We start from the raw sequence: 115,343 nt of genomic DNA on the forward strand, positions 1-115,343 counted from the left end.
TTCTCGTCGAAGCGCACCTGGTACGCGCTCGCGAAGCGGCCGAGGTTGCCGAAGCCCCACTCGCGGGCGACCGCGGCGACAGTGGTCGAGCAGGGGTCGCCGGCGACCAGGTCGGAGTGGGCGCGGTCCAGGCGCACGTCGCGCAGGTAGACCGACGGCGACACCCCGAGGTGCCGCTTCGTCGCCTGCTGCAGTGTGCGGGTGTGCAGACCGGCCGCGCGGGCGGCGTCTGCCGGGGTGATCGGCTCGTGGGCGTGGTGCTGGAGGAAGTCGAGCGCCACCCGGGTGCGGGAGGCGGACGGGCGCCGCAGCACGGCCGGCACGTCCCACGCGCGCCACGGGAACAGCAGGAGCAGCACGCGGGCGAGGTCGAGCTCGGCGGTGAAGCGCACGAGCGGAGTGATCGCGGCCGTCGCGAGCGCGGCGCTCGCCTCCGTCACCGCGGCGCGCCAGCGGGCGAGGACGCCGGGGTCGGCGTCCGCCCCGTGGTCGAAGGAGACGGGCTGGCGGGGGCCGGCGTGCGTCTCGGTCGCGACGTCCTCGAGGAACCCGGGGGCGAAGTGGATGAGGTTCTGCCGGTGCGGCTCGAACTCGAGCCCGAACTGGCGCTCCGCGGGGAACAGGAACGGGGCCGAGAGCGCGCCGGTCCGGGTGAACGGCGGCAGGTTCAGGCGTCCGCCTCCGGCGCGGAACCAGCCGACGACGTACTCCTTCAGGTGGGGGACCTGGCCGGTGAGGGCGCCGGAGCAGTCGGAGGTGCGCAGGGTCACCCGGTCGCTGCCGCGGACGGCGTAGCGGTAGGAGAAGCCGCGCTGCGACGGAGCGACGCGGAACTCGCCTCCGCCGTACGCCTCGGAGTAGACGGCGGACGCGGCGGACGGATCGTCGCCGGAGGCTTCGTAGCGCCGGTCGGCCCGCTCGTCGCCCGCGAACGGGCTGCCGAGGGTGAAGGTCGACTCGCTCATGACGTCCGCCCGGGGCGGCGGCGGAGGGAGCAGTGCATGGGGGACTTCTTCCGGGTTCGGGGTCCGTGCGCTCGGGGGGATGCACGAGGGGTACGGAATCAAGACGTGTCGAGGAGCCGGAATGTCACGAATCCCGTCTCGAGACGTCCCCCATCGGCGGCACTCGCAATCCGGCCAGCGGATTCGGCGACCCGTTGTCAAGGCTGGTAGTCATGCCGGACGGCGCCCCACACTGAGGGCATCGGCGCGCGGGGGCACCGCGCGCGGGACCGCGGAGGAGGCGCTCATCGACGACGACCCCCTCCTGAACGCGTCCGACGCGACCCTCGCCGCGCGCGCCGTCGACGGCGACGTGCAGGCGTTCGAGCAGCTCGCCCGCCGCCATGGCGCCCTCATGCGCGTCTACGCCGCGAAGCTCCTCGGCTCCGAGGCGGAGTCCGAGGACGTGGTGCAGGAGGCGTTCCTCACCGGCTGGCGGCGTCTGGCCGATCTCGACAGCCCGGCGCACATCCGCAACTGGCTGATGCGCATCGTCACCCACAAGGCGATCGACCGGATCCGCGTCCGCCGCCGCCACGACGACATCGACGACTGGGATCCGCCCGCGCCGCCCGAGCACTCCCCCGAGCGCATCGTCGAGGCGCGACTCCAGCTGGACGCGGTCTGGGAAGCGCTGGACCGATTGCCTGCTGATCAGCGACGCTGTTGGCTACTCCGCGAGACCGCCGGCTACAGCTACCAGGAGATCGCCGACGCTCTCGAACTCCCCGTCTCGACGGTCCGCGGCATCCTCGCCCGGGCCCGTCGATTCCTGCTCCACGAATTGGAGGCATGGCGATGACCGACGACGCCGCTGTGCCCGAGGACGACCTCGACGGCCACACGCTCGAGGAGCTGGGCGAGTACCTCGACCGCGGCCGCGAGCCGCGCGACCCCTCGATCGAGAACTCCGCCGCGTGCCGGCTCGCACTCGCGAACCTCACCCGCCTCACCGAGCTCTCGGCGCGGGCGCTGCGGCAGGAGGCCGACCGCGAGCCCGACCGCGACGAGGTCTGGATCGCAGGCCTGCTCGACGCGATCCGCTCCGAGGTGCGCTCCGGCCGCGACATCCCCGTCCGCCACCCCGACCCGACCCTCCGCCTGGCGCTCACCGAGGCGGCCGTGCGCGGGATGATCCGCCGCGCCGGCGACACGATGGGCGGCGTCATCATGGGCCGCTGCACCCTCGACGGCGACGTCTCGGCTCCCGGCGCCGTGGTTCGAATCGACGTGACCTGCGCCCTCGAGTTCGGCCTGCCGGTCGCCGTGGCCGCCGACCGCCTGCGCGAGCGCATCCGCTACGCCCTCGAGCGCCACACCGAGCTGACCGTCGGCGCGATCGACGTGACCGTCGACGACGTGTACCCCCACCGGGAGGAGCGGGAATGACCGACGACACCGAGCTCTCGCAGCGGCTGACCGCCGAGATCCGCGACATCGAGGGCGTCGCGGGGGTCTATCCCGCCCAGCCGATCGTCGAGGCCGCGGCCGACGCGCTCGCCGTGAAACTGGACCTGCGTCAGCCCGACGTGCTGGTCGACATCGACCGGTCGGAGGGGTTCACCACGGTGAGCGCGCACATCGCCGCGTCCGCCGCACTGCCGGCCCCCGAGACGCTCCGGCTGGTGGGCGAGCGGATGCACGCGCTGCTCGCCGCCGACCCGTCGGTCTCGGGGCCGCTCGCCGTGAACGTGAAGGTGCGCCTCATCGAGGATTCGGGGCGCGCCGAGCACTGAGCGGGGCCGCCGCCGTCCCCTCCCGCGGGAAGCCGCTCGGGTACGCCTCGTGCGGCGTGCCGAGTACCGAGGTGGCGTCCCGCGGAAGGGATCAGGGGCAGCCCGACCGGGTCAGCAGGAGACGAGGCGGTCGAAGCGGGACGCGACGCCCGAGCTGTCGCTGAACTTGCGGTTGATGACGCTCATCTTGTTGCAGCCGCTGTCCGGGCCGTTCCTCCAGATGACCTTGACGTTGCTCGCCTGGTCGCAGTGCCACCACACCGTGACCTGCGCGCGACCCAGGGAGTCGCGCTGCGAGCGGACCTCGTAGCAGTTGCCCGGGCCGCCGTTCTGGTAGACGAGCTGCCCGGCGGAGGCGGGGGTCGCGACGGCGACGGCCCCTCCGAGGGCGAGGGCGATCGCGGCGAGCGTGGCCGTGAGACGACGGTGCATGGTGTTCTCCTTCGAACGGGCGATCGGAGGCTACGGCGGCCGCCCCTCTGCCAGCACCCTGGACCCGGCCCGGCCGAGCCCGGTCGTGAGCTTTCGTGCCGGAGATCACCCCGCCCAGAGGGTGGGGGGAGAGCGAGTACTCCTCACTAGCGTCGAGGCGCGTGCAGCTGCGCGCCCCTTCGACGCAGAGGACTCGCCATGCCTTCACGACTCCTCGACCGGCCGCGACTCGCCCTCGCCCTCGCGGCCCTATGCCTCGGAGTGCTCGCGGCGACACCCCCGCAGGCGGTCGCCGCCCTCGCACCGGCGTCCGCGACTCCGACCGCCTCGTCCGCCGGCCAGGCCGTCACGGCGGCGCCCGCCGACGCCCCGGGCTGGACCACGCTCCTGCGCGACGACTTCACCGGGCCGGCGGGGGCGCCGGTCGGGAGTCAGTGGGAGCACGAGGTCGGCACCTGGGGCACCGGGGCGGTCGACCGGACGACCGCGTCGACGGCGAACGTCTTCCTCACGGGCGGCGGCGCTCTGGGCATCCGCGCCCTCCGCGACTCCGCCGGAGCCTGGACGTCCGGGCGGATCGTCACCGCCGACAAGTCGTTCTCGGCGCCGGCGGGCGGCCGACTGCTGATGACCGCCTCGATCCAGCTGCCGGACGTCGCGCAGGCCACCGGCTACTGGCCCGCCTTCTGGGCTCTCGGGCGGGACGCGAACGCCGTCATCGACTGGCCGGCGACCGGCGAGTTCGACATGCTCGAGGCCGTCAACGGCACCGCCCAGGTGATCCAGACGCTGCACTGCGGAGCGCCGGACGGCGGCCCCTGCGACGAGCCCGCCGGCCGGACGAGCGGGATGCTGGACTGCGCGTCCTGCGTGACCGGGTTCCACCGCTACTCCGCCCTGCTCGACCGGACCGTGCCCGGCGACGAGCGCGTGGAGTTCCTCGTCGACGGCGTCACCCGGCACGTGGTGCGGGAGTCGGAGGTGGGGACGGCCGCGTGGCAGGCCGCGGTCCCGAACGACGTGCTGCTGATCCTGAACCTCGCCATCGGGGGCGGGCTGCCGAACGGGGTGTGCGGGTGCGACAGTGCAGCCGCTCCGAAGAGCTCCGGCGGGACGATGCTCGTCGACCACGTCGCGGTCTACCGGTCCGACGCTGCGCCGGCTCCGGTCGTCGTCGGGACCGCCGCGGTGGGCGCGACCCTGTCCTCCTCCGCCGGCCGGACGGAACCGCTCGTGCACCGCTGGGCGGCGGGAGGCGTCGACATCGCGGGAGTGACGGGTCCGGATCTCGTGGTCCCCTCCTCCGCGGTCGGCAAGCGGGTGACCGTGACAGTGAGCGCCGCCGACGGCTCCGGCCCGACGACCTCGCAGCCGACCGCACCGGTCGCCGCCGGCACCCTCGGCGCCGCGACGCCGACCGTCACGGGCACGGCCCGGGTCGGAGCGGTGCTCACGGCAGCCCCGGGTCCGTGGACGCCGACCCCCGTCAACCTCACCTACCGGTGGAAGGCGGACGGCGCGGCCATCGCGGGAGCGACGTCGCCGCGGTTCACGCTCACGAAGGCTCAGGCGGGGAAGCGGATCACGCTGACCGTCACCGGGACGAAGACCGGGTACACCACCGCGAGCCGGACCTCCGCGGCGACGGCGGTCGTGGGACGGTGACGGGCGCGGGCTGTCCCCCGCCCGCCACCGTGTCTCAGACCTCGCGCTTGCGGCGAGGAGCGATGCGCAGGACGGCGGTCCCCGCAGCGATGAGGGCGAAGGCCGCGAGTGCCAGCCAGACCGAGTCGAACCCGGTCATGGCGAGCGTTCCGGCACCGACTCCGGCTCCGGCGGCTGTTCCGATGTGGTTGTACATGTCTCTCTCTCTGTTTCACCAGTCGCGCCGACGGCGTGTCAGCGCATCCAGGTAGGCCTTGGTGTGGACGACCTGCAGGAACAGGTCGACGACGAGCTCGTACATCGACGCGGCGGCGAGCATGTACCGCCAGCCGCGGTCGCGGACCGTCACGATCCGCTCGACGACGAAGATCGCGGTGACGGCCAGCCAGAACGGCTGGAGGCTCAGCTCGCCCCAGCCGACGGCGTAGACGATCGTGGCCAGGTAGACGTAGGTGATGATGCAGCCGAGCATCGTGAGCAGCTGGCGCCCCCAGTAGGGAGCCGTGACCCGCGTGAAGCCGTACTGCACGCAGTTCTCGACCGCTCCGCGCTTCCAGCGCAGGCGCTGACGCCAGAGGTCTCCCCAGGTCGGCATGACCTCGGTGACGAGGGTGCAGCCGGCGGGGCTCAGCACGTCGTAGCCGAGGTGGCGGATCGCGAACGTGAGCTCGTTGTCCTCGGTGAGGACGGTGGTGTCGTAGATGCCGCCGATGCCGTCTCCGGAGGGGAGGGAGCCGGCCAGGCGGGCCGCGCTGATGCGGCGCATCACGGCGACCTGGAGCACGGCCGCGGTGCCCGTGACGACGAGGCACTTCCCGTTCAGCCGGCGCACGTCGCGGGCGTAGCGCGCGTACTCATTGCGCTGGAGGTGGCCGACGAAGCCGCCGCCCTCGCCGCCGCGGAACACTCCTCCGACCGCGCCGATGCCGCCGTGCAGCCTGCCGCGGGCGATCTCGAGGAACCCGGGGTCGAGCGCGGAGTCGGCGTCCTGCACGAGCACCAGGTCGTCGTCCTGCAACCCCGGGAGGACCTCGGCGAGGAACTGGTTCAGGCCGCCCGCCTTCTTGTGGCTGTTCCCGACGGTGACGAACACCTCGGCGCCGTGCGCGAGAGCGATCTCGACCGTGGCGTCGGTGCAGTTGTCGGCGATGACGACGATCCGGTCCGGCGGCCAGGTCTGCCGGCGCAGGCCCTCAATCGCCGCGGCGATCCCGGCCTCCTCGTTGTGGGCGGGGAGGGCGGCGACCAGGTCGCCGATGCGCGACGAGGCGCGGCGGCCGCTGCGGGGGCGCGTGCCGCGGATCGGAGTGGATGCCGGAGGGAGCCGGTCGGCGTCGACGGCGGGGAGCACGGTGCGCTCGAGGACCGCGGCGGGGGCCGGCGGACGCTCGAGCAGCGCGGTCGGCGCAGCCGGACGCTCCAGGAGCGCGGTCGCGGCGGACGGACGCTCCAGGAGCGCGGTCACGGCGGACGGACGCTCGACCACGGCGGTCGGCGCGGCCGGACCCTCGACCATCGCGGCCCGACGCTCCAGGACAACGGTCGCGCCGGCCGGTCGCTCGACCACTGCGGGCGGGGCGGCCGGACGCTCCAGCACCGCGGTCGGGGCGGCGGGGACCGTCACCGCTCCGGCAGGCGTCGCGGACGCGAGGCGGCGCGGAGCGGAGACCCGCTCGCGCCCGGGGCGGGCGGCACGGCGTCCCGAGAGCGGGCGCGAGGCCGTCTCGTCGTGCGCCTCCCAGGTCGCCCGGCGACGGGGAGCCGTCGGCTCGTCCGCGCCGTGGCCGGGCTGTGTGCTCATGACTGTTCCTCTCCGCGGCCGGGGGCCGATGTGCGCTGATGAGCGCCCGCGCGGAACGGAGGTCGTCGCCGGGGTGGGCGCGACCCGAGTGAGGAACGGCGTCCGACGGGGGGATCGGAGCAGGGCCTGACAGAGGACAGCATCGGGGGGTGCTGCGATCAACCTAGGGGCACGGAGATGATGGAAGCAAGCAAAATTTGTCACCCTAAAGGGGCTGTACAAGGGCCTTGCGGCTTCTTTGTCTTCGTCGTAGTTGATCCCTCGCCTCGCTGAGCCTCCTCCACACCCGGCGCACCCCTCTCCGCTCGGCCCCGCGGCGGGCCGTTCGGGGGTCGGCGGCGCTCTTGTGCGCCGAGCCGCCGGGGTCCACCATCGAGCGACGGCCCCCGCCCGGGGCGGCCGCACCCGACGGGTCAGGGGCGCCATGCGGTCGCGAGGTCTGCTCTTCTGCCTGATCCCGCCGATCCTCTGGGGCGGCATGCTGCCGGTCGCGGACAGCATCGCGGCGACGGTCGACTCCTTCTTCATGACTCTCATCCGCTACACCGCCGCCGCGGTCGTCCTCGCCCTGCTGCTCGCCCGGGCGGAGGGGCTCCGCGCCTTCCGGCTCGACGGCCGCGGGTGGCGGCTGGCGCTGCTCGGCGCCTCCGGATTCGCCGGCTTCGGACTGCTCGCCTTCACGGCTCTGCGGTTCACCTCGGCCCCGAACGTCAGCCTGATGATGGGGATGATGCCCGCGATCGGCGCGGTGCTCGCGAGCATCGGCGCGCGTCGCCTGCCGCCGGCCGCCACCGTCGGCTGCATCCTGCTCGCGCTCGCCGGAGTCGCGCTCGTCGTCACCCGCGGCGACGTCGCCCTCCTCCTCGACGGCGAGCTGGGGTTCGGCGAGCTGCTCGCCCTGCTCGGCGCGATCTGCTGGGTCGTCTACACGCGCGGAGCCGCGGCCTTCCCCGGCTGGTCGGCGCTGCGGTACTCGACGCTCACCACCGCGCTCGGCTGCCCCTCGATCGCCGTCGCGGTCGCCGTGGCGACAGCCACCGGCTCCGCGCGCCCGCCGACCGGTGCCGAGGTGCTCGCGGCCTGGCCGCAGCTGGCCTACCTGATCCTCCTGGCCGGCGTCGTCGCCGTGCTGCTGTGGAACACGGGCATCAAGCTGCTCGGCGCCCTCAACGGCACGCTCTTCCAGAACCTCGTCCCGGTGACGACCTTCGCGATCAGCATGGCGGGCGGCTACCGGCCGGGGCCCGTCGCCCTGCTCGGCGCGGCCATCGTCGTGACGGCGCTGCTGCTCAACAATTGGGCGACGCGGCGCGCGGCCGCGGTCGCCGCGCGTCCCGCGGCGGTGCCGGCTCCGGTGCGCTGAGCGCACCGCGGGAGCCTCCCGCTCGGGGCGGTCACTGGTCGGAGTTGCCGGCCCAGCGGACGGAGCCCTGCGCCTCCTCCTTGCTGATCGGGGACACGGTGCCGCAGTGCGAGCACTCGAGCAGGTAGCGGGTCGAGACGGTCAGGACGGGGACGAAGAAGAGCGAGAGGCGCGTCCGGCGGCGGAGGATCCGCTGCTCGTCGCGCTGCCCGCAGACGCGGCAGACGAAGACGAGCGTGCGGAGGAGGTCCTCGACGGCTCGGGTCCCGAAGATGAGGAGCATGCGTCCGAGCGTAGGGAGCAGGGCGCGCTCGGCGGAGGGGGTTGCCGGGGCGCCGTCGCCGCGAAGCGCCGGGCGCAGACGACCACGGCGAGCGCCGTCTCGAGCAGGTCGCCGCCGTAGAACAGCAGGAGCGCCGCCTGGCGTCCGGTCTCGTCCGGAGCCTCCGCGTAGAGCACGGTCGCGAGCAGCCCGTGCGCGGCGATGCCCGCTCCGAGCACCCCCAGGCGCAGGCCGAACGGGGCGCGGTGCGGGTTCGGATCGACTCCGGCGAGCGCCGCCGTCATCAGGCAGCCGCTGAGGAGGAAGTGCACGCTGAGCGCGAGGTGCAGCAGCGGATCGGCGTGCGCGGCGGCGAGCAGTCCGGTCGCGTGCACGAGCCAGAGGGAGCCCGTCGAGAGCAGGAGCGCCGTCACGGGGTGGGCGAGGAGACGGGCCGGGCGGCTCCGGAGCAGCCGCGAGAGCCGCCGGGCAGCCGTGACGTCGAGCGCCCGCAGGGCCAGGGTGACGGGGGCCGAGAGCACCAGGAGGAGCGGCGCGAGCATCCCGAGGACCAGGTGCGTCAGCATCGCCCCGCGCGGGTCCGCCTGCGACCACTCCGCGAGCGGACCCGCGAAGCAGAGCGCCGCGGTCGCGAGCCCGCCGAGGAGCAGGGCGGTGCGGTGCAGCGGCCACGGCCGTCCGCGCCGCCGCTCGAGTGCCGCCGCACCCCCTCCGAGCGCCGCCGCCGCGGCCAGCGGGACCAGGAGCAGCAGGCCCGGGTCGAGCAGGGAGTGGTCGGCGTGCGGGGTCACGCCGTCGCGCGCCGTCGCCGCGGCAGGAGGAGCAGCCCCGCCGCGAGCAGCACCGCTCCCGAGGCGATCCAGGCGGAGTCGTAGAGGAGCAGGTCGACGTCGTAGCGGACCTGGTGCACGCGGAGCAGCTTGTGGTCGACGACTCCGTCCCACAGCTGGAACAGTCCCGCCCCCGTGAGCCCCGCGGCCCACGCCGTGCGCGGACGCAGAGCGGATCGGCGCCGGGCGTCGGCGAGCAGGAAGCCGCCGCCGACGAGCGCGAGGAGCTCGGCCGCGTGCAGCAGCCCGTCCGAGAGCAGGCCGATCGCCGGGGTGGAGCGGTCGTAGAAGTGGTGCCAGGCGAGGATCTGGTGGAAGACGATCTCGTCGACGGCCGCCATGAGGCCGACTCCGATCAGGAAGGCGCCCTGGAACGCCCGGTCGCCGCGGAGTCCCCGGCCGCTCCGCCGCATCCGGTCCCCTCCCGATCGAGTGCCGGGGCCCCGGGATCCCGAGACCCCCGCGCCTCCTCCCGAGGCCCCGCCTTCAGGGAAGCGGACGCGCGGATCGCGGCCTAGAGGGTTGACTCCTCGCGCCCGCGCCGGTCGTGCTGCCCCTCCGCTACGGGCTGGGCCGACGAGGCGCAACCCCGCGCGAGGGGCGCTCCCGTTCGGGAGAGTGGAGGCATGCAGCAGCTGACCTACGCCTCCAAGAGCTTCGTGACGACCGACGCCGTGACCGAGGCCCTCCTCGACCTGGTGACCGCGATCGACCGCCAGGAGCACTCCGAAGCGGTCACGGTCCCGGCGTTCACCGAGGACGGCGAGCTCATCGAGGCGAAGATGACGCTCGATGCGAGCAGCGAGCTCGTCGCCGTCCCCGTCGAGGTCTCCATCAAGGACGAGGAGTCGACCACCGGCGCCGTCGAGGCCGCCGTCGAGGACATCCGCTCCCGCATCAAGAGCAACCGCGCCACGATCGCTCGCCCCGTGATCGACGAGGACCCGGAGCCCTACAACTACGAGGAGTTCTGAGGCGCGCCTGCGGGCCTCAGCACCTCCGCACTGAGGTGCCCGGATCTGCTCACGACACGCCGGACCTGCCAGCCGATGCGGGCAGCTCAGCGGCGGTCCTGGCCCTGCGCCTCTTGACCGCCGGCGCAGCAGGGAGTCGGATGAGGGCATGCGCGCGCTGGTCCCCGTCTCCGATCCGTGGTCCGTCGACGGGAGCGGGCGGACAGACGACGGGCCCGTCGACGACCTCTCGGTCCGCGCCGAGCGGGACGGCGGCTCGTACTCGGTCCGGACGCTGCGGCTGACCGGTGTCCGCCTCGGGCCGCGCGGCTCGGTGCACGGAGTGGTCACCGACCCGGTCGCGACGGCCACGCTCGCGATCGGCTCGCTCCTCCTCTCGGTGATCCCCGCCGGCCTGCCCGGGGACCGGACGCGAGCGGCGATGGTGGCGGCGGAGGCGCGGGCCCAGGAGCTGGCCGCCGACCGGCCCGCGTGGGACGTGAGCCCCCTCCCCCTCGACGGGATCGACTACGCGCTCTTCACCCGGACTGTGCCCGAGGGCGCCGTCGCCCACGCCGACCTCGGCTGGGCCGTCGTCGCGCTGTGGAGCACAGGCCCGCTCCCCCGGGGTCCCTTCCACCTGCTCGACGTCCCCGACGAGCCCGTCCCGCGCTGAGTCGCCCGGATCGGCTCGCGACACGCCGCAGCGGGGAGCCGATCCGGGCGACTCAGCGAACGGGTCAGCGCACTCAGCGCGGGGTCACGCGCCCGCGACCGTGGAGCCGCGCACCAGCAGCTCGGTCGGCAGCAACGTCACGCGCTGCACCTCCTCGCCGGCCAGGAGGCGCACCAGCACGTCCGCCATCGCCTCGCCGAGGCCCGTGGAGGGCTGGCGCACCGTGGTGAGGCGCGGCTCGCTCGCCTCGGCGAAGTAGTCGCCGTCGAATCCCGCGAGCGCGATGTCGCCCGGCACCGTGAGGCCGCGCTCGCGCAGCGCCGTCAGGGCGCCCGCCGCCATCTGGTCGTTGGAGGCGAAGACCGCGTCGATCGGCCGGCCGGAGTCGAGCAGGCGGCGCATCGCGGTCGCGCCGTCCTCGGGCGAGTAGTCGCCGTACTCGACGAGCGAGTCGTCGAGGCCCGCGGCGGTGACGGCCGAGCGCCAGCCGGCCAGGCGGTCGATCGCGGCGGGCATGTCCTGGCGGCTCGCGATCATCGCGGGGGCCGTGCGGCCGAGGCCCAGGAGGTGCTCGGTGACCGTGCGCGCCGCTCCGGTGTTGTCGACGTCGACGAAGTAGCTGCCGCCCTCCTCCGTCAGCGGCCGCCCGCCGAAGACCACGGGGAGCGAGGCGCCGAGCTGCGCGTAGGAGTGGTCGCCGCTGTGGTGCGAGACGACGAGCGCGCCGTCGACGTTGCCGCCGAGCAGGTAGCGCCGCGTCTTCTCGGGCGCTGCCTCGGACGCGATCACGATGGTGAGCGTGTACTCGGTGCCGGCGAAGGCCATCGCGGCGCCCTGCACGACCGAGGCGAGGAACGGATCCGCGAACACCTTCGCCGCCGACTCCGGCACCACGAGCGCGACGGTCTGCGTGCGGCGGCTGGCGAGGGAGCGCGCGGCGCGGTTGGGCACGTAGCCGAGCTGCTCGATCGCGGCGAGCACGGCCGTCCGGGCGCCGTCCTTCACGCGCGGGGAGTCGTTGACGACCCGGCTGACCGTCGCGCGGGAGACTCCGGCCAGCGCGGCGACGGCTTCGAGGGTCGGGGCGGCCGAGGCGGTGTCGTGGGTCATGCGGGCCTTCCTCGCGGGTGCCTCCGAGGCTAGCCGAGCGCCGGAGGAGTGGGCTCGTGCGGGGCGTCCGCGGCGTGAAGGGGCGCGGATCGCGGCCATTCGGGGGTGATGCGGGGCGGCGGAGCGGGCCGGCGGAGTGAGTCCGCGGCCTGCGAGGGCGCGGATCGAGGCCGTTCGGGGTGGCGCGAAGCGGTCGGGGGCGCTGCCTCGGCGATCACCGGCGCGACCGGCGCGCGGCGATCGATCGCACACTGGCGGAGGCCGGGAGCCTCGCGCCCGTCAGCGCCCGCGGCGGAAGCGCGCGAGGAAGCCCCGGAAGCGCTCGGCCTGCCGGTCGGTGAAGTCGTTCGACAGCCGGAACGCCTCGCTCATCGGATCCGCCCCATTCGCGACGTCGCGGATGGCGCGCAGCGCCTGCTCCGACGGCGTCGGCCCGTCCCCCGGACGCGGCTGCGCCGGCCCGCTCAAGGGGTCCTCGTCGCGCCCGTCCTTCGGCTCCATGTCGCCTCCTCCGCGCCAGCCTAGGCGGCGGGAGGTCGGGCCAGGAGGGCCGGACGGGGCGTGATCGAGGGGATCCTGCGCGGCAGCGGTCGGGATGCTCCGAGCACGACGACCGGCCGGGTCGCGAACCCACCGGCCGCCCAGTGCACTGCCCGATCCCTCACCGCAGCCCCCGACCCCCGGACCCGGAGCACCACGCCCCGGGCCCGAGGCCCCCGTCCCGCGGTCCGATGTCCCCCGACCCGGTCCCGCGGGAGTCTCCGGGCCTCAGCCCTTCACCGCTCCGCTCATGATGCCCGCGATGAGCTGGCGTCCGGCGAGGAGGAACAGCACCAGCAGCGGGATCACCGAGAGCACGGCGCCGGCCAGCACGATCGAGTAGTCGACGTAGTAGCCCGACTGCAGCTGCGCGAGCGCCGTCTGCAGGGTCGGGTTCGTGGGGCTGAGGACGATCAGCGGCCAGAGGAAGTCGGTCCACGCCATCATGAACGTGAAGAGCCCGAGGATCGCCATCGCCGGTCGTGCCGCCGGGACGGCGACGGTGAGGAACGTCCGGAACTGGTTCGCTCCGTCCACGCGCGCCGCCTCGATCAGCTCGTCCGGGATCACGTCGACCAGGTACTGCCGCATGAAGAACACGCCGAACGCGGTGACCAGCGTCGGCACGATCACGGCGCCGAGCGAGCCCGTCCAGCCGAGCTGCCGCATCAGGATGAACAGCGGGATGATGCCCAGCTGCGTCGGGATCGCCATGGTCGCGACCACTCCGATCATCAGGCCGTCGCGCCCGCGGAACCGCAGCTTCGCGAAGGCGTAGCCGGCGAGCGTCGAGAACGACACGACCGAGAGCGTGATGATCCCCGAGACGATGACGCTGTTCAGCAGCGCCGTCCAGAACGGGATCGCCGTCAGCACCTGCGACGCGTTGGCGAGGAAGTTGCCGCCCGGGACGAGCGGCAGGGTCTCGCTGCGGGTCGCGTTCGAGCCGCTCGCCACGACGAACGACCACCACAGCGGGTAGGTCGAGCCGAGGATGAAGGCGCTCAGCAGTCCGTAGGTGAGGAAGCCGGGGCGGTCGACGCGGCCGGCGCGGGAGGCGCGGACGCGGCGCACCGGGAAGGCGGCGGAGGTGGCGGGGGCGGTCATCGCTCGCTCTCGTTCTGGCCGAGGCCGGTGGTGGTGAGCAGGGGGTCCGCGGCGGCGATCTCGTCGGCGGTCGCGGGGCGGGCGGAGCGCCGCTTCGAGCGCTGCGAGATCCGGTTCTCGACGGAGGCGATCCGCCGCGAGATCGCGAAGTTCAGCAGGCCGATCAGCACGATCAGGAGGAACAGCAGCCACGCGATCGCGGCCGCCTCGCCGAAGTTCTGGCGGAAGAACGCCATCTCCCAGAGGTAGAGGACGGTGGTCTGGAACTGCCGGTCCGAGCCGCCGATGCCGCCCGCGTTCGACACGTCGAACAGGCGCGGCTCCGCGAAGATCTGCAGGCCGCCGATGGTGGCGGTGATGATCACGAAGATCAGGGTCGGCCGGATGCTGGGGATCGTGATCGAGCGGAAGCGGCGGAACGCGTTCGCCCCGTCGATCGCGGCCGACTCGTGCAGCTCGCGCGGCACGGCCTGCATGGCGGCGAGGAGGATGAGGGCGTTGTAGCCGGTCCAGCGCCAGTTGACCATCGTCGCGATCGCGACGTGGCTTGCGAGGCGGTCGTTCGTCCACTCGATCGGGCTGATGCCCACGAGGCCGATCAGATTGTTGATCAGGCCCTCCTGGTCGCTGAAGACGCTCGAGAAGATCAGCGCGACCGCGACCGGCGAGACGATGTACGGCAGCAGGACGCTCATCCGCCAGAAGGTGCTGGCCCGCAGCGCCTGGTCGAGGGCGGCCGCGAGCAGCAGCGCGACGGCGAGCTGCGGGATCGTGGAGAGCAGGAAGATGCTCAGCGTGTTGACGATCGAGTTCCAGAAGAAGCGGTCGCCGAGCACGGCCGCGAAGTTGGCGAACCCGACGAAGTCGCCCTGGCCCTGCAGCAGCTGCCAGTCGTAGAGCGACACGACGAGCGTGTAGACCAGCGGGAACGCTCCGGTGAGCGCGAAGAGCAGGAAGAACGGCGAGATGTAGAGGTAGGGCGAGGCCTTCACGTCGAAGCGGCTCGCGCGCTGGCGGAAGGTCAGCGGGAGTCGGGGCGCCGGGCGCCGCTTCCCCGCGGGGGGCGTCGCCGTGGCCGGCGGGGTGAGTGTGCTCGTCATGGCGCTCTCTTCGAGGTCGAGTCGGAGTCGGAGGGGATGCGGCGGGGCCGGAGAGGTCTCGGTCCGGCCGGCGGCAACGGTTCTCCCGTGCGGCGGGGCCGGCCGGAGATGCGGGCGGCCCGGCCGCACGGGGACCGGGAGGTCCGGTGGCGGCCGGACCTCCCGTGTCAGGTGGGCGTCGTCCCGGAGGCGTCAGCCCCCGGGCGTCGGCCCGACCGGATCAGTCGACGAGTTCGCCGAGGAGCTGGAGCGCCTCGTTCCAGCCCTCCTTGCCGTCGATCTCGCCGCGGTCGACCTTCTGCAGGACCGGTCCGAAGACGTTCTCCTGGATCAGCGAGTCGTCCGGGCCCTTGTACTGGGCGACGACGCCCTCGGCGCGCTGCGCGAGGATCGCGCCGGTCGGGGAGTCGTTCATGCCGGGGTCGGGAGCGGCCGCCGAGGCGAGCTCCTTCTGCGCGTCGAGGGTGCTCGGGAACGGTCCGGCCGCCTCGAACGCCTTCAGCTGCTGCTCCGGCTCACTGAGCCACGACGCCAGCGCGGCGGCCTCAGCGGGGTGCTTCGACTGGGTCGGGACCGAGAGGAACGAGCCGCCCCAGTTGGCGGGGCCGCCGGGGAAGACGTCGGCGAAGTCCCAGCCGGTGGCCTCGGCGTTCCCGCCGCCGGCCTCGACGTTGCTCTTCAGCGTGCCGAACATCCAGCCCGGGCAGACGAAGGTGGCGAAGGTCTGGTCGGTGAACGACTTGCCCTTGTTCCAGTCCCACGCCTTCTGCGCGGCCGACAGCCCGGAGGCGGTGGCGTCGGTCAGCTGGCCCCAGCGCTCCTCGAGCTCCGAGTTGCCCTCGACGTTCAGCTCGCCGTCGGAGGTGTAGTACCCCTCGGGCAGCTGGTTGACCATGGCGTTCCAGACGAATCCGGAGTGGTCGAACCAGGCCTTGCCGGTGGCGTCGTGGTACTTCTGGCCGGCGGCGAAGTAGTCGTCCCAGGTCGCGTCCGGTCCGCCGAGCATCTCGGCGACGGCGGCGCGGTCGGTGGGCATGCCGGCGGCCTCGAAGGCGGCCGTGTTGTAGCAGAGGCCCTCGGGTCCGATGTCGGTGCCGTAGCCGATGACGCGTCCATCGGGGTCGGTCGCCTGCTCGTACTTCCAGTCGACCCAGTCGGCCTTGCGGTCCTCGATGCCGTGGTCGCGCAGGTCGACGAACTGGTCCGAGACCTCCATGACGGAGCCGAGCCAGCCCTCCTCGATGGCGACGACGTCGGCGAGTCCGGAGCCGGCGGCGAGCTTCGTGAACGCGTCGGTCCGCGCGTTGCCGCCGGTGTCGATGTTGTTCGGGACGATGGTGATCCCCGGGTTGGCGTCCTCGTACTCGCCGTAGAGCTCGTCGAAGCCCATGGCGTTGAACGTGGTGACGGTCAGCTCGATCTCGCCGCCCTCGGAGGCGTCGGATCCCGACGAGCATCCGGTGACGATCAGGGCGAGGGCCGAGGCGCCGGCGATCGCCGCGGCGATCCTGGTGCGTCGTGAATAGGGCACGGTCACTCCTTCGTGATGGTGGTGGGGCACCCCTGGGAGCGCTCTCACGCGTGCTGTTCCGCGAATGTGAGAGCGCTCTCACGAGGTGTGCGGCGAGCTTACGCACGCCCCCGCGGAGAGGTCAAGCGTTTTCGAGAGAGCGCTCTCATCGATTTGATGGTCCGCGCCCAGCCGCGCGCCTCCCCGCCGCCCTCGCCCCCGCGAGAACGCAAAAGTCGCGGTACTCGAACGCGAGTACCGCGACTTCCGTGGACTCACCGCCCCCTGCCGATCGAGTAGCGGCTACTCGACCAGCAGGGCCGACCTCAGCCCACCAGCACCGCGAAGCCCTGCGCGGGCAGCTGCACGGACACGGCTCCGGACGGCGCCGTCTCGCTCACGAGCGCGCCGTCCTGCGAGTAGACGCGCAGGGTGCCGGAGCCGCCCGAGACGCCGATCGCCGTGGTGCGCACCCCGTCGGTGGAGTTGCGGATCAGCTCGGTGCGGCCGCCCTCTCCTCCGACCACGAGGCGCGTGACCAGAGGTCGCACCAGCATGGCGTCGAGGCGGGTCGACGACGCTGAGCACCAGCACGCGGCCGCGCTCGGCGAGCACCCGCTCGACCCCCGAGATGAAGGAGGGGAAGAACGGGTCGGCCGCGATGACCGCCGGGTCGCGCGCCACGACGAGGCCCACCGCGAAGGAGACGCTGGTGGAGAGGGAGCGGGCCGTGAGGCTGGGCCGATAGCCGAGCTCGGCGGCGACGCGGAGGATCCGCTCGCGGGAGTCGGGCGAGACGCCCGGCCGGTCGTTGAGCGCGAACGAGACGAACGCCTTGCTCACGCCGGCCTCGCGCGCGACGTCGAGGATCGTCGGTCTGCCCGCCATGGGAGCTCCTTCGCTCGTCGCCGCATCTGAACCGGTTTTGTAAACCGGTTCCGAGCGCCGTAGCAGGGAGGCGGGCGGAGGAGAAGAGGGAGGTGGGTGAGGCGGTGCACGTGCCACCTGGAGCCTGTTTCCCGCCTGTCCCCGGTGCTGGGACGTGCACGCGTCGGCCGGTCGCTACGGTGTCGGACGCCTGTGCATGGGCGCCCGGGATGGCCGCCGAGCGAGTGGCTCCAGGCCGCTCACGGAACGGTCGAGCGACGGAGTCTGAGAGCCCTCCGCGTCCCGGCTCCGGCACGGCTGGCTGGTGCTGGAGTGTCCCGGTGCCCGGTGACCCCGCAGGCACTCCCCCGACCCGAGAGAGAGAACGATCATGGCCCGCCCCCACTCCGCCAGCCGCACCACGAGCGAGCAGCGCACCGAGCACGCCGAGCAGTACTCGGCCGGAGCGCGCTACGCGTCGGAGGCGTTCGGCACGTTCCTCCTGGTCGCCGGCGGCGTCGGCACCGCGGTCTTCGCCTCCGCCTTCCCCGACTCCGGCAACGCGCTCGGAGTCGGCTTCCTCGGCGTCGCCCTCGCCTTCGGCCTCACCGTGATGGCCGGCATCTACGCCGTCGGCCACATCTCCGGCGGCCACTTCAACCCCGCCGTCAGCATCGGTCTCGCCATCGCCGGCCGTACCGAGTGGAAGCACATCCCCGGCTACATCGTCAGCCAGATCCTCGGCGGACTCGTCGGAGCCGCAGTGGTCTTCCTCGTCGCCGCCGACGGCCCCGCCGGCTACCTCGCCGCCGCCCGCGATTCCGGCTTCGCCTCCAACGGCTACGGCGCCGCCTCCCCCGGCGGCTTCGGCCTCGGTGCAGTCCTGCTGACCGAGATCGTCCTGACCGCCGTCTTCGTCGCGGTCATCCTCTCCGTCACCGCCAAGAGCGAGTACAAGGCCGTCGCGCCGCTCGCCATCGGCTTCACGCTGACGCTCGTGCACCTGATCAGCATCCCGGTGAGCAACACGTCGGTGAACCCGGCGCGGTCGATCGCTGCCGCGGTCTTCGCGGGGCCGGATGCGCTCGGGCAGGTGTGGGTGTTCCTGGTGGCGCCGATCGTGGGCGCGGCGATCGCGGGGGTGGGGACGAAGGTGCTGAACCGGCGGAAGTAGGGGTGGGAGCGTGCTCGGCACTGATGGGCAAGGAGAGCCCGACAGAAGCACAATGCCATGAGCGACCCCCTCTCAAAGCAGACGAGAGCAGCGAATCGCACACGAAGAGCTAACGCGCCGCTCGGCAAAGGGCGACTGATGGCTGCGAAGCCTCGCACAGCAGCCAGTGTGCAGCGCATCATCGTAAGCAGCCCGACCGCGAACGCACTGGCAGCACCACCGGACAACGTTTCCGAGATCACGACTGGATACGAACAGCCGATCGGGCCTTGATCGATTCGACTCACTCGTTCCGCAACGGGAACCCGCCTACAGACGCAGGCCGAGACGTCCTGAAACGAGTCGCGATCCGGAACGAGTGCGCGCCTGGACTACTGCGGGTCGTGGGCTTGGGCGTGCCTGGCGACAACGCGTCCAACAACCGAAGGTTCTCTACAACCCGCCCGACATGTCCCCGGACCCGGCTCCCTACGAGAGATCACCTCGGCCGCCGCTCTCCGAGTCGGACAGGTGTTGCTAGTCGCGGTCAACTCAACACATCACCGAACTCGCCTTCAGTCCACCCCCGGCTGTGGAGCAGGCATCTCTACTCTTGAATGGCGGTCTCGACCGCGGCGGTCGAGTGCGTTCGACTCGCGAGTCGAAGGGTGATGGGACCTCGAGCTCTTTCGTGCAGCCACGACGCATTGTGGCGTAGGCCGTCGATGCTGGCCAGCGCTGGCGGCGCTGGCGGCGCTCGCGGGAGTACACACCAAGACCTAGATCCGGTAGCGTCGCGAGCATGAAGGTATTCATTAGCTGGTCCGGGTCCGCAGAGCAGCGCGTAGCCGAGGCGCTGCGAGATGCGTTGGGAAGTGTGTGCGCGGGCGAAGTTGAACCGTTCGTATCGAGTCAGGACATCCCGCTTGGCGAGCGCGGCATCCCGATGATCGAGGCCAAGCTCTCCTCCACGGACTACGGCATCGTGGTGCTGTCCTCCGGGAACAAGGGTCGCCCATGGATCAACTACGAGGGCGGCGCGCTCGCTACGCTACTCAACCGGCGAGTCGCTGTCGTGCTGATGGACCTCAGCCGCGCGGACGTCGACACGCCGCTGGCGCCCTTCCAGTCTGCTCGCTTCCATGATCGCGACGAGATGTTGCGCCTGTTCACCGAGATTGCGCAACATGCTCGAGCGTCGTTCCCAACCGGTACCGTCGCCACGCTTTTCGACGCGGCGTGGAGCTCAATTCAGCAGTCGTGGATTCCGAATCAGGATGCCACGCCGAAGCGGTCTCGTTCGTCGCAAGACATGTTGGAGGAACTGGTCGAGCGGGTCCGGTCGATCGAAACAAGTCAGGCTCGGTCCTTCAAGCAGCTCCGCGCCGAAGACGAACCTTCGCGGGGACTAAAAATTGTACGGGAGTGGGCGGCCGAGAACGGCTACGATATTTCTTCCCGTGGCCCCGTCTCTGCGCAAATACTTGAGGCGTATGACGCCGCGCACTAGTGCGGCACTACCGTCGACCATCGGACGTCGAGGTATCCCCGGGTCACAGGCCGTAAGCGGAACCACATGAATTGGTGCCCCTGAGGAATTCTCCACTTATGCCATTTTGCAGTTTCTGCAACTCGGATGGACCAGCACGCACATGTTCGGCTCTCGAAAATGGTGAGATAACTATCGTCGAGCTGATACTGAGTTTTGTATTGGCGGCGTCGATTCAGAGGAGCTTGTCGCCTTACGTGTTATGGTGCGCGTCGGCACGGAGCGGCGGAAAACGCTGGTCCACTGACTTCCGAACGATTGTGTATTTGAATAAGTGAAGGAATTTCAGTCCTCGCTGCGGGAAACACGTCGTTCAAGGTATTGCTGAACCCCGCGACGCGCGTGGCACCCTTACTCCCGACGTCCCGATCGGTAAGGGAGTCGACGTAATGACGCTTGGGCATCTGCTCTCGAGGAAGAACGGGATTGTCCCCTCCTGATCTGAGGGCGACCCGTGGGCCGCACGTCGACCTCACACAATCTATGCTCACGGGAACGTCCTCGAGCACGACGTCGCCCTCCACCTCGGCGCGGCGGGCGATAGATGTGCCTCGACCACGAGGTCGTTAAGGACGGTACGCCTGTGATAGGCGCGCCGCTGTAGAGCATTCCGAGGGCGGGGCGACGCGCCCGGGCGTGTCGCCCCGCTAAAACAGGCCATTCCCGTCTATAACAGTGGATGACTCTTCTCGATTCACGTCTCTTCACAGGTTCGCGAGCTTCAGCCTGTGAATAAATGAGGGAAGAATAGATGAGTATCTACGCAAATGTAACTACTAGATCTGTTGACTGACCTTAAGCCTGCGCCCACATGTAGGGCTGATCACGAGCGAGGCGGGTCCACCCGCCTAATGCATTGAATCCCGCCGGGAACCGTCGGCGGTACCAATGAGCACGGCGGGGCGGAAGCGCAACAGGCGACGAAAGCTGACGGCGTTTTCGGGCCGAGCGCCTTTGTCATTCCCGCCGTACTGCAACCGCAAAGCGGCCGATCCTACGCCGGCACTTCAAGAGGCTGGTACGGCGATGCAATACGCTGCACAAGAATTGCTTCATCGACAAAAGTAGGGGAAGACCTGGCATTGGATTGCAGCAGGCCCGAACGTAAAGAGCCGTCGTCCCCACCGCTTCTCGAAAGCTAGTTTCCAACGACGTGGTAGCGGTGCCGACCTGAGAACCACAGCCCGGTCTTGAACGACCGACGGTAAGTTCCGACGAATCCGATCGGCTTGACGAATACGTCGACCTTCCAAGAGAGGCCGTCGACCACCGGCAAGACATCCCCGCGGTTCTTCAGGTCTAAGTACCAGGAATCCGCCGCAGAGGTGACGAATACCGCTTGCCTTCCGCTCGGCCCTCTCGGAAGCAGGTAGGCGTTCGAATCCACCTCGCCTTGTTGCCCAAGGTGACCCGAGAGGTGCAGCGAGTCCCCCTCCAGAAAGTTAATCCACTCGTAGCTCCGCGCGTTTGGCGACGCCAGGTACTCCTGCAGCCACCGGTGCCAGCGGTCAGGCAGAGGTTTCCCCGACTCGGACGACGGAGCGCAAGGCTCTCCAGGACGACCGACCGGGAACACGGCACGGCGCCGAAGCAGCCACGCGAGGATCACGTCGAGGTTGCCGTCCGCATCCCACACCTCCGCGACCAACCGGAGCGTGGGGTCCTCCGTCGGCTTGCCCGCGTCGTACCACCACATCAGCCCGCGATCCGGGCGGGTCCAGCCGAGGCGGTACAGCAACAGTTGCTGCAGCGCTGACCAGTAGCCCAGCGACTGAGGGTGCGGGTCCCCTCGCAACGGTGCGGCTGGGATCCGTCCATACGAACTGTCGAAGCTCACTGCGCGCAGCACATCGGGTACCCCCCAGAACCACTCGAACTGGCCCCCGAGGTCAGCGTCACGAGGAGTCGCCCTTGCGGCGTCGCTCGAGAAGCGCGTTCGCTCGATCAGCTGATTCGTATCCACCACCATTGCCCCCATGCTCGCTCGGAAGACCGGCGCATCAACACTAAGTAGACGAACACCTTCGTGGCCGACGTGCGCCTCTATCAGTTCATTACGTCACCAACTCGAACAGAACCTGCCTGCACTGGCAAGACCATACTGAGCTCTAGAGCCTGCAAACCACGCCGCGCCGGACCCCAGCAACGACGGAGACCCGTCAGCTCGATCGCGACGGCACCTCCCTTGCGCCCTTCTTGCCCGCTAGCTGGGAGGCGTGGAGGTGGCGGTGGCGAAGTCGAAGCAACAGGCATCCAAGCTCTGGGCAGACCGACAACACATCGATCCCTCACCATGGACGCGCAGGGCGTCTCCCCGTGCGTGCGGGAAGGATCCTCTGCGTGATTCGCAGGCCGCACGGAAGTGCGACTAGTTGCGAAACCCCCGAACCCGCGAGGACACCAACCATAGAGGCTCTGCCACACCCACCGACGAGACGTCCCACCTCCAGACAAATGCGCCTGCAGTCAAACCGAGCCTGTTCCCCGACGCCGCATCGGCAGGGGGATCCATGTCAACCTGACATTTACTCCGCTTCTCGCCACTGAGCGAGTGGTGACCCTCTTGGCTCCGAGAGACCTCGCGGTGAAGCGCTGAGCGGGTGTCTCCGCCCGCTCCTGAAGACGCTGGTGAACGCACCGATCAGGGTGATCGACGTCGACGGCTGCGTCGACCCTCGTGACGGCGCGACCGTCGCGCTGCCGGCTGTTCACGAGCGGTTGCAGCGACTCGCAGACACAGCGGCGAGATGTCGATCGCGGGTCTCTGTACCCGCTCGTCTCTGCCTGGCTACGGCAAGGTCGTACCTGAGCTATAGATTGAAGATCTTGTGATTCTTGAAGGCTGGTGACGATGCGAGCGGACTCACCATTGTGGCGGGTGATGGGCGACCCCGCGCAGGCTGTAGAAGCCGCAGCGCTCGCGCGCGTGTGCCAGCTCCTCCCGGACGACGGCATCGCACGAGCGTGGGCGAACGTCAGCTTCACCGACAGCGACGGCAAGCTCAACGAGGTCGACGTTCTGATCCTCACCCGGGCGGGTCTGCTCCTCGTCGAGCTGAAAGGCTGGCACGGAGACGTTTCAGGCGACCAGCACAGCTGGACGCACGCGGGCCGGCGAGAGCCGAATCCGCGCAAGCTGGCCAATCTCAAGGCGAAGCGACTCGCCAGCGTTCTGAAGGATCTCGCGCGTGCCAACGGTGCTCCAGCCAACACGGTGCCCTTCGTCGTCGAAGCCGTCGTCCTGCACGGTCAAGACTCACGGGTGAACCTCGATCGATACGGGTCAGAGGCGGTGTTCGCGCTCGACGGATACAAGGTGAAGAGCGCCGGAGAGCCCCTCCGATTGTTCTCGGAGTTGATCGCGGCGCCACCGACGCACTCCCTCATCGATCGCCCCGCAGCGAAGACCATCGATGCGCTCATGAACGCCGCCGGCCTGATGCCACGCGCCAAGCAGCGGATGATCGGTCAGTTCGCTCTCGACTCGAGCGAACCACTCGGCGAGGGTCCCGGCTGGCAGGACTTCCTGGTCACCCACCCTCGAGCCAAGACGAAGCATCGCATTCGTCTCTTCCCGTACCCCAAAGGCTCGAGCAAGGACGCTCGCGCAGAGATCGGTCATCGTGCTCAGCGAGAGTTTCGACTGACCTACGGCGTCATCCATCCGGGCATCATCGGACCGACGGAGCTGCTCGACTCCGAGGAGGGTCCGGCCCTCGTCTTCGCCCACGATCCGGGTGAGGCGAGCCTCGGGGAGTACCTCGCTGAGCATGCCAACGACCTCGACTTCGCGGATCGCGAGCGTCTCGTGCAGCAGCTCGCCGAGCTGGTGCGATTCGCCCACGGGCAGCGGCTCACCCACCGCGCCCTGTCGCCGGTCAGCGTTCGAGTCACATCGAGCGCAGACGAGACGACCCTCCGCATCCGCGACTGGGATCTCGCGCGGCGACCGGAAGCCGGAACGACGACCGCCACGCTGCTGTCCCGCGGGATCACCGACATCTTCGGGCTCGTGGAACAAGACGCAATGCTGTATCTCGCTCCCGAAACGCTGCGCGGTTCGGCGCCGGATTCGGCACAGACGTTGGACGTCTACGGGCTCGGCGCGCTCGCCTTCCTCCTTCTCACTCAGCAGCCGCCCGCCGCGAACCTGCCTGCACTCGAAGCACTCATCGCGTCTAGCGCAGTGGGCCTCGACCCGCGAGCCGTGACGCCGGAGGTCTCGGACGCCCACGCAGCGGTCATCCTCGAAGCGACCGCCTTCCGTGAAGAACTCCGCCTTCTCGATGTCGGGGAGTTCCAGACCTCGTTCGAACAAGCGAGACGAGCGATGCGATCCGAAGAACAACCGGTGCCCGCTCCAGGCGACCCGCTCGATGCCGCGATCGGTGACATCGTCGGGGAGCGGTTCGAGATCGAGCAGCGTCGCGGCTCCGGCTCAACCGGTGTGGCGCTCCAGGTGACCGATTACGACAGCGACCACGATCACGTCATCCTGAAGCTTGCGAAGGACGATGCCGCCGCCACGCGGCTCGCCATCGAAGCAGAGGTCCTCGACCGACTGGACAGCCCCCGCGTCGTGAAACGACTCGACGGGCCGCTCGCAGTCGGCACTCGCCAGGGGCTCCTGATGACGGACGCGGGGCGCGAGACGCTTGCCGACCGTATCCGCCTCGAGGGGAAGGCGACGATCGAGCAACTGGAACGATGGGCGGACGATCTCTTCGAAGCGGCTCAGCACATGGGAGAGCGCGGCGTCTTCCACCGGGACATCAAGCCGTCGAATCTCGCGGTGAAGCCCGATCCAGGGAATCGGAAGCCACGGCTCATGCTGTTCGACTTCTCCCTGGCGGAGGAGCCCCTCGAGAACGTCAAGGCAGGCTCGCGCCCCTATCTCGACCCTTACCTCGGATCGGGCGGACGGTCGCAGTACGACAGCGCTGCCGAACGCTTCGCCATCGCAACGACACTGTTCGAACTGTCGACGAGTTACCAGGTCTGGTGGCCCTCGGGCGACGCGCCGACCACTGCGATGGAAGCACCTGTCGTCGAGGCCTCGTCTTTCGATCCGAGCGTCGCCAAGGGCCTCAGCGCGTTCTTCCAGGCGGCGCTGGCACCGAAGGTGTCGGACCGGCACCCGTCGCTCGACGAGATGCGGAAGGCCTGGAGTACCGCACTCGCCGGCGCACGAAGCGACGAGCAGGACACGGAGGCGAATGACACGAAGGCAGCCTCCGCGACGCTCGATACTCCGCTATCGGATGCCGGGCTGAGCGCCCGAGCTCTCTCGGCACTCAGCAGGGTCAAAGCGAAGACCGTCGGCCAGCTGCTGGGAATCCCGCCGATGACGATCAATGGAGTCCGTGGCCTCGGTGAACAGGTGCGGCGCGAGATTCAGTCACGGATTCGCGAGTGGCGTCAGCGACTGACGACGACGGTCGTGGTGGCGGAGCCACCCGCTGTAGCAGGACGCCGCTCCGTCGAATCCCTCTTCGGTACGGTCTCGCAGAAATCAGGCGAATCCGTGGAAGACCAGTACAGGCGACTGCGCAAGAACAGCACGCTGAAGGCCCCTACTGCAGACACCGCTCGCTGGGTGCAAGAGCTCGGAGGAATAGCGACCCTCGACGAGGTCTCGACGAAGTTGCTCCGCGAGTACGGGTCGACGCTCGATGAGGGAAAGCGGAGACAGCCTGCGAACGAAGTCGTCCGCACGATCCTCGAGCTCGACACGCGCTCGAGTGCGCCGCGCTTCGTCTTCCAGACCCTTCGGCAACGATCAGGCACCGCCGTCGCGTTCGCTCCGGACGATGGCAGCGGCTTCTCGTTCGACGACGCGGAGCTTCACCTCGAGGTACTGCTCCGGCACGCACAGCTGGTCGACCGACTCCTCGTCGACGACGACGTCGTCCCGGCGACGCGCCTTCGTGAAACTCTGCTCGCCGAGGACGGACCAGCTCTTCGACTCTCGAGCTCTCGGGTCGCCCAACTCGCTGTCGGGCTGTCGGCAACGGGGCGGCTCTCGTCGGTTGGGGAGGCGTTTCGAGCTGATCTCGACCCTGCGCGGGCTGTCGAGTTGGCGCTTCGCGGTGCTGCGACACAGGACCTCGCAGTCGTCACGATCGAGCAGCGCGTCCGTGCGCGATTCCCTGCGATCCATACCATTCCGAGCCGGCCCGCTCTCGACACGGCCGTTATGACGGCGATGCCGTATCTCGAGTGGCGTGATGACGAGGGAAGGTACAGGCTGCGCGATTCCGACCTGCAGTCATCGAGTCGCACGGGCACCTCGACGGTGTGGGGGCGGCCTGCCGATGATCCGGTGATCACGAGTCGGCTGACCGGCTCCCTGCGAGACAAGGGCGCCCTTGTTCTCGTCACCTCGCGTCAACGGGGGCTCGCTCTCACGGCGACTCGCCTGGCACGCGAGCACGGCCTGCGGGTCGTCGACCTGGCCGATCTCGCCCTCGACGCTCTGAAAGCGACGGCGACAGCGAAACAGGTCAAGTGGCCTGTCGTGATTCGTGCTGATGGCCAGCCACCGGGTTCACAAGATCGACGCCACCTTTTCACTCTCGCTCGTCTGGCCATCACTCCTGCCTGGCAGAACCTTCTGGCCGAGCCCGAGCCGATGATCTTCCTGAACGCGGCCGTGCTCGCTCGCCTCGACCTCGTCGATCTGCTCGCAGAGGTGACCGACCTCGGCACGGCGCGTGCCGCAGCGCGCTGGTTCCTCCTGCCGAGGCCGCTCTCCAGCGGCACCCCTGACCTCGACGGGTCGCCCTTCCCCTTCGGCGCGGACGGATGGCTCGAGTTGTCACTCGGGGCACTCGATTCCACCGGCTCCGAACTACCCGCCTCAACGACGCACCGAAAGATCGGCACCCCGTGATCGACTCAGCCCTCCTCCTCGCCGATCTGAAGCTCCAGCTCAAGCTGCTCGAGGCGGACCTCCGCACACGCGCCGACGACGTCGAGAACTCGTGGGGAGCGCGCCTCCGCGAGGAGCACGGCCTTGCGACGCGGCGCGAGCGCACAGGCCTTTCCTGGATCGCCTGGCGCGATGGGGAAGTGGCCCAAGCCGCCGTCTCCTGGATTCTCGCAAGTGTGTTCATCCGCTTCGCCGAAGACAACGGTCTGCTCGCCGGCGCCCAGCGGAACCACCGTCTGATTGCTCTGCCGTGGTTCGCCGCGCCTGGCGAGGGTCTCGACAGGGCTGTGGAGAACGAAGCTGCGTTCTACGCAGCCTCCCCGACCATGACCAGCCGCGACTGGATGCAGGACGCCTTCCGCGCTCTCGCCGATCTGCCCGCCGGACGGACTCTCGTCGACCCGCAGCACTCGGCTGTCTGGCATGCACCGATCTCGGCGGACGCGTCCGACAGGTTGCTCGCCTTCTTCCGCCGAACCACTCCGAGTGGCGAGCTGGTGCACGACTTCGGCGACGCCGACCTGGGCACTCGCTTCCTCGGCGACCTGTACCAGGATCTGTCGGACTACGCGAAGAAGACCTACGCGCTGCTGCAGACGCCGGACTTCGTCGAGGAATTCATCCTCGATCAGACGCTGACTCCCGCGATCGCCGAGTTCGGGCTGACCGGGCTGAAGCTCATCGATCCTGCTTGTGGATCCGGGCACTTCCTGCTCGGCGCCTTCGAGCGGCTCACTACCGAGTGGGCCGCGGTCGCACCCGGTCTCGACAAGGGCGAGCGCGTGCAGCGCGCTCTCGATTCCGTGCACGGCGTGGACCTGAACCCCTTCGCGGCGGCCATCGCTCGCTTCCGCCTAACCGTGGCGGCTATCAAGGCGGCCGGCATACCAACGCTGACCGCGGCGCCGGCCTTCCACTACCACCTCGCGATTGGGGACTCGCTGCTAGGTAGCGTGAACCAGTCATCCACGCTCGACCTTGGAGATGGCGAGTACTTCGAGTACGACACGGAAGATCTTCGCGCTTACTCCGGCATCCTTTCGCCCGGCCAGTACCACGTCGTTGTCGCCAATCCTCCTTACATCACAGTCAAGGACGCGACGCTGAACCAACGCTACAGAGGCCTATACTCCACTTGTTCTGGAACGTACGCGCTCTCCGTACCGTTCATGGAACTGCTCTTCCGTCTTGCAAAAACCCCCGTTGGCGGCGGCGCCGGGTATGTCGGACAGATTACATCGAATTCGTTTATGAAGCGAGAGTTTGGCAAGAAACTTATTGAGCGGTTCTTGTCCGGCCGTTTTACAGGCATATCCCCCGACTACGTCGACTTGACTCAAGTTATTGATACCTCCGGCGCGTATATCCCTGGGCACGGTACGCCGACTGTCATCTTGATTGGTCGACCCGAAAAGCCGAAATCCGATCTCGTGCACTCCGTACTGAGCATTCGGGGTGAGCCTGGACAACCCGCGGATCCTGCCCTCGGACTCGTCTGGCAGGAGATTGTCGGAGGAATAGACGAGACCTCATTTGATGGGCAATTTGTCACCGTCGTCGACGTGCCTCGCGAAAATTTCGCCAGCTTCCCTTGGTCGCTTTCCGGCGGAGGAGCCAGTAACCTTACCGCAGCAATTGAAGCAACAACCGGGCGATTGGGGACAGAAATTGCCGTAGTTGGGAGAACCACTCACACAGGTCTCGACGAGGCCTTCTATAGGCCCATCGGTTACTCCGCGCGCCGCCATCTGGAGAACGCTGTACCAGTAGTGCTTGGCGACGGAGTTCGCGATTTTACGATTCGTCCAGAGCTGGATACGCTATTTCCTTACGACGAGAACGGCCAGCCCATCGAGCCCACGAAGCATTTCGAGCGGGACGTCTGGCGATTCCGCGCAAGTCTGAAGAACCGAGTTGACTTCGGTCAAACCCCTGAAGAACGCGGTCTGCGATGGTTCGACCACAGCATGTTCTTTCCGAAAAGATTTGCGGAACCCCTGTCAATATCATTTGCGTTTGTGGCGACGCATAACCACTTTGTGCTCGATCGTGGAGGCAAAGTTTTCAAGCAGTCGGCGCCGGTAATCAAGTTGCCGGAGGGGGCGACGGAGGACGACCACTATGACCTGCTCGGCGTCCTCAACTCCTCCACCGCCTGCTTCTGGCTTAAGCAGGTCAGTTATCCGAAGAGCGGCGATCCGGAAAGCTGGAGTAATCGATACGAATTCACTAGTACGAAATTAGAGGATTTTCCGCTTCCCGCCGTCCGGATACGTGATCTGTCCCGGGCTCTCGACGAGGTGGCGCGAGCACGCGCCGAAGTTTCGCCGCGGCACATGGTTGCCACTTCCGGGCCTTCCTTTCTGCCTGAAGCACGCGCCGAATGGCTAAGACTCGGCCGTACTCTTGTGGCGTTGCAGGAAGAGCTCGATTGGCGAACTTATGTCGCCTACGGCTTGGCCGATAGGGAGCTGGCAACCGAGTTGCCGAATTTCGTGGAAATCGGTCCGAACGAGAGACCTTTTGAGGTTCGGCTTGCTCGCGAACTGGCCGCTGGCGCCGTCCAGACATCGTGGTTCACGAGGCATGAGCGCGAGCCGTTCTCTACCCTCCGCTCCAGTCTGCCCGCCTGGTATCGCGACTTGGTGGAGCGGCGGCTGAGTGCGATCGAGACGAATCCGTTCCTCAAATTGCTAGAGCAGCCTGAGTACAAGCGCCGTTGGGCAGGTTCGAGTTGGGAGGAGCTGCTTGCAGAGGCCGCACAGGAAGCGCTCCTCGGCCATCTCGGCCGTGCGGACCTCTGGCGGGACGCTTCAGGTCGCCCGCTCGTGCGCTCCGCTGCTCAGGTGGCAGATGAGCTTCGTCGGGACGAACAGTTTCGCGAGTTGCTCGTGATCCACGCCGGATCCCAGGACTTCGACCTCAGCGTTGAGGTGGGCAAACTACTCGCTCTCGAGGCAGTCCCCGCGCTTGCGGCACTCCGCTACAAAACGACCGGTCTCGAGAAGTTCCATGAGTGGGAGCGCGTCTGGGAGCTCCAGCGTGCGGAGGATCGCGGCGAGCTCGTCAAGGTGCCGGTTCCACCGAAGTACAAACCAGTCGATTTCCTCAAGACCAGCTACTGGTCGGCCCGCGGGAAGCTCGACGTGCCCAAGGAGCGGTTCCTCTCGTTCCCCGGCAGCACGCTTCCAGACGATTCGTCGGCTCTCTTCGGCTGGGCCGGCTGGGACCACGCGGAGCGCGGGCAGGCGATCGCCCGTCTGACGAACGAGCTGTCCCGCGCGGGCGCACCGGACGAGCAGGTCATTCCTCTCGTCGGCGCCTTGATCGAGCTCGAGCCCTGGCTGAAGCAATGGCACGATGAACTCGACGCCCGTAGCGGCGTCAGCCCTGCCGTCGCGATCTCCGGACTCATCACCACGCTGCTCGACCGCCTGGGTCTCGGCAGAGACGACATCGCCGCCTGGCGACCGCCCGCGCCGACGCGCGGAAGAAGGAGCGCTTCGTGACCGACTACTCCCTGAACTCTCCCCTGCGAGACCTGATCCGGCTCCCAGAGCGGGTCGAGGCGGCCGACTTCGTCATCAAGCTCGATGAGGGTGTCGCCCGGCATGAGCAGACCATCAAGGACTACGTGGTCACCGAGGCGATCGCCGGCGCGCTCGCGGCCGGACTCGATCTCGTCACGAGCGCCCTGCGCAGTCAATCGTCGCGCGGCTCGTTCCTCGACGGGTCCTTCGGCTCCGGAAAATCCCACTACATGGCGGTGCTCCACCTCCTCCTGTCGGGCAGCATCGCGGCCAGGCAGATTTCCGGGCTCGCACCCGTCATCGCCACCCGCCAGGAGACCCTCGAGCGCAAGCTGCTCGTCCTCGACTTCAACCTGCTCGGAGCACGCTCCTTCGAGGATGCGATCTTCGGCGGCTACCTCGATACGGTGGCGACCAAGCATCCCGACGCGCCGGCACCTGTGCTGCACGCGAGCGACTCCCTCCTCGCCGACGCTCGAGGGCTTCGGACCCGCTTGGGTGACGACGCCTTCTTCGCTGGGCTCGGCGGTGGCGATGCCGCCTGGGGCGACTTCGGCGCATCGTGGGATGCGCGGAGCTTCGACGCAGCCGCCGAGCAAGCACCGGGCTCTGCCGATCGAGACCGCCTCGTCGGAGACCTGGTCTCCGCCTATTTCGCGGGGTACGCGCGGTCGGGCGAATGGTTGCCCATGAAGGACGGGCTGCGGGCCCTCTCCGCACACGCGAAGTCGCTCGGCTATCAGGGCCTCGTCTTCCTGATCGATGAGATCGTGCTCTGGCTCGGCCAGCACCTCGCCGATCAGGCGTGGGTGCAGGGCGAGATCGAGAAGGTCGTGCAGCTCGCCGAGAACGCCGCCGCGAATCTCCCTGTCCCCATTGCGTCCTTCCTCGCTCGGCAGCGCGACCTCCGCGACTTCCTGGGATCGCACATCGCGGGTGCCGAGCGGGCAGCGCAAGGGCAGCTCTTCCAGTACTGGGAGGACCGGTTCTCGAAGATCAAGCTGCAGGCCGCCGATCTACCCAGGATCGTCAAGCAGCGCCTCCTCCAGCCGATCTCGCCCGATGCCGCGACCACTCTCGGCCGCGCCCTGACCGAGGTGAAGCGCGACTACGCATCCTGGGGCTACCTGCTCAGCGACGACGCGAACTCCGACGAGCGCGCCTTCGCCGACGTCTACCCGTTCAGTCCGGCGCTCGTCGACACGATGGTCGCTCTGTCGAGTCTCATGCAGCGAGAGCGAACCGCGCTCAAACTCATGGCCGAGCTGCTCAGCGACGGGCGCGACGTGTTGCTGGTGCGCGATGTGATCCCGGTCGGCGATCTGTACGCGCCGGTGGTACTCGGTGGATCGCAGCCCCTTTCCGAGGAGATGAAGCAGCACTTCGCGATCTCGCGGCGCTTCTACGAGTCGAAGATGAAGCCCTACCTGCTGCGCAAGCATGGGCTCACGGAGAGTGCCGTCGCAGGACTGCCTCGCGGACATGCGTTCGTCACCGAGGACCGTCTCGCGAAGACCGTGCTCATCGCTTCTCTCGCACCGGAGGCCACGTCGCTCGCGAACCTCACCGCCGCAAAGCTCGCCGCGTTGAACTGGGGAACGATCGACGCCTTCATTCCCGGCACGGAGGCCGAGCAGGTGCTCTCCCTCGTCCGTGGTTGGTCGAGCGAGTTCGGCGAGATCAGCGTCGGCGACGGCCCGGACCCGATCATCACTGCGACTCTCAGCGGCGTCGACTACGACTCGATCCTCGACCGGGTGCGGACCGAGGACAACCTGCACACCCGACGCGAGATCGTCCGCAAGTTGATCGCGGCCGAGCTGCAGCTTCCGCCGGACGACACGCTCGTCGGGAAGCGTCTGACGCACGTCTGGCGGGGTCACAAGCGAGTCGTCACCGTGAAGTTCGGCAACGTCCGAGACGACACAGACGTGCTCGACAGCGATCTCCTGCACAGCGACCCCGAGTGGCGGGCGGTCATCGACTTCCCCTACGACAGCGGAACGCACTCTCCTGCCGACGACGTAGCGCGGCTGCGGAAGCTCCGCGAGGGCACGCGGGGGTCGAACACCATCGCGTGGATCCCCAACTTCCTGTCGGACGCACGCCAGGCCGATCTCGGCAAGCTCGTCCTGCTCGAGTACCTCTTGACGGGGAGCCGCTTCGACCAGAACGCCGACCATCTCGCGCAGGCCGACCGCGGACCCGCTCGTCAGACACTCGAGTCGCAGCGGCGGACCCTCCGCGACGTCCTCACGACCGCGCTACGGCAGGCGTACGGGGTGAACGCTCCGGACGAGACGAACGTCGGCAGCGATCTCGCCGGCAACGAGATCTTCTCGGCGCTCGCGCCCGGTGTGCCGATCACTCCGCCTCCGACCGGCACCCTTCTCGCTGGTCTGCGACACGCTCTCGAGACCGTCTGGCGGGACGAGTTCCCGGATCACCCGGATCTCGGGGCTGAGGAGGTCACCGATCGGCGACTTGCGGAGTCGCTCGGCCTCATCACCTCCACGGTCGAGCTGGGCGGGCGCCGCCAGGGGCTCGTCGCCGCCGAGCAGCGCCTCGCGCGGGACATCATCGCTCCCTTGGGGCTCGGTGCGCAGAACGAGAACGTGCTGGTCATCGACGCCACGAACTTCGTCTGGGGCCCGCGCTTCGCACGCTGGGAGGGCGAGCTCGCTCCTGCGATAACCGTCGGCGCTCTCCGCGGGAAGCTCGCGTCGTGGGGAATGACGCGAGGTATGGAGGACGCGGTCCTCATCACCTGGGCGCTGCTCGGCAATTGGGAGTTCGGCGGCGGCGTTCCGGCGATCGGCTCCCTGCCTGACGGAGCGAGTCCTCGGAAGGCGAATCTGCCGAGCCAGGAGGACTGGGATCTCGTGCAGCAGAGAGCCGGGTCGATCTTCGGGACAGTCCCGGAGGTGAATCTGACTCCGCGCGCGGTCGGCCGATTCGCTACTGCTCTTCGGGCCGCTGTCGTCAGCAGCCGGGCCTCGACGCTCAGCGCGGCGCTCGAGCTGCACGCGGAGGTGCTCGGCATCGATGCCGCCGCCGCAACGGGTCGCTTGGCCACAGCGCGGCGAACGGCGGAGTTGACCGAGTCGCTGTCCGCCACGATCGGAGACAAGGCGTTGATCGAGACGCTCGCGACGTTCGACCTGCCGACAGAACTCAGCTCCTTCGGCAGCGCTCACGGCTCGGCCGAGCGGCTCGCCCGTGAACTCGACGGCCTCGACTGGGACATGATCGCTGCTGCACAGGCCAAGCACGACTCCGCGTTCACCGAATCGCTCGCGCAGCTGCGGGAGGCCGCGGCGGTCGACGAGTCCGTCGCGTCACTGGAACCACGCTTGAAAGACGCTGCCGCGAAAGCTCGGAAACTCGTCATCACCGTGGACCCTCCTGTGATCCGTCCTCCCCTCCCTCCGATTGACTCGCCGTCGCAGGCCATTCACCGACGCCGAACCACTGTCACCGACCTCGATAAGGCGTTCGACACACTCCGCGCCGAGATCGAGCAGGAGGCTGGCACCGACGGCAGCGTCACGATCACCTGGCAGGTCGACTGAGCATGCCCGCACCGACCGTGACCGAGCCTGCCCTTCGTCAGCACCTCGCTGCCTGGCTCTCGAGCGAGCGCCGACGCGCGAGGACGATCCTCGTCCGTGCACAGCCGACGTGGTCGGGAGCAGAGACGCTCACCTTCGGCGACGCCACCGTGCGCGTGGTCGAGGGCGTCTCGGGGCTCGCCGCGCTCGACGCGATGCGCTCCGCGGGCGAGGACGAGTTCATCGCCGTGCTCACCTCGCTGACCGAATCCGAGCTGGGTACGGCGGTCGTGCTCGATGCGGAGAGGCAGAAGGTCACGGATCTGGACGAGTGGAACATCGTGCCGGCGCTGTTCGGCGCGCGCGAGTATCCCGCCCAGCCCGTTCGCGCGCTCGGGTCCTGGGTGCCGCGACTCCTCGTCTCCCTCCGCCGAGAACGCGGGTTCACGCCGGCTCCGGGTGGACTGCTCTCTGCTCAGCACGTCGTCCAGTCGATGCTCGTGGCGATGCTCGGCGTCGACCGCATCGACGCTCTCGCTGCATCGACCGCGCTCGCGACTCTCGATGACCCCGGAGTGAAGTCCCGTCTTGCGGACCTGGATCAGGAGTCACGCGCTGGTCTGATCAGGGCGACCGCCATCCATGTCGAGCAGCACCTGGCAATGGCGCTGCGCGCCGCGTCCGCCCCTGGTGGTGTCTCCTCCGTCGCGGTGGGACTCGTCGTCGGTGAGCTGTGGGCATCCGGACCCGTTGCACCGGACACCGCAGTCGCCGCCGCTCGCGTGAGGATCGAGAAGTACGTGGGGACGGCGCCGAGCGCATCGGCTGCGCAGCGCTACGGCGCCTCCGCGAAGCTCATCGCCCAGCGATGGCTCGCCGACGACAACGAGCACGCTCATTCCGTCCTCGACCAGGCTGAGGCGCTCTGCGGAGACCTCGGCTGGGCCGAGGGCGCGGCGGCGTCCAGTTTCCTCCCCGCCGGCCTTCGCGCCCGCGTCTCGGTCTTCGCGGAAGCGGTTGAAGCCGCGGCAGCCGTCCCGAGCGCCCGTGCATCTCTCACTGTCGACGACGCGCTCTCGCGGATCGAATCGCACGGCGCGCGCTCCTCCTTCGAGCGGTCCCGTCCCACCGCCCTCATGGCGGCGCGCCTCGTCCGGTGGCTGAGTGGCTCTCGCGCCTCCTCCGTGGGCCTGAGCTCCGCGATTCTCGCCTACGCGGCGAACGGCTCCTGGGCGGAGCGGGCCCTCGGAGACCTCTGGGACGGTGACACCGATCGAAGTCTCGCCGGCGCGTACCGCGCGCTCGCCTACGCGGTGCAGACCCAGCGTCGTATCGAGGACGCCACCGCTGCACGGGCACTCACCGGCGATCTGTCGACAGATGACTCCGTGCTCCCCGTGGAGAGCCTGCTCTCACGCCTCGTCGTACCGCTCAGTACGCACGGCCCGGTCCTCCTCATCGTTCTGGACGGCATGAGCGTGCCCTCAGCGGTGGAGCTGGCGACCGACCTTCCCTCTCGGGGCTGGACGGAGGTCGTCCGGAAGACGTCTCTGCGACGCGGTACCGCCCTCGCAGCTCTGCCGACCGTGACGGAGTACTCCCGCACCTCGCTCTTCTCCGGAGCGTTGCGCAAGGGAACTCAGCAGCTCGAGAAGGCGCAGTTCGCCACAGCGGTCGATGGAGTGGTGTTCCACAAAGACGATCTGCGTTCAGAGCCCGGACACGCGCTACCGCCGGCCGTCAGCGACGCGATCGCCGACTCCGGCCGAAGGATCGTCGGCCTCGTGCTGAACACGATCGATGATGCATTGGCGAGCGCCGACGTCGATTCACTCCGCTGGAGTCTGCGCTCGATAGCGCACCTCGAAGCGGTTCTCGACGCCGCGCTCGAAGCCCGACGGACCGTCATCCTCACGTCCGACCACGGGCACGTCGTCGAGCGCGGCAGTGAGCTCCGGAGCGTCCCGCAGTCGCCGGCGCGGTGGCGCGAGGTCAGCACGGGGCCCGCACGGGCCGACGAGGTCCTCGTCAGCGGCCCACGCGTCCTCGCCCCTGGCGGCAGCGCTGTGCTCGCCGTTTCCGACGGCCTCCGCTACGCCTCGAAGAAGGCGGGCTACCACGGAGGCGCAGCCCTCGCCGAGCTGACCATTCCGATCCTCGTCGCCAAGCCCCGGGGCGCTGGTGATCCGGCTGGATGGGCTGAGGCTCCGCCCCAGGAGCCGTTGTGGTGGAACGAAACCCTCAGGGCGCCGACGGCGCCGCCCCCTGCATCGCCCAAGCGCAAGGCGACGAAAACGAAGGAGCCTGCGGCGACCGTCGGCTCGACGCTGTTCGAGATCGAGCCGACCGCGGAGGAGGCGGCCACATCCCGTCGGAGCACCGCCGAGCAGCTTGTCGCGAGCGACATCTATCGAGCACGCCGCAAGATGGCCGGTCGTCACCCGATCGAGGACAGCGTCGCGAGCGCGATCGTCGCCGCGCTCCAGGCAGGCGGCGGCCGCGCCCATCGCGACACCCTGGCCGTCCGGGCGGCCGTTCCCGGTGCGAAGATGCCCGGTCTCCTTGCGGCCTTCCGCCGGGTCCTCAACCGGGACGGATACCTGGTCATCGACACGGATTCAGACGGGGTCACTGTGGTTCTCGACCTCGCGCTTCTCAACGAGCAGTTCGAGTTGGGTACTGGATCGTGACGGCCGTCAGCCCGCGTCGGCGCCGCGAGATCATCGATGCCCTGCGCCGCGGCACGGTCCCTCAGCGCGGACTGGATGTGATGGCCGTCGGTCTCGACCGTTTCGAGGCCTCGGTGATCGACGAGCTGGACAGCGTCTCGGACGGCGGTGCGGTCTTCAAGGCCGTTCGCGGCGAATACGGAGCGGGTAAGACCTTCTTCGCGCGGTGGCTGACCGAGACCGCGAAGCAACGAGGATTCGCGACGGCCGAGGTGCAGATCTCGGAGACGGAGACACCGTTGCACCGTCTTGAGACGATCTACCGCAGAGTGACCGAGAACCTCTCGACCGAGGCGACCCCGCCGAGCGCCTTCCGCGAGGTCGTGGACGGGTGGCTTCGGGTCCTCGAGGAGGATGCGATCGCCGCGGGTGCCGCCTCCGCCGATCGCAGCGAGGTCACGCGACTCACCGAGTCGTTGCTGGAACGTCGCCTCGCTGCGGTGTCCAGCACAGCTCCCGCTTTCGCTGCCGCCCTTCGTGGGTACCATGTCGCGACCGTCGCGGGAGACATCGAGACTGCCGACGGACTCGCGGCATGGCTCGCTGGGCAGCCTCATGTCGCCGCGTCCGTCCGACGCGTCGCGGGTGTGCGCGGTGACCTCGACCATTTCGGTGCGTTCGGATTCCTTCAAGGTCTGCTCGCCGTTCTCCGCGACTCCGACTACCGCGGCCTCGTACTGGTTCTGGATGAGGTCGAGACCCTGCAGCGGGTGCGCAGCGATGTGCGCGAGAAGTCCCTCAACGCACTTCGACAGCTCCTCGATGAGATCGACGCGGGGCGCTTCCCCGGCCTCTACGTGCTCATCACCGGCACACCGGCCTTCTTCGATGGGACTCAGGGGGTGCAACGCCTCCCTCCACTCGCCGCTCGGATCGGAGTCGACTTCAGCGGGGACCCCCGATGGGACAACCCCCGAGCGCCGCAGGTGCGGCTCCTCGGCTTCCAACGCGGAAGTCTCCAGGAGCTGGGCACGCGGGTCCGTGGTATCTACACCTCGGGCAGTGCCGAGGCTGGTCGGATCACGGCGCTCATCACCGATGACTACCTCGAGGCGCTTGCGGAGACTGTCGCCGGTCGGCTCGGGGGCAAGGTCGGGATCGCCCCACGGCTCTATCTCCGGAAGCTCGTCGACATTCTCGACAAGGTCGAGCAGTTCCCCGATTACGTGCCGACGGAGGCTTCGTCCGTCACCGTGTCCACCGCCGAGCTGAACGAGGACGAGCGCGCAGCGATCGGCGGCCTCGACGCGATCCAGCTCGATGTCTGACGGCGCCGAACTGGCGGGCGCGCTCGAGTACCACGTCGCGAACACGCTCGGCTGGGACGACCTGCGGCCGCTTCAGCGTGCGGCGATCGAGCCCGTGCGCTCCGGCGCCGACTGCCTTCTCATCGCCCCGACCGCCGGAGGGAAGACAGAGGCGGCGATGTTCCCCCTTCTGTCCCGGATGGTGGACGAAGGATGGAGAGGATTCAGCGTCGTCTACGTCGCTCCTCTCAAGGCTCTATTGAACAACCTCCTCCCTCGGCTCGAGCAGTACACCGCGTGGCTCGGTCGGCGAGTAGCGCTCTGGCACGGAGACATCGGAGACGGCCCCCGTCGGGCGATCCTCAGCGAACCACCGGACATCCTTCTCACGACCCCGGAGTCGCTCGAAGCGCTGCTCGTCTCGCGACGAGTGGACCACCGGCTGCTGTTCCGCGGACTCCGAGTCGTCGTCGCGGATGAGATCCACTCCTTCGCGGCCGGTGACCGCGGATGGCACCTGCTCGCGGTCCTGGAGCGGATCCAGCGCCTCGCGGAGCACCGCATCCAGCGCATCGGACTGTCTGCGACGCTGGGGAATCCGAGCGACGTCCTCGCCTGGTTCCAGGGATCGAATCTCAGTGCGGGCATCGAGAGCCGGGTGGTGACTTCCGGCGATCCACCGATGCCTCCGGATGTCACGCTCGATTACGTCGGCTCGGCTGAGAACGCGGCTGTTGTCATCGCCTCTCTTCACCCCGGTGAGAAGCGGCTCGCCTTCTGCGAATCCAGGAAACAGGCGGAGGAGCTCGCCTACGAACTGCGAGATCGCGGCGTCACCACCTTCATCTCGCATTCCTCCCTCTCCCTGGACGAACGCCGGCGTAGCGAGCAGGCGTTCGCCGAGAGCCGCGACTGCGTCATCGTCTCGACGTCGACCCTCGAGCTCGGTATCGATATCGGCGACCTCGACCGCATGATTCAGCTCGATTCACCGCGATCGGTCGGGTCGTTCCTGCAGCGACTCGGTCGGACCGGACGGCGGGCCGGCGCGGCGAGGAACGCGCTGTTCCTCGCCACCGAGCACGAGACCTTCCTGCGTGCAGCGGGGCTGCTCCACCTGTGGGGGACGGGCTTCGTGGAGCCGATCACTCCGCCGCCCTCCCCTCGGCACCTCGCGGCGCAGCAGTTCCTGGCACTCGCTCTCCAGGAAGGCCGATTCGCTCGGGACTCCTGGCATGAGTGGTGGGCGGGAAGCCTGGTGATGGCCGACGGCGAGGAGGTGCTCGACTACCTCGTCGAGGAAGGCTTCCTCGCCAGTGACGGTGGCTGGGTCTTCATCGGACCGACAGCCGAGAAGAAGTTCGGAGGTAAGAACTTCCTCGAGCTCCTGAGCACCTTCGTGGCAGATCTCGAACTGACGGTCGTCCATGGGCGGAAGGAGATCGGTGGAGTGGCGCCAATCTCTCTGAGTGCCACGATCATCCGCGGTGAGAAGCCGTTGCTGCTGGCCGGGAACGCGTGGAGGGTGGTCTCCGTCGACTGGAGTCGGCACCGCATCGACGTCGAGCCGGAGATCAGCCGCGGCAATGTGCGATGGTCGTCGGGCGCGCTGCCCGAGTCGTTCGACATGGTCCGCGCCCGCAGAGAGGTCCTCCTCGGCGCCGAGCCACCCGTCCAGCTGTCGGAACGCGCCCAGAGGGCGCTGTCCATGGGTCGAGAGAGCTGGTCGAGCCGTGTGGACGCTGCGGGACTTGTCCTGACTCGCGACTCCTCCCACGTCGAGCTCTGGAGCCTGGCCGGCCTCAAGGCGCACGAGACGCTTGCTGCGGCATTGCCACCAGCGTTCGAGGCGCGATCGACGAACGAGTCGATGCGTTTCGCTTCTGCGTTCGACGTCTCGGTTCTCCGCGAGGCCGTCCTGGATAGCGCACTGCCTTACATCTCGCCGGACGCCGTCTCCGGATTGAAGTTCTCGGCGGCGCTGCCACCGGACTTCGCGCGGGCGACTCTGGCCGAGCGGTTCGTCGACCGCGTCCATGCAGCGACGGTAGCTCGTGAACCCATCGTGTCGAGGGCTGCGACCGAGGATTAGGTCTTCACCAGGTCGCTCGTTCTGGCGAAAGAGGAGGCCATATCTAGGGCCGTGGTCCCGACCTCACCAAGGGCGAACCACTCAGGGTGCGTCAGAACTCGAACACCGTGTCCGGATCATCCCATGCGGCCCGGAGCTCCGCGAGGTTCCCTAGGTCGGCGAGAGGGGAGGTACGGGCCACCTCGACGATGCCACCCACAACGACGCGGAGCACCTCCACGTCCCCTGACTGCAGGGCGACGTCGAGGCCTGCGAAAAGCCTCTGGTGCGTCTCACGTCGCTCCGCGAAGATCTGGTCGAAGTATGTCTTCAGTACCCGCTCCGAGGCCTCGATGCGCGCCACTTCAGTCTCGCGATAGGTTCGAAGCTTCTCGCGCTTCGTGCTCTCCGTCTCGTGGATATGAACGGCTTCACGGCTGGCGTCGATAAGTTGGGTCAGCGCACCGAGTGCGTCAGCGGCAGTGAACTTGCCGGCAGCGGCGGAGACTGCTCTGCTCGTCCTCGACGGCACGGGAGTCGTCTTCTTCGCCTCATCGGTCATTGCGAATCACCTCGTCCTCCTCGCGATACTTGAGCACCAGTTCACTTGTCCTTTCATCAAGATCGACGTCTTCGTCGATAATCGGCGCCGTAGCGACGTCCCGAACAGCCTTCACAAGCACGACCGCCTTCTGGAATCGCTCCGCATGACGCTCGACCTCGAACGGTTCGGATTCGAGCAGATCGATCGCGGCCGCAGACTCTGAAATGAGCCTAGCCAGAATCGAGTCGACCTCGCCCACTCTCTCCTGGACCGCGAGTAGAAGCCCATTGCGGGTGTCCAGCTGAGCGATTCCGATCTCGATCTGGGTCTGATACGCAGCCGCGGCACTTTTCTCTCTGGTTCCACGGTTCTTGACCGTCAAGCCCGCGATCAGCGCCGTCGGTCCAATCACTGCGACGTTGAGCATCGTCGCACCTAGCGCCATCCCGCCGCCCCCGGCCGCTAGCGAACCTCCTCCCAGCCAGGCCAGCGTCGCGCTTGTCGCAGCCGCTCCACCCAGTCCGGAGATCGCCGTTCCCGTGCCTGCCGCCGCGAAAGAAGCAACGCCGGTGCGCATCACGATCGGAGCAGCAACCCCGGCGATGGTCGAACCGACGACTCCCCGCACCCATCCCGCGACGTCCGCGTCGAGCTTGGCGAGCCCCAAAACCTGCTGATCTGCTCCGTCTATCCCATCGAGAATCAGATGCTCGCTCGCGCGTACCTGCTTGTTGTGCCGAACAAGAAAAGCCTTCATCCGGAGAATGACCTCCCGGTGCGCGCGTTCCTGGGTACTTCCCAGAGCCCGAAGGCACTGATTCGTCTCCTCTACTGCTGCGACGTGAATTTCGTGTCGTGCCTCGTAAGCGGCTTGGTGCGCTTTTCTGTCGGCTCTCGCTTTCTTGATCTGAGCTCCACCCCAGATGCCCGCCGCGCCGCCCCCCGCGCCGGAGACGGTAGTTGCAACGACGATCGCGAGTGGGATCAGAGGTAGAACCACAGTGATGTCTCCAAGCGTTGGACCGCTGCTTCGCAGCGATCGGTCACCCGTGGCGAATGCGGTTCAAGCCTAGGTCCTAGCGCACCAGGTCGAGCTCCGGAACTCAACGAACCGGGCTACCCGTACTTCGTGACCAGCTCGAGCGGGAACGACCACCGGACCGGCATGTCGACGGCGAGTTACCCGCGGCTCCCCGACGACGGCTTGAACCCGTGCGACGCGCTCGTCTGGCGCACTAGCTGACGATTCGCGTCCCTCGGGCTTCTGACTCCAGGGAGGCGCGACGCACGTGCAGGTCCATAGCCCTTCGGACCGCCCCGTCCTCGTCGGGAGATCGCCCGTACCCTGAGTGCACCGCCCACCCCAAGAACAGGACCAACCGCTCATGGACGTGCAAGAGACCCGACTCCAGCAGGTCCTCGAGGGTGCCAAGCAGTACCGCGTGCCGCTGTACCAGCGCCCGTACTCCTGGACCGCGAAGCAGCTCGATCGGCTCTGGTCGGACGTCGTCGACCTCGCCGAGCAGCGCGTCGACACTCCGGGCGCCACTCACTTCACCGGCTCCCTCGTCCTCTCGCTGGGCGAGATCGGGCCGGCAGGGTCGCAGTTCCTCGTGGTCGATGGGCAGCAGCGCCTCACCACGCTCAGCCTGTTCATCTGCGCCCTGCGCGACCACTACGCGGAGACCGAGCCGAAGTATCCCGAGAAGGTGCAGCGGCTCGAAGAGACGTACCTGTTCGACCGGTTCAAGCGCGGCGATGATCGGTTGAAGGTCCTGCCCACGCAAGCCGACAGGCAGGCGTTCCGGGCGATCGTCGACGGGAATATCGATCAGTCCGTGGCGTCCGGCGTGCTCGACGCCTACCGGTTCTTCCGCACGAAGCTGCACGGCGCCGATGATCCCGACGACGCCTACGACATGGATCGCATCGAATCGGTAGTTCTGAACGGTCTGGTCTTCGTCTCCATCACGGCGCACGCTCACGACAACGTGTACCGGATCTTCGAGTCGCTCAACAACACGGGTCTCAAGCTGACCCAGGGCGATCTGCTGCGCAACTACATCTTCATGCGGCTCGGGTCGCGCAGCGAGGAGATCTACGACAGCTGGTGGCTGCCTCTGCAGAAGGCTCTCTCGCCGGCAGATCTCGAAGCGCTCTTCTGGATCGACCTGATCTGGTCCACACCCGATGCGAAGCAGGGAGACATCTACTCGCTGCAGGTCGATCGGATGCGATCGCTCACTGAGGATCAGATCGTCGCCGAAGTCCGCCGGTACAGCGGACTCGCCCAGTTGCTGGCGGTGATCCGGAACCCCGAGAACGAGCCGGACCCGGACGTCCGTGCCGCGCTGCAGCGCAATGTGCAGTGGGGGCTCTCGGCGACCGACGCGCTCGTCCTCCACCTGCTCCGGCTGCGCGACGCGGGCTCGGTCAGCTCCTCCGAGGTCGCCGAGTCGTTGCGACTGCTCGAGTCGTTCATGGTGCGCCGAGTCATCATCGGCGCGAGCAGTGCGGCTCTGTCACGGATCCTCTATCGCGCACCTCTCGAGGTCGGGGAGTCGGACGTCGCGGCGACCCTCCACCGCTATTTCTCCGTCGGGCGGAAGTTCTTCGCGACCGACGCGCAGATCCGCGAAGCCGTCCTCTCGAAGCCCTTCTACTACCAGGGCCGACCAGCACAACGGAAGATGATCCTCGCCTGGCTCGAGGACGTGACTCCCATCGAGTGGCGGAACAGAGACGTCTCCGCGAAAGAGCACACGGATCCCAGCGCGGCCACCATCGAGCACGTCATGCCGCAGACGCTCAGTCAGACCTGGCGCGAAGCGCTTGCCGACGACCTCGAAACTTTCGACACCGTCGACGAGATGCACGAGTCCTATGTGCACACGCTCGCGAACCTGACTCTGACCTCGTACAACTCCGAGCTCAGCAATCGCCCGTTCTCCGAGAAGCGGCAGCTCCTCGATGCGTCGAGCTTCCGTCTCAATCGCGAGATCGCCGGCCAGACAGCCTGGACTCGCCGTCAGATCGTCGAGCGCGGCTCCGTCATCGCGGACAGGATCATCTCGACCTGGGCCGCCCCTCTCGCTGACACGGATTCAGGGGGGTCCCGAATTTCCTGGAAGCTCGTCCTCGACCTCGTCGCTGCGATTCCTCCGGGGCGGTGGGCCAGCTATGGCGACATCGCGACTGTCGCCGGGACCCACCCCGTCCCTCTCGGGCAGTTCCTCATTCATGCTCCGGCGCCGAACGCGTATCGCGTCCTCAAGCAGTCGGGTCAGATCTCGCCGGGGTTCGTCTGGGGCGCCGACAGCCCGCACGCTGACGTCGCCCCTGAGGAGCTGCTGGCGTCGGAAGGCGTGGCCTTCGATTCCGCCGGCCGTGCAGATCTCCGACACAAGCTGACGGTTCCGGAGCTCGCCGAGCTCGTAGGGCTCTCGATCCACTCCGACATCGACTTCGTCCCGGACGAGGGGAACAGCGAGCGAGCAGAGTTCCTCGCTGGTCTCGCCGATCGGCAGGCCCCGTCGACCGTCCACGGTGTCGTCGAGCTCCTCGACGAGTGGGAACGTCTCGGAGGCATCCTGGACTTCGGTGCCGCGGAAGAGAAGTCGTGCTTCCTCGTCGCACGCGGCTCCGCTCCGGCATCGAAGAGCATCTGGCCGCTGACGCTCTACCCGAGCGGCAGCGTCGAGGTCGTCTTCCAGCACATGCGGAGCCGCCCGCCGTTCGACTCGCTCCCTCTGCGACAAGCGCTGCTCAGTCGCCTCAATACCGTGAGCGGCGTCGACCTGCCCGCCGACCGGTTGGAGAAGCGACCTTCCTTCGACCTCGAAGTCCTCGCCCATCGGTCTGCTCGACGGCAACTCGTCGAGGTGCTCGAGTGGTTTGTGGGCGAGCTGACGGCGCACGACAACTCGCTTGTCAGCAGGAGCGGATGATCTGGGAGCAGATCATCGCGCGGGCTCGAAGAGCGGATCCGTTCTGGTGTCTCAGAACTCGTTTCCAGTGATCCCACTGGCCGCATACACGAGTTCGCGCCGCCGCTTCCTTACCGCCCCGCGGTGCTGACCTCAGGCTCCGACGCGAAAAGAGAAGCGATCGTGAGCGCCTCGGGCCGCCCGGCTTGACCTCGCACCCACGGCCCAGCGGCAGCCGGCCGGCTCCGGCCCCGAAACTCGCCAGCGGACACGAGGCCTCGGGCACGGAGGACGAGAATCACCACATTCCACCGCTCACTCAGCGAGCGACTTCCACAGTGAGGCGTTGGTCTCCGTCATCGCCCAGCCGTCGCCGGGCCAGAAGATCGGCCAGCGGGTGTCGCCGCCCATGCGGTTCTTCATCCACACCGTTGCCCGGCCGAACGCGCGCTGCATGGTCAGCGGCTCGACGCCGGTCACCTTCGCCACGTCCTCGAGGGCGACCGCCGACGGCGACGCTGCGGCGAGGATGTCGAGGACCTGGCAGAAGAGCTTGATGGACTTCGCTTCGCCGGACCGGAGGACCTCGAACTCCTCGAGGGTCCACTCTCGCGAGTCTTCGATCGTCTCGTCATCGTTGTCCGAGACTCTTGCAGCTTCCAGGTTGCTCACGCTCGCAGCGCTGGAATTCTGCGCTGCGATGAAACGCATCACAGGAATGACGAGGTCTTCGGGCACGGGCACGTTCACGTAGGCGGTCATTGTTCTTTCCTTTTCTCTAAGATGAAGTCGAACAAGAAGACAGTAACGCCTCTTGCATGACTCTTGCAAGAGTCGCCTCTGCTGAGCCAGCGGGCAAGCGCGCGATGCCCGTGCGCACGAGGCGAGTAAGAAGACCGCCGCCGCCGCCCGGCGTCTCGAATGGGAGGCTCGGGCCACTGCCGTAGCCGAGAGGTCCGGATCCTCCCGCCTGCGCACATCGTCAAGCTGCCGAACAGGGCGCACCGATTACCTCTGCGCAGAGGCTCACGATCTCCTACAGGAGTCCCCTCCGCCCCGTTCGGTACCGTCTTCCCCATGCCCGACCCCACTCCCGACACCCCCGAGGTCGCCGCCGAGCACCTCCGCGCCGAGCTGCAGCTGCGGCGCTTCGGTCGGCTCCGCCTCACCATCGACATGGCGCTGGGGAGCGGCTTTCTCGCGCCTTACGACCTCGTCGTCGTCCGCCTCGACACCGGGGCCGAGATCATCCGCGTGAAGGCCGACCTCACCGATCCCCACTACCTGCTCGGTCAGGTCGAGCTCGACCTCGAGACGAAGACGGTCGCCGAGTTCCTCGAGGAGTGGCGCCCCGCCTGACCGGGTCGGCACAGGTGCGATCCCGGGGAGAGCACGCCGCTGAGGCGACCGGAGCAGGACGGCGGAGATCCGCACCCCCTCGCCTCACAGCTCCGCAGGAACCCTGTCGCGCTCCTCGTCGGCGGCCACCACCGGCACCCACGCTCCGCGCGCCGGCCGCCCCGCCCACCACACGTACACCCCGGCGGCGACCACAGCGCCTCCGGCCGCGACCGCCCACCACGGGAACCCGGCGACGTCGGGCGACTCCCCCGCCGCGTCCACGTCCGACTGAGGGGTCGGGATCACCCGTTCGCCGGTGACAAGGATGCGGTGGGTGTTGATCCCGAGCGGGGTGCAGGTGACGAGGGTCAGGAGGTCCTGGCCGGGCTGCACGAGGAGGCTCTGCGTGTCCTCCGGCTCGACGACCAGCGTCTCGCGCACGCGGTACGTGACCACCTCGCCGTAGACCTCGATGGTGAAGGTGTCGCCGACGTCGACGCGGTCGAGGTGGGTGAAGAGCTCGGCCGAGGCGAGGCCGCGGTGGCCGGTGAGCACCGAGTGGGTGGAGGGGCCGCCGACCGGCAGGGCGGTGCCCTCGAGATGGCCGACGCCGCGCTCGAGGACGGCGTCGCTCGTGCCGTGGAAGATCGGCAGGTCCACGTCGATGGCGGGGATCCGGATCCGGGCCATCAGTCCCTCGGCGTCGCCGCGCAGGAGGGAGGAGTAGCGCTCGCGGTCGGCGACCTGCTCGTCGTCGGCGAGGGGGAGGCGCTCGTTCGCGGCGACGGCCGCGCCGCCACCGCTCAGGCTCTGGTTGTAGGCGCGGGCCTCGACGAGGTTCTGCCGGAGGGTCTCGGCGCCGAGGTCGGTGATGTCCTGCGTGAGGGAGTCGATCTCGCGCGCCTGCTCGACGGCGCTGAGCCAGCTGGCGGCGACGGGGTACAGCAGCAGCGCCACTCCCGAGAGGCTGATGAGCGCGATGACCAGCGGGGCGATCGGCAGCCGCCACCGCGGCCGGCGGTGGAGCCGCCTCCGCGGAGGAAAAGGGCTGGAGACAGAGGAATGCGGGGCACCCGACGGGTGCCCCGCATTCGACTTCGTCATGGTGTGACGTTACTCCGCGGTCTGAGCAGCCAGCGCGGTGCGGCGGCGCGAGGCGATCAGGCCCGAACCGATCGCGAGGGCGAGGAGCGCGCCTCCACCGAGGGTGAACCACTGCGCGCCGCCACCGGTGAGGGGCAGGGCGAACGCCGGCACCTGGGTGTGGAGGAACTCGACGTAGTTCTGGATCGGCGCGGTGGCCGAGCTCGGTCCGGCGACGACCTGCGTCAGCACCTGGGCCGGGGTGGGCAGACGGAATCCGGCGGGCGGGGTCAGCTCGCGGACGTAGTAGTTGCCCGGCGTGATGATCGGGATCTCGACGATGCCGTTCGCTCCGGTGGTCCAGTTCTGGTTGCCGTTGATGAACACCGGGTTCTGGCCGAGGTTGGCGTCGTTCTCGGTGAGGAACACCTGGTAGACCGCACCCGCGAGCGGCACGCGGTTGGCGCCGTTGTTCTGGTAGGCGTACACGGTCAGCTGACCGATCGGGGTGCTGCCGGTGACCGTCTCCGTGGCCCCGTTCACGACGCTGGTCGCCGAGTTGGTGATGATGCCGTTGGCCGGGATGGCGGTGGCGCGGGTGAGCACCGTGAGGGTGACGACGCCGCCCTGAAGACCCTGGAGCTTGGTGAGGCCGGACTGCAAGAAGTTCAGCGTCACGTTCCGGGTCGCGGCGTCGTAGCCGAGCGTGTAGTCCGTGTTCGCGATGAACGCCGGTGCGGGCGCGGTGCCCGCGGCGCTGGTCACCGTGATGCCGGTGGGCGCGACGCCGGCCGGGCCGGTCGGCAGGTAGGTCAGCTCGGCGGGGAGCGTGTCGGTGAGGGTGAACGTGTCGAGCGTGTCACCGGCGGCGAGCACCGGGACGTCCGAGGCGATGGCCCAGCGGATGAGGTCGGGGTTGCGCGCCTCGACCGAGTTCGCCGCCGCGGGGACGCGCGTCTTGGTGAGCTCCGTGACCGCGTTCTTGGGGTAGACGTGGACGTCGTAGATCCACTGGTTCGCCGGCGCACCGGTCGGGCCCGTCGGGAACGGCAGGGTCACGAGGAACGGCGTCGCGCCGTTGGTCGCTCCGGCGGGGAGCTGGGTCTCGGTCACGAGGTAGAGGCCGAGCGGCATGCTCGCGCCGTTGTTGAACACGGCCTCGCCGTCCGTGCCGCTGGTGGCGGTGAAGGTGTCGGCGGCGGTGACACGGGTCGCGGCGGTGCCCGGGGTCAGGTTCGCGACCTGGTTCCAGCCGTCGGGCGTGGTGAGGTCGACGCCCTGGACGCGCGCGGCGGTGAACACGGCGCCGGGCAGCGCATCGCCGGGGACCGTGATCTCCTGGCCGGTGCCGATCGCCTGGCCGTTGTTGGAGCCCAGCGCGAGCTTGTGCACGGTGAGGGTGCGGCTGATGGTCGGGTCGATGTTGCCGGGCAGCGTGACCGCTGACGCCGGCGCGACGGCGGTGAAGACCGCCGCAGCGCTCAGCGCGAGGACGCCGGCTGCGGCGGCGAGCCGCCTGGTGAGTGAGCGGGACATGTGATCTCTCCTACTGAGGTCGTGAGTGCTGATGTCGTGGAGTCGAAGGTGTGCGGGAAGGGGTCTGCGGGAGAGCGCCCGGGCTCTCGGTCGGGGCGTCACCGGGAGGGGCCTCGCAGCCTCCGGCGCCGCTCCCAGAGGAGGAGGCCGAGTGCGAGAGTGAGCACCGACCCCCCGCCCAGGAGGAACGCGTCGGTGCTGGCGCCACCGGTCAGCGGCAGGCGTGTGGGGTCCACGGGGGCGTTGACGAAGCGGTAGACCGCCGTCTGACCGGCCGTGGGGGCCGTGATCGTCCGCGAGGCGACCGGGAACCACGTCGTCCCGGTCAGGCGCTCGAGACGCAGTTCCTGGTAGGCGAGGCGGCGGGTCGGATCCGTCGCCGCCTCGGACAGCGTGTAGCCGTGGCCCGGTCGCACCTCGAAGGTGCTCGCCGGGTTGCCCGCGGCGGCGTACTCCGCGCCGGCCCGGGTCTCCGTCGGGAGCGTCGCTCCGGCCAGTGCGGCGGGCGTCGCGGTGACGCGCCAGTCGGCCGCCTGGAAGCCGGTCTGGGGGCGCAGGACCTGCTTGACCAGGGTGATCGTCGCGCTGGCGTTGTCCACGGTGCAGGTGACGGCGGCACCGTTCGTCGGGGTCACGTCTCCGGCCGCGCTCACGGTGAGGGCGGCGCCGGTGTCGGTGCGGCACTGCCAGGGCCCGGTCTGCACGGAGGTGGCGGGGCCCCCGGTCTCGGCGAGCCGGTAGGCGGCACCCGGGGTGACGGGGATCGCCGACACGCCCGCGGAGCCCGCGCGGCCGGTCGGGCCGGGCAGGGCGCCGGTCGGGCCGGTGGCGCTGAGCGTGAAGTCACTGGGCAGCGCGCTGCCGGAGCTCACCGTCTTCACGAGCGTGAGGGACGCCGTGGGCCGGTTCACGATCGAGCACTCGACGACCGCCGCGGAGGCGATGCCGGTGAGGCTCGCGCTGATGACGGTCCCGGACTGCGAGAACGTGGTCGCCCGGGCGGTGCCGTTGACCGTGCAGGCGCCGCTGACGAACGCGAAGCCCGTCTGCTGCACCTCCGAGACGGTGAGCGTCGCCCGCGACGCCTCCGTGCCGAACAGGACGGTCCAGGCGGCCTGGCCTGCGGTGTCCGTCTGCTGGCGGGGCGACTGCTCCGGCAGCAGGGCGACGGTGCCGGCGGTGGCCGTCGCGGTCGTGCCCACGGTCCAGTCCACGCCGGGGCGGGTGGTGCCGGAGGCGTCCCGGATCGTCTTGGTGATCCGCACGGTGGAGGCGGGGCGCGGGGAGTTGAAGAAGGTGCAGGTGACGTTGACGCCGAGCCGGTTCGGGAGGGTGACCGTCCCGGTCGGGTTCGAGCCCGTGCTCACCCGCACGCCGTCCGCGTAGCACTCGTAGATGCTCGTGTAGGCGGTGATCGGGGAGGCGGAGCCCGCGGCCATCGCCTCCGAGACCGTCACCGTGCTGTTGATCGGAGTGGGGAAGGGGCCGATCTGCGCGGTCTGGCGGCCGGTGGTGGCGCCGGTGGTGGTGGCCGTGGCGAAGGGCGACGCCGGAGAGCCGGCGGCCGCCGTGAGCTGGAACTGGTCCGCCGCGGCCAGGCGCCCGACCACGCTCTTCTGCACGGTGATCGTGGCCGGTGAGGAGCAGCCGGAGAGGTCGACGGCGTTGACGCTCACGCGCGGCGTGCCGCTGACGCGGGTCCAGGTGGTGGCGTCGAACTCGTAGGCGCTGCCGGGGATGGCGGGGACACCGTTCGCGGCGGCGACGTCGCCGTTGGCGAGGTAGACGGTTCCGCGCGGCGAGAAGGCGATGCCGTTGATGTTGGCGAAGGCGGCGTCGGTCCCCGTCACGGCCTTCGCGATCGAGGTGTTCACCGGGAGGGTGCCGCCGGTCGCCGCAGCCAGGGCGTCGGCCGGCACGGTGAAGATCGCGGCGCTGCTGGCGTTGTTGACCGAGCCCGCGCCGACGACGTAGAGGTTGCCGCGAGCGTCGAACGCCATGTCGCCGTTGCCGTTGGGGGTTCCGGAGGTGGGGAAGGAGCCGACGAGGGCGAACCGGGTGGCGACGGGGTTGGCCTCGGTGAAGCTCCAGATGTAGAACTGGCCGCTCGCGAAGCTGCCGAACAGGTACCGGCCCGTCCGGAGGTCGACCGCGCCGGCGACGATGCTGCCGGCCACCTGCGCTCCGCCGGCCACGGTCGTGTACGCGCTGTTCGCGATCCTCTGGAAGCCGGCGTCCGGCGTCCACTTGAGGACGGCGTCGACGTCCGTCGCGTCGGACGAGCGGTCCAGCGCGTAGGCGAAGGCGCCGTTCGCGCCGACGCCGAGCGCGTTCGCCTCGGCGGTCCCCGACCAGCTGCCGATCGAGGTCAGGGATCCCGTGACGATGTCGGCCTGCTGCAGGGCGCCGGCCGCCGTGAGGGAGTAGAAGCGGCCGGTGTCGCAGAACAGGCGCGGCGTCTGCACCGTGTTCGTGAAGGTGCAGAGCACCTCCGCTCCCGCCTCGCTGGGGATCGTGATCGACCCGGCGGCGGTGGCTCCGGAGGCGATGACCGTGCCGCCGCGCGAGCACTCGTAGCTGTTGGAGTACCCCAGGCCTGCGCCCGCGGTCTGCGCCTCGGCGATCGTGTACGTCGCTCCGGACTGCACGGTGAGGCGGCTGATCTGCGCGGCCTGGATCCCGGTGGCGGTGCCCGTGGTGGTCGCCGACGCGAGGACCGTCGTGCCGCTGCGCACCGAGAGCGTGAACTGGTCGCCCGTGGCGCTGCGCACCGGCAGGTTCTTCCGGACGGTGAGGGTCGTCGCGGCCTGGATCGTCACCGAGGTGGGGGCGGAGGCGATGAGGCCGGTGGGAGTCGTGGTCCCGGTGCTGTACGTCCCGGCGGCGGCGGCCACCACGTCCACGGAGATCGTGCACGAGGTCGCACCCGCGGCGAGATCGCCGCCGAGCGTCGAGACGGTGGAGGATCCGGCGGCCGCGGTCACGGCGAACGCCGTTCCGGTGACGTCGGTGCAGGACCCGCCGACAGCCGGCGTCGGGGCCACGACGAGGCCGGCCGGGAGAGCGGTCGAGAAGCGCCAGTCCGCCTTCGCGAGGAGGTCGCTGGTGTTGGTGACCGTGTAGGTCAGCGTGGTCGGCACCGTCGCGGTCGGCACGGCCTGCGTGAAGGCCGCATCGAGAGCGGGGGTGACGTCGAGCACGCGGAGGTCGTCGACGGCGAAGGCGCTTCCCGTGCCGGTGACCGTGTTCACGAGCTGCACCTGGGCCGCGGCGATCTGCGCCGGAGTGAGGAGCGCGGTGCTCGTGCCGGTGTAGGCGGCGGCGCGAGCGGAGGCGGGGAGCGCGGGATCGACGAGCGAGCCGAGCCCGCCGACCAGCGGGAGGGTCGGGGACGTGTAGAACACGCTGCCGGTCGCGGCGCAGGGCACGACCGGTGCGGCGAATCCGGTGAGGACGGTGGACCCGCCCGAGACCAGGTTGAGGGAGAGGGACGCGTTGTTCGTCCCGCACTGCCCGCCGGCGGCGTTCATGCCGACGGCGTAGTAGCGGGCGGCGGGAGCGGAGACGCCGATCCCCGCGGCGCTCTGGGCGACGGTCGTGCCGCCGGTGACGGCGGCGTACGGGTACTCGACCAGGGCGTGGTTCGCCTGCGTGCCGGTGTTCGAGCCGTTGGCCGGTGCGGTGCTGGAGGTGGACCCCGGCACTCCGGCCGCCACCTGGCCGAGGACGTCCGCCATGCGGCGGGTCTCGCGTGCGGCCGACGATCCCGTGCCGACGGTGAGGAGGGGCCGGGTCGGGCAGAAGGCGGAGTTGGGGTAGGGCGCCGTGTAGTTGACCAGGACGCCGGTGCAGTTCGTGGCGGTCGACCAGCCGGTGGCGGCCGTGTAGCGGCCGTTCGCGTAGGCGGTGAGCGCGCTCGGGGTGGCGGTCAGACCCTGCTCGAAGGTCTCCGTCCACACCTGTCGCGGGGCCTCGGCGACGCCGGCCGCGAGCGTGGAGAAGCCTCCCGCTGCTCGCGCCGTCGCGGGCGGGCCGCGGTCCGACTCCTGATCGTCGTCCGAGGCCGCCGTGGGAGCGGGCGCCGATCCGGCGGGCGCCGTCTCGACGGGCTGCTCCGTCTCTGCGGCGCCGCGGGGTGCTGCGGGATCGGGCTCGTCCTGAGCGGGCTCCTCCGCCGTGGCACTCGGCGACTCCGCGGCCTCGGCGGGTGCCGACGGGGCGGACGTCGACGGGGCGGACGCTGACGGAGTGGGTGCCGAGGTGGCAGATGCGGAGGGGGCGGGTGCCGGATCGGCCTCGGGGGCTGCCGGCGGTGTCGGTGCGACGGGCGTCGGGAGAGGAGCGGGGGCGTCGCCGGCGACCGGATCCGCCTGGTTCGCGGCCTGAGCGGGAGACGAGGCGGAGACGTCGCCGAGCCCCCACGAGCCGACGAGGAGAGCGCCGATCGTCGCGAAGACGACGGCCCGCTTTCCGAGGCGCGACGGCGCTCGGTGCAGTGAGTGGCGGCGCCGCCGGGTCGTGAAAGCCATGGTTCTGCTTCTCAGTCGTGTTGTCGATCGTGGAGATGAGCGAAACGTCGACACGACGAACGACACGGATGTCGCAGCGAGTGCGGAGGCCCCAGACTCCGGAGGGGAGCACGCATTCCCCGCGGGCTTCCGAAGATGAACGTATAGGTCGGCCTCCCTCTCGCCATAGAGAAGTGAGCCCCCCTTGTCGGGGCCATAACCGATGAGAAAAAGACCGGGGTGAAGCCGAATATGGCGCCTTTTGACGGGTCCTCGCGAAGGAGTTCTAAGAAGTGAGCGCGCGCGACCGGCTCGGCTCACTCCTCCCGTCAGGTCCCGTGCAACGCTCGGGCCCCACCCGGCCACGTACTCGGTAGACGCCCGACCGACGAAGGATGGACCCGATGACGCGACGCACACTCGACGACCTGCTCTCCCGCAGCGACCCCGCGACCGACGACCGGGCGCCCGGTGTCCGCACCGCCCTGCACAGCGTGATCGCCGAGACCCGCGAACGCGCGCCCCGCCGTCCCGCGCGGTCGAGGGCGTGGTGGCTGGCGGCTCCCGTCCTCCTCGTCCCGGGTCTCGTGCTGGCGACCAGCGCCGGCACCGACGTTCGCTCGGTCCCCGACTTCACGATCCCGATCAGCTACACCACCGACTCCGGCGCAGCGGTGTCGTGCTCGATCGACTACTTCAACGGCGAGATCGACTACCGCGAGGTCACCACCTCCGCGACCGACTACCTGCGTGCGCAGGACTGGAACGGCATCGGCCAGCGGATCCACGACGACGCGCTCGCCTACACGACCGACCCCGCCTGGCTGGCCTCGGACATGAACAGCGACGGCCCCGGCCTCTCGGAGGAGACGATCCGCTGGCGCGCCTGGATCACCGCGGCGGACGACCACATCCTCGACACGATCCCCGAGGGCGTGATCGTCGAGGGCGACGGCGGCCTGGGCGGCAGCACCGACTGCACGGGAGAGCTGTGATGAGCGCCGGCGAGGCGGCGCCGTCCATGGCGCGCAGCGTCGTCCGCTCCCCCGCGCGCGACCGGGAGGCCGAGATCACGGCCCTGGTCGAGCGGGAGGCGCCGGACCTGCTCCGCTACTTCGCGCGGCGGACGGCGAGCCCCGAGGACGCCGCGGACCTCCTCAGCGACACCCTCCTGATCCTCTGGCGGAAGGAGCGGTCGATCCCCGAGGACGAGACGCGCGCGCGGATGTGGGCGTTCGGCGTCGCGCGGCGGGTGCTCTCGGGCCAGCGCCGCACCGCGACCCGGAGGAGCGCGCTCGTCGAGCGGCTGGCGGAGGAGCTCCGCATCACTCCGCCCGCGCCGGCCGACGACGCGGCCGAGGACGTCCGCGCCGCGATCGCGCAGCTGAAGCCCGTCGACCAGGAGATCATCACCCTCGTCTACTGGGACGGCTTCTCCCTCGCCGAGGCGGCCGAGATCCTGTCCCTCCGCGCCGCGACCGTGCGGAGCCGGCACGCGCGGGCGCGGGCGACGCTGCGGGACGCGCTGGGAGCAGCGATGTGAGGAGGGTGCGGGGCACGGTCGCACCCCTTCACCCGGCACCCCCGCCTGAGTAGCATCCCCCGCATGAGCAGGCTCGTCGTCTCCGTCCTCACCTCGCTCGACGGCCGCTTCGAGGGGCCCGGGCACGACCTCTCGGCGCTGCCGTTCGAGGACGCGTTCAACGACCACAACCTCGAGCTGCTGCGCCGCGCGGGCACGCTCGTCTACGGCGGCGGCTGGTTCCGCGACAACTGGGACAGCTGGAGCGCCGTCGCCGCGGACGGGACGGCGGGCGAGCGGGAGCACGAGACCGCGCGGCTGGTCACGTCGCTCGACGCGCTGGTGATCAGCGACTCCCTCGCTCCCGACCCGGAGGCGCCGTGGGCCGCCACCACCCGGATCGTGCCGCGGAAGCAGGGTCCGGCCGAGATCGAGCTGCTCAAGCAGGGCGACCGGGGTGACCTGCTGATGTTCGGCAGCGGCACGACCTGGAATCCGCTCCTCGAGCAGGGCCTGGTGGACGAGCTGATCGTCCTCGTCGGCGCAGGCCTCGCGGGCGGCGGGACGCCGCTCTACTCCGGAGCGCCGCAGCACGGGCTGCGCCTCCTCGACGCGACGGTTCTGCCGGACTCTGAGCTGGTGCGGCTCCGCTACGACGCGAGCGGGGCCGGCGAGCGGCCGCACAACCTCCGCTGAGACAGGGCGGCCTCCCTCAGGAGCCCACGCCCCTCCTCTCAGCTGACGTCGTACGCGCCCGAGGCCGGGGCAGCTGGTGAGAGCGAGCCTCCAGCGGACTCCTCCGGCCGGCGGAGTGCCCGAGCGCACAGCCGGACCCCCAGAAGCGCAGTCGCCGCGCCTCCCGCCAGCATCCCGGCCCCCACCACCGTCCACGTCGTCAGGCTGGAGCTCGGCGCGCCGAGCAGACCGTAGAAGAGCCCGACCCCGCTGCCGACCAGAGCGGCCGCGACCAGCGGGATCGCCAACGCCGATCCCTTCTCCGACCGCGTCCACGCCGAGCTGCAGAGAACGGCGACGGCGCCGATCAGCCAGCCGACGCCGGGGATCAGCAGCCAGCCGAAGGCGAAGACCAGGGAGGCCACGACCGCGAACCACCGACGGTGGAGGACCGTCCGGTCGTCACCGCGATGGACTCCGGCCTCGACTCCGCTCGTCATGCATCGGAGCCTACGGAGACAGGTGGCACCATGCGACGGAGTGGCGCGGGATCAGGCGGACGGCGCCACTCCCTCCTCCGCTCGGTGCTGAGGAGCCGGTCCTGCCGAGCCGGTCCTCGAGCGCTGACACTCGGCCCACCTGAGGCGCCTCCCGGCCTCCGCTCACCCCGCGACCGTCAGCGACACCTCGACCGCCACGTCCTCCGGCCCCTCCCCAGCACCGTCTGCCGCACCTCGACCCCGTCGAGCCGGAGGCCGCGGTCTCCGGCGGCGTCGAAGAGCGCGACGATCGCCGGATGCAGGGTCCCCTCGGGCAGATCCTCCCCGTCGCGAGGCCGCCAGGTGGCGACCAGCTCGGTGCGCGCCGGGAGGATCGCGGCGAGATCGGCGAGGTCGCCCGCCGCCTCCGCCGACGTCGGCCAGCAGCAGACGAGCTCCGCCGAACCCCGCTCGCCCGCCCGGAGCGCCGTCCAGAAACGTCCCGTCGGCCCGATCCCTGCCGCGTGCACTCGGGTGGCGAGTGCGCCGAAGATCTCGTTCGCCTCGTCGTCGCCCGGCCCGTCGGCCTCGTCCAGGGCGATCGTGAGGACCTGGCCGACGTAGGGCTGCGCCGGCATCGTCCGTTCGGCGACCTCGACCGGCACGGCGAGCGCTCGCAGCGCCACTTCGGCGGCCTCGAACGCCCGGTCCTCCTGCTCCCGCTCCGCGAGCACGCGCTCGCGATGCGCCTGCAACGCCTCCGCCGCGGTGCCGGCTCGAGTCGCCGACGCAACCTCGGGCAGCGGCACCCCCGCGCTCCGGAGCGCGCCGATCACGACTCCGGCCCGGACCTGCGCGTCGGCGTACCGGCGGTACGACGACCGCTCGTCGACATCCGCCGGGACCAGCACGCCCTTCTCGTCGTAGTGCCGGAGCGCCTTCACGCTCAGACCCGTGATGCCTGCGTACTCCCCGATGCCCACCATGCCTCCAGCATCCCGTCTCCCCCGGCGGGAGGGTCAACAGGCGGGAGGGTCAACGGGCGGGAGGGTCAACGGGCGGGGGTGCCGACGCGGGACGGACAGCAGCGGAGCGGGCAGCAGCGGAGCGACGGGAGCCGGGCGGGCGGCAACGTATCCGGCGCCGGCGGATCCGACACGGCCTCACGCCGACGCTTCAGCTCTCGCGCTTCAGCCCGCGCGCCTCACCGCGAGCTCACCAGCCCTCGGGCCCCGCGCTCCCCGCCTCGTACTCGTCCAGCGGAGCGTCGCCCGCGGCCCAGGCGGAGAGCACCGGAGTGATGATGCGCCAGCACTGCTCGGCCACGTCGCCCGGGACCGAGAGCAGGGTGTCGCCCTGCAGGATCCCGGCGAGGACCTGCGCGTAGGGGTCGAGCGTGGCCGCGCCGGGCTGCGCCGTCAGGGTGGTGCGCTCGAGATCGGTCAGCTCGTCGGCGCTGTTCACGACCAGGTCGAGGCTGACGTCGCCGCCCTTGAGGCCGATCCGGAGGACCGACCCGGCGTCGCCCTCGGCCGCCTGCAGGCCGCGCGGGGGCGTGGCGGCGCGGAAGTGGATCGCCACCTCTCGGCGCGGGTCGCCTATCGCCTTGCCGGAGCGGAGGACGAAGGGGACGCCCGCCCAGCGCGGGGTGTCGACCTGGAGCAGCAGCTGCGCGAGGGTCTCGGTGCCGGTCTCGGGGTCGACGTCGGGCTCGTCGACGTAGGAGGGGAAGAAGCGGCCGTCGACGCGGCCCTCGGTGTAGCGGGCTCGGCGGGCGGAGGAGGGGTCGTCGCGCCAGAGCCGCACGGCGCCGAGCACCTCGGCCATGCGCGCGTGGACCTCGTCGGGCGCGACCTCGTCGGGGCGCTCCATCGTGGTCAGCGCGAGCACCATCAGGAGGTGGCTCTGCAGCATGTCGCGCAGCGCGCCGGTCTTCTCGTAGAAGGCCGCGCGGCCCTCGATGCCGAGCGTCTCGTCGTAGACGATCTCGACCTTCTCGATCCACTCGGCGCTCCAGCTCGCCTCGAGCAGGCTGTTGCCGAAGCGCAGGCCCAGCATCCCCAGCACGGTCGCGTTGCCGAGGAAGTGGTCGATGCGCCAGAGGCGGCTCTCGGGGAGGACCTTCGCGAACGCCGCGTTGAGGGCGATCGCGTCGTCGAGGTCCTCGCCGAACGGCTTCTCGACGGCGACGACCAGCTCCTCGGGCAGGTCGAGCTCGGCGAGCGAGGCGGCGACCTTGTGCCCCATCGCCGGCGGCAGGGCGACGTAGAGCACCGGAGTCGACGGGCAGGCGTCGAGGAGGGCCTTCAGCTGCTCCGGGTCGGAGGCGTCGGTGGCGACGAAGCGCGCGCGCGACGCGAGGGCCTCGACCGTGTGCGCGGCGACTCCGGCCGCCTCGAGGCTGCGGCGGACGAGGCTCTGCCACTCCTCGTCGGTCTGGGGCGTGCGCGCCGCGCCGATCAGCGTGAGCTCGAGGTCGCGCGCGAGCTCGGCCACCCGGCCCAGGCCCGGCAGCAGCAGCCGCTCGGTGAGGTCGCCGCCCGCTCCGAGGATCGCGATGCTCCGCCGCTCGCTCCCCAGTGCCGCGGCCTCGGGGATTCCGATCTGCTCCGTCATGGTGTCTCCCTCGTAGCCGTCGTGAGTCAGCGGCCACAGTACGCGCCGGGCCCTGGCGCGAGGCCGGGAGCCGGGAGGGGTTGAGGAAGCGGGCGCGGAGTGGCAGGGCGGCGCGGTCGGGAGCGAGAGAGCTGGACAACCTCCGCTGAGACGCGGCCTGCCGTGTCGGGGCAGGGACCCCCCTTCTCAGCCGACGTCGGGCCGCGACCCACGACGCCCGGCCCGCCGCAGCCGTCCCGCACAGCACGTCATCCCTCTCCGGTGCCGTCCGGCGGTACCCTGCCCGCATGCGCCTGCGCCAGGTCGTCCTCGACACGGAGGACGCCCGCGCCCTCTCCGCCTTCTACCTCGCCCTGCTCGGCGGCGAGTACCGCCCCGGCGACGAGCCGCCCGCGGACGGCTCGGACGACGAGGCGGAGTGGGTCGCGATCGTCACCGCCGACGGCGCGAAGCTCACGTTCCAGCGGGTGGCCGCCCTGCCGCGCGCGACCTGGCCGGAGGGGCCCGTCCCGCAGCAGCTGCACCTCGACTTCATGGTCGCGGACGCCGACGAGCTCGACCGGCAGAAGACTCGGGCGCTCGCCCTCGGCGCCGAGCTGATCGAGGACAGGAGCGACGACCCGGAGGAGGCGCTCCACGTCCTCGCCGATCCGGCGGGCCACCCGTTCTGCGTCTTCGTCGCGCCCGACTACCCGGCGGAGTAGGGGCGCGCGGCTTCAGCGAGCCGCACGCGTCGGATCACATGCCGGTGATCGTGACCGTCGTCGTCGCCGCGATCACCGCGGCTCCCGTGACGCTCGCGGCGGTTCCCGCGAGGACGGCGGCGGCCGCCGGCCCTGCCCAGTGCTGCGCCGCGAGCGACCGGATCGCCTGCCGGTCCGGGATGCCGGGCCTCGGCGAGAGCGCTCCGGCCGCGTCGAGCAGGCCGATGAGCGCCGCGTCCGACGGAAGGGGCGCCGTCCGAGCCGCGAGGACCTCGGCGACCCGGATCCGCAGCCGCTCGTCCTCCGCCGGCTCCACGGCGGCGACCCGCTCGAGGAGGGCGGCATGCAGCTCCCTCCGCGTGAGGCGGGCGATCCACCAGGAGACGCTGCGCGGTGCTCGCTCCGCTGCGATCCACCCGAGTGCCCCGTCGAGCACGGCGTCCCCGAGCGCCGACCGCTCCGGCCCGAGGGCGACGGCTCCGGCGTCCACCTCGACGCGCCGCTGGAGGGAGAGCTCCGCGAGGACGGAGGCGGCCAGGACGGTGTCGAGAGCGCCCGACGAAGCCGCGGGCCGCCCGTCGCTCCGCCGCAGCAGGAGGAGGAGAGCGACGGGGAGGGGCGGCTGCCCGGCTCCGGGGGGCGCAGCTGCCGGCGGGGTGGTGGGAGCGGGCTGTTCCGAGGAGTTCCGTGTCGAGTCGTCCATCCCTCGAGCCTGACACCCGACCCGTCGAGACCGCATCCGCCGGGCGACGGGTCCTCCGTCGTCCGACCGATCGACCGGCCGGACACGCCCGAGAGCCCACGTCGCGCCCCGAAGCGGACCGCTCCTCCGCCACATCGGGCGTCAGACCACCCCCGCCGCCGTCCCCGACACGATCAGGTCGGCGCGGTCGCGAGTGGCCTCGATCAGCAGCGCGTTCCGCCCGTCGACCTCGGAGGCCCAGGCGGAGGCCGCCTCGGGGGCGCGGCCGAAGGAGACGTGGCGGTCGACCAGGCGCTCGAAGCGCTCGGTCTCGGGAGTCGCGCAGAACCAGGCCTCGTCGAACTCGGCGCGCAGCAGCGCCCACGGGCCCTCGTCGACGAGGAGGTAGTTGCCCTCCAGCACGACGAGCGACGCGGAGGGGTGCACGGCCAGCGCGCCGGCCACTCCCTCGTCGACGGTGCGCTCGAAGGTGGGCGCGTAGACGACGTGGTCGGTCTCGGCGCGCAGCCTCCGCACCAGGGCGAGGAAGCCCCAGCCGTCGAACGTGTCGAGGGCGCCCTTGCGGTCGTGGCGGCCGAGCTCGTCGAGCGTGGCGTTGGCGAGGTGGAAGCCGTCCATCGGCACGAAGGCGGCGGTCCCCTCCCCCGCGAGCTCGCTCGCGCGGGCGACCACCGCCCGGGCGAGCGTGGTCTTGCCGGCCCCGGGGCTGCCGGCGATCGCGACGATCGCGCGGCGGCCCGGCGAGGTCAGCGCGAGCGCGCGCCCGGCCAGCTCGTCGAGGCCGGGCCGCACCGCGTCGGGCGCGACCTCGGTCTCAGGCCTCGCCACGGCTGCTCTCCAGCGCGTTCACCAGGAAGCCGTGGGCGTGGCGGGCGAGCGCGGGGCCGTCGTTCCAGAGGTTCCGCCACACGGCGAGGTCGTTCGAGAGGGTCGGCGAGACGACGGCCGACGAGAACGACTCGAAGGTGATGGGTCCGCGGTAGTCGATCGCGGCGAGGGCGTGGAAGAACGTCGTGAAGTCGAGGTGGCCGCTGCCGAGGTAGCCGCGGTGGTTCTCGCCGATGTGGACATACCCGAGACGATCCCCGACGAGCAGCACCGGGCGGAAGAAGTCGTCCTCCTCGATGTTCATGTGGTACGTGTCCAGGTGGATCAGGACGTTGTCGGCGCCGATGTCGTCGGCGAGGCGCAGGGCGTCCGCGGCGGTGTTGATGACGTTGGTCTCGTAGCGGTTGCAGATCTCGAGGCCGAGGGTCATGCCCTTCGTCGAGGCCTCGGCGGCGAGGTCGGTCAGCACCGAGACGACGTTCGCGCGGCCCGCGGCCGAGAGGGGCGCGCTGTACTTGCCGAGCGCGCTGTAGAGGGCGCCGGTGAAGTGGGTGCCGCCGAGCGCGTGGGTGGTCTCGAGGGAGTCGGCGAGCAGCTTCGCGCCGCGGGCCACCACCTCCGGGTCGTCGCTGGAGACGTCGGCCGAGAAGGCGAGGCCGCGCGAGCAGACGATGCCGAGGTCGTTCGCCTCGAGGGCGGTGCGGGCGGAGGCGGTGTCGAGGTTCTGCACGTCGTGCAGCGAGAGCTCCAGCAGGTCGAATCCGGCCGCCTTGGTCTGCTCGATCGTCGCGGTCACTTCGTCGGGGGTGGTGCCGCCGGCGAAGACGAGGGCGTGCACTCCGAGAGGGTTCGTGGTCATGGTGGTGCTCCTTGGTTCGAGAGGTTCAGGGGCGGCGTCGGGCCGCGGGGTCGGTGTCGAGCAGGTCCGCGAGGAACGCGTGGCCGGAGGTCGCGAGGGCGACGGGGTCGTGCCAGAGCTCGCGCCAGAGGCCCATGCCCTCGGCCGAGGCCGGGGGCTGGACGGCGGGCGAGAAGCTCTCGAGGGTGAGCGGGCCGCGGTAGCCGGAGTCGGCGAGCGCCGCCGCGAGCCCAGTCCAGTCGGTGCTCCCGGTGCCCAGCTCTCCGCGGTGGTTCTCGGAGGCGTGGAGGTAGCCGAGCAGGTCGCCGGCGTCGCGGACGGCGCTCGCGAGGTCGACCTCCTCGAGGTGGGCGTGGAAGGTGTCGAGGTGCAGGAGCACGTTCGGCGCGTCGAGCTCGCGGAGGAACGCGGCGGTCTGGGCGGCCGTGTTCAGCAGGTTGCTCTCGTAGCGGTTCACGTACTCCGCTCCGACGACGACGCCGGCGGGAGCGGCGGCTTCGGCGACCCTCCGCAGCACGTCGAGCGAGCGCGAGCGGGCAGCCGCGTCGGCCGCGTGCTCGTACTTGCGCATGGCCGAGTAGGTGACTCCGCCGACGTACCGCGCGCCGATGGCCTCGGCGAACCGCACGGCCGCCAGCAGCCGCTCCTCGCCGCGGCCGGCCGTGGCCTGGTCGGTGATGTCGGAGTCGGCGTCCAGCGCGAGCGAGACGACCGCGTCGATCCCGTGCTCGTCGAGCAGGTCGGCGGTCCACGCGGAGGCGTCGGGGTCGGCGGGAGCCGGGATCTCGATCAGGTCGAAGCCGATCGAGGCGGCGGTGCCGATCGCGCGGCGCCCCGACTCCGGCGTCCAGTCGCCGACGAGCAGGCCCGCGTGGACCCCGATCGGCGACGAGCGCTCCGTGCTCCCGCGGTGCAGGAACTCGGGGTGCATCAGGCGGCCTTCGCGCCCGTGATCAGCGAGACGAGCTCGTCGCCGCTGGTCTCGGCGGTGCGGCGGCCGGCGACGGCGAGGCCCGCGCGCATCACCCACACCTGGTCGCTCAGGCGCATCACCTGGTCGAAGTTGTGGCTGATCAGCAGCACGGCCACTCCGGCGTCGCGCAGCTTGAGGATGATCTTCTCGACGCGCGCCGTCTCCTGGACGCCGAGCGCCGCGGTCGGCTCGTCCATGATCACGATCTTGCTGCCCCAGCCCGCGGCCCGGGCGATCGCGACCGCCTGGCGCTGGCCGCCCGAGAGGCGGCGGACCTTGCTGGTGACCGGCGGGACGTTCACGGCGAGGTCGCCGAGAAGCTCCTGGGCCGTCTTCTTCATCTGCGTCCGGTCGAGGAACCGCACCCCGGGCACGCCCTTGGTGAGCTCCCGGCCGAGGAAGAAGTTCTGCCACACGGTCAGGTCCTCGACCAGGGCGAGGGTCTGGTGCACCGTCTCGATGCCGCCGTCCCGGGCGCCGAGCGGAGTGGTGAAGTGCACCACGTCGCCGTCGAGGGTGATGGTGCCGGAGTCGGCGGGGTGCACTCCGGAGAGGCAGCGGACGAGGGTGGACTTGCCCGCGCCGTTGTCGCCGATCAGGGCGGTGATCTCGCCGCGGCGCATCGACATCGACGCTCCCTTGAGAGCGTGGACGCCGCCGAAGGACTTCTTGATGTCCCGCGCTTCGAGCAGGATGTCGCTGGTCATGGCTGGGCTCACTTCTTCTGGTAGCGGGTGATGAGGGCGGCGAGCACGACCACCAGGCCGACGGCGAGGGGCTGGTAGAACTGCGAGACGCCGAGCAGGGTCAGGCCGTTGGTCAGCGCGGTCAAGAGGAACGCTCCGATGATCGGGCCGACGATCTTCGCCTTGCCGCCGGTGAGGCTCACTCCGCCGAGCACGACGGCCGCGATGGAGTTGAGCAGGTACTGCGTGTTGATGGCCGGCTCCGCGGCGCCGACGCGGGCGACGAGGAGGAGCGAGCCGACTCCGGCGAGGACGGCGGCGATGATGTACACCGCGATGCGCACGCGTCCGGCCTTGATGCCGTTGGCGACCGCGCTCTCCTCGTTGCCGCCGACCGCCTGCACGTGCAGGCCGAAGCGGGTTCGGAACATGACGACCCAGGCGACGACTCCGATGACCGCGGCCAGGATGATCGGGTAGCCGATGATCCCGATCGAGCCGGTGGTGAGGCGGAGCAGCTCGGGGCTGCCGACCGTGATCGGCTTGCCGTCGGAGACGATCAGCGCGAGACCGGTCGCCACCGAGAGCGTGCCCAGTGTCGCGATGAAGTCGGTGACCTTGCCCTTCGCGATCAGGAAGCCGTTGATCACTCCGATCAGCCCCGCGAAGAGCAGGGCCGCGAGCGCCGAGAGCCAGAAGCCCCAGCCGGCGCTCCAGCCGATGCCGAAGCCGACCGCTCCGACGGTCATCGTCGCCGAGATCGAGAGGTCGATGCCGCCGGTGGTGATGACGAAGGACTGGCCGATCGAGAGGATGACCAGGATCGCGGCGGCGACGAGCATCGCCTTGATGTTGCCGAGGCTGAGGAACGTCGGCGTCGCGATCGAGAACACGATCACCAGGGCGACGAGCCCGATCGGTGCGGCGTTCTCGGCCCAGAAGCTGAGCTGACGCAGGTTCGCCAGCAGCGGGGAGGCGCTGGCCGGGGGTCGGGCGGTGACTGAGGTCATGGTCGCTTCCTGGGTTGCCATGGGCGGGAGGTCCTACTTGCTGGGGACGAGCGCGGCGAGCGGGTTGTCGAACTCCTCGAACGGCTGGGGGAAGGCGCCGAGGGCCTGCTCCGCGGTCTCGGAGGTCACGAGCGCGGTGGGCGACTCGATCTCGGCGGGGATCTCCTCGCCGGCGCCGACGGCCTCGCACGCCTGCACGCCGAGCTGGCCGATCGCGTAGGGGTACTGGGCGACGGTGGCGGTGAGCCCGCCGTCCTTCACCGACTGCAGCGCGTCCTCGTTGCCGTCGACGCTGACCACCTGGACGGAGCCGGTGAGGCCCGCGTTCTCGACGGCCTTGACGATGCCGAGGCCCATGTCGTCGTTCGCGGCGAAGAACGCCTTCACGTCGGGGTTCGCGGCGAGGATGTCGGTCGCCTTGGTCAGCGCGACCTCGCGCTTCCAGTCGGCCGCGGCCTCCTGGACGACGGTGAGGTCGGAGCCGATCGCGGCGGTGAAGCCGTCGACGCGGGCGGCGCTGGTGACGTCTCCCGAGACTCCGCCGATGACGGCGACCTCGGAGCCGGCGGGCAGCTGCTGCAGGAGGAAGTCGCCGGCCTTGCCGCCCGCGGCCTCGTTGTCGGTGCCGATGTAGGTGGTCACGTCGAGGTTCGCGGCCTCGACCGCGTCGGGGTCGAGCGGGCTGTCGATGTTGACGATCGTCTTGCCGGTGGCGGAGGCGAGGGCCTGCACCAGGTTCGTGCCGCTGATCGGGTTGACGATCAGGCAGCCGAAGTCCTGGCCGGCGACCGTGGTGAGCTTGTCGGCCTGGCCGGTGGTGTCGCCGATGTCGGCGGCGGCCTGCACCGAGACGTCCACGGAGTCGTCCTTCGCGGTGTCCTCGATGCCGTTCTCCATCGCCTGGAAGAAGGGGTTGTCGAGGCCCTTGATGACCGCGGCGACCTTGGTCGATCCGGAGCCGCCGGCGGCCGTGTCGCCACCCGAGGCGCAGCCGGTGAGGAGGAGTGCGAGGGCGCCGACCGGTGCGAGAACCGGGAGGAGGCGGCGTGCTGTGCGGTTCATCGTCATCCTTGAGGATCAGTGGCACCACTGCGTGCCGGTGTGTGAAAACTACCGGGGCTTTCGCGTTACCGCAATACGAAAGTCGGGGAACTTCAGGTTTCCCGTCGGCAGGCATGTACGCTGACCGTGACAAGAGGGGGAGCGATGACGGGGTACTCCACCGGCGAGGCCGGTTCGCACGTGGCCGACGTCCTCGCGCTGTTCCGCGAGCAGGGCGAGGTCTCGCGCAACGCGGTGATGGAGCAGACGGGGCTCTCCCGCTCCACCGTCAACCAGCGCCTCGCGACCCTCGTGGAGCTCGGCCTGATCGCCCCTACCACCGGCGGCGAGTCGACCGGCGGGCGCCCCTCGAGCATGTTCGCGATGAACCTGGTCGGCACGGTCTTCCTCACCGCCGACATCGGAGCGAGCGGGTTCGTCGCCGCCGCCTGCGACCTGCGCGGCACCCCCCTCCGGCACGAGAGCGGCGTCGTCGACGTCTGGGAGGGACCGGACGCCGTGCTCTCGCTGGTGATCGCCGCGTTCGAGCGGCTGCAGCAGGGCGACGCGGTCGCCGGCATCGGCGTCGGAGTCCCGGGGCCGGTCGAGTTCGCCGCCGGGCGCGTGCGCAACCCGCCGATCATGACCGGCTGGGACGACTTCGACATCGCCGGCTACTTCGCCGAGCCGTACGAGGGCGTGCAGGTCGTCATCGAGAACGACGCGAACGCCCGCGCCCTCGCCGAGTCGCGCCACCACGGCTCCGACAACCTGATCAGCCTGAAGCTCGGCACCGGCATCGGCTCGGGCCTCGTCTTCAACGGAGCGACGATCCGCGGAGCCGTCGGCGCGGCCGGCGACATCGGCCACACCCGCGCGGTCACGGGCACGGTCGACGCGGATCCGCTGCCCTGCCGCTGCGGCAACGCCGGCTGCGTGGAGGCGTATGCGAGCGGCTGGGCCCTCGTCCGCGACCTCTCGGCCGACGACCCCTCGATCAAGCACGTCGCCGACGTCACGGCCCGCGTGCTCCGCGGCGACATGCGCGCCACCCAGGCGGTGCGCCAGGCCGGCCGCGTCCTCGGCGAGGCGGTCGCCGACCTCGTCAACATCCTCAACCCGCGGACCATCGTGATCTCGGGCCAGCTCGGCGACTGCGGCGAGGTGCTGATGTCGGGCCTGCGCGAGCGCGTCTACCTGCGCACCCACCCGCTCGCCACGCGGCACCTGACCATCCACACATCGGACCTGGGCGAGCTGGCCGGCGTGATCGGCCTCGCCCTGACGACCGCCGACCAGGTCTTCAGCCGCGAGCGCTTCGACCGCGAGGCGAGCGCCGAGAGCCCCCGCGCGGCGGCCGCCGCGAGCTGAGCGGGAGCGGGTTCAGTGACGCAGGGTCGCGGTGATCCGGCAGAGCACCTGGACGTGGGACGGGGCCTCGGGGTTCACCTTCTCGGCGACCGCCTCGACCTCCCATCCGGACGCCATGAGCGCGGCGACCTCACCGCACAGCCAGTCCGGCACCCATCCGATCCGCTCGCCGGACACCGAGGCCACCTCGTAGGCCTCCGGGTTGCGGAGGTTCGAGGCGTCGGGCACGAGGACCAGCCCGTCGCCCTGCTCGAGAGGCAGCACCGGAAGCGGGAGCTCGGCCCGATGGCGGACTCCCGCCACGAAGAAACGACTGATGAGGGTCTGCGCGGTGCGGAGAGGCTTCTCCACGACATGGAAGGTGTCGGTCGCTCGCGCCGCGCCGGTCCGGACCATGATCTCGACGGGGAGGTCGGGGGACGCCGCCTCGAGACCGAGCCACCCCAGGTACTCCTCGTACGAGCCGCGCTCGGACGACATCACCCTGTTGGCGAAGAACGGCGGAAGGGACGAGCTCCGGTACTGCGCGTCCACACGGGGGAACTCCGCGAGCGGGAAGAAGTCCTCGTCGGCGACAGCCGCCGGCTCGTACCGGAAGAGGAAGCCGTCGACCCCGACGGACAGCACCGCCGCGCGGAGGAACCGGCGAGTACGAGGGTTCTGCCAGACGAGCAGCAGCTCGCGGACACCAGGGGTCGGACGCGGCGCCGGTCGATCAACGAGGAGAGTCATCGAGGATCCTCCTCCGTGTCGCTGCCAGCAGTCCTTCCGTGAAACTAGCGCACGTCTCCGACATCAGGGTCGGAGGAACCGCCGCGAGGACCTCGCGGACCGCAGAGGGATCGACCGCTCGGAGCCGAGCAGGCCAGAACGCCTGCGCCTCCGGAGAGGCCGCCGCGAGGGCCTCCGCTGCGAGGTCGACCAGCAGCGGTCTCCCGGCGAATTGGTGACTCCTTCCTCTCCGCACCCACCGGTCGAAGAGAGCCTCATCGGCGAGGCAGGCGGCGCGCTTCTCCTCGGTCTCCTGGAACCCGAGGGCGTTGCCGTGATCGAACGAGGGCGAGAGGGTCCGATGACCGCGTCCGGCGATGACGGCCCAGTTCTCGTCGTGTCGATCCCGTCCAGCTACCCAGGCATCGAACAGCAGGTAGCCCGCCCACACGTCGAAACCGCTCAGTCCGGCGACGGCGTCGAAGCCTGCAGGAGCGTCGACGCCGTCGAGAGCACGTCTCACCGCATCGACGGTGTAGCGGTCGTTGGGCCGCCTCCGAGCGTGGTCGTAGTGGCGATCGGAGTGGCGCAGCAGGCTGTTCCCGATCTCGAGGCTCTGGATCTGCTCGCGCTCGATGACGTTCCTCGACATGATTCCGCGCCGACCGCCCACCGTCGCAGGTCGGATCTCCGCGCACGGGACGTCGAGCATCCGCGCGAGATGGAACGACACCCTCCGCCCAGTCCTCACCGCGAGTCTCGTCTCCTCGCTGGCGGGCGAACTTGAAGAGCCACAGATCGCCGTCGGCGACGAGCCAGAACTTCTCCTTCGTCCCCATCGGCTCGTCCGACCACCCCTCGTCGAAGGCGCGCTCGATGGTCGTCGACTCCCACTTCGGCTGCATCCGGTCACGGTAGCCCGCGTGCTGCCGGCCGCGGCGGTCCTGTCGCGTCTCGCGGCCGCGACCCCCTCCGCCCCGCGCACTGTTACGCCCGGCGACGAAGGGTTACGCCGGGCGACGCGGGCCGGGACGGGCGGGCCCGCGGTGCTCCATCATCGTGTCCGGGACGACGCGGAGAGGCCGCGGCCGCCCGACCCGTCCGAAGGAACGCGATGATCCGGCTCGAGCAGCTCAGCAAGTCGTACGGTCCGGCGACCGTGCTCGACCGCCTCGACTTCTCGGTCGCGACCGGCGAGATCTTCGCCGTCGTCGGCCCGAGCGGCGCGGGCAAGAGCACGCTCGCCGCCTGCGTGAACCTCCTCGAGCGGCCCACCTCGGGCACGGTCGTCGTCAACGGGGAGGCGCTCTCGCAGCTCTCGGAGGAGCGGCTGCGCGTCGCCCGCCGTCGCATCGGCACGGTCTTCCAGTCCGACGGACTCTTCAGCCGCCGCACGGCCGAGCAGAACGTGGCCCTGCCGTTGGAGTACCTCGGCGTCACCGCCGCCGAGACGAAGCGCCGCGTTGCGGAGCTCCTCGAGCGCGTCGGCCTCTCGGACCGCGCGCGCTACTACCCGCACCAGCTCTCCGGTGGTCAGCGCCAGCGCGTCGGCATCGCCCGCGCGCTCGCCCTCCGCCCCTCGGTGCTGCTCTCGGACGAGGCGACCTCGGGCCTCGACCCCGCCTCGACCACCGCGATCACCACGCTCCTGAAGGAGCTGCGCGACGACCTGGGCCTCTCGATCCTCTTCATCACCCACGAGATGGAGACGGTGCGCCAGGTGGCCGACTCCGTCGCCCGCCTCGACCACGGCCGCATCGTGGAGTCGGGGCGCCTCGTCGACCTGCTGCGCGACCCCGCGTCCCCGCTCGGCCTCGCCCTCAACCCGGTGCGCCCCTCCGTCGCGCCCGGCCCGGGTCTGGGCGAATGGGTGGTGGGCTACTCCCGCTCCGGAGTGCCGACCGACTGGGTCACCCGGCTCGCGGAGGCGGTCGGCCCCGTCTCGCTGCTCGGCGCGGCGATCGAGACGGTGGACGGGCAGGCGGTCGGCCACGCGACGATCGGGCTCGGCCCGGTCGACGAGGCGCGGCTCACCCGTGCGGCGGCCGAGCTCGGCCTGTCGGTCCGGCCCGCCGGCGTGCGCGTCCTCGCCGAGGAGGTGGCGGCATGATCCTCCACCTCGACAACAAGGTCCCGCTCGAGCAGATCCCCGCGCTGGTGCTGCCGGCGCTCGGCGAGACGCTGATCATGGTCGGCATCGTCATGGCGATCGTGGTGCTGGTCGGCGTGCCGCTGGGCGCTCTCGTGCACAACCTCGCTCCGGGCGGCCTGGCCGAGAACCGGGCCGCCCACCAGGTGCTCAGCGCCGTCATCAGCGTCGGCCGCTCGCTGCCGTTCCTCATCCTGATGGCGTCGATCATGCCGTTCACGCGCCTGATCACCGGCACCAACATCGGGATCGCGGCCGCCGTCGTGCCGATGTCGATCGCGGGGATCGCCTTCTTCACCCGGATCGTCGAGAACGCGCTGCGCAGCGTGCCGCTCTCGCTCACCCGCGTCGCCCGCGCCTCCGGAGCGTCGCGGCTGCAGGTGGTGCGGACCGCCCAGCTGAGCGAGGCGGTTCCGCAGATCATCGGCGGCCTGACGATCAACACCATCGCGATGATCGAGTACTCGGCGATCGCCGGCACGATCGGCGCCGGGGGCATCGGCTACGTCGCGGTGACCTACGGCTACCAGCGCTTCGACACCACCGTCATGCTCGCCACCATCGTGATCCTGGTCGCCACCGTCGCGACCGTGCAGCTCACCGGCGACGCCCTCGTCCGCGCGACCACGCCCGGCGCCTCCCGCTCGCGGCGAGCGCCCCGGGTCGCGGCCGCCGTCTAGAACCACCACTCCTCCTCCTGCGCCCTCGGGCGCCCCTCCCGCGCGCCCGCGCACCCCCTCTTCGAAAGGCACCGCCATGTCCACTCCCGACGACCTCGGATTCGATCTCACGAAGAAGCGCCGCTGGCCCTGGATCGCCGGAGCGGCCGTCGTCGTGGTCGGCGTCGCCTCCGCGATCGCCGTCCCGCTCCTCTCCCCCGCCGTCTCGGCCAACGAGCAGGAGGGAGCGACGCTCTACGTCGCGACCGCCGAGGGCAATGCCTCCGAGCAGGCCCTGGTCGACTTCGTCGCGAAGGAGGTGGCGCCGCGCTACGGCATCACCGTCGCCTTCAAGGGGCTCTCGGACAGCAACACCATCAACCGCGCGGTGAGCGAGGGCGAGGTCGCGGCCACGGTGTACCAGCACAAGCTCTGGCTGGGACAGGTGCTCGAGGCCAACCCCGACTTCGAGGAGGAGGCGGCCACCCCCGTCTTCCGCTGGGGCTTCGGGCTCTGGAGCGACAAGTACTCCGACGTCTCCCAGATCCCCGACGGCGGCACGGTCTCGCTCTACTCCGATCCCGCCAACGAGGCGCAGGGCCTCTGGCTGCTGCAGAACGCCGGCCTGATCACGCTGAAGCCGGGCACGGAGCCGGGCACCGCGACCCAGGACGACATCGCCGAGAATCCGAAGAACCTGCAGTTCACGCTGCTCGACTTCGCCGCCCAGTCGCGCGCGCTGCCGGACCTCGACGCGGCCGTCGGCTACACCGAGTACTACCTCGCCGCCGGCATCCCGATCGAGCAGCAGATCTTCGCCCCGCAGGCCCCCGACGACTTCGCCGGGCAGCTCACCATCGGCTCGAAGTACCGCGACACCGAGAACGTGAAGAAGCTCGTCCAGGCCTTCCAGGACCCGGCCGTGCAGGAGTTCCTCGCCACGGACGAGACGGTGAAGGGGATCCTGCTGCCGATCGACGGCTGAGCAGGGCCGGAGCGACGGGGTCGCCTGAGGAGTCGCGCGCGGCTTCTCGGGCGACTCGGCGTCTGCGGACGTAGCGTGGGCTCATGAACACGTTCACTCTCCACAACGGTGTCGAGATCCCCGCCCTCGGACTCGGCGTCTTCCAGACTCCGCCCGACGAGACCCGCGCCGCCGTCGCCGCCGCGCTCGACGCGGGGTACCGGCACATCGACACGGCGGCGGCCTACGGCAACGAGCGCGAGGTGGGCGAGGCGATCGCCGGCCGCGACGACGTCTTCCTCGAGACGAAGGTGTGGATCAGCGACTACGGCTACGACGAGACGCTGCACGCCTTCGACAAGAGCGCGGGCAAGCTCGGCGTCGAGCGGATCGACCTGCTGATCCTGCACCAGGCCCTGCCCGAGGCCTTCGACCGCACCCTCGACGCCTACCGGGCGCTCGAGCGGCTGCTCGCCGACGGGAGGGTGCGGGCGATCGGCGTGAGCAACTTCATGGTCGAGCACCTCACCCGCCTGCTCGCCGAGACCGACGTCGTCCCCGCGGTGAACCAGCTCGAGGTGCACCCGTACTTCCAGCAGCGGCGGGTCGAGCGCTTCGGCTGCGAGAACGACATCCTCACCCAGGCCTGGTCGCCGATCGGCGGCATCACCGCCTACCGCGACTCCCCGCGCCGCAGCTTCGACGACCCGGTGCTCCTCGAGCTCGGCGCCAAGTACGGGAAGACGGCCGCGCAGGTGATGCTCCGCTGGCACCTGCAGGAGGGCCGCCAGGTCATCCCGAAGTCGACCCGCCCCGAGCGCATCGCCGAGAACATCGACGTGTTCGACTTCGCGCTCTCCGGCTCGGAGCTCGCCCGGATCGACGCCCTCGAGGCCGGCGTGCGCGGCGGACCGGAGCCCGAGGCCGTGACGCTGGAGGCGTACGGCCGCGACATCCCCGAGGCGTGAGGAAGGCGCCCGCGACGGGAACACCGGAGCCGTCGCGGGCGTTGCCCTCACCATGAGCGTTCCCCTCTCCATCCTCGACCTCGCCCCCATCGCCCCCGGTGAGACCGCTCGCGACAGCTTCGCCGCCTCCGTCGCCCTGGCCCAGGAGGCCGAGCGGAACGGCTACCGCCGCGTCTGGTACGCCGAGCACCACAACATGGCGAGCATCGCCTCCAGCGCGACCTCGGTGCTCATCGCGCACGTCGCCTCGCAGACCTCCACGATCCGCCTCGGCTCCGGCGGCGTCATGCTGCCGAACCACTCCCCGCTCACCATCGCCGAGCAGTTCGGCACCCTCGAGACGCTGCACCCGGGCCGGATCGACCTCGGACTCGGCCGCGCCCCCGGCAGCGACCAGGCCACCTTCCGCGCGCTCCGCCGCGACCCCGACTCCTCCGAGCGCTTCCCGCAGGACGTGCTGGAGCTGCAGGCCTTCCTCGCCGGCGAGTCCCGCATCCCCGGAGTGAGCGCGACGCCCGGTGCCGGCACCCGCGTCCCCCTCTACATCCTCGGCTCCTCGCTCTTCGGCGCGCAGCTGGCGGCCGCTCTGGGCCTGCCGTACGCGTTCGCCTCGCACTTCGCTCCGGACGCGCTGCACCAGGCCGTCGCGGAGTACCGCCGCGGCTTCCGCCCCTCCGAACAGCTCGACGCCCCCTACGTGATCGCCGGGATGAACGCCATCGCCGCCGACACCGAGGAGGACGCGCAGGAGCAGTTCGCGCAGATGAAGCGCGCCCGCCTGATGATGCTGCTGCGCCAGAGCGGGCAGATCCCCGTCGGCCAGACCTTCGACGACGAGGAGCTCGACGCCCTGCTCAGCGCCCCGATCGGCGCCCACGTCGCGAGCATGACCACCTATACCGGTGTCGGCACCGGCGACCAGGTGGCCGACTACGCCGCCGACTTCGCGCGCTCCGCCGACGCCGACGAGGTCATCGTCGCCCACGCGTCGCTGCAGACGGAGGCCCGCCTGCGCTCGGTCGCGCTCCTCGCGCAGTCGAACGCGCGCGTCGCCGTCTGACGGGCGGCCCAGTCCGTCGACGCCGCCGCACGGGCCCCGTGCGCGACCGGGGCCGCGCATCGGCGGGCGTGCGGCGCGCATCGGCGGACTCCTGTGAAAGTGAGCCTCTAACGGGGGCCACCTCTCGGGGCACGACCCCGGGAGGAGCGCGTCCGCGGTGCCAGGCTGAGCCCTGTGTCGACGATGACGGGCAAGCGGCGTGAGCCCGGGGACAGCCCTGCGCGGTCAGCGGCCCTGCTGCTGCGGGTCTGCGCGGGCGACCGGACCGCCTTCCGGCAGCTCTACTCGCTCACCGCGGGCCGGGTCGTCTCCGTCGCGGACGCCGTGCTCGACGACCGCGCCGCAGCCGAGGAGGTCGCGCAGGAGGTCTACCTCGAGCTCTGGCGCACCGCGCGCTCGCTCGACCCGGGCCGTCCCGTGCTCGCCTTCCTGGCCCAGGTCGCGCACCGCCGGGCCGTGGACCGCGCCCGGGCGGACCGGTCGGCGCGGCGCCGGGAGCTGCAGTACACGGTCCTCGACCGGCCGCGCGATCACGAGTGGGAGCGCTCGGACGTCCGGCTGGCCCTGGCGCCCGCGGCCGGCGCGATCCGGCAGCTCGCCGCCATCCACCACGACGTCCTCTACCTCGCCTACGTCCGCGGGTACAGCCACTCCGAGATCGCGGAGGAGCTGTCGATCCCGCTCGGCACCGTCAAGACCCGGCTGCGCGACACCCTCATCCGCCTGCACACCCACCTGCAGTCCGCCGGCCCGGCGGACCCGGACGGCGGACCGGGACGGCGCATCCGGCACTGACCGGTGGCGCGAACGCCTCTACGCGACCGGGGTCGCACGCTTCAGGACCGTGCCCGGCCCGCTCAGCCCGCCTGCGTCGCGCCCGAGACCGCGAGCCCGACGATCACCGTCAGCACCGTCGTCCACAGCGCGATCGCGACGCCCTGCCAGAGCAGGATCCGCCCGCGGCCGACTCCGGCGCCCGCCAGCATCACCGCGGTGAAGTGCGTCGGGAGCAGCAGCGGCCCCAGCAGGCTCACGCCCGGGACGCCGTAGCGGGTGAAGGCCCGCTGGAACTTCTCGCGCCGCGGAGTCGTCCGCTTCGCCTCCGAGCGGCCCGTGATCGCCGAGCGGACGCCGGTGCCCAGCAGCACGAGCAGCGCCACACAGACGAAGTTGCCGATCGCCCCCGCAAGCCCGGCGACGACCGGGTGGATGCCGCCGATGATCCCGATGCTCGCCGCTCCCTCGCCCTCGATGAAGGGGACGGCCCCGGCCGCGGCGACGACGAGGGGCTGCACGAGCTCGGGAACGCGGCCGATCAGGTCCTGGAATCCGAGGATCGCGTCGCTGATGATCGTCATGGTCGTGCCTTCCGGTACGTGGCCCCGGCTCTCGGGACTCCTCCATCCGACCGTGTCCGGGAGCGCCACGGCAGTGCCGCCGGATCACCGCTTCCCGGGAGGATCGACGGCCCGAGGGGTGACAAGTGTCATGGTCGTAGCCTGGGCCGCATGGTGAACTCGACCGAGGCGGATCCGCCCGTGCGCGCAGGCCGCGGCGTCGCCGTGACCTGGTGGTACACCCTCGCGTCAGCAGCCTCCTTCGTGGTGGTCGTCCTGGCCGTCTGGTCCGTGGCGGTGCTGAGCGCCGAGGCCGAGGAGTGGCGGAAGGCCGCCTACTTCCTGGGCGCGGCCGCCTGGGTCGCGGTGTTCTCGCCGACCGCGCTCGCGTACCGGCGCGCCGACCGCGAGGGCCCGGTGCGCCTCCGGGCCGCGCCGACCCTGGTCTTCTGCCTCGGAGTGGCGGCCGCCGCGCTCACCGGCACGGCCGCCGGGAGCCTCGCGCTCGGGCTCTCGCTCGCCGCGACGCTGGTCGCCGTGCTGCCCTGGCAGAGCGGGGTGCGGCTCCGGGTGATGGTGCTCTGCACGATCGTCCTCGCGGTCGCGGCGGTGCTCGAGCAGACGCGCGCGGCGCCGGACGCGTCGGCCGCGCTCTCGACCCTCCTGCTGTTCGCGACGCTGCTGCCCCTGACGGTCGTCAGCGCGCTGTGGTGGTGGGACATCGTCCGCGAGCTCGACCGGGCGCGCGCCGCCGAGGGCCGACTCGCCGCCGCGCAGGAGCGCCTGCTGCTCGCCGGCGACGTGCACGACCTCCAGGGGCACCACCTCCAGGTGATCGCGCTGCAGCTCGAGCTCGCCGAGCGCCTCCTCGGCAGCGATCCGGAGGCCGCTCTCGAGCAGCTGCGCGCCGCCCAGCGCTCGGTCGACGGCGCCCGCACCGGCACCCGCGAGCTCGCCACGCGCTTCCGCAGCGTCCCGCTCGCCGACGAGCTGGCCAACGCCGCCGACCTGCTCCGCTCGGCCGGGCTCCGCGTCGAGCTCGAGGTCGACCCGGCGGCGGCTCACGCGCCGGCCGAGACGCTCGGGCCGGTGGTCCGCGAGACGACGACGAACATCCTCAAGCACGGCGGCGGCTCCAGCGCGCGGCTGCGGCTCGCGCGGGAGCGGGACGAGTGGCGGTTCGAGGCGGTGAACGACCTGGCACCGGACGCGGAGGAGGCGGACGGGACCGGCTCGGGCGTCCTCGGCATGGCGGAGCGGGTCGAGCGGGCGGGCGGGACGCTGCGCGCCGGGGCGGTCCGCCGCTCCTTCGAGCTGGACGCGCGCCTGCCGGTGGGGAGCGACTCGTGATCCGGGTGCTGATCGCCGACGACGAGGACATGATCCGCACGGCGCTGGCCGCGCTCCTCCGCCTCGAGGAGGACCTCGAGATCGTGGGCGAGTGCCGCGACGGCGAGCAGGCGGTCGCGGAGGCGCTGCGCCTGCAGCCCGACGTGTGCCTGTTCGACGTCGAGATGCCCGGGCTCGACGGGATCGAGGCGGCGGAGCGGCTGCGCCGGGTCTCGGCGACGCGGGTCGTGGTCGTCACCCGGCACGCGCGGCCGGGGGTCCTGCGGCGAGCGCTCGGAGCGGGCGTCAGCGGCTTCCTGCCGAAGTCGCGCCGGGTCGAGGACGTCGCCGAGGTGATCCGCCAGGTCGCGAGCGGACGCCGCTACGTCGATCCGGAGATCGCCGCCGACGCCCTGGCGAGCACGCGCAGCCCGCTGACCGACCGCGAGCTCGACGTGCTCAGCGCCGGCTCCCGCGGCGAGACGATCGGCGAGATCGGCGCGGCGCTGCACCTCTCCTCCGGCACCGTCCGCAACCACGTCTCGTCGATCCTGCGCAAGCTCGACGTCGACACCCGCCAGCGCGCGGTCATCGAGGCCCGCGAGCGCGGCTGGATCTGAGCGCAGGCGCCGCGACGGCAGCCACTCCGCAGGAGTCGTCGCACTCGCGCTCGAGTGCGACGACTTCTGCGTTCTCGCGAGCGCCGCTGGGTCAGGCCGTCGGCGTCCAGATCCGCATCGTCGACGGTCCGCGGTTCGCCCAGCGGTGGTACGGCCGGAACTCCGCCTCGAAGCGGCGCCCCTCCTCCACAGGTACGGAACCGTAGGGCCAGCCGGGAGCCGCCTCGCGCGCCACGAGGGACACGCGCGCTCCCTCCGCCGTCACGACGGGCGGCACCGACGCGTCGACCGCGATGTGCTCGGTGTCCAGGCCCTCGGGCAGGTCGAGCGACTCGATCGCCAGCACGAACGGCCCGCGCTCGAGGGCGACCTGGCCGCGCACCGCGTCGATCCGGGGGTGCGGGGCGACGAAGCGGGCCGACATCGGCAGCGAGAGCCGCACGGTGTCGCCGGCGGAGAACGCCCGGCGGACGGTGACGGTCGGCGTCGAGACCGGCTCGCCGTCGAGCAGCGCCGAGCCCCGCGCGAACGGCGGGACCCGCAGCGTCAGCGCGAACTCCGCGTCCTCGAGGATCCGCACGACGATCTCGCCGTCGGCCGGGTACTCCGTCTCGACGCGCAGCGCGACGCCTCCGGTGCGCACCTCGTACGCGCCGTACTGGTGGAGCTGCACCCCGTCGTCGGTGGCGGTCGCGAAGCCGAGCTCGACGCTCGCGAGGGTGCGGGCGGTGTTGGTCGGGCAGCACGAGACCCAGAACCACGGCGCGCGGAGGCTGGACTGCGCGCGGTCGGTCTCGCGCGACTCGTCCGGCGCCACTCCGTCGACGCGCTGCTGCAGCGTGTTCGTGTAGAAGAAGGCGCGGCCGTCGTCGCGGGTGGCGGGGAGCACCGCGTTCAGCAGCGTCCGCTCCATCAGGTCCGCGTAGCGGTGCTCGTTCGAGCCGAGCAGGAGCCGCCAGCTGAGCATCGTGGAGCCGATCGCCGCGCAGGTCTCGGCGTAGGCGCGGTCCGGCGGCAGCTCGTAGTCGGCGCCGAACGCCTCGTCCTGGTGGTGCGAGCCCATCCCGCCCGTGACGTAGGTGCGCCGCTCGACGGTCGCCTCCCACTGGCGGCGGACCGCCTCCTCCAGCTCGGCGTCGCCGGTCTCGACCGCGACATCGAGAGCCCCGGAGGCGAGGTAGAGGGCCCGCACCGCGTGGCCGCGCAGCACCTCCGCGTCGCGCACGGGCACGTCGTCCTGGAAGTACTCGGCGCCGAACGCGATCGGCTTCAGCGTCCCCGTCCCGCGCCGCTCCACGAAGAGGCGGGCCAGCTCGAGGTAGCGCTCCTCCCCCGTCGCCCGCGCCAGCTCGGCGAGCGCCGGCTCGATCTCGGGGTGGCCGCACACGGCGACCCTCCCCTCGGGCCCGAACTCGCGATGCACGTGGTCGGCGAGGCGCCGGGCGACCTGCGGCAGGAGGTCGTCGTGACCGGTGCGCAGCCGCGCCACGGCGGCCTGGATCAGGTGCCCGAAGCTGTACAGCTCGTGGCCCCACTCCAGGTCGGAGTAGCGCGCACGCTGGCCGGGCCGGCCGAAGCTCGTGTGCAGGTACCCGTCCGGGTCCTGGGCGGAGGCGACCCGCGAGACGAGGTCGTCGTACCGCTCCTGCAGCCCGGCGTCGTCGCTCCGGCCGAGCTCCCACGCCATGGCCTCGAGGAGCTTGTAGACCTCGGAGTCCACGAACTCGATGCCCGCGTGCGCGTCGCCGCCCTCGGCGGACGAGATCGAGCCGTCGGCAGCGCGGTCGAAGTTGCCGGCCCAGCCGACGCGCTCGATCCACGAGCGGCAGTGCTCGATGACGGCGGAGGAGTTGAGGTCCTGGTAGTGCTTCCAGAAGCCGCCGGTGAGGCGGATCTCGTCCTGGCGCAGCGGCCGGAGCACGCTCCGCGAGGGGGCGACCGGGCCGCCGAGGGCGGTGGCGGTGGGGGCGGTGAGGGTCACGGTGTCTCCTTGGAGGGACGGGTCAGTCCTTGACGGCGCCGGCGGTGACTCCCGCCGAGACGTACCGCTGGGCGACGACGAGGAGGACGGCGGCCGGGAGCGAGGCGACCACGGCGGTCGCCATGATCGAGTTCCACTCCTGGTTGTTGTTGCCGATGTACTTGTAGATGCCGAGGGTGATCGGCTGGAGCTTCCCGCCGCTGTCGAGCGTCGAGGCGAAGATGAAGTCCGACCAGGCCCAGAGGAACGCGAACAGCGAGACGGTGACGACGGAGTTGCGGCTGATCGGCATGATCACCGAGGTGAAGGTGCGCCAGGCGCTCGCTCCGTCCATCCGCGCCGCCTGGGTGAGCTCGTCGGGGATCCCCGACATGAAGGCCGTGAAGATCAGCACGCCGAACGGCACCGCGATGGTGGAGTCGGCCACGATCAGGCCCGGGATCGAGTTGAGCAGCCCCAGGTTGAGGTAGATGGCGTAGAAGCCCATCGCCATGATGATCGCCGGGATCATCTGCGCGATCAGCAGCACGAACGAGAGCGCCTGCCCGCCGCGGGGCCGCAGCTTCGCCAGCGAGTAGGCGGCGGGAGCGGCGATCGCCACGGTCAGCAGCACCGTGCCGAGGCCGACGACGAGGCTGGTGCCCAGGTAGGGCAGCTGCTCGCTCAGCACCGCCTGGTAGCCGGTGAACGTGGGCGAGAACGGGAACCAGTCCGGCGGATCCTTCCGCATCGAGCCGGTCGGAGTGAGGGAGACGTTGATCATCCAGTAGACGGGGAACAGCATGACCGCCGTGAGGGCGATCCCGACCACCGTCAGGTACCAGGGGCGTCGGGCGGTCACGAGTCGGCCTGCTTCCGCTGGACCCGGATGTACACGAGACCGAAGACGAGGGCCAGGATGATCAGCAGGTTGCCGACGGCCGCGGCCGGTCCGAAATCGGGCAGCATCGAGCCGAAGCCGAGCTGGTACGTCCAGGTGGCGAGCGTGGTCGAGGAGTCGGCGGGGCCGCCCTTCGTCATGATCCAGATGATGTCGAACACTTTCAGCGTGTAGACGAGGCCGAGCAGGATCGTGATCGCCGACACCGGCCGCAGCAGCGGCAGCGTGATCCGCCAGAACTGCTGGGCGCCGGTCGCGCCGTCGAGCGAGGCCGCCTCGTAGAGGTCCTGCGAGATGTTCTGCAGGCCGGAGTAGAGGATCACCAGATTGAACGGGATGCCGATCCAGATGTTCGCGATCAGGACCGCGATCAGCGAGGTGGTCGGCGAGGTGAGCCAGTTGATCTGGCCGATCCCGAACGACTCCAGGAACGCGTTCACGATGCCGGAGTCGCTGTTGAGCATCCACGACCAGGTCGAGGCCGAGACGATCAGCGGCAGGAGCCACGGCACCAGGAACAGCGCCCGGAGCGTGCTCGCGAGCGGGAAGCGGCGGTAGAAGAACACGGCGAGCGCCAGCCCCAGCGTGAACTGGAAGAGGAGCGAGACGCCGGTGAAGACCGCCGTGTGCAGCAGCGCCGGGCCGAAGGTCGCGTCCTGGAACACCTGGACGTAGTTGTCGAACCAGACGAAGGGCGCGTTCCCCTGCACGAACGAGCGGACCGTGTAGTCCTTCAGGCTCAGCTCGAGGTTGCGGTAGAGCGGGAACGCGTAGAAGACGAGCAGGTAGGCGACGAGCGGGGCGAGGAACGCCCACGCGACCAGGCGGCCGCCTTCGGGTCGCCAGCGGCGCCGACGGCTCTCGGCGGCCGGGGCGGGCGGGGCCGGCGGCTCGGTGCCGCGCCGCAGAAGGCGGGCGGTCTCGGTGGCAGTGGTCATGGTCTCTCCCGTCCCCCCGGCCGGTGCGCGGAGCACCGGCCGGGGGGACCTCGTTCGGGGAGCGGGAGCCCCCGGTCGTCCTACTTCGTGGCGGATTCGGCGGCCGACTGGGCGGCCTTCAGGGCGTCCTCGGGAGACTGCGAGCCGCTGAGCACGGTCTGCACCGCGCCCCACAGCTGCTCCGAGATCTTCGGGTACTTCGTGCCGAGGTCGTCCGAGGTGCGGCCCTTCGCGGCCTGCACGGCGGTGACCCACGGCTCGAGGTCGGCGTTGCCGGCGACCTGCTCCTGCTGCGCCTCGGCCGTCGGCGCGATGTACGAGAGCGTGTTGTCGGTCGTGACCAGGCTCTCCGTCGAGGTCAGGCACTCGGCGATCTTCTTCGAGGTCTCGTAGCGCGCCGTGTCCGACTGCACCGGGAGGGTGAGGAACTCGCCTCCCGTCGGTGCGGGGGCCGCTCCGCCGTCCTTCGACGGGATGGTCAGGACGCCGTAGTCGATGCCCGAGGCCTTCGCGTTGGCCAGCTGCCAGGTGCCGTTCTCGCCGAACGCGTACTCGCCGGTCTCGAACTCCTGCCAGCTCGTGGTCTGCGTGTTGCCGATCACGGAGTTGGGCGCGTAGCCCTTCTGCAGCCAGTCGCTCCAGAGCGAGACGGCGTCGACCGCGGCGGGCGAGTCGAGGTCGGTCAGCTCGGCGCCGGAGCCCCAGAACCACGGCAGGAACTGGAAGGTCCCCTCCTCCGTGCCGATGCCGGAGAACGTGATGCCCTTGCCGCCGGAAGCGGTGACCTTCTCGAGCGCGTCGGTCAGCCCGGCCCAGTCGGTGATGGAGGCGGCGTCCACGCCGGCCTTCTCGAGCACGGCCTTGTTGTAGTACAGCGCGAGCGTGTTGGCGCCGATCGGCACGCCGAAGGTGTCGCTGCCGGTCTGGCCGGCCGCGAGGATGTTCGCGTCGATCCCCTCGGTGGAGAGCCCGGACTCGGCGGTCGTGGTCAGGATGCCCGACTCCGCGAGCGTCGAGACCACGGGGTTGTCGACGAGCAGGAGGTCGGGCGAGTTGCCCTGCTGACCGGCGAGCAGCGCCTTGTTGGTCAGGTCGGTGGTGTCGTAGCCGGTGCGCTCGACGGTGACGCCGGCCTCGGTCCCGCAGGAGTCGATGAGCTTCGCCCAGTCGGACGACTCGTCGAACTGGGGGTACGGGTCCCAGAACGTGTAGCTGCCTCCCGCGGCGGAGCCGGAGTCTCCCCCGGAGCCGCTCGCGCAGCCGGTCAGTGCGGCGGCGGCCGTCCCCAGCAGGACGGCGGCGGCGAGGCCCCGAGCGTGCTTCCTCGTCTTCACGGATGATCCCTTCGTCGTTGACGGATTCCTCGGCAGTCGTCCCGAATGTCTGCGCCGGGCCGAAACTACTTTCTGTCGGGTAAACCTAGGCAGGGGCGGTCAGCGCGTCAAGAGATGCGACCTTTTCGGTCTTTTCGGTTTTTCGCCGGAGTCGTGCGAGGATCGACGCGGCGGCCCGCCGGGCCCGGAACGGAGGCGCGGTGCCACCACGCAAGCCCACCGGCACCATCACGCTCACCGACGTGGCGGCCGCCGCCGGCGTCTCGATCGCCACCGCCTCCAAGGCGCTCAACGGCCGCGACCAGGTGCGCGCCGAGACCCGCCAGCGCGTGCTGGACGCCGCCGAGGCCCTCTCCTTCACCCCGAACCCGTTCGCGCAGGCCCTCAACTCCCGGCGCACGGGCACCATCGGGATGCTCACCAACGATCTCGACAACCGCTTCGTGCTCCCCGTGCTGCTCGGCGCCGAGGACGCGTTCGGCGCCGGATCGACGTCGGTGCTCCTCTGCGACGCCCGCGGCGACTCGATCCGCGAGCAGCACCACATCAAGAACCTGCTCGCCAAGCGCGTCGACGGGATCGTGGTGCTCGGCCGGACGACGAACCCGCGCCCTTCGATCACCCGCACCATCCCGGTGCCGGTCGTCTACGCCTATGCGCCCTCGGAGGATCCGCGCGACTCCTCCTTCACGCCCGACAACGTGCAGGCCGGCGTCCTCGCCGCCCGCCACCTGATCGAGCGCGGACGGACGAGGATCGCTCTCGTCAACGGCGAGCCGAGCTACACCGCCGCCCACGACCGCGCCCGGGGCGTCGAGCAGGCGCTGACGGAGGCGGGGCTGCCGCTGGTCGGCGGCGGCGTCCTCTTCGGGCAGTGGTCCGAGAGCTGGGGCCGCCAGTGCGCCGAGACGCTGCTGCGCGCGCATCCGGACCTCGACGCGATCATCTGCGCGAGCGACCAGATCGCCCGCGGCACCCTCGACCACCTGCGCGAGACCGGTCGGCGGGTTCCGCAGGACGTGGCCGTCGTCGGCTTCGACAACTGGGACCTCCTCGTCGAGGCCGCCCGCCCGCCGCTCTCGAGCATCGACATGATGCTCGACACGCTCGGCCGCGCCGCCGCGGAGGAGCTCTCGAACGCGATCCACGGACGTCCGACCGCGGGCGTGCAGGCCATGCCCGTCCGCTTCGTGCCGCGGGAGTCCTCCGGCTGACGCCGCCCTCCGCGAGAACGCGGACGTCGTCGCACTCGAGCTCCGGAACGACGACTCCTGCGTTCCCGCGACGTGCCGACCGGGGCTCGCGGAATCATATGTTGACGCCGCGCTCTCGGATGTGTATTTTCCAGTTATACGAATAACCGAGACCACGAGGAGGTGGGTCATGGCCGGACGGACGGCGACGATGAGGCAGGTCGCGGAGCGCGCCGGCGTCTCCCAGGCCACAGTGTCCCTCGTGCTCAACAACGCTCCCGGCAACCGCGTCACCGAGGCCACCCGAGCCCGCGTGATGGAGGCGGTCGAGGATCTCGGCTACCGCACCAACGCCTTCGCGAAGTCGCTCCGCAGCGGGCAGTCGGGGATGATCGGCTTCGTCTCGGACGAGGTCGCCAGCTCCCCCTTCGCCGGCCGCCTGCTGAAGGGCGCGCAGATGCGGGCCTGGGAGAGCGGCCACATCATCCTCAGCGTCGACACCTTCGGCGAGCGCGCCCTCGAGGAGTCGGCGATCGACATGATGCTGTCGTACCGCGTGCTCGGCGTCATCTACGCCTCGATGTACCACCGCGTCGTCGAGGTGCCGGAGGCGCTGGGCGACGTGCCCACCGTGGTCGTGAACGCCCAGTCCGCTGGCGGGCGCTTCTCGAGCGTCTTCCCGGACGAGGAGGAGGGCGGGTACACCGCCACCCGCCAGCTGACGGGCGCCGGCCACCGCCGCATCGCCTACATCGACATCCAGCCCGCCGACAGCGACCTCCCCGCGGGTGTCGGACGGCGGGCGGGCTACCGCCGCGCCCTCGAGGAGGCGGGCCTCACCGTGGACCCCCGCCTCGTCCGGCACGGCTCCGGCGGCACCGTCGAGGACGGCCTCGCGCTCACCGCGGAGCTCCTCGACGAGGCCGATCCCCCCACCGCGATCTTCTGCGGCAACGACCGCACCGCCTGGGGCGCCTACCGGGCTCTCGAGGCGCGCGGCCTCCGCGTGCCCGAGGACTGCTCCATCGTCGGCTTCGACGACCAGGAGACCCTCGCCTCCTACCTCGACCCCGGCCTCACGACCGTCGCGCTCCCCCACGAGCGCATGGCCCGCGACGCCGTCTCCCTCCTCCTCGCGGAACCGCGCGAGGAGCCCCGACCCCATCCCATCCATTGCTCACCGGTCCTCCGCGGATCGGTGACGAGTGCAGAGGTGCGCGCATGACGACGATGAAGTCCGCCCCCGGGATCCCCCGGCCACGGCGCCTCCTGAGCCCGAGGCAGCGCCTCGGCTCCGCTGCGAGGCGCGCCCTGCGCTCCTGGCAGTTATACGTACTACTGACCCCGGCGCTCGTCTTCGTGGCGCTGTTCAAGTACTGGCCGATGTACGGCGCCCAGATCGCCTTCCGCGACTACAACCCGTCGCTCGGCTTCTCGGGCAGCCCGTGGGTGGGCCTGGACAACTTCACCCGCTTCGTCTCGTCGTTCCAGTTCGGGCGCCTGATCGAGAACACCCTGACGGTGAACGCCCTGGGGCTGCTCATCGCCTTCCCGGTGCCGATCGTGCTCGCGCTGATCGTCAACCAGCTGCAGAGCGAGCGGTTCAAGAAGTTCACGCAGACGGTGCTCTACTCGCCGTCCTTCATCTCGGTCGTCGTGGTCGTGGGCATGATCCACCTGCTCTTCTCGCCGCGGTCGGGGATCGTGAACAGCGCGATCGTCGCCCTCGGGGGAGAGCCGGTGTTCTTCATGGGCTCGCCGGACTGGTTCCGGCCCCTCTACATCGGCTCCGACATCTGGCAGAACGCCGGGTTCTCGATGATCGTCTACCTCGCCGCCCTCACCGCGATCGACCCGGCTCTGCACGAGGCCGCCCGCGTCGACGGAGCGAGCAAGTGGCAGCGGATCCGCCACATCGACATCCCGGGCATCCTGCCGGTGATCACGATCCTGTTCATCCTGGCGATCGGCAATCTCTTCAACCTCGGATTCGAGAAGGTCCTGCTCATGCAGACCGACCTCAACCTCCCGACCTCCGAGGTGATCCAGACCTACGTCTACAAGGCGGGGCTGCAGCAGGCGCAGTTCAGCTACTCGGCCGCCATCGGCCTCTTCAACTCCCTGATCAACCTCGTCCTGCTGGCGACCTTCAACCAGGTCGCCCGCCGTGCGGGCCAATCGAGCCTCTGGTGACGACGCCATGACACAGACCATCCACCCCGACCGCGCCGTCCGCGAGCCGTCGGCACCGACTCCCCCTCGCCGCACCGCCCCGGGAAAGCGCACCGGACGGTACGCGGACCCCGTGTTCAACACGATCGCGATCGCCGTCCTGCTCCTGGCGATCGTCGCGATCGTCTACCCGATGTACTTCATCGTGATCGCCTCGTTCAGCGAGCCGTCGCAGATCCTCAACGGGAACGTCTGGCTGTGGCCGGCCGGCTTCACTCTCGAGGGCTACGGGCGGATCTTCTCGGACGGCGCGATCTGGCAGGGCTTCGGCAACTCGGTCCTGTACACGGTCGTCGGCACCGCGATCAGCGTCAGCACGATCCTCTGCGCGGCCTACGCCCTGTCGAGGAAGGACCTCTACGGGCGGACCGTCTTCCTCCTGATCTTCATCCTCACGATGTTCATCGACGGAGGCCTGATCGCCCGCTACCTGGTGGTGCGCGACCTCGGGATGCTGGACACGATCTGGGCCGTGGTCCTGCCCGGCGCGGTCGGGGTCTGGAACCTGATCATCGCCCGCGCCTTCTTCGAGAACAACGTGCCGGGCGAGCTGCGCGACGCCGCTCAGATGGACGGCGCGAGCGACTTCCGCTTCTTCTTCAGCATCGTCCTGCCGCTGTCGAAGCCGCTGATCTTCCTCATGATCATGATCCACCTCGTGGCCAACTGGAACGCCTTCTTCGACGCCCTGATCTACCTCGACGACGAGAGCAAGTACCCGCTCCAGCTGGTGCTGCGCAACGTCCTGATCCAGTCCGAGGTCACCTCCGCAGGCGGCTCCGGAGCGATGGACTCCTACGCCGCCGCCCAGCGCCTGGGCGAGCTGATCAAGTACGGAATGATCGTCGTCTCGACGATCCCCCTCTTGATCGTCCTGCCCTTCATGCAGAAGCACTTCACCAAGGGCGCCCTTCTCGGCGCCGTGAAGAGCTGACCCTCCACCCCTCCCGCACCACCCTTTCGACAAGAGGAACACGAACGATGAGACACCGCAGTTTCTTCACCACCACCGCACTCGCCCTCTCCGGCGGACTGCTCCTGGCCGGCTGCACGACCGGCGGCGGGAACGACCCCGTCCAGGACCGCTCGAGCGAGGTCGGCTTCAACGAGACCGGCCTGCCGATCGTCGACGACACGCTGTCGCTGACCTTCGGCGGCACCAAGTCCGCCCTGTCCCCCGACTACTCCTCGATGCAGCTCGTGCAGCAGTGGGAGGAGGACACCAACATCTCGATCGACTGGAAGAACCTCCCGGAGCAGGTCTACGCCGAGAAGAAGAACCTCCTCCTCGCCAGCGACGACGTGCCGAACGTGCTGTTCAACTCGGGCCTCACCGACGCCGAGATCGTGCAGTACGGCGAGAACGGCACGCTCCTCCCGCTCGAGGACCTGATCGAGGAGCACGCGCCGACCCTCTCCGCGATCCTCGAGGACCGGCCCGACATCCGCGCCGCGCTCACCGCCTCGGACGGCCACATCTACACGCTGCCCTCGGTCGAGGAGCTCGGGATCCTCCAGTACCCGAACTTCCTCTTCATCAACACCGCCTGGCTCGACGCGCTCGGCCTCCCGATGCCGACGACGATCGAGGAGTACCGGGCCGCGCTCGAGGCCTTCAGAACCGGCGACCCCAACGGCAACGGCAAGGCCGACGAGATCCCGCTGTCCTTCCGCACCGACTCGTTCTGCGGCAACCCGCACGACCTGATCGCGGCGCTCGGCGGGCAGCCGGAGAACAACGACCACCGCATCGTCGTCGACGGGAAGGTGCAGTTCACGGCCGACACCGACGGCTACAAGCAGGGCGTCGAGGCGCTCTCCGACTGGTACGCCGACGGGCTCATCGACCCCGAGTCGTTCTCGCAGGACGACGTCGCCTTCCTCTCCAAGGGCAAGGCCGACACCCCGGTCCTCGGCTCCTTCTTCTGGTGGGAGGCGAAGGAGATGGTCGGCGAGGACCGCCTCGGCGACTACGCGATCCTCGGCGTGCTCGAGGGCGTCGACGGCGAGAAGCGCGCCAGCGTCACCAGCAACCAGGAGATCAACCGCGGCGCGATGGCGATCACCCGCTCCAACGAGCACCCCGCCGCCACGATGCGCTGGGCCGACCGCCTCTTCGACCCCGAGATGAGCGCCCAGAGCAGCTGGGGACCCCTCGGCGTGACCCTCCAGAAGGACGAGGCCACCGGCCTCCTCGTGCAGATCCCCGCCGCCGCCGGCGAGGCCGAGGGCGAGCGCCGCCAGAAGGTCGCCCCGGGCGGCCCGAAGATCACCACCGAGAAGGACTTCGAGACCGTCGTGGCCCCCGAGCCGCGCGCGAAGGAGCGCCAGGACCTGGTGAACGAGTACTACCTCCCCTACAAGGCGAACGACGCCTACCCGCCGGTGATGCTCTCGAACGACGAGCTCGACCGCGTCTCGTACGCGCTGACCGACATCAACACCCTGGTGAAGGAGAAGTTCGCCGCCTGGATCGTCAACGGGACCGTCGACAGCGAGTGGGACTCCTACGTCTCGCAGCTGGAGTCGATGGGCGCCTCCGACGTGACCGCGACGTACCAGCAGGCCTACGACCGCTTCCAGAACGGCGGCGAGTAGTCCCCGGGGGCGCGGGCGGCAGCCGCCCGCGCCCCTCGTCCGGCCGCACCGAACCCCTCTCCTCAGGAGCCCTTGTGACCATCACCACGACGACCGACGCCTGGCGTCCGTCCGCCCACTTCACCGCCCGATCCACCTGGCTGAACGACCCGAACGGGCTCCTCTTCCACAACGGCACCTACCACCTGTTCTTCCAGAACAACCCGACCGGCAGCACCTGGGGCAACATGTCCTGGGGCCACGCGACCTCGACCGATCTGGTGTCGTGGAGCGAGCAGCCCGTCGCGATCCCCGTCCTCGACGGCGAGATGGCCTTCTCCGGCAGCGCCGTCGCCGACGTCCGCAACACGGCGGGCTTCGCCGGCCCCGGCGAGACGGCCCTCGTCGCGGTCTACACGGCCGCCCGCGACGCCCTCCCGGACGGCACCGGGGCCTCGCAGGCCCAGGCACTGGCCTACAGCGTCGACGACGGCGCCACCTGGACCCGGTACGCGGGCAACCCCGTCCTCGACATCGGCTCCGCGGAGTTCCGCGATCCGAAGGTCTTCTGGTTCGGCGGGGACGACGGCCACTGGGTGATGGTCGCCGTCGAGGCGGTCGACCGCCGCGTCGCGGTCTACACCTCGCCCGACCTGATCGCGTGGACCCGGCGCTCCCACTTCGGCCCCGCCCATGCCACGGGCGGCGTCTGGGAGTGCCCGGACCTCCTCCCGCTGCGCGTGCGCGGCACCGACGAGGTCCGCTGGATGATGATCGTGAGCCTCAACCCGGGCGGCATCGCCGGCGGCTCCGGCAGCCAGTACTTCCTCGGCGACTTCGACGGAGCCGAGTTCACCGCCGACCGGATCAGCGCGTCCGAGGACCCCGCCGACTACGACTGGCTCGACTACGGCCGGGACTACTACGCGGCCGTCTCCTTCAACGACGCTCCCGAGGGCCGCCGCCTCACGATCGCGTGGGCCAGCAACTGGGACTACGCGAACGAGACGCCCACCGGCCCGTGGCGCTCGTCCATGTCGCTCGTGCGCGAGCTCGACCTCGTCCGCGGGGCCGACGGCCGTCTCCGCCTCGCGCAGCGGGCGGTCCTCCCGACAGGGCCCGCGTCCCGCGACGTCCGCGTCTTCGACGTCGACGTGTCCCGCCTCCCCGGCGACCGCACCGAGCTGCGCCTGCTCACCGGCACGACCGACGACGAAGTGGTGCTCACGGTCGACGGCGACGAGGGAGTGCTGACCTGCGACCGCACGCGCAGCGGCGCGGTGGACTTCGCGGCGTCCTTCCCCTCGGTCGACTGGGCTCCGCTGCCCGGGCCGGACAAGTCGGGGCGGATCCCGGTCCGCATCGTCGTCGACGCCTCGGTGGTCGAGGTGTTCCTCGGCGGGGGTCTCAGCACCCTCACCCAGCTCGTCTTCCCGTCGGCGCCGTTCACGACGCTGCAGGTCCGCGCGGCGGCGGAGTGAGCGGGCCCGGCGCGGGCTCCGGCAGCGGCCCCGGCTCGGACTCCGGCTCTCGCGTCCTCGTCGTCGGCGAGACCGTCGTCGACGTCGTCGAGCGGGACGGGAGCCGGTCGGAGCACGTCGGCGGCTCGCCCGCGACCGTCGCCGTCGCGCTCTCCCGGCTCGGCCGCTCCGTCCGCTTCGCCACCGCCCTGGGCGACGACGAGCGCGGACGCCGGGCCCGGGCGCACCTGGAGGAGTCCGGAATCGCGGTGTCGGCGCCCGCGCGCGGCACCACGTCGACCGCGGCGGCGGTCATCGGCGCCGACGGGTCGGCCCGGTACGAGTTCGACCTCAGCTGGGACCCGGACCGCATCGATCCCGACGGAGCCGCGCACCTCCACACCGGGTCGATCGCCGCCTTCCTGCACCCCGGCGCCGACGCGGTCGCGGACCTGCTCGACCGTCTGCCGCCCGGGACCTCCGTCAGCCTCGACCCCAACATCCGGCCTGAGGTGCTCCCTCCGCGCGCCGAGGTCCACCGCGTCCTCGAGCGGCTCCTCCGGCGCTGCGATCTGGTGAAGCTGAGCGACGAGGACGCCGAGTGGCTCCACCCCGGCGACTCCGTCGACGCCGTCCTCGACCGCCTCCTGGCCGCCGGCCCTTCGCTGGCGGTCGTCACGCGCGGCGGCGAGGGGATGGTCCTCGCGTCCCGCCGGGCCCGGGTCGTCGTCCCCGCCTCCCGCATCACCGTCGCGGACACCATCGGCGCGGGCGACACGGCGATGGCCGGGCTGATCGACGCCCTCCTCGACAGCGGGACCACCGCTCTCGACGAGGACGCCCTCCTCGCGGCGGGCCGGTGGGCGGCCCGGGCGGCGGGAGTCACCGCCTCCCGCATCGGCGCGGACCCGCCCCTCCGAGCCGAGCTGGCCGGGGTCTGACGGCCGGGCGGAGCGGACCCCGGCATCGAGCGGACGCGCGCGTTCCGAGCAGAACGGTCGCGCACTCCTCGCATGCCGCCTTCCGCCCCGAGACACTGCCCCTACCGCGATGTCCCGGCGATCGGAGCGGCGTCTCGACGCACGAGCGGGCCCGACGGCACCGGGATACACCCGTGTCACGAGCAGTGCGTGCTCACCCGGACGCGCACCCGCCTCCCTGCCAGACACCGCCCCGCATCCGAGACGCCGCCTGCTCAGCGGTGCCCCGACTCTCGGAGCGGCGTCTCGAGCCACGAGCGGGCCTGCGCACAGCGGCGAGGACACCGGAGAGACGGGCGGAGCGCGATCGTGGACGCAGACGTGCGCCGGACCCCTCGGGAGTCCGGCGCACGGCCTGGCGGTGATCAGCTGCCGGTGATCAGCCGGGATCAGCTGCCGGTGCGCTCACTGCGGCGTCGGAGGGTGAGCATCAGACCGCCGCCGACCAGGGCGAGCAGGCCCAGCACTCCGGCGGTCGCCGTCGCTGCGGCGTCCACTCCGGTCGAGGCGAGAGCCGGACCGCGGGGACCGTTCGACCCGGACACGGGAACGACCGCGGCGTGGGAGGGCGCCGGTCGCGGCGCTGTGGTCGCGGTCGGAGTGGGCGAGGCCGTGGGCGTCGCGGTCGGCGTGGTGGTGGGCGTCACCGTCGGCGTGGTGGTGGGAGTCGCCGTCGGCGTGGTCGTCGGCGTGACCGTCGGAGCCACGGTGGGCGTGATCGCGGGAGTCGCCGTCGGAGTCACCGTCGGACTGACGGTGGGCGTGACCGTCGGAGTCACCGTCGGAGTGACGGTGGGAGTCACCGTCGGCGTCACAGTCGGCGTCACGGTCGGCAGGACGGTGGGAGTCACCGTCGGGGTGACGGTGGGAGTCACCGTCGGGGTGACGGTGGGAGTCACGGTCGGCGTGACGGTCGGGGTGATAGTGGGCGTGACCGTCGGCGTCACAGTCGGAGTGACTGTCGGCGTGACGGTGGGGGTCACCGTCGGCGTGACGGTGGGGGTCACCGTCGGGGCCACGGTCGGAGTGATGGTCGGGGTCACCGTCGGCGTGACCGTGGGCGTCACGGTCGGCGTGACCGTCGGGGTCACGGTCGGCGTCACGGTCGGCGTGACCGTCGGGGTCACGGTCGGCGTCACGGTCGGCGTCACGGTCGGCGTGACCGTCGGGGTCACGGTCGGCGTGACCGTCGGCGTCACGGTCGGCGTGACCGTCGGCGTCACGGTCGGCGTGATGGTCGGAGTCGCCGTCGGCGACGATCCGCCGTCGGTGGGCTCGCAGCCCGGCTCGGTGAAGTCGTTGGAATCGAGCGTGACCGCTCCCGTGCGGGCCAGTGCGCGGCCCTCGACGGAGACGCCCGTCGTCACCGTGATCGAGACCGAGGCGAGCACGGAGCCCACGAAGTCCGAGTCGGTGCCGAGAGTCGCGGAGCTGCCGATCTGCCAGTAGACGTTGCAGGCCTGCGCTCCGTTGATCAGGGCCACCGTGCTCGACGACGCCATCGTCAGCGTCGACGCGGCGCGGATCACGAAGACCGCCTCGTGGACGCCCTCGGCGTCGAGCGTGAGCGTCCCCGTCACTCCGACCGGTCCGGCCGCGGTGTAGACCCCGGGCTTCAGCGTGCTGCCGCCGATCTCGGCGCCGATCTGCGCGGTCGTCGCCCGCGAGGCGAGCTGTCCGTAGGCGGTGCCCACGTCGGCCTGGGCCTGCGCCGCCTCCGCGTCTCCGCGATGGATCACTCCGTCCGTCCGCCCGGGCGGGAACCCGGTGACGGCGGTCAGCGGGCTGACCCCGACGTTCTGGTCGAGGACGCTCGACCCCGTGTTCGTCACGGTCGACGCGGCCAGGACCGAGTAGTCCTCCGCCGTGCCGAGGTCCGGAGCCGTGGCCGCCTGCGCCGAGACGCCGGCGAAGAGCGCGGCGCCCACGACGGCGAGGACGACACCCGTCCCGATCGCCCCTCTTCTGCGGTTCTGCCGATGACGGCGGAGCGAGGTGCGAGAGGACACGTGCGGCATGAGGCCAGCGATCTGCCCACGTCAGCGTGAGCTCAACAACCCGAGGTGGGAGGCTCGAACCGTAGGTCGCGCTCCTCGCCCGCGTCTACGCCGCGACCCTGGCGGGGGGCAGGATCCGCCGACGGCGCCCCCCGACCCGGGACATGGCCGCCACTGGAGTCCTCGCGCCGGTGACGGCGGACCCGGCCGGCGGAGCGGATCAGCGGTGACGCCCGCGGCACCCGAACCGGTCGGAGTGCCGTGCGTCCCGGAGCCCTCAGCCGAGAGCCGCCACCCGCTCGATCACGCCCTCGCCCAGCCGGGCGACGTACCCCTCCGGATCCGGCCCGGCCGGCGCCAGCTGCACGTGGTCGATCCCCAGCGCCGCGTACTCCTCCATCGCGCGGACGAAGCCGTCGGGGTCGCCGATCGGATCGCCGCCCCCGGTGATGGTCTTCGTGATCGTCGCGTAGTCGCGCCCGAGGTCGTCGCAGTGCCGCTTCAGCACGTCGAGCTTGTGCGCCACGTCGTCCGCGCCGGTGCCGAACAGGTTGCAGGCGTCGCCGTACTGCGCGACCAGCCGCAGCGTCTTCCTCTCGCCGCCGCCGCCGATGAGGATGGGCGGGCCGGGCTGCTGGATCGGCGCCGGGTGGTTCAGCGTCTCGGCGAGCCGGTAGTGCATCCCCTCGAACGGCCCGTCGTCGTCGCTCCACATCTGACGGCAGATCCGCAGCGTCTCCTCCAGCCGCTCGAACCGCTCCTTCAGCGGCGGGTACGGCACGCCGAGCCCGAGGTGCTCGCGCTCGTACCAGGCGGCGCCGATGCCGAGCATCGCGCGCCCGCCGGAGAGCACGTCGAGGGTGGTGACGATCTTCGCGAGCAGTCCCGGATGGCGGTACGTCACGCCGGTGACGAGGAGCCCCAGCCGCATCCGCTCCGTCCGGCCGGCGACGAAGCCGAGCGAGGTGTAGCCCTCGAGCATCGGATCCTCGCTCGTCGCGAAGTGCTCCATCTGGAAGTAGTGGTCCATCAGCGTGAACCAGGCGCAGCCGACGTCCTCGGCCGTCCGCGCGGTCGCTCCGAGGATCGGCGCGATCCCCGCGCTTCCGCCCGGAAGGGTGAAGTCCATGAAGTGAATGCCGAGCTGCACGCGCGTCTCCTGTCGTCCCGGGATGTCCAGGAGCCAGTGTGCGCCGAGCCACCGCTCAACACGCCGACGCGGCCGCCTCTGAGCGGCGTCTCATCCGTTCCGCGGCGTCTCGGCCGATCGCACCGCCGAGGGGCGGCCGCCCTCACTCGCAGACGCGGAAGCGGTTCCGATCGAACCCGACGACGTCGCCGACGGCGAGCTGGCGCCCGCGGCGCAGATCCACCTCGCCGTTGACGGTCACCATCCCCTCGGCGACCGCCTCCTTGGCCTCGCCGCCCGAGAGGATCCCCGCGAACTTGAGGAACTGGCCCAGGCGGATCGACCCGCCGCCCAGCGGGACGTCGACGGGCTCGGGGACGGCAGCGGCGCCCTTCACCTCTGTGAACGCGCCCGCGAAATGTCGCCGCAGGCCCCCTGGATCAGCGGGTTTCCCACGTAAGTGTCGCCGCAGTTTCCAGCACAACGTGTCGCTCCGAACATGCCCGCGTGATTCCGCGGATCTGAGGCCTCGATGGGGTCATTCGGTGGCCCCTCGCCGCGCAGGAAGTGCCCGGCGGCCATACGAGGTCGGGTTGGCACAGACTTCGGGTTCAGTCTCCACGAAGCCTTCCTCGGCGTCGCGGTCGGCGTCGGAGCTGCCGCCCTGCGCGGCCTGCTCGAACGGGCTGGCTGCCGGAAAAGCCGCAACAAGCGAGGCGTCAGGGCGATGTCGGTGCGGCTGTTTCGCATGCATGCCTGCGGGCGAAGCACTAGAGGGCGTTCTTCGTGGTCGCCAGGTACTCCGGCGTGGCGAGCGCTTGCATGGAGAACCAATGTGTCGCCTCGAGGCTCGCCTCCAGGTGTCGCCAACCGTTCGAGACGAACGAGCTCGTCTGCGCGCCGGTGAACATATAGACGACGGCTCGAGCGGCAGTCGGGATATCGACCTCGGCGCGAAGATTGCCTTCAGCTCGTGCCTGTTCGAGAAACAACGCTATCGCGTTGAGCCAGACTGGATCCGGCAACTTCGCAACGCCGGGGAATTCAGATGAGGCGTGTGCGACGAGACGCAGGCCTGCTTGCGCCGTTGGATCGTGCTGCACTGCTCTCGCGAGGGACCGGGACAGCGTGAGCAGTGAAGCGAGGCCGTCGTCGCCCGACTCCAGAATCGAATCCCGGAGGAGGATGAAGCCCTGGTCCTGGCGGCGGATGATCTCCTCCGCCACCTCGATCTTGCCCCTGCGGAAATGAAAGTAGAAACCACCCTGCGTGACGGATGCTGCTTCTAGGATATCGGCGACGCGAGCGGTCGAGTAGTGCAGGCGCGCAAACACCTTCGCCCCACCGAGAACAATCGCCTCTCGTGTGGCGATCCCGCGTTCCTGTTGTGCCACGCGCACCTCCGACTGATCCCAAAGCCACTCTATCGGCCCATGGTTCAGCGTCTCTGCCGTCTGGTCCCCGTTCGGGAGGGTTCACGCTGAGTAGCCGAACGCCGCGCTGGCGCTCGCACCGTGCTCGGATGTCGAGACCAACCTCACGTCGCGGAGGGTTCGGCCGCCGATGACGACCTCGGCGTTCCTGCGCACGGACGTGCGAGCGGAGAATCGAGCCTGGCCGCCGGACGGAGCGGGCGTCCGAGAGACGGAGGCGCGCCTGAGCCAGAGGTTCGGTACAGCGGAGCGGCTGGTGTCATTGACGGCGTAGATGAGGACTTGCGCCAACTGACCGAACATGACGAGTTCATCGACGGCGTCAAGGCGGGGCGGGGCGGCTGAGTACCCTGCCTGGGATGATGTGACGGAATGGGACGTCTCGAGGTGTCCATCGACGAGGTCCACGCGATCGACGTGGGACGACATCTGGATCGAGTCGCCTGCTGCCGCATGGGTGAGGCCGGGTGCCGCCTCGGCTGCGCCCGGTCGGGCTCGGCTCGGGGCGCACTCCAAGTCGACGTTCAGTCCGCCGATACAAGCCCGCAATGACTTGGTGCTGACGAGCTGTCCGCCGTGATCGGTCGTGATGCCGATGGGGACAGAGCCCACATCAGTCGTCGCCACACGTCCGGCGACGACTGAGAACCCTGTGACATCGAACGGCCCTTCCCACCAAGCGCCGCGATTCGTGTTCTCAAACAGGCTGATGGTCTTCAGCGCCAGGCTGATCGCATCGATAGAACTGAGATGCACCTCACGGGGATCTCCTGCCGCGTCCAGCGACCAGCGGGGCGGATAGATCGCCTGCTTAACCGCCGAAAGTCGGATCCTGTCACCGTCGACGTGTTCGGCCACCTGGCTGACGGTATGCCTGATGTGTCGATGACCCAAACCGAAGTATCGGCCGGACTCCTTGCCGAGTATCTCCTTTAAAGGCCGCCCATCAAAGTGGTGCATCTCGTCCCTTCGGATCTTCTGATCGGTCTGGTGATATGTGCACGCCTGGAAGGTGTCTCGCCGGATTCGATCCCAGGATCTCGAGCGGCGTCATGCACCCGGACCGTGCCTCGGCTGCGAGGGCTGCCGGTACTTCCAGGTAGATCGCAGCCGCAAAGGCTGTTCCAGACCCAGCAGTCAGAACGAACGATGCACGATCGCCGGCGCTGCCTTCCACGGTGACTCGGAGACGAGGCTTGATGATGGTGCTCGCGGTCGACGTGAGCATCCGAGGCCGCGTTCGCCGATGTGATGGAAGCCTGAGAGGGCGAACTCCGTGCAGCGAAGACAGCACTCGCAGGAGCGGGAGTAGCAGGAGGAGCTGGCCGCGAGGCAACCCGAGCTCGGCGAACACCTGGATGTCGGTCGCCGCCGTCGTCCTCCGCAGAGCGAACAGGTCGCCGGTGTGCAGTGTCAGGTGAGAGCTCGTCTCAGAGGTCTCACCTGCTCTTCCAACTCTCATCCCGACCAGCGTCCCGGACCGGGAGCGCCAGCTTCCTGAAGCGAGAACTGCCTGCGACGAAGCTGTGACGCCTGGTGACTTCGAAGTCCTGCCACTCGCGAGGCTCGTCAGGCTGACTTTCTGCGGCTGGTCTATCGTTCGGAGCGCATGCTCGGCGAGCACTTCGGCCAGATACGTGCCGAACCCCGCGCCGGGTACCACGGCGATGCCGCATTCTCGCCAGTGGGCATCCCGTTTCCACGCGTACTCGTGTGTGCGGCCCTCATTCGACAGGTCAGCGTAGGAGACGCAACCTTCCGCGCTGGCCTCCATGAGCGGCTGCGCGGTGGAGGACTATGGTCCGGCTGCGTTGATCACCCCGCTGACGCCGTCGAGGTGTTGCGTCAGGGAGCTCGCACGCTGCCGGAGGTCGAGCTGCATCCTCGCGACGCCGTACCGGTCAGCCAGCATGTCGAGACTCGCGCCGTCGCGCCCGGCGAGGAGGAACGGCATGCCCCGGCGCCTTGCCTGCATCGCGAGTTCCGCTGCAACCGAGCCCGTGCCGTAGATCAGCCAAGGTGTCACCGGATCGACAGGGATGGTGCTCTCCCGGAGTGCATCGTGCTGGACGCTAGGGGAGGGGCGCTGCTCGCCGGTCGTCGTCGACGCCCGGCGGGGGGACCTGGCGTGCCGCGCGCACGGCGATCGCGCTTCCGAGCAGCACGAAGATCAGAAACGCCGACAGGCCTGCGAGCACGAACGCGTTCGAGTGCGTGGGGTCGACCACGAGGCTGAGCGAGCCCCCCGTGACTGCCAAGAATGCGCCGATCCACACGCAGGGTCGGGCTGCCTGATGGCCCCGCTGCCAGGCTTCATCGGAAGCCATGACCGAGGCTGCTCTGATCCCGACCAGGTTGTTCGGGCCGAGTCGCCCTCGGGCGGCGCATTCGACGGCTGCGACGACGGCAGCAGCAGCGAACACGAGGACGAGCACTCCGAAGACCATGAACCAAACATACATGCACGGTTGTATATCGTCGTTCGCGCCGTCGGTCGTCGCGCCAATTTTCGCGCCTAGAAACAAAGCACCGTACATGTTTGGTTTGCATGTCGCAGATCCTCCGGTCACCCGAGATCGCGTCTTCTTCGCCGTTTGTAGAACGCGGGTTGGTGACACTCTCGGAGAAGATCGGAAGCTCGCCAGGCGTCGTGGCCGTCACGCTGGTTGCCGTGGGGAGCGACGGTGCCGTCTATTCCGTGGTTGCCCTGGGCGTATCCGAACAACCCGGTGACCCACTGGAGCTCTATCGATCGAAGTTCATCGATGTTGCCAGGAGCGCCCTTGACCTATTGATCGAGTGACGCGACATCTCGGATTCTCGACACCGGTTCGGATCCGTTCAGAGCACGGCGCGGCTGGCGTTCACCTACTGTTCCGGTGAGGCGGCGTGTCCGATGATGGCATTCCCGCTGAGGAGCGCCGACAATTTCGATGCAAGGAGAGCGCTTCGGCAATTGGCTCACCGGCAAGTGTGGGGAGTGGCCGAGATCGATCCGACGCCGATTGTATTCGGACGCGATCGGAAGCAGTCTGCCGTCATCGATGCTATTGCACGGAACGCTGAACAGTACGGTTCCAGCCGCAGTTCGGTCTTGCCTCGGTGCCCTTACATGCACCTCGCACTGAGTAGGTCAAATTGGGAAGATCATGACCGGGATTCGCCCCTGTCGGTAGCACACGTCAGACCGCCGGGATGTCGGCGAAGCGCGAGAAGTGGCCGTGGAAGCCCACAGTGACCGTGCGGGTCGGGCCGTTGCGGTGCTTGGCGACGATGAGGTCGGCCTCGCCCGCGCGCGGGTTGTCCTTCTCGTAGGCGCTCTCGCGGTGCAGGAGGATCACCATGTCGGCGTCCTGCTCGATCGAGCCGGACTCGCGGAGGTCCGAGATGGCGGGGAGCTTGTCGGCGCGCTGCTCGGGGCCTCGGTTCAGCTGCGAGAGCGCGATGACCGGCACCTGCAGCTCCTTCGCGAGGAGCTTGAGGGCACGGGAGAACTCCGAGACCTCCTGCTGGCGGCTCTCGACCTTCTTCCCGGAGGTCATCAGCTGCAGGTAGTCGATGACGACCATCTTGAGCCCGACCCGCTGCTTGAGCCGGCGGCACTTCGCCCGGATCTCGACGAGGGTCATGTTGGGCGAGTCGTCGATGTAGAGCGGCGCGTCGTTGATCCGGCCGCGGGTGGAGGCGATGGTCGTCCAGTCGCGCTGGTCGACCGTGCCCTTCCGCATGTGCTGCAGCGGCACGGACGCCTCGGCCGAGAGGAGGCGCATCGCGATCTCGCTGCGCCCCATCTCGAGGGAGAAGAAGATCGTGGCCATGTTGTGCTTGATCGCGGCGGCGCGGGCGAAATCGAGCGCCAGCGTCGACTTTCCGAGCGCGGGGCGCGCGGCGACGATGATCATCTGCCCGGCGTGGAAGCCGTTGGTCAGGTCGTCGAGGTCGGCGAAGCCGGTGGGGACGCCGGTGAAGCTGCCGTCCTTGTGAGCGGCCGCCTCGATCTCGTCGATCGCGACGGTCACCGCATCGGTCAGCGGGACGTAGTCCTCCGCCGTCTCGGAGCCGGTGACGTTGTAGATCTCGGCCTGCGCCGTGTTGACCAGGTCGAGCACCTCGCCCTCGCCCTGGTAGCCCATCTGCGCGATGCGGGTGCCCGCCTCGACGAGGCGGCGCAGCAGAGCGCGCTCGGCGACGATGGAGGCGTAGTACCCGGCGTTGGCCGCGGTGGGGACCATCGAGGTGAGCGTGTGCAGGTAGTCGGCGCCGCCGGCCCGCTGCAGCTCGCCCTGCTTCGTGAGCTCGTCGGTGACCGCGATGACGTCGGTCGGCTCGCCGTGCGAGTAGAGGGCGAGGATCGCGTCGAAGACGATCTCGTGCTTGGGGATGTAGAAGTCGGTGCCCTTGACGCTCTCGACGACATCGGCGACCGCGTCCTTCGAGAGCAGCATGCCGCCCAGCGCCGACTGCTCGGCGAGGAGGTCGTGCGGAGGGGTCCGCTCGTTCCCGCGCGACTCGCCGCGGTCTCCGCGACCGTCCCGTCCGTCCGAGCCGGGTACCGCCAGGTGCGCGATCGTCATGCCTTCGCCTCCTCCTGTCGGGTGCTGCGCGTCCGGTCGAGCCGGTGCCGGGATCCGGTCTACCAGCGACCTCCGACAGCGGCGCACGGGCGCCTGCCCGCACCCCTCGCGGGGCGCTGCGCCACCCTACGGACCGCCGCCCGCGGCACGCAAACCGCCCTGTGGAGAGAGCTGTGCAGAACCGAGGGGAAACGCCGGGCCCACTGTGGGCAACATGTGCACAACCCTGTGGGAACAGCGGCCGTCGGCAAGTTTTTTCTGGGCCCTGACCAGGCATTCACCGCTTTCCACAGGTGTGTGGGGGAAAGAGTCTCAAGACCACAGTGAAGGTTGGTCCCGCTGAAGGGTGTATGTGGATGGAGCTGTGGAGAACGGGAACGACGAAGGGCGGTGCGAGGGGACTCGGAAGTCCCGTCGCACCGCCCTCCGCGGCGTTCTCGCGGCCTTACTTGGCCGCGACCACCTGCAGCTTCACAGTGGCCTGGATGTCGTCGCGCAGACGCACCACGGCCTCGTGCTCGCCGACGTGCTTGATCGCGTTCGAGATGACGATCTTGCGCTTGTCGAGTTCGCCGAATCCGGCCGCCGCCACCGCGTTCGCGATGTCGGAGGTCTTCACCGAGCCGAACAGGCGGCCGTCCTTGCCGGCCTTGACCGTCAGCTTCACGCGGTTGGCCTCGAGGACCTGCTTGGTGTGCTGGGCCTCTTCGATGGTCTTGTGCTCACGAGCGGCTCGCGCCGACTTGATCTGCTCGACCTGCTTCTCGCCACCGCGGGTCCACGCGACGCCGAAGCCCTGCGGGATGAGGTAGTTGCGGGCGAACCCGTTCTTCACGTCGACGACGTCGCCGGCCGAGCCGAGTCCGTCGACCTCGTGGGTCAGGATGACCTTGGACATACCGTTACCTACCTTCCGCTGCCGGCGTAGGGCAGGAGCGCCATCTCGCGGGCGTTCTTGACGGCACGGGCGATGAGGCGCTGCTCCTGAACGGAGACGCCGGTGATACGACGGGCGCGGATCTTCCCGCGCTCCGAGATGAACTTGCGGAGGGTCGCGACGTCCTTGTAGTCGATGACACCCACGCGGACCGACTTCGCGGGGGCCGCGTTCTTCGCGCCCTTGCCGCGGATCGGCTTGCGGCGGTCGCCGCTGCTCTTTCCAGCCATAGTGGTTTCCTTAGATTCTGGTTCGCCCCTGCCCCGCCGCGAGCGATCGCGGTGCGGGGGAGGCGTGATTCAGGTGAGGAGAGCGTCCGAGCCGAGGCTCAGAACGGCGTCTCGTCGTTGTAGCTGCCCGGCGTGCTCCACACGTCGCCACCGGCGGGAGCGCTCGGCGCCCACGGCTCCTCGGCCTGACCGCCACGGTTGCCGCCGGCGTTGCCGGAGCCCCCCTGACCGCCGCCGCCGAAGCCGCCCTGGCCGCCGCCGATCTGACCGCCGTTGCCCTGGCCGCCACCGGCCTGGCCGCGTCCGCCTCCACCGGAGGCGCGCGTGACCTGCGCGGTCGCGTAGCGCAGCGAGGGCCCGATCTCGTCGATCTCGAGCTCGATGCTGGTGCGCTTCTCGCCTTCCTTCGTCTCGTAGGAGCGCTGCTTCAGGCGGCCGGTCGCGATGACGCGGCTGCCCTTGGTCAGCGTTCCTGCGACGTTCTCGGCGAACTCGCGCCAGACGGAGGCGCGGAGGAACAGCGCTTCGCCGTCCTTCCAGTCGTTCGCCTGACGGTCGAAGGTGCGCGGCGTGGAGGCGATGGTGAAGTTCGCGACCGCGAGCCCGCCCTGCGTGTAGCGCAGCTCGGGGTCGGCGGTGAGGTTCCCCACCACGGTGATGATCGTCTCGCCGGCCATGAGCGCTACGCCTTGGGAGCGGCCGAGGCCTTGGCGGCCTTGCGGGCGGCCTTCTCGTCGGCGAGCTTCGCGGCGGCCGCGACCTGGGCGATGCCCTCTTCGGCCCGCAGCACCTTGGTGCGCATGACGGCCTCGGACAGCTTCAGCTGACGGTCGAGCTCGTTCGCTGCGGCGGAGGTCGACGTGAAGTCGACGACGGCGTAGATGCCCTCGGACTTCTTGTTGATCTCGTACGCCAGACGACGGCGGCCCCAGACGTCGACCTTGTCGATGGATCCACCATCGGTGCGGATGACGTTGAGGAACTTGTCGAGACTCGGAGCGACGGTGCGCTCATCGATCTCGGGGTCCAGGATGACCATGATCTCGTACTGATGCGTCACTAACCCACCTCCTTCGGACTGAACGGCCACGGTATTTCCGTGACAGGAGGGTATGTAGCATCTGCCCACTCCCGCGGACGCGAGTGCGTCTGGTCGTGGACAACCTGTACAGACTACAACAGGACCGCCGCGACGCGCCGGACGGATCCGCTCGAGGCGCACCATCCCGGGCGCAGGGCGAGGCGAGCACGGGGCCCGGCTCAGCGCCTCAGCGCGACGCCCACCACTCGCGGAGCCGCTGCGTCGCGACCTCCTCGCCGAGCGGACCCTCCTCGAGCCGCAGCTCCAACAGGAACCGGTACGCCTGCCCGACCTCGGGGCCCGGCGCGAGGCCGAGGATCTCCATGATCCGCGTGCCGTCGAGGTCGGGGCGCTTGGAGGCGAGCTCCTCCTTCTCGGCGAGCTCCGCGATGCGCGCCTCGAGGTCGTCGTAGGCGTGCGCGAGCCGGTCGGCCTTGCGGCGGTTGCGCGTGGTCACGTCGGCGCGGGTGAGGATGTGCAGCCGCTCGAGCAGGTGCCCGGCGTCGGTCACGTAGCGGCGCACCGCGGAGTCGGTCCACGCGCCGTCCGTGTACCCGAAGAAGCGCAGGTGCAGCTCGATGAGGCGGGCCACGTCCTTCGTCGTCTGGTTGTCGAACTTCAGTGCGCGCATCCGCTTGATCGCGAGCTTGGAGCCGACCAGGTCGTGGTGGTGGAAGCTCACCGCTCCGCCCGGCTCGAGCCGCCGCGTGGCCGGCTTCCCGATGTCGTGCAGGAGGGCGGCGAGCCGCAGCACGACGTCGGGCGCGGCTCCGGGGTGCCGCGACTCCTCCAGCGCGATCGCCTGCTCCAGCACGGTGAGGCTGTGGGTGTAGACGTCCTTGTGGTGGTGGTGCTCGTCCTGCTCCAGGCGCAGCGCGGGCAGCTCCGGGAGGAAGCGACCGGCCAGACCGGTGTCGACGAGCAGCTCCAGGCCGGCACGGGGCGTGGCGGTCGCGAGGAGCTTCCGCAGCTCCTCCTGCACGCGCTCCGCCGAGACGTCGTCGATCCGTCCGGCGAGCTCGGCCATCGCCCACTCGACCTCGTCGGTGGTGCGGAAGCCGAGCTGCGAGGTGAAGCGCGCGCCGCGGAGCATCCGGAGCGGATCGTCGCCGAAGGAGAGGTCGGCGGGGGAGGGGGTGCGCAGCCGGCCGGCGAGCAGGTCCTCCACTCCTCCCGAGGGATCGACGAGGACGACCTCCGGGAGCCGCAGCGCCATCGCGTTGACCGTGAAGTCGCGCCGCACCAGGTCGCCCTCGAGCGAGTCGCCGAACTCGACCTCGGGCTTGCGGCTCACCCCGTCGTAGCTGTCGCTGCGGTAGGTCGTGATCTCGACCGTCTCGCCGGCCACGCGAGCGCCGATCGTGCCGAAGGCCCGGCCGATGTCCCAGTGCGCCTCGGCGATCGGAGCGACGATCCGCACGATGTCGTCGGGGCGTGCGGAGGTGGTGAAGTCGAGGTCGTGCACGCCGTGGCCGAGGAAGGCGTCGCGGACCGGGCCGCCGACCAGCGCGAGCTCGTGGCCCTGGGCTGCGAACGCCTCCGCCAGCCGCGCCACCGTGGGCGTCCCCGCGAGCGCGCGGAGGGTCTCGAGAGCGGTCTGGACGCTGTGCATTCGCACGATCCTAGTGGCGGGGGGTGTCCCGTCAGCGGGTGACCGTGCCAGGGGGTTACGCGGGGGAACCGCCTGCACAGCGGACGCACCGCCTGCCCCGAGGAGGGCTGCCCGTAGAATCACCCGCATGGAGGCCGAGTGAGTCCGATGCATCGGCGCGACCCCTCCCTCCGCTCCCGCCGCTCGCGGGCGGCCCTCCTCCTGCTCCGCTCGGCAGGTGCTGCCGCCCTCGCGCTCGGCCTGACCGGCGTGGCCTCCCCCGCCCTCGCGGCCCCGGTCACCGCCGCGACGGCGACCTCGACGCCCGCTCCCGGCACCGTCACCACGACCGCCGGGGTCGGCAGTGACGGCGTCCTGCGGCCCGGCCAGGACCTCGAGCTCTCGATCGCCGTGCGCAACGGCACCACCGAGGCGATCGACAGCGCCGACGTGACGGTCGCCCTCTCCTACGCCACCCTCGACACCCGCGCGGAGCTGCACGACTGGCTCGACGCCGAGGCCGACAACGACACCGACCCGGTCCGTGCGACCGCCCAGCTGCGCCTGCTGCCCTCCAGCACCGCCGAGGCCGGCCTCACCGTGCCGGTCGACCAGATCCCCTTCTCCAACGACCGGACCGCGCTCGGCACCCACGCCGTCCTCGTCACGGTCACCGGTCCGGGTGGTGTCGTCTCGACCGCCCGCACCGCCGTCGAGCTGACCGACGACGCGGTGGCCCCGGAGCGCGAGACCGGCGTCAGCGTCCTCGTCCCGCTCACCGTCCCGGACACGGCCGACGGCCTGCTCTCGGCCGAGGCCCTCGCCGACTACACCGACGGCACGGGGACCCTCACCCGGCAGCTCGACGCGGTCGCGGGGAAGGGCGTCACGATCGGGGTCGACCCGCGCATCCTCGCTTCGATCCGCATTCTCGGCAGCGCCGCTCCGGAGTCCGCCCTCGACTGGCTCGACCGGCTGCAGTCCGTGCCGAACGAGCGCTTCGCCCTGCCGTACGCCGACGCCGACGTCTCGGCCCAGGCGCAGGCCGGGCTTTCCGCGCTCCTCTCACCCACCTCCTTCGAGTACGCGATCGACGACACCCGCTTCGCCGCGGTCCCCGGCACCGCCAGCCCGGCGCCCACGGTCGCCGTCGACTCCGACCAGCCGGCCGAGGACCTGCCGGCGCGTCCGAGCACCGAGTCGCTGCTCGCCTCCGACTGGAGCACCTCCCTCGGCAGCGTCGCCTGGCCCGACGAGGGCACCCTCCGCGGGTCGGACCTCGACGTCTACGCGGCCAGCGGCATGAACCGCACGGTCGTCCCCTCCTCCGGTCTCCTGCTGCCGGAGGAGGTGACCACGACCTCGCGCGCCACCGTCGGCGACTCGGACCTGGTGGTGGCCGACTCGCGCCTCACCGAGGCGTTCGACGCGGCCGCCACCGCCACCGACGACACCGAGTGGCGCGCCCGCATGTCCGAGATCGCCACCGATCTCGCCGAGGTGCAGGAGGAGGGGACCGCGCCGGACGTCGTGCTCACCCTCGGCCGCGGCTCGGCGATCGGCGCCGCGCGCCTCTCCGAGACCCTCGACGCGATCGAGTCGCTGCCCTGGGCCCGCGGAGTCGCCCTCTCCACCGCCCTCGCCGTCCCCGCGACCGAGGGCGCGAGCGTCGTCGACTCGCCGGAGTCGGAGTCGCGGCTCGACCGGGTGCGCGACCTGCTCGACGCCGGCTCCGAGGTCGAGGCGTTCTCCTCCGTGCTGCAGGAGCCGGAGCTGCTCTCGGGCAAGAGCCGCAACGACGTGCTGGCGCTGCTCTCGGTGACCTGGCGCGGAGACGGCAGCGGCTGGGGCGACGCCGTCGGCGCGGCCATGACCGAGGCCGACCGGACGCTCTCGCTGGTGTCGATCGACGCGACCGGCAGCATCCTGCAGGTCTCCCGCGACTCGAGCATCCCCGTGTACGTCCGCAACGAGCTCCCCTGGCCGATCGCCGTCCGCATCCAGGCCTCGACCTCGAACGCCGTCCTCGACATCGACGAGGAGGCGATCGAGACCACCGAGATCGACGCCCGCTCGCAGGGCCGCGTCCTCATCCCCGTGAAGGCCCGGGTCGGCAACGGCGAGACGAGCCTCGGCCTGCAGCTGACCTCGGCGCAGGGCGTCCCCATCGGCACCCCCACGGGCATGACGACCAGCGTCCGCGCCGACTGGGAGACCGTCGGCACCCTGGTCATCGGGATCGCGCTCGTCGTCGTCTTCGGAGCCGGCATCCTCCGCAACATCCGCCGTCGCCGTCGAGGCGACACCCCTGAGGACGAGGAGGACCCGAACGCCGTGCTCGAGGTCCAGCCCGATCTCGACGACCAGCGATCGGACCCGCGTGGCTAGCTTCTCCCTCGGACGCGCGAGCGCCGTCCTCGCCTCCGGCACGATGGTCTCGCGGATCCTCGGCTTCATCATGTCGATCGTCATGGCGAACACGATCGGAGCCGCGGTCGCGCCGGGCGCGGACGCCTTCACGACGGCGAACCTGCTGCCCAACACGATCTACTCGATCATCGCGGGCGGCGCTCTGAACGCCGTCCTCGTCCCGCAGATCGTGCGGGCGGGCCTCGACGCCGACGGCGGCCGCGGCTACATCAACCGCCTGCTGACCCTGGCGCTCGGCCTGCTCCTGGTGACCACGATCGCCGCCACGGTCCTCGCTCCCCTGCTCGTGCGCCTCTACGCGCCCGGCTACGGACCGGAGCAGTACCAGCTGGCCGTCGCCTTCGCGTTCTGGTGCCTGCCGCAGGTCTTCTTCTACGGCCTCTTCACGATCCTCGGCGAGGTGCTCAACGCCCGCGGCTCGTTCGGCCCCTTCACCTGGGCGCCCGTGCTGAACAACGTCGTGGTGATCGCCGGGCTCGTCGCCTTCATGGTGCTGTTCGGCGCCGATCCGGAGGGGAACCGTCCGGTCGACTCGTGGTCCCCGGCGATGGTCACCCTCCTCGGCGGGAGCGCGACACTGGGCATCGTCGTCCAGTCGCTGTTCCTGATGCTCTTCTGGCGGAGGGTCGGCCTCAGCTACCGCCCCGACTTCCGCTTCCGGGGCGTCGGTCTCGGCACGGCCGGGCGGATGTCGCTGTGGTCGTTCGCCACGGTGCTGCTGACCATCGTCGCCGGCATCGTCGAGAGCCAGGTCTCCTCCACCGCGTCCGGCGAGGGGCCCTCGGCCGCGGCGCTGCAGAAGGCGTGGCTGATCTTCATGCTGCCCCACTCGGTCATCGCGATCTCGATCGCCATGGCGTACTTCACCAAGATGAGCGGCCACACCGCGCGGGGGGAGATGAAGGAGTTCCGCTCGGACGTCTCCACCTCGCTCCGCCTGGTGCTGATGATGCTTGTCTTCGCCGCCGCCGCGATCGTCGTGGTCGCGGTGCCGTTCGGCTCCGTCTTCACCGACTCGTTCGCGGACGCGAAGGCCATCGGAGCGATCGCCATGGCCTACGTGATCGCCCTGCCGCTGTTCTCCTCGATCGCCATCATGCAGCGCGCGTTCTACGCCCTGAGCGACGGAGCGCGGCCGTTCCTGTTCACCCTGGTGCAGGTCGTCGTGGCGGTCGCCGGGTACCTGATCGTGCTCCGGCTCCCCGCCGACCGCACCGCCGTCGGCATCGCCGCTGCGACCTCGCTCGGCATCTGCGTGCAGGCCCTCGTGGCGGCCCTCCTCCTGCGCCGCCGGCTCGGCGGCCGCGGAGGCAGGCGGATCCTCGTCAGGCTCGCGCAGTTCGTCCTCGCCGCGGTGCCCTCCGCCGCCGCCGGCTACGGCGTCCTGGTCGCCCTCGGTGGCACGCGCGCGGGCGGTTTCGCCGTCTCGAACTACGTGGAGCCGCTGCTCTCGATGGCCGCGATCGGCACCGTGATGGCGCTCGTCTACTTCGCGGTCCTCTGGTTCCTCCGGGTGCCGGAGCTGCGCGCCGTCCTCGCTCCGGTGCTCCGCCGACTGGGCCGCTGATGCTGCTCCGGTAAAAGCCTGGTCAGAGTGCATTTCTTGGGCTGCTGCATCGAGCGGCGCGTGGCACGACCGGCACTCCCGGGCCCGCGGAATAGTGCCCGCCTAGGATGTGTTGTAGCCCACGGAGCCGCGGAACGATTCGAGCGACCGGCTCCGGGTGCTCGGCTCCCGCCCCACCCGTCACCGCTCGTACAGACCCCGAGGAGTTGCCGTGCGCGACATCGTCATCATCGGATCCGGCCCCGCCGGCTGGACCGCCGCCATCTACGCGGCGCGCGCCGAGCTGCACCCGGTGGTCGTGGCCTCGTCGGTCGAGATCGGCGGCGACCTGATGAACACGACGGACGTCGAGAACTTCCCCGGCTTCCCCGACGGCGTCCTCGGCCCCGAGCTGATGACCTCGATGCAGGCGCAGGCCGAGAAGTTCGGCGCCGAGACCTTCTACGACGACGTCACCTCCCTCGATCTCGAGGGCGAGGTCAAGACCGTCCACCTCGGCTCCGGCGAGAGCATCGAGGCGAAGACCGTCGTCGTCGCGACCGGATCCGCGTACCGCAAGCTGGGCCTCCACGACGAGGACCGCCTATCGGGACACGGTGTCTCGTGGTGCGCCACCTGCGACGGCTTCTTCTTCAAGGGCAAGACAATCGCCGTCGTCGGCGGAGGCGACTCCGCCATGGAGGAGGCGACCTTCCTCACCAAGCACGCCGCGAAGGTCTACGTGATCCACCGCAAGGACTCGCTCCGCGCCTCGAAGGTCATGCAGAAGCGCGCCTTCGACAACGACAGGATCGAGTTCATCTGGAACGCCGAGGTCACCGGCATCACCGGCGAGAACCACGTGGACGGCGTGAAGCTGCGCGACACGGTCGACGGCACCGAGTCCCACCTCGACCTCGACGGCCTGTTCATCGCGATCGGCAACGACCCGCGCACGCACGTCGTGCACGGCAAGCTCGACCTCACCACCGAGGGCACCATCTCGGTGGTCGGCCGCTCCTCCCAGACCTCCGTTCCCGGCGTCTTCGCCGCGGGCGACGTGATCGACCCGACCTACCGTCAGGCCGTCACCGCCGCGGCATCCGGAACGGTCGCCGCCCTCGACGCGGAGCACTACCTCGCTTCGCTCGCCGATGGCACCGCCCACACCGAAGGCTCACCCCGGGCCGAGCTCATCACCCGCTGACCGTCCGGTCATCGCACATCGGAGCCGGCAGCCCGCCGACTCGTGAAGGAGAAAACACCATGTCCACCGCGAAGAGCGTCACCGACGCATCGTTCCAGTCCGACGTCCTCGACTCCGAGAAGACCGTCCTGGTCGACTTCTGGGCCGAGTGGTGCGGCCCCTGCCGCATGGTCGCACCGATCCTCGACCAGATCTCGGCCGAGCACGGCGACAAGATCGAGATCGTCAAGCTGAACGTCGACGAGAACCCGCAGACCGCTGCGAAGTACCAGATCACGTCGATCCCGGCGATGAAGGTCTACCAGAAGGGCGAGGTCGTGAAGACCGTCATCGGCGCCAAGCCGAAGCCGGCCCTCGAGGCCGACCTGGCCGCGTTCCTCTGAGTTCACACCCCTGACCGCCCTCTGCGGTCTCCGAGAGCCCCTGTCACGTCGTGACGGGGGCTCTCCTCGTCCCAGCGGGGCTGTTTCACGTGAAACAGCCCCGCTGGGACGCAGGCCACGCTCCCTGCGGTGGCGCCCGACCGCCCCGCCGCAGCACAGGACCGGCCGGTACTGTGGATCCACCCGGCTCTGGCCGGAGAGACCCTGTCCACCGAGCGAAGCGGAACCATCGTGACCAACCGCGGCACCAACCTCGACCCCTGGTACAACTCCTATGCGGAGCGCACGGCCGGTCTGGCCGCCAGCGAGGTTCGAGCCCTGTTCGCCGTCGCGTCACGCCCCGAAGTGGTCTCGCTCGCCGGCGGCATGCCGTTCGTGTCCGCGCTCCCCCAGGACCTGGTGACCGGCGCCATCGACACAGTGATGCGGGAGCAGGGGCCCGTCGCGCTGCAGTACGGGTCGGGCCAGGGCGTCCCCGTCCTGCGCGAGCAGATCCTCGACGTCATGGCCCTCGAGGGCATCTCCGCCAGCGCGGACGACATCGTGGTCACCACGGGCTCTCAGCACGCCCTGGAGCTCGTTTCGAAGCTGTTCCTGGACCCGGGGGACGTCGTCCTCTCCGAGGGCCCCAGCTACGTCACGGCGATGGTCATCTTCCGGTCGTACCAGGCCGAGGTCGAGCACGTCCCGATGGACGAGCACGGGCTCATCCCCGCCGCCCTCCGCGAGCACATCGCCCGCGTGCGCGCCGCCGGCAAGACGATCAAGTTCCTGTACACGATCCCCACCTTCCACAATCCCGCGGGCGTGACCCTCAGCTGGGAGCGCCGCGTCGAGATCCTCGAGATCTGCAAGTCCGAGGGAATCCTCGTGCTCGAGGACAACCCGTACGGCCTCCTCTACTTCGAGGACGTCCCGCCGAAGGCGATGCGCTCGCTGGAGGAGGACGGAGTGATATACCTCGGCACGTTCTCGAAGACGCTCGCTCCCGGCTTCCGGGTGGGCTGGGCTCTCGCTCCGCACGCGATCCGCGAGCGGCTGATCCTCGCCAACGAGGCGGCCGTCCTCAGTCCGTCGTCCTTCAGCCAGCTGGTCATCTCGAAGTACCTCGAGACGGCCGACTGGCGCGGACAGATCGACACCTTCCGCGGCGTCTATCGTGAGCGGAAGGAAGCGATGCTGAAGGGCCTGCAGACCCATCTGCCCGGCCTCAGCTGGACGAACCCGAACGGCGGCTTCTACGTCTGGGTCACGCTGCCCGAGGAGCTCGACTCCAAGGCGATGCTGCCGCGCGCAGTGAAGGAGCTCGTCGCGTACACGCCGGGTACCGCGTTCTACGGCAACGGAGACGGACGTCAGAACATCCGCCTCTCGTTCTGCTACCCGACGCCGGAGCGCATCGGTGACGGCATCCGCCGCCTCGCCACGGTCATCAACGGAGAGCTCGATCTGCTGTCGACCTTCGCGGGCACGGGCCGGCTGAGCAACGCCGACGCGAGCAAGCGTGACGCCGTCCTGCCGCCGAACGTCTCCTGACACCGCTCCTTCGATAAGAAAGCCCTGGTCATGACCGATTTCTCTGTGCTCGACCGTACACTCGACATCGTCGTCATCAGCGGTGGCATCAGCCACGAGCGCGACGTCTCCCTGCGGTCGGGCCGTCGCGTGGCGGATCGTCTCTCCGCGATGGGCCACCGCGTCTCCCTGCACGAACCGGACGCCGGCCTCCTCTCGACGCTCCTGCAGAAGCGTCCCGACGTCGTCTGGCCCGCGGTGCACGGGGCGAGCGGTGAGGACGGTGCGCTCCTCGGGCTCCTCGAGGCGGCGGGCTTCGCCTACGTCGGCTCGCGGACGGACGCGGCGCGCCTGGCCTGGTTCAAGCCGACCGCGAAGACGCTCGTCGCTCGCGCGGGCTTCTCGACCCCGCGCTCCGTCACCCTCCCCCGCGAGACCTTCCGCGAGCTCGGAGCCACCGGGATCCTGGAGCAGGTCGAAGCGCACCTGCCCGGCTCACTCGTGGTGAAGCCCGCTCAGGGCGGTTCGGCCCAGGGCGTCAGCATCGTGACGGAGTCGTCGCAGCTCCCGCGAGCGATGGTCGAGGCGTACACCTACGGCGACGTCGTTCTCATCGAACAGCAGATCCAGGGGACCGAGGTCTCCGTCGGTGTTCTCAACCTCGGTGACGGTCCTTTCGCCCTGCCGCCTGTCGAGATCGCACCCGTCACCGGCCAGTACACCTTCGAGGCGCGCTACAACGCGGGGGAGACGCACTTCTACACACCGGCACGGATCTCGCCGGAGATCACGGAGGAGGTGTCCCGCGTGGCCGTTGCGATCCACGAACTGCTGGGACTCCGCCACCTGTCGCGGCTCGACTTCATCATCGACGACGCCGGACTCCCCTGGTTCTTCGACGCGAACGTTCTTCCCGGAATGACCGAGACCTCGCTCGTTCCCCAGGCTATCGAGGCGTCCGGCCGCTACCTCGGCGACGTCTACTCCACCCTCGCGAAGCTCGCAGCCTCCTGACTCCATACCGTTTCACGTGAAACGGTCCGTTGGGCGTACGCTGCTGATCACGTGGCTGCTGAGTTCTGAACGAGTGCTCGAATCCATGCCAGACGAGTAATTGCGTCGCGGCCGATCAGGACCCTCTATCGCCGCCTTCTCCCTACAATGCGGGTCGAGTAGCCGCTCAATAACGGGTCCACGTCTTCATCAGCAGACCAGTAGTGCCAACTCGGGGAAGAACCCGAGGGCGCGTATCGACTCCCACCAACCTTAGACATCTGTCGCCGCGCCGGCCGATTATCCGCAGATCAGAGTGGTACATCCCGCCCCCGCCGCCACCTTTTCACCAAGCCCACGGGCATCCATCGCCACCTGGTCCTCGTCGTCATGCTGGTCGAGTAGACGCATTGCCGCGTATCGAGACCCGGACACCCCCATTGGGTATCTGGCGGGCGTTGCCTGGAGCGATGTATCCGCGCCCACTGTCTGGCCATGTCCGCAGACATACCGGTGAAGAGCAGTAGTGCGTCGAATCGAGGCTCACCACGATCGCCACCCGCGCCATCTTTGGGGAGACACAACATGGTCGATCGACGCTGATCGACACCAGGCACCCGTCGCCATGCTGGTCGAGTAACCACAACGCGACGTACCGAGACCCACGGCCCGAAGGGATCCCTTTAGCTTGGTTCTCCGACCTCAACTTCGCCTCGGGGGGGTGGTGTCTCTCTTCCGCTGGTCAGGCGAGCAATCTCTTTCGAGCATTGCGGTCGAAGTCGGTCCCACGAGGATCCGCATGGGCGTCCAATGTTCTCGGCAGGGGCGTTTCACGTGAAACGCTTCCGCAGCCGTTGAGCAACTTCGATCCGAAATGTTGCGCCCGTTGGAGCGAGTCGAGCCGACGAGGGCCTCCTCTCCTACATGACAAGCTCGTAGCTCTTCAATGGCTAGGCCGCCCTAGAGCGGACCGTTTCACGTGAAACGGCCTTTCCATCGTCTCTTTCAGTGCTCTCTGGGGGCGACCGCCGACGGGGTCCTCCGTCAAACCTCGGCGAACCCACTCATCACATCTGCATCGATCCGCGAAAACGAAGCGATACTGCCTTTCGTCTAAGCTTGCCCCCCGCCGGCCAATTTCTGGAGGTCCAAGAAGCACTCCTCACCGGCGACTTGGGATGCACGGACAGCCGAGGTGATCCTCATCTCAGCGGCCAACGTAGGAATGTTTCACGTGAAACATTGCGCACGCGAATATCGGCGACCATGACGTCGCCCTGGGCAGCGGAGAGCGCCATCGAGTACGACCCGCCCAGGCACCCGTCCAGCGCCCGCCAGCGAGTCACCGAAAGCGACATGAACTCCCGAGGTCAACGACGTCTGAACTCAGCCAACCCTAGATCCGGCGCTCCACGCCTACTCAACCGCCATGTAGGCGCATCGTGAGCTGCTCTATCCAGAGATCAATGCCCCAGATACTCGGCGATCGTCACCGTTCGGCAATACCAGCCGTATTCTCGACCAGGACCGGAGCCAGCAGGGCCCCGCAGAACCTGGGACCACTTCATCGGTCTGTACCGGTCAGAAGGGCCTATCAATCAGAGAGGACGACAACCGAGAATTCTCAGCTCACAACGCATCTCGAAGATCGCCCCAAGCGTGCTGATCTGCGATCGCGGTGCCGACGAGGGGAGCGGATACCGCCACATCGGCGATTGCTGCCAAGAACACAGCGCGAGCACGCGCACGCCAGCCGCACGGCGAATCAGTGGCGGCCGCTAGGCCGGCCACTACGGAGCGAGCGACACCTCGGTCGGCTCCCCGATCTCGGCGAGGATGCGGTTCAAGTCCTGGATGGTGGCGAAGTCGATGACCATCTGGCCCTTACGTGCGCCCAGGGTGACCTTGACGCGCGTGTTCAACCGGTCGCCGAGGTGATCCGCGATCGACGAGAGGTGTCCGGAGTGCCCGCCCTGCTCCTCCACCACGGGACGCACGGTCGTCCGCGGCGCCTTCAACTGCGCGGCGGCAGCCTCGGCGGCACGGACGGACAGGTCCTCGTTGACGATCTTGTCGGCCAGGCGGCGCATCATCTCGACGTCGTCGAGGGACAGAACCGCACGCGCGTGTCCTGCGGTCAGGACGCCGGCAGCGACGCGGGCCTGCACATCGGCCGGGAGCCGCAGGAGACGGAGCGTGTTCGAGATCTGCGGCCGCGAACGTCCGAGCCGCGTCGCCAGGGCCTCCTGGGTGATCCCGAAGTCGCTGAGGAGCTGCTGGTAGGCGGACGCCTCCTCGAGCGGGTTGAGGTCGGCGCGGTGCAGGTTCTCCAGCAGCGCGTCGCGGAGCATGTTCTCGTCGGCCGTGTCCTTGACGACCGCGGGTATGGTGGTCAGTCCCGCGGCCTTCGAGGCGCGGAACCGGCGCTCACCCATGACGAGCTCGTACTTCGCTCCGCCGCGAGCCGTCACGGGCCGGACGACGATCGGCTGCAGCACTCCGAACTCGCGGATGCTGTGGACGAGTTCCGCGAGGTCGTCCTCGTCGAACACCGACCGCGGCTGCGCCGTGTTGGGGGTGATGTCGGCGAGGGGGAGTCGCGCCAAGCGCGCTCCGGGGACCTCGAGGAGCTCCTCGGCACGGGCCGAATCGCCTACCTGATCAGGGAAGAAGACGTCGACGGGCCGGGAGCGCGACTCGTCGCTGGTCGGGATGAGCGAGCCGATCCCCCGGCCGAGTCCCGTGCGCTTGGTCGCCATCAGCGTGCCTCTCCTTCGTGTGCCGTCTCGGGTGTCTTCCGAGCTCCGCGTCGTGCGATCTCCGCGGCCGCCTCCAGATACGCCAGCGAACCGGACGACTGCGGGTCGTAGCTGATCACGCTCTGTCCGTAGCTCGGCGCCTCCGAGATCCTCACGTTGCGTGGGATCACCGCACGCAGCACCTCCTTCGGGAAGTGCTCTCGGACATCCGCTGCCACCTGCTGGGAGAGGTTGGTGCGGCCGTCGTACATGGTCAGGAGGATCGTCGAGACACCGAGGTTCGGGTTGAGGTGCCGCTCGATCAGGTCGATGTTCTTGAGCAGCTGGCTGAGCCCCTCGAGCGCGTAGTACTCGCACTGGATCGGGATGAGCACCTCGCGAGCGGCGACGAACGCGTTGATGGTCAGCAGACCGAGCGACGGCGGGCAGTCGATGAAGACGTAGTCGAACGGCTCGTCCATGGTGTCGAGCATGCGGTCGAGCGCACGGCGGAGACGCTGCTCGCGTGCGACGAGCGAGACCAGCTCGATCTCGGCGCCGGCCAGGTGGATGGTCGCCGGCACACCGTAGAGCGAGGCGAACTCCGGGCTCTTCTGCACGACGTCCGCGAGGGGAGTGTCGTTGACGATCACGTCGTACACGCTGGCCGTCTCGGCGCGGTGCTCGATGCCCAGGGCCGTCGACGCGTTGCCCTGCGGATCGAGGTCGATGACGAGCACCTTCGCCTCACCGCGGGCGAGCCCGGCGGCGAGGTTGACGGTCGTCGTCGTCTTGCCGACGCCGCCCTTCTGGTTCGAGATCGTGATGACGCGCGTCGACTCGGGCTTGGGCAGCGGCTGGGCGTTCAGCAGTGCGCGCCGGCGGGTCATGTCCGCGATCTCCCGGGCCAGGGGAGTCGAGGAATCGAAGCCTCCGGTCAGACCGGCGGAATCGGTTTGTTTCACGTGAAACCTTCGCTCAGCGAGTGGGACGGACAGCAGCACCGAGGAGTCGACGGACGAGGAGTCGGGGGCTCACTGCGGCGTCGTGGCGATCAACCCACTGTAGCCCGGACGACCCTCGTCACCTCGGAGAGCACGCCGTCGCCGAGCACGACGACCTCGGGCGGGGAGAGCCGGAAACGACGGATCTGCTTGGCCGCCGCCTCGATCTCCTTCTCGGCGTTGATGCCCTTCAGCAGGACCAGCTCGCCTCCAGGCCGCAGCAGCGGCGCGGTCAGCGGGATCAGCTTCGAGAGGGCGCTGACCGCCCGAGCGGTCACCTGGTCGAGAGGCTCAGCGAGCTCCGCCTCTTCAGCACGGACTCGAAGAATTGAGACATTCTCGAGTCCGAGTCCGTCCACCTGCTCCTGAAGCCAGACGACGCGACGCTCCATCGGCTCGATGAGCACGAAGCGAACGTCGGGCCGCACGATGGCCAGGACGAGCCCGGGAAGGCCCGCGCCACTGCCGACATCACCCACCAGTCCCGGACGCAGGAGAGGGGCCACCAGGGCGCTGTTGAGCACGTGCCGCGTCCAGAGACGGGGGAGCTCCAGGGGCCCGATCAGGCCGCGCTCCTCACCCTGGTCAGCGAGAGCCTCCGTGAACCGCCGCAGCAGGGGCAGGCGGTCGCCGGCGATCGCCGCAGCGGCTGCGGGCTCGGCCTCGAGGGTCGACTCCACGCCGTTCAGCCGCGGGTGATGACGGTGTGGCGCTCGCGCGCCTCGCCGCGCGACTCCGACACGAAGCCGCGCTCGCCCACCATGTCGTGGACCAGCTTGCGCTCGTACGACGACATGGGCGGGAGCGAGGCCGACGTGGCGCCGTCCTCGATCCGCTCGATCGCGCGGTCGACCAGCTGGGCGAGCTCCGCCTCGCGGGCGTCGCGGGAGCCGCCGATGTCGAGGATGAGGCGGGAGAACGCGCCGGTCTTCGTCTGGACCGCCAGGCGCGTCAGCTCCTGCAGTGCCTGGACGGCGTCGGGGCGGGAGAGCACCCGGAGGTTCGTGTCGCCGGAGGCGGTGACCGAGAGGTAGGCGCGG

99 protein-coding genes and 1 pseudogene (2 of these 100 cut by a window edge) are annotated in these 115,343 nt (G+C 70.0%); 45 read left to right on the top strand and 55 right to left on the bottom strand.

Features of this window, described 5'->3' with window-relative positions:
- Positions 1-965: the 5' portion of a helix-turn-helix transcriptional regulator gene (locus tag C5C99_RS00270; protein WP_104247226.1), read on the bottom strand. 25 nt of this gene lie to the left of the window's left edge; the window shows 965 of its 990 coding nt (coding positions 1-965); the start codon lies at positions 963-965; its stop codon lies beyond the left edge, outside the window.
- A 352-nt stretch (positions 966-1,317) separates the two neighbouring features.
- Here C5C99_RS00270 and C5C99_RS00275 point away from each other — a divergent pair, with 352 nt between their 5' ends.
- Genes C5C99_RS00275 through C5C99_RS00285 form a run of 3 tightly spaced genes read left to right on the top strand, consistent with a single transcriptional unit; the run spans position 1,318 to position 2,740 of the window.
- Complete coding sequence (locus C5C99_RS00275; protein WP_258063572.1) at positions 1,318-1,806, top strand: RNA polymerase sigma factor; 489 nt, start codon at positions 1,318-1,320, stop codon at positions 1,804-1,806.
- Positions 1,797-2,393, top strand: coding sequence for an Asp23/Gls24 family envelope stress response protein (locus C5C99_RS00280; RefSeq protein WP_104223973.1), 597 nt, complete (start codon positions 1,797-1,799; stop codon positions 2,391-2,393). Before C5C99_RS00275 ends, C5C99_RS00280 begins: the two co-directional genes overlap by 10 nt.
- Positions 2,390-2,740, top strand: a complete 351-nt coding sequence (locus tag C5C99_RS00285) for a hypothetical protein (RefSeq protein ID WP_104223972.1) — start codon at positions 2,390-2,392, stop codon at positions 2,738-2,740. Before C5C99_RS00280 ends, C5C99_RS00285 begins: the two co-directional genes overlap by 4 nt.
- Before the next feature lie 111 nt (positions 2,741-2,851).
- On the opposite strand, the gene C5C99_RS00290 is transcribed toward C5C99_RS00285, so the two are convergent.
- A complete protein-coding gene (locus C5C99_RS00290; protein WP_104255207.1) occupies positions 2,852-3,172 on the bottom strand; it encodes a hypothetical protein in 321 nt (106 codons plus the stop codon).
- A gap of 198 nt (positions 3,173-3,370) precedes the next feature.
- On the opposite strand from C5C99_RS00290, the gene C5C99_RS00295 reads away from it, so the two are divergent.
- Positions 3,371-4,837, top strand: coding sequence for a family 16 glycosylhydrolase (locus C5C99_RS00295; protein WP_146085446.1), 1,467 nt, complete (start codon positions 3,371-3,373; stop codon positions 4,835-4,837).
- Between the two features lie 34 nt (positions 4,838-4,871).
- On the opposite strand, the gene C5C99_RS16935 is transcribed toward C5C99_RS00295, so the two are convergent.
- Both C5C99_RS16935 and C5C99_RS00300 read right to left on the bottom strand, forming a co-directional pair.
- Positions 4,872-5,033 carry a hypothetical protein gene (locus C5C99_RS16935; RefSeq protein WP_167305255.1) on the bottom strand — a complete coding sequence of 54 codons (162 nt, stop codon included), beginning with the start codon at positions 5,031-5,033 and terminating at the stop codon, positions 4,872-4,874.
- Positions 5,034-5,048: 15 nt separating this feature from the next.
- Positions 5,049-6,638, bottom strand: a complete 1,590-nt coding sequence (locus tag C5C99_RS00300) for a glycosyltransferase family 2 protein (protein WP_258063573.1) — start codon at positions 6,636-6,638, stop codon at positions 5,049-5,051.
- 424 nt (positions 6,639-7,062) lie between these two features.
- Between C5C99_RS00300 and C5C99_RS00305 the strand changes: the two genes are divergently transcribed.
- Positions 7,063-8,001: a DMT family transporter gene (locus tag C5C99_RS00305; protein WP_104260538.1), complete on the top strand. Its 939-nt coding sequence runs from the start codon at positions 7,063-7,065 to the stop codon at positions 7,999-8,001.
- 31 nt (positions 8,002-8,032) lie between these two features.
- Here C5C99_RS00305 and C5C99_RS17655 read toward each other — a convergent pair whose 3' ends face one another.
- The 3 genes from C5C99_RS17655 to C5C99_RS00320 are packed head-to-tail and all read right to left on the bottom strand — an operon-like array spanning position 8,033 to position 9,527.
- Positions 8,033-8,191: a hypothetical protein gene (locus C5C99_RS17655; protein ID WP_374953265.1), complete on the bottom strand. Its 159-nt coding sequence runs from the start codon at positions 8,189-8,191 to the stop codon at positions 8,033-8,035.
- Positions 8,143-9,075 (bottom strand): cytochrome c oxidase assembly protein, encoded by a 933-nt coding sequence (locus C5C99_RS00315; protein WP_104339409.1) that lies wholly within the window; start codon positions 9,073-9,075, stop codon positions 8,143-8,145. The genes C5C99_RS17655 and C5C99_RS00315 overlap by 49 nt, the downstream gene beginning before the upstream one ends.
- Positions 9,072-9,527 carry a DUF2243 domain-containing protein gene (locus C5C99_RS00320; protein ID WP_104223966.1) on the bottom strand — a complete coding sequence of 152 codons (456 nt, stop codon included), beginning with the start codon at positions 9,525-9,527 and terminating at the stop codon, positions 9,072-9,074. Before C5C99_RS00320 ends, C5C99_RS00315 begins: the two co-directional genes overlap by 4 nt.
- A 213-nt stretch (positions 9,528-9,740) precedes the next feature.
- On the opposite strand from C5C99_RS00320, the gene C5C99_RS00325 reads away from it, so the two are divergent.
- Together C5C99_RS00325 and C5C99_RS00330 are read left to right on the top strand one after the other, a co-directional pair.
- Positions 9,741-10,088, top strand: coding sequence for a hypothetical protein (locus tag C5C99_RS00325; RefSeq protein ID WP_104223965.1), 348 nt, complete (start codon positions 9,741-9,743; stop codon positions 10,086-10,088).
- A gap of 148 nt (positions 10,089-10,236) precedes the next feature.
- On the top strand, positions 10,237-10,743 hold the full coding sequence (locus C5C99_RS00330) for a hypothetical protein (RefSeq protein WP_104339410.1): 507 nt from the start codon (positions 10,237-10,239) through the stop codon (positions 10,741-10,743).
- Between the two features lie 84 nt (positions 10,744-10,827).
- On the opposite strand, the gene C5C99_RS00335 is transcribed toward C5C99_RS00330, so the two are convergent.
- From C5C99_RS00335 to C5C99_RS17385, 7 genes and pseudogenes are all read right to left on the bottom strand, one after another.
- Positions 10,828-11,853, bottom strand: a complete 1,026-nt coding sequence (locus tag C5C99_RS00335) for a LacI family DNA-binding transcriptional regulator (protein WP_104288013.1) — start codon at positions 11,851-11,853, stop codon at positions 10,828-10,830.
- A gap of 279 nt (positions 11,854-12,132) precedes the next feature.
- On the bottom strand, positions 12,133-12,354 hold the full coding sequence (locus tag C5C99_RS00340; protein WP_104339411.1) for a hypothetical protein: 222 nt from the start codon (positions 12,352-12,354) through the stop codon (positions 12,133-12,135).
- Positions 12,355-12,621: 267 nt separating this feature from the next.
- Positions 12,622-13,500 (bottom strand): carbohydrate ABC transporter permease, encoded by an 879-nt coding sequence (locus C5C99_RS00345; RefSeq protein WP_104223961.1) that lies wholly within the window; start codon positions 13,498-13,500, stop codon positions 12,622-12,624.
- Positions 13,497-14,600: a carbohydrate ABC transporter permease gene (locus C5C99_RS00350; RefSeq protein WP_104225835.1), complete on the bottom strand. Its 1,104-nt coding sequence runs from the start codon at positions 14,598-14,600 to the stop codon at positions 13,497-13,499. Before C5C99_RS00350 ends, C5C99_RS00345 begins: the two co-directional genes overlap by 4 nt.
- Positions 14,601-14,820: 220 nt before the next feature.
- Entirely contained in the window at positions 14,821-16,131 is a 1,311-nt protein-coding gene (locus C5C99_RS00355; RefSeq protein WP_104339412.1) for an ABC transporter substrate-binding protein, read from the bottom strand.
- 305 nt (positions 16,132-16,436) lie between these two features.
- Complete coding sequence (locus C5C99_RS17380) at positions 16,437-16,667, bottom strand: hypothetical protein (protein ID WP_258063257.1); 231 nt, start codon at positions 16,665-16,667, stop codon at positions 16,437-16,439.
- 190 nt (positions 16,668-16,857) lie between these two features.
- Positions 16,858-16,998 (bottom strand): annotated as a pseudogene (locus tag C5C99_RS17385) (LacI family DNA-binding transcriptional regulator); the annotation flags it as partial.
- A 370-nt stretch (positions 16,999-17,368) separates the two neighbouring features.
- Here C5C99_RS17385 and aqpZ point away from each other — a divergent pair.
- A complete protein-coding gene (gene aqpZ, locus C5C99_RS00365) occupies positions 17,369-18,151 on the top strand; it encodes an aquaporin Z (RefSeq protein ID WP_104339414.1) in 783 nt (260 codons plus the stop codon).
- A 781-nt stretch (positions 18,152-18,932) separates the two neighbouring features.
- Positions 18,933-19,640, top strand: coding sequence for a histone-like nucleoid-structuring protein Lsr2 (locus C5C99_RS00370; RefSeq protein ID WP_104339415.1), 708 nt, complete (start codon positions 18,933-18,935; stop codon positions 19,638-19,640).
- 1,177 nt (positions 19,641-20,817) lie between these two features.
- On the opposite strand, the gene C5C99_RS00375 is transcribed toward C5C99_RS00370, so the two are convergent.
- Positions 20,818-21,648, bottom strand: coding sequence for a hypothetical protein (locus tag C5C99_RS00375; protein WP_146085447.1), 831 nt, complete (start codon positions 21,646-21,648; stop codon positions 20,818-20,820).
- Positions 21,649-22,560: 912 nt separating this feature from the next.
- On the opposite strand from C5C99_RS00375, the gene C5C99_RS00380 reads away from it, so the two are divergent.
- From C5C99_RS00380 to C5C99_RS00405, 6 genes are read left to right on the top strand one after another with little or no spacing between them, the layout of a single operon-like run.
- A complete protein-coding gene (locus tag C5C99_RS00380; RefSeq protein WP_258063582.1) occupies positions 22,561-26,571 on the top strand; it encodes an NERD domain-containing protein in 4,011 nt (1,336 codons plus the stop codon).
- A complete protein-coding gene (gene pglX / locus C5C99_RS00385; RefSeq protein ID WP_219813589.1) occupies positions 26,568-30,119 on the top strand; it encodes a BREX-2 system adenine-specific DNA-methyltransferase PglX in 3,552 nt (1,183 codons plus the stop codon). The genes C5C99_RS00380 and pglX overlap by 4 nt, the downstream gene beginning before the upstream one ends.
- Entirely contained in the window at positions 30,116-33,712 is a 3,597-nt protein-coding gene (locus tag C5C99_RS00390) for a hypothetical protein (protein ID WP_104339419.1), read from the top strand. Before pglX ends, C5C99_RS00390 begins: the two co-directional genes overlap by 4 nt.
- 2 nt (positions 33,713-33,714) lie before the next feature.
- Positions 33,715-36,381 (top strand): BREX-2 system phosphatase PglZ, encoded by a 2,667-nt coding sequence (gene pglZ / locus C5C99_RS00395; RefSeq protein WP_104339420.1) that lies wholly within the window; start codon positions 33,715-33,717, stop codon positions 36,379-36,381.
- Complete coding sequence (brxD, locus tag C5C99_RS00400) at positions 36,378-37,688, top strand: BREX system ATP-binding protein BrxD (protein ID WP_219813590.1); 1,311 nt, start codon at positions 36,378-36,380, stop codon at positions 37,686-37,688. The genes pglZ and brxD overlap by 4 nt, the downstream gene beginning before the upstream one ends.
- Positions 37,681-39,759: a DEAD/DEAH box helicase gene (locus tag C5C99_RS00405; RefSeq protein ID WP_104339421.1), complete on the top strand. Its 2,079-nt coding sequence runs from the start codon at positions 37,681-37,683 to the stop codon at positions 39,757-39,759. The genes brxD and C5C99_RS00405 overlap by 8 nt, the downstream gene beginning before the upstream one ends.
- Positions 39,760-39,850: 91 nt before the next feature.
- Here C5C99_RS00405 and C5C99_RS00410 read toward each other — a convergent pair whose 3' ends face one another.
- On the bottom strand, positions 39,851-40,300 hold the full coding sequence (locus C5C99_RS00410) for a hypothetical protein (protein WP_219813591.1): 450 nt from the start codon (positions 40,298-40,300) through the stop codon (positions 39,851-39,853).
- Positions 40,290-41,282 (bottom strand): hypothetical protein, encoded by a 993-nt coding sequence (locus tag C5C99_RS00415; protein ID WP_181074514.1) that lies wholly within the window; start codon positions 41,280-41,282, stop codon positions 40,290-40,292. Before C5C99_RS00415 ends, C5C99_RS00410 begins: the two co-directional genes overlap by 11 nt.
- A 385-nt stretch (positions 41,283-41,667) precedes the next feature.
- On the opposite strand from C5C99_RS00415, the gene C5C99_RS00420 reads away from it, so the two are divergent.
- Positions 41,668-44,229 (top strand): DUF262 domain-containing protein, encoded by a 2,562-nt coding sequence (locus C5C99_RS00420; RefSeq protein ID WP_104339423.1) that lies wholly within the window; start codon positions 41,668-41,670, stop codon positions 44,227-44,229.
- Positions 44,230-44,523: 294 nt separating this feature from the next.
- On the opposite strand, the gene C5C99_RS00425 is transcribed toward C5C99_RS00420, so the two are convergent.
- Complete coding sequence (locus tag C5C99_RS00425; RefSeq protein ID WP_104339424.1) at positions 44,524-44,970, bottom strand: hypothetical protein; 447 nt, start codon at positions 44,968-44,970, stop codon at positions 44,524-44,526.
- A 315-nt stretch (positions 44,971-45,285) separates the two neighbouring features.
- Here C5C99_RS00425 and C5C99_RS00430 point away from each other — a divergent pair, with 315 nt between their 5' ends.
- Complete coding sequence (locus C5C99_RS00430; protein WP_104319433.1) at positions 45,286-45,567, top strand: hypothetical protein; 282 nt, start codon at positions 45,286-45,288, stop codon at positions 45,565-45,567.
- Between the two features lie 84 nt (positions 45,568-45,651).
- Here C5C99_RS00430 and C5C99_RS00435 read toward each other — a convergent pair whose 3' ends face one another.
- From C5C99_RS00435 to C5C99_RS00445, 3 genes are all read right to left on the bottom strand, one after another.
- Positions 45,652-46,653: a class C sortase gene (locus tag C5C99_RS00435; protein WP_219813592.1), complete on the bottom strand. Its 1,002-nt coding sequence runs from the start codon at positions 46,651-46,653 to the stop codon at positions 45,652-45,654.
- Between the two features lie 9 nt (positions 46,654-46,662).
- Entirely contained in the window at positions 46,663-48,168 is a 1,506-nt protein-coding gene (locus C5C99_RS00440) for a SpaH/EbpB family LPXTG-anchored major pilin (RefSeq protein WP_104317742.1), read from the bottom strand.
- A 98-nt stretch (positions 48,169-48,266) separates the two neighbouring features.
- Entirely contained in the window at positions 48,267-52,697 is a 4,431-nt protein-coding gene (locus C5C99_RS00445) for an LPXTG cell wall anchor domain-containing protein (protein ID WP_104339425.1), read from the bottom strand.
- Between the two features lie 383 nt (positions 52,698-53,080).
- On the opposite strand from C5C99_RS00445, the gene C5C99_RS00450 reads away from it, so the two are divergent.
- From C5C99_RS00450 to C5C99_RS00460, 3 genes are all read left to right on the top strand, one after another.
- On the top strand, positions 53,081-53,671 hold the full coding sequence (locus tag C5C99_RS00450; protein WP_104262552.1) for a hypothetical protein: 591 nt from the start codon (positions 53,081-53,083) through the stop codon (positions 53,669-53,671).
- A 26-nt stretch (positions 53,672-53,697) separates the two neighbouring features.
- Positions 53,698-54,219 carry an RNA polymerase sigma factor gene (locus tag C5C99_RS00455; RefSeq protein WP_104233024.1) on the top strand — a complete coding sequence of 174 codons (522 nt, stop codon included), beginning with the start codon at positions 53,698-53,700 and terminating at the stop codon, positions 54,217-54,219.
- Positions 54,220-54,282: 63 nt separating this feature from the next.
- On the top strand, positions 54,283-54,894 hold the full coding sequence (locus tag C5C99_RS00460) for a dihydrofolate reductase family protein (RefSeq protein ID WP_104261670.1): 612 nt from the start codon (positions 54,283-54,285) through the stop codon (positions 54,892-54,894).
- 38 nt (positions 54,895-54,932) lie between these two features.
- On the opposite strand, the gene C5C99_RS00465 is transcribed toward C5C99_RS00460, so the two are convergent.
- The 3 genes from C5C99_RS00465 to C5C99_RS00475 all read right to left on the bottom strand — a co-directional run bounded on the left by C5C99_RS00465 (position 54,933) and on the right by C5C99_RS00475 (position 57,968).
- The gene (locus C5C99_RS00465; protein ID WP_104261669.1) at positions 54,933-55,373 is read right to left on the bottom strand and encodes a hypothetical protein; all 441 of its coding nucleotides are present in this window, start codon (positions 55,371-55,373) and stop codon (positions 54,933-54,935) included.
- A gap of 176 nt (positions 55,374-55,549) precedes the next feature.
- Complete coding sequence (locus C5C99_RS00470) at positions 55,550-56,338, bottom strand: MerR family transcriptional regulator (protein ID WP_104339426.1); 789 nt, start codon at positions 56,336-56,338, stop codon at positions 55,550-55,552.
- Between the two features lie 229 nt (positions 56,339-56,567).
- A complete protein-coding gene (locus C5C99_RS00475; protein ID WP_104339427.1) occupies positions 56,568-57,968 on the bottom strand; it encodes a glucose-6-phosphate dehydrogenase in 1,401 nt (466 codons plus the stop codon).
- A 287-nt stretch (positions 57,969-58,255) separates the two neighbouring features.
- On the opposite strand from C5C99_RS00475, the gene C5C99_RS00480 reads away from it, so the two are divergent.
- Positions 58,256-58,672 (top strand): VOC family protein, encoded by a 417-nt coding sequence (locus tag C5C99_RS00480; protein WP_104262559.1) that lies wholly within the window; start codon positions 58,256-58,258, stop codon positions 58,670-58,672.
- Between the two features lie 34 nt (positions 58,673-58,706).
- Here the strand turns inward: C5C99_RS00480 and C5C99_RS00485 are convergent, their stop codons facing one another.
- The 7 genes from C5C99_RS00485 to C5C99_RS00515 form a co-directional block, all read right to left on the bottom strand.
- On the bottom strand, positions 58,707-59,375 hold the full coding sequence (locus tag C5C99_RS00485) for a GPP34 family phosphoprotein (RefSeq protein WP_181067893.1): 669 nt from the start codon (positions 59,373-59,375) through the stop codon (positions 58,707-58,709).
- Between the two features lie 141 nt (positions 59,376-59,516).
- Complete coding sequence (locus tag C5C99_RS00490) at positions 59,517-60,203, bottom strand: nucleoside/nucleotide kinase family protein (protein ID WP_219813593.1); 687 nt, start codon at positions 60,201-60,203, stop codon at positions 59,517-59,519.
- Positions 60,190-61,062 (bottom strand): sugar phosphate isomerase/epimerase, encoded by an 873-nt coding sequence (locus C5C99_RS00495; protein ID WP_104339428.1) that lies wholly within the window; start codon positions 61,060-61,062, stop codon positions 60,190-60,192. The genes C5C99_RS00490 and C5C99_RS00495 overlap by 14 nt, the downstream gene beginning before the upstream one ends.
- A 25-nt stretch (positions 61,063-61,087) precedes the next feature.
- Positions 61,088-61,993 (bottom strand): sugar phosphate isomerase/epimerase, encoded by a 906-nt coding sequence (locus C5C99_RS00500; protein WP_104339429.1) that lies wholly within the window; start codon positions 61,991-61,993, stop codon positions 61,088-61,090.
- Positions 61,993-62,742: an ATP-binding cassette domain-containing protein gene (locus C5C99_RS00505; RefSeq protein ID WP_104222715.1), complete on the bottom strand. Its 750-nt coding sequence runs from the start codon at positions 62,740-62,742 to the stop codon at positions 61,993-61,995. The genes C5C99_RS00500 and C5C99_RS00505 overlap by 1 nt, the downstream gene beginning before the upstream one ends.
- Before the next feature lie 8 nt (positions 62,743-62,750).
- Entirely contained in the window at positions 62,751-63,731 is a 981-nt protein-coding gene (locus tag C5C99_RS00510; RefSeq protein ID WP_104222714.1) for an ABC transporter permease, read from the bottom strand.
- A gap of 33 nt (positions 63,732-63,764) precedes the next feature.
- Positions 63,765-64,793, bottom strand: a complete 1,029-nt coding sequence (locus C5C99_RS00515) for a substrate-binding domain-containing protein (RefSeq protein ID WP_104222713.1) — start codon at positions 64,791-64,793, stop codon at positions 63,765-63,767.
- Positions 64,794-64,937: 144 nt separating this feature from the next.
- Between C5C99_RS00515 and C5C99_RS00520 the strand changes: the two genes are divergently transcribed.
- Entirely contained in the window at positions 64,938-66,143 is a 1,206-nt protein-coding gene (locus C5C99_RS00520) for an ROK family transcriptional regulator (protein WP_104225808.1), read from the top strand.
- Between the two features lie 12 nt (positions 66,144-66,155).
- On the opposite strand, the gene C5C99_RS00525 is transcribed toward C5C99_RS00520, so the two are convergent.
- Together C5C99_RS00525 and C5C99_RS00530 are read right to left on the bottom strand one after the other, a co-directional pair.
- Positions 66,156-66,875, bottom strand: a complete 720-nt coding sequence (locus C5C99_RS00525; protein ID WP_146084972.1) for an HIRAN domain-containing protein — start codon at positions 66,873-66,875, stop codon at positions 66,156-66,158.
- Positions 66,859-67,506 (bottom strand): hypothetical protein, encoded by a 648-nt coding sequence (locus tag C5C99_RS00530; protein ID WP_146085449.1) that lies wholly within the window; start codon positions 67,504-67,506, stop codon positions 66,859-66,861. The genes C5C99_RS00525 and C5C99_RS00530 overlap by 17 nt, the downstream gene beginning before the upstream one ends.
- 131 nt (positions 67,507-67,637) lie before the next feature.
- Here C5C99_RS00530 and C5C99_RS17390 point away from each other — a divergent pair, with 131 nt between their 5' ends.
- The 7 genes from C5C99_RS17390 (at position 67,638) to C5C99_RS00560 (ending at position 73,449) form a co-directional block, all read left to right on the top strand.
- Positions 67,638-67,772 carry a hypothetical protein gene (locus C5C99_RS17390; protein ID WP_258063575.1) on the top strand — a complete coding sequence of 45 codons (135 nt, stop codon included), beginning with the start codon at positions 67,638-67,640 and terminating at the stop codon, positions 67,770-67,772.
- Positions 67,773-67,968: 196 nt separating this feature from the next.
- Positions 67,969-68,964, top strand: a complete 996-nt coding sequence (locus C5C99_RS00535) for a methionine ABC transporter ATP-binding protein (RefSeq protein ID WP_104222709.1) — start codon at positions 67,969-67,971, stop codon at positions 68,962-68,964.
- The gene (locus C5C99_RS00540; protein ID WP_104222708.1) at positions 68,961-69,683 is read left to right on the top strand and encodes a methionine ABC transporter permease; all 723 of its coding nucleotides are present in this window, start codon (positions 68,961-68,963) and stop codon (positions 69,681-69,683) included. The genes C5C99_RS00535 and C5C99_RS00540 overlap by 4 nt, the downstream gene beginning before the upstream one ends.
- A gap of 76 nt (positions 69,684-69,759) precedes the next feature.
- Entirely contained in the window at positions 69,760-70,647 is an 888-nt protein-coding gene (locus C5C99_RS00545) for a MetQ/NlpA family ABC transporter substrate-binding protein (protein ID WP_104222707.1), read from the top strand.
- 83 nt (positions 70,648-70,730) lie between these two features.
- Positions 70,731-71,594 (top strand): aldo/keto reductase, encoded by an 864-nt coding sequence (locus tag C5C99_RS00550; RefSeq protein WP_104222706.1) that lies wholly within the window; start codon positions 70,731-70,733, stop codon positions 71,592-71,594.
- A gap of 52 nt (positions 71,595-71,646) precedes the next feature.
- Positions 71,647-72,654 (top strand): LLM class flavin-dependent oxidoreductase, encoded by a 1,008-nt coding sequence (locus C5C99_RS00555; RefSeq protein ID WP_104339431.1) that lies wholly within the window; start codon positions 71,647-71,649, stop codon positions 72,652-72,654.
- Positions 72,655-72,837: 183 nt separating this feature from the next.
- The gene (locus C5C99_RS00560) at positions 72,838-73,449 is read left to right on the top strand and encodes a sigma-70 family RNA polymerase sigma factor (RefSeq protein ID WP_244229683.1); all 612 of its coding nucleotides are present in this window, start codon (positions 72,838-72,840) and stop codon (positions 73,447-73,449) included.
- A gap of 62 nt (positions 73,450-73,511) precedes the next feature.
- On the opposite strand, the gene C5C99_RS00565 is transcribed toward C5C99_RS00560, so the two are convergent.
- Positions 73,512-74,012, bottom strand: coding sequence for a small multidrug efflux protein (locus C5C99_RS00565; protein ID WP_104225805.1), 501 nt, complete (start codon positions 74,010-74,012; stop codon positions 73,512-73,514).
- 150 nt (positions 74,013-74,162) lie between these two features.
- Here C5C99_RS00565 and C5C99_RS00570 point away from each other — a divergent pair, with 150 nt between their 5' ends.
- Together C5C99_RS00570 and C5C99_RS00575 are read left to right on the top strand one after the other, a co-directional pair.
- Positions 74,163-75,341, top strand: coding sequence for a sensor histidine kinase (locus tag C5C99_RS00570; protein WP_104262567.1), 1,179 nt, complete (start codon positions 74,163-74,165; stop codon positions 75,339-75,341).
- Entirely contained in the window at positions 75,338-75,940 is a 603-nt protein-coding gene (locus C5C99_RS00575; protein ID WP_104222701.1) for a response regulator transcription factor, read from the top strand. The genes C5C99_RS00570 and C5C99_RS00575 overlap by 4 nt, the downstream gene beginning before the upstream one ends.
- Before the next feature lie 91 nt (positions 75,941-76,031).
- On the opposite strand, the gene C5C99_RS00580 is transcribed toward C5C99_RS00575, so the two are convergent.
- The 4 genes from C5C99_RS00580 to C5C99_RS00595 form a co-directional block, all read right to left on the bottom strand.
- Positions 76,032-77,921: a glycoside hydrolase family 127 protein gene (locus C5C99_RS00580; protein WP_104339432.1), complete on the bottom strand. Its 1,890-nt coding sequence runs from the start codon at positions 77,919-77,921 to the stop codon at positions 76,032-76,034.
- Between the two features lie 22 nt (positions 77,922-77,943).
- A complete protein-coding gene (locus tag C5C99_RS00585; protein ID WP_104222699.1) occupies positions 77,944-78,762 on the bottom strand; it encodes a carbohydrate ABC transporter permease in 819 nt (272 codons plus the stop codon).
- On the bottom strand, positions 78,759-79,739 hold the full coding sequence (locus tag C5C99_RS00590; protein WP_104225802.1) for a carbohydrate ABC transporter permease: 981 nt from the start codon (positions 79,737-79,739) through the stop codon (positions 78,759-78,761). The genes C5C99_RS00585 and C5C99_RS00590 overlap by 4 nt, the downstream gene beginning before the upstream one ends.
- A gap of 80 nt (positions 79,740-79,819) precedes the next feature.
- A complete protein-coding gene (locus C5C99_RS00595) occupies positions 79,820-81,073 on the bottom strand; it encodes an extracellular solute-binding protein (protein WP_104339433.1) in 1,254 nt (417 codons plus the stop codon).
- A gap of 200 nt (positions 81,074-81,273) precedes the next feature.
- Here C5C99_RS00595 and C5C99_RS00600 point away from each other — a divergent pair, with 200 nt between their 5' ends.
- The 7 genes from C5C99_RS00600 to C5C99_RS00630 all read left to right on the top strand — a co-directional run bounded on the left by C5C99_RS00600 (position 81,274) and on the right by C5C99_RS00630 (position 89,476).
- On the top strand, positions 81,274-82,287 hold the full coding sequence (locus C5C99_RS00600; RefSeq protein WP_104237753.1) for a LacI family DNA-binding transcriptional regulator: 1,014 nt from the start codon (positions 81,274-81,276) through the stop codon (positions 82,285-82,287).
- Between the two features lie 169 nt (positions 82,288-82,456).
- Complete coding sequence (locus tag C5C99_RS00605) at positions 82,457-83,491, top strand: LacI family DNA-binding transcriptional regulator (protein WP_104282809.1); 1,035 nt, start codon at positions 82,457-82,459, stop codon at positions 83,489-83,491.
- The gene (locus C5C99_RS00610; RefSeq protein WP_244229528.1) at positions 83,488-84,459 is read left to right on the top strand and encodes a sugar ABC transporter permease; all 972 of its coding nucleotides are present in this window, start codon (positions 83,488-83,490) and stop codon (positions 84,457-84,459) included. Before C5C99_RS00605 ends, C5C99_RS00610 begins: the two co-directional genes overlap by 4 nt.
- Positions 84,460-84,466: 7 nt before the next feature.
- Entirely contained in the window at positions 84,467-85,432 is a 966-nt protein-coding gene (locus C5C99_RS00615; RefSeq protein ID WP_104339434.1) for a carbohydrate ABC transporter permease, read from the top strand.
- 47 nt (positions 85,433-85,479) lie between these two features.
- A complete protein-coding gene (locus C5C99_RS00620; protein WP_104339435.1) occupies positions 85,480-87,096 on the top strand; it encodes an ABC transporter substrate-binding protein in 1,617 nt (538 codons plus the stop codon).
- A gap of 74 nt (positions 87,097-87,170) precedes the next feature.
- On the top strand, positions 87,171-88,556 hold the full coding sequence (locus C5C99_RS00625) for a glycoside hydrolase family 32 protein (RefSeq protein ID WP_104339436.1): 1,386 nt from the start codon (positions 87,171-87,173) through the stop codon (positions 88,554-88,556).
- Positions 88,553-89,476 (top strand): carbohydrate kinase family protein, encoded by a 924-nt coding sequence (locus C5C99_RS00630; protein WP_104339437.1) that lies wholly within the window; start codon positions 88,553-88,555, stop codon positions 89,474-89,476. Before C5C99_RS00625 ends, C5C99_RS00630 begins: the two co-directional genes overlap by 4 nt.
- 428 nt (positions 89,477-89,904) lie before the next feature.
- Here C5C99_RS00630 and C5C99_RS17395 read toward each other — a convergent pair whose 3' ends face one another.
- The 7 genes from C5C99_RS17395 to C5C99_RS00665 form a co-directional block, all read right to left on the bottom strand.
- Positions 89,905-91,524, bottom strand: coding sequence for an ice-binding family protein (locus tag C5C99_RS17395; RefSeq protein WP_258063576.1), 1,620 nt, complete (start codon positions 91,522-91,524; stop codon positions 89,905-89,907).
- Between the two features lie 265 nt (positions 91,525-91,789).
- The gene (locus tag C5C99_RS00640; RefSeq protein ID WP_181074515.1) at positions 91,790-92,662 is read right to left on the bottom strand and encodes an LLM class F420-dependent oxidoreductase; all 873 of its coding nucleotides are present in this window, start codon (positions 92,660-92,662) and stop codon (positions 91,790-91,792) included.
- Between the two features lie 142 nt (positions 92,663-92,804).
- Positions 92,805-93,038 carry an RNA-binding S4 domain-containing protein gene (locus C5C99_RS00645; RefSeq protein ID WP_104222694.1) on the bottom strand — a complete coding sequence of 78 codons (234 nt, stop codon included), beginning with the start codon at positions 93,036-93,038 and terminating at the stop codon, positions 92,805-92,807.
- A gap of 373 nt (positions 93,039-93,411) precedes the next feature.
- Positions 93,412-94,035, bottom strand: a complete 624-nt coding sequence (locus C5C99_RS00650; RefSeq protein ID WP_104339439.1) for a TetR family transcriptional regulator — start codon at positions 94,033-94,035, stop codon at positions 93,412-93,414.
- 81 nt (positions 94,036-94,116) lie between these two features.
- The gene (locus C5C99_RS00655) at positions 94,117-94,932 is read right to left on the bottom strand and encodes a hypothetical protein (RefSeq protein WP_374953716.1); all 816 of its coding nucleotides are present in this window, start codon (positions 94,930-94,932) and stop codon (positions 94,117-94,119) included.
- A 937-nt stretch (positions 94,933-95,869) separates the two neighbouring features.
- Positions 95,870-96,028, bottom strand: coding sequence for a hypothetical protein (locus tag C5C99_RS00660; RefSeq protein ID WP_181068330.1), 159 nt, complete (start codon positions 96,026-96,028; stop codon positions 95,870-95,872).
- Positions 96,029-96,146: 118 nt separating this feature from the next.
- Entirely contained in the window at positions 96,147-96,536 is a 390-nt protein-coding gene (locus tag C5C99_RS00665; RefSeq protein ID WP_181074516.1) for an SdpI family protein, read from the bottom strand.
- Positions 96,537-96,622: 86 nt separating this feature from the next.
- Between C5C99_RS00665 and C5C99_RS16695 the strand changes: the two genes are divergently transcribed.
- On the top strand, positions 96,623-96,877 hold the full coding sequence (locus C5C99_RS16695) for a hypothetical protein (protein ID WP_104335406.1): 255 nt from the start codon (positions 96,623-96,625) through the stop codon (positions 96,875-96,877).
- Between the two features lie 379 nt (positions 96,878-97,256).
- Here C5C99_RS16695 and dnaB read toward each other — a convergent pair whose 3' ends face one another.
- The 6 genes from dnaB to C5C99_RS00695 all read right to left on the bottom strand — a co-directional run bounded on the left by dnaB (position 97,257) and on the right by C5C99_RS00695 (position 102,508).
- Positions 97,257-98,648 carry a replicative DNA helicase gene (gene dnaB, locus C5C99_RS00670; RefSeq protein WP_104225797.1) on the bottom strand — a complete coding sequence of 464 codons (1,392 nt, stop codon included), beginning with the start codon at positions 98,646-98,648 and terminating at the stop codon, positions 97,257-97,259.
- A gap of 445 nt (positions 98,649-99,093) precedes the next feature.
- Positions 99,094-99,546 (bottom strand): 50S ribosomal protein L9, encoded by a 453-nt coding sequence (gene rplI / locus C5C99_RS00675; RefSeq protein WP_104222692.1) that lies wholly within the window; start codon positions 99,544-99,546, stop codon positions 99,094-99,096.
- A gap of 8 nt (positions 99,547-99,554) precedes the next feature.
- Positions 99,555-99,815 (bottom strand): 30S ribosomal protein S18, encoded by a 261-nt coding sequence (gene rpsR / locus C5C99_RS00680; RefSeq protein WP_055784551.1) that lies wholly within the window; start codon positions 99,813-99,815, stop codon positions 99,555-99,557.
- Between the two features lie 98 nt (positions 99,816-99,913).
- Positions 99,914-100,492 (bottom strand): single-stranded DNA-binding protein, encoded by a 579-nt coding sequence (locus C5C99_RS00685; RefSeq protein ID WP_104222691.1) that lies wholly within the window; start codon positions 100,490-100,492, stop codon positions 99,914-99,916.
- Between the two features lie 5 nt (positions 100,493-100,497).
- On the bottom strand, positions 100,498-100,875 hold the full coding sequence (rpsF, locus tag C5C99_RS00690) for a 30S ribosomal protein S6 (protein ID WP_068207796.1): 378 nt from the start codon (positions 100,873-100,875) through the stop codon (positions 100,498-100,500).
- Between the two features lie 208 nt (positions 100,876-101,083).
- Positions 101,084-102,508: a CCA tRNA nucleotidyltransferase gene (locus C5C99_RS00695; protein ID WP_104268811.1), complete on the bottom strand. Its 1,425-nt coding sequence runs from the start codon at positions 102,506-102,508 to the stop codon at positions 101,084-101,086.
- Between the two features lie 147 nt (positions 102,509-102,655).
- On the opposite strand from C5C99_RS00695, the gene C5C99_RS00700 reads away from it, so the two are divergent.
- The 6 genes from C5C99_RS00700 to C5C99_RS00725 all read left to right on the top strand — a co-directional run bounded on the left by C5C99_RS00700 (position 102,656) and on the right by C5C99_RS00725 (position 110,582).
- Positions 102,656-104,875, top strand: coding sequence for a DUF6049 family protein (locus tag C5C99_RS00700; protein WP_104339441.1), 2,220 nt, complete (start codon positions 102,656-102,658; stop codon positions 104,873-104,875).
- A complete protein-coding gene (murJ, locus tag C5C99_RS00705; protein WP_258063253.1) occupies positions 104,868-106,484 on the top strand; it encodes a murein biosynthesis integral membrane protein MurJ in 1,617 nt (538 codons plus the stop codon). The genes C5C99_RS00700 and murJ overlap by 8 nt, the downstream gene beginning before the upstream one ends.
- A gap of 211 nt (positions 106,485-106,695) precedes the next feature.
- Positions 106,696-107,670, top strand: coding sequence for a thioredoxin-disulfide reductase (gene trxB / locus C5C99_RS00710; RefSeq protein ID WP_104222688.1), 975 nt, complete (start codon positions 106,696-106,698; stop codon positions 107,668-107,670).
- A gap of 59 nt (positions 107,671-107,729) precedes the next feature.
- Positions 107,730-108,053, top strand: a complete 324-nt coding sequence (trxA, locus tag C5C99_RS00715) for a thioredoxin (protein WP_104222687.1) — start codon at positions 107,730-107,732, stop codon at positions 108,051-108,053.
- Positions 108,054-108,284: 231 nt separating this feature from the next.
- A complete protein-coding gene (locus tag C5C99_RS00720) occupies positions 108,285-109,589 on the top strand; it encodes a PLP-dependent aminotransferase family protein (protein WP_104233029.1) in 1,305 nt (434 codons plus the stop codon).
- 30 nt (positions 109,590-109,619) lie between these two features.
- Positions 109,620-110,582 (top strand): ATP-grasp domain-containing protein, encoded by a 963-nt coding sequence (locus C5C99_RS00725; RefSeq protein ID WP_104339442.1) that lies wholly within the window; start codon positions 109,620-109,622, stop codon positions 110,580-110,582.
- Between the two features lie 1,769 nt (positions 110,583-112,351).
- Here the strand turns inward: C5C99_RS00725 and C5C99_RS00730 are convergent.
- The 4 genes from C5C99_RS00730 to C5C99_RS00745 form a co-directional block, all read right to left on the bottom strand.
- Complete coding sequence (locus C5C99_RS00730; RefSeq protein WP_104339443.1) at positions 112,352-113,320, bottom strand: ParB/RepB/Spo0J family partition protein; 969 nt, start codon at positions 113,318-113,320, stop codon at positions 112,352-112,354.
- Entirely contained in the window at positions 113,320-114,189 is an 870-nt protein-coding gene (locus C5C99_RS00735; protein ID WP_104247021.1) for a ParA family protein, read from the bottom strand. Before C5C99_RS00735 ends, C5C99_RS00730 begins: the two co-directional genes overlap by 1 nt.
- Before the next feature lie 164 nt (positions 114,190-114,353).
- Positions 114,354-114,983: a 16S rRNA (guanine(527)-N(7))-methyltransferase RsmG gene (rsmG, locus tag C5C99_RS00740; RefSeq protein ID WP_181065634.1), complete on the bottom strand. Its 630-nt coding sequence runs from the start codon at positions 114,981-114,983 to the stop codon at positions 114,354-114,356.
- A gap of 5 nt (positions 114,984-114,988) precedes the next feature.
- Positions 114,989-115,343 carry the 3' portion of a R3H domain-containing nucleic acid-binding protein gene (locus C5C99_RS00745; protein WP_244229531.1) on the bottom strand. It continues 194 nt past the right edge of the window, so the window shows 355 of its 549 coding nt (coding positions 195-549); the start codon falls outside the window, past its right edge; it ends in the stop codon at positions 114,989-114,991.

Origin of the sequence: Rathayibacter sp. AY1C4 (assembly GCF_002932195.1) — a bacterium.
GTDB lineage: Bacteria > Actinomycetota > Actinomycetes > Actinomycetales > Microbacteriaceae > Rathayibacter.

Coding starts and splice junctions, on each gene's coding strand:
- C5C99_RS00280 (WP_104223973.1), top strand. CDS start 1,797: ATGGCGATGACCGACGACGCCGCTGTGCCCGAGGACGACCTCGACGGC.
- C5C99_RS00285 (WP_104223972.1), top strand. CDS start 2,390: ATGACCGACGACACCGAGCTCTCGCAGCGGCTGACCGCCGAGATCCGC.
- C5C99_RS00290 (WP_104255207.1), bottom strand. CDS start 3,172: ATGCACCGTCGTCTCACGGCCACGCTCGCCGCGATCGCCCTCGCCCTC.
- C5C99_RS00295 (WP_146085446.1), top strand. CDS start 3,371: ATGCCTTCACGACTCCTCGACCGGCCGCGACTCGCCCTCGCCCTCGCG.
- C5C99_RS16935 (WP_167305255.1), bottom strand. CDS start 5,033: ATGTACAACCACATCGGAACAGCCGCCGGAGCCGGAGTCGGTGCCGGA.
- C5C99_RS00300 (WP_258063573.1), bottom strand. CDS start 6,638: ATGAGCACACAGCCCGGCCACGGCGCGGACGAGCCGACGGCTCCCCGT.
- C5C99_RS00305 (WP_104260538.1), top strand. CDS start 7,063: ATGCGGTCGCGAGGTCTGCTCTTCTGCCTGATCCCGCCGATCCTCTGG.
- C5C99_RS00320 (WP_104223966.1), bottom strand. CDS start 9,527: ATGCGGCGGAGCGGCCGGGGACTCCGCGGCGACCGGGCGTTCCAGGGC.
- C5C99_RS00325 (WP_104223965.1), top strand. CDS start 9,741: ATGCAGCAGCTGACCTACGCCTCCAAGAGCTTCGTGACGACCGACGCC.
- C5C99_RS00330 (WP_104339410.1), top strand. CDS start 10,237: ATGCGCGCGCTGGTCCCCGTCTCCGATCCGTGGTCCGTCGACGGGAGC.
- C5C99_RS00335 (WP_104288013.1), bottom strand. CDS start 11,853: ATGACCCACGACACCGCCTCGGCCGCCCCGACCCTCGAAGCCGTCGCC.
- C5C99_RS00340 (WP_104339411.1), bottom strand. CDS start 12,354: ATGGAGCCGAAGGACGGGCGCGACGAGGACCCCTTGAGCGGGCCGGCG.
- C5C99_RS00345 (WP_104223961.1), bottom strand. CDS start 13,500: ATGACCGCCCCCGCCACCTCCGCCGCCTTCCCGGTGCGCCGCGTCCGC.
- C5C99_RS00350 (WP_104225835.1), bottom strand. CDS start 14,600: ATGACGAGCACACTCACCCCGCCGGCCACGGCGACGCCCCCCGCGGGG.
- C5C99_RS17380 (WP_258063257.1), bottom strand. CDS start 16,667: ATGCTGGTGCGACCTCTGGTCACGCGCCTCGTGGTCGGAGGAGAGGGC.
- aqpZ (WP_104339414.1), top strand. CDS start 17,369: ATGGCCCGCCCCCACTCCGCCAGCCGCACCACGAGCGAGCAGCGCACC.
- C5C99_RS00370 (WP_104339415.1), top strand. CDS start 18,933: ATGAAGGTATTCATTAGCTGGTCCGGGTCCGCAGAGCAGCGCGTAGCC.
- C5C99_RS00375 (WP_146085447.1), bottom strand. CDS start 21,648: ATGGTGGTGGATACGAATCAGCTGATCGAGCGAACGCGCTTCTCGAGC.
- C5C99_RS00380 (WP_258063582.1), top strand. CDS start 22,561: ATGGGCGACCCCGCGCAGGCTGTAGAAGCCGCAGCGCTCGCGCGCGTG.
- pglZ (WP_104339420.1), top strand. CDS start 33,715: ATGCCCGCACCGACCGTGACCGAGCCTGCCCTTCGTCAGCACCTCGCT.
- C5C99_RS00405 (WP_104339421.1), top strand. CDS start 37,681: ATGTCTGACGGCGCCGAACTGGCGGGCGCGCTCGAGTACCACGTCGCG.
- C5C99_RS00410 (WP_219813591.1), bottom strand. CDS start 40,300: ATGACCGATGAGGCGAAGAAGACGACTCCCGTGCCGTCGAGGACGAGC.
- C5C99_RS00420 (WP_104339423.1), top strand. CDS start 41,668: ATGGACGTGCAAGAGACCCGACTCCAGCAGGTCCTCGAGGGTGCCAAG.
- C5C99_RS00425 (WP_104339424.1), bottom strand. CDS start 44,970: ATGACCGCCTACGTGAACGTGCCCGTGCCCGAAGACCTCGTCATTCCT.
- C5C99_RS00430 (WP_104319433.1), top strand. CDS start 45,286: ATGCCCGACCCCACTCCCGACACCCCCGAGGTCGCCGCCGAGCACCTC.
- C5C99_RS00435 (WP_219813592.1), bottom strand. CDS start 46,653: ATGACGAAGTCGAATGCGGGGCACCCGTCGGGTGCCCCGCATTCCTCT.
- C5C99_RS00440 (WP_104317742.1), bottom strand. CDS start 48,168: ATGTCCCGCTCACTCACCAGGCGGCTCGCCGCCGCAGCCGGCGTCCTC.
- C5C99_RS00445 (WP_104339425.1), bottom strand. CDS start 52,697: ATGGCTTTCACGACCCGGCGGCGCCGCCACTCACTGCACCGAGCGCCG.
- C5C99_RS00450 (WP_104262552.1), top strand. CDS start 53,081: ATGACGCGACGCACACTCGACGACCTGCTCTCCCGCAGCGACCCCGCG.
- C5C99_RS00455 (WP_104233024.1), top strand. CDS start 53,698: ATGGCGCGCAGCGTCGTCCGCTCCCCCGCGCGCGACCGGGAGGCCGAG.
- C5C99_RS00460 (WP_104261670.1), top strand. CDS start 54,283: ATGAGCAGGCTCGTCGTCTCCGTCCTCACCTCGCTCGACGGCCGCTTC.
- C5C99_RS00465 (WP_104261669.1), bottom strand. CDS start 55,373: ATGACGAGCGGAGTCGAGGCCGGAGTCCATCGCGGTGACGACCGGACG.
- C5C99_RS00470 (WP_104339426.1), bottom strand. CDS start 56,338: ATGGTGGGCATCGGGGAGTACGCAGGCATCACGGGTCTGAGCGTGAAG.
- C5C99_RS00475 (WP_104339427.1), bottom strand. CDS start 57,968: ATGACGGAGCAGATCGGAATCCCCGAGGCCGCGGCACTGGGGAGCGAG.
- C5C99_RS00480 (WP_104262559.1), top strand. CDS start 58,256: ATGCGCCTGCGCCAGGTCGTCCTCGACACGGAGGACGCCCGCGCCCTC.
- C5C99_RS00485 (WP_181067893.1), bottom strand. CDS start 59,375: ATGGACGACTCGACACGGAACTCCTCGGAACAGCCCGCTCCCACCACC.
- C5C99_RS00495 (WP_104339428.1), bottom strand. CDS start 61,062: ATGACCACGAACCCTCTCGGAGTGCACGCCCTCGTCTTCGCCGGCGGC.
- C5C99_RS00500 (WP_104339429.1), bottom strand. CDS start 61,993: ATGCACCCCGAGTTCCTGCACCGCGGGAGCACGGAGCGCTCGTCGCCG.
- C5C99_RS00505 (WP_104222715.1), bottom strand. CDS start 62,742: ATGACCAGCGACATCCTGCTCGAAGCGCGGGACATCAAGAAGTCCTTC.
- C5C99_RS00510 (WP_104222714.1), bottom strand. CDS start 63,731: ATGACCTCAGTCACCGCCCGACCCCCGGCCAGCGCCTCCCCGCTGCTG.
- C5C99_RS00515 (WP_104222713.1), bottom strand. CDS start 64,793: ATGAACCGCACAGCACGCCGCCTCCTCCCGGTTCTCGCACCGGTCGGC.
- C5C99_RS00520 (WP_104225808.1), top strand. CDS start 64,938: ATGACGGGGTACTCCACCGGCGAGGCCGGTTCGCACGTGGCCGACGTC.
- C5C99_RS00525 (WP_146084972.1), bottom strand. CDS start 66,875: ATGACTCTCCTCGTTGATCGACCGGCGCCGCGTCCGACCCCTGGTGTC.
- C5C99_RS00530 (WP_146085449.1), bottom strand. CDS start 67,506: ATGTCGAGGAACGTCATCGAGCGCGAGCAGATCCAGAGCCTCGAGATC.
- C5C99_RS00535 (WP_104222709.1), top strand. CDS start 67,969: ATGATCCGGCTCGAGCAGCTCAGCAAGTCGTACGGTCCGGCGACCGTG.
- C5C99_RS00540 (WP_104222708.1), top strand. CDS start 68,961: ATGATCCTCCACCTCGACAACAAGGTCCCGCTCGAGCAGATCCCCGCG.
- C5C99_RS00545 (WP_104222707.1), top strand. CDS start 69,760: ATGTCCACTCCCGACGACCTCGGATTCGATCTCACGAAGAAGCGCCGC.
- C5C99_RS00550 (WP_104222706.1), top strand. CDS start 70,731: ATGAACACGTTCACTCTCCACAACGGTGTCGAGATCCCCGCCCTCGGA.
- C5C99_RS00555 (WP_104339431.1), top strand. CDS start 71,647: ATGAGCGTTCCCCTCTCCATCCTCGACCTCGCCCCCATCGCCCCCGGT.
- C5C99_RS00560 (WP_244229683.1), top strand. CDS start 72,838: ATGACGGGCAAGCGGCGTGAGCCCGGGGACAGCCCTGCGCGGTCAGCG.
- C5C99_RS00565 (WP_104225805.1), bottom strand. CDS start 74,012: ATGACGATCATCAGCGACGCGATCCTCGGATTCCAGGACCTGATCGGC.
- C5C99_RS00570 (WP_104262567.1), top strand. CDS start 74,163: ATGGTGAACTCGACCGAGGCGGATCCGCCCGTGCGCGCAGGCCGCGGC.
- C5C99_RS00590 (WP_104225802.1), bottom strand. CDS start 79,739: ATGACCACTGCCACCGAGACCGCCCGCCTTCTGCGGCGCGGCACCGAG.
- C5C99_RS00605 (WP_104282809.1), top strand. CDS start 82,457: ATGGCCGGACGGACGGCGACGATGAGGCAGGTCGCGGAGCGCGCCGGC.
- C5C99_RS00610 (WP_244229528.1), top strand. CDS start 83,488: ATGACGACGATGAAGTCCGCCCCCGGGATCCCCCGGCCACGGCGCCTC.
- C5C99_RS00615 (WP_104339434.1), top strand. CDS start 84,467: ATGACACAGACCATCCACCCCGACCGCGCCGTCCGCGAGCCGTCGGCA.
- C5C99_RS00620 (WP_104339435.1), top strand. CDS start 85,480: ATGAGACACCGCAGTTTCTTCACCACCACCGCACTCGCCCTCTCCGGC.
- C5C99_RS00660 (WP_181068330.1), bottom strand. CDS start 96,028: ATGCCGTTCCTCCTCGCCGGGCGCGACGGCGCGAGTCTCGACATGCTG.
- C5C99_RS00665 (WP_181074516.1), bottom strand. CDS start 96,536: ATGTATGTTTGGTTCATGGTCTTCGGAGTGCTCGTCCTCGTGTTCGCT.
- C5C99_RS16695 (WP_104335406.1), top strand. CDS start 96,623: ATGTCGCAGATCCTCCGGTCACCCGAGATCGCGTCTTCTTCGCCGTTT.
- dnaB (WP_104225797.1), bottom strand. CDS start 98,648: ATGACGATCGCGCACCTGGCGGTACCCGGCTCGGACGGACGGGACGGT.
- rplI (WP_104222692.1), bottom strand. CDS start 99,546: ATGTCCAAGGTCATCCTGACCCACGAGGTCGACGGACTCGGCTCGGCC.
- rpsR (WP_055784551.1), bottom strand. CDS start 99,815: ATGGCTGGAAAGAGCAGCGGCGACCGCCGCAAGCCGATCCGCGGCAAG.
- C5C99_RS00685 (WP_104222691.1), bottom strand. CDS start 100,492: ATGGCCGGCGAGACGATCATCACCGTGGTGGGGAACCTCACCGCCGAC.
- C5C99_RS00695 (WP_104268811.1), bottom strand. CDS start 102,508: ATGCACAGCGTCCAGACCGCTCTCGAGACCCTCCGCGCGCTCGCGGGG.
- C5C99_RS00700 (WP_104339441.1), top strand. CDS start 102,656: ATGCATCGGCGCGACCCCTCCCTCCGCTCCCGCCGCTCGCGGGCGGCC.
- trxA (WP_104222687.1), top strand. CDS start 107,730: ATGTCCACCGCGAAGAGCGTCACCGACGCATCGTTCCAGTCCGACGTC.
- C5C99_RS00725 (WP_104339442.1), top strand. CDS start 109,620: ATGACCGATTTCTCTGTGCTCGACCGTACACTCGACATCGTCGTCATC.
- C5C99_RS00730 (WP_104339443.1), bottom strand. CDS start 113,320: ATGGCGACCAAGCGCACGGGACTCGGCCGGGGGATCGGCTCGCTCATC.
- C5C99_RS00735 (WP_104247021.1), bottom strand. CDS start 114,189: ATGACCCGCCGGCGCGCACTGCTGAACGCCCAGCCGCTGCCCAAGCCC.